Here is an 83,998-nt window from a genome sequence, read left to right on the forward strand (position 1 = left end):
CCGAACACAGAAGTTAAGCTTCTTAGCGCCGATTGTAGTGAGGGGTTGCCCCTTGTGAGAGTAGGACGCCGCCACGCTTTGTTATCTTTGGAGGTTTAGCTCAGCTGGGAGAGCATCTGCCTTACAAGCAGAGGGTCAGCGGTTCGATCCCGTTAACCTCCATATGAGCCGTTAGCTCAGTTGGTAGAGCATCTGACTTTTAATCAGAGGGTCACAGGTTCGAGCCCTGTACGGCTCATATTTTTGCGGGTGTGGCGGAATTGGCAGACGCACTAGATTTAGGATCTAGCGCCTTACGGCGTGGGGGTTCAAGTCCCTTCACCCGCATCATATGATTTATTCTATTTTTTTACGCCGGCTTAGCTCAGTTGGTAGAGCATCTGATTTGTAATCAGAGGGTCGAGGGTTCAAGTCCTTTAGCCGGCATCGTAAATACGCGGAAATAGCTCAGTGGTAGAGCACCACCTTGCCAAGGTGGGGGTCGCGGGTTCGAACCCCGTTTTCCGCTTTGCCAATGTACTACGCGCCGGGGTGGCGGAACTGGCAGACGCACAGGACTTAAAATCCTGCGGTGAGTGATCACCGTACCGGTTCGATTCCGGTCCTCGGCATTACAAATATGCGCCCATAGCTCAATTGGATAGAGTGTTTGACTACGGATCAAAAGGTTAGGGGTTCGACTCCTCTTGGGCGCGTAGTCTTTTTATTTTTTCGGGAAGTAGCTCAGCTTGGTAGAGCACTTGGTTTGGGACCAAGGGGTCGCAGGTTCGAATCCTGTCTTCCCGATTTTTTTATTTGTTGCAAAGTCATACGTTCTATTGTATGATTATTTTTAATTAATTGAATATGCGCCCATAGCTCAATTGGATAGAGTGTTTGACTACGGATCAAAAGGTTAGGGGTTCGACTCCTCTTGGGCGCGTAGTCTTTTTATTTTTTCGGGAAGTAGCTCAGCTTGGTAGAGCACTTGGTTTGGGACCAAGGGGTCGCAGGTTCGAATCCTGTCTTCCCGATTTTTTTATTTGTTGCAAAGTCATACGTTCTATTGTATGATTATTTTTAATTAATTGAATATGCGCCCATAGCTCAATTGGATAGAGTGTTTGACTACGGATCAAAAGGTTAGGGGTTCGACTCCTCTTGGGCGCGTTGGAAAAACTGGGACTTCATTGAATTCCTAGTTTTTTTTATTTACATAAATAAATGGTCTTTTATCGTTATTCTTCGAATCAAATATCTAACAAGCGTTCTCCTTTCATTCTACCTGTAAATTCGCTATAATTAAGGTCAATATTAGTCAAAGGAATGAGTGGGATGGCACAACAAAATACTTCGGATCTAATTGAATCATATATAAAAAAGATCCTGGAAAAAAACGAGATGATCGAGCTTCGAAGGATTGAATTGGCAGATCTATTTAACTGCGTTCCTTCACAAATCAATTATGTGATCAATACACGATTTACGATTCAACGCGGCTATCTGGTTGAGAGTAAACGTGGTGGTGGTGGGTATATCCGCATTGCAAAAGTGAGAATGTCGGATAAAAAACAAATGCTTGAACGAATCAACTTGCTATTTGGCGAAACGATTAATGAAAAAAATGCCTACGCCATTATTCAGAAACTATATGAAGACCAAATCATTACCAAAAAAGAAGGAAACTTGATGTTGAGTGCGATTGCTAAAAATACGTTGAACATCAATGAGACAGAAGATTATACACGTGCTCGAATTCTACGAGCCTTTTTAGAACGATTAAGCTATGAAGATGGGGAGTGAAATTTAAATGGCAGAAATATTTACAGAAAGAGCACAACGTGTGTTAGAAATTGCCCAAGAAGAAGCAAAACGCTACAAACATCAAGCGGTAAGTTCAGAACATATATTATTGGCTTTAGTGATCGAACCCAACGGGATTGCTGGGAAAGTATTACGAGATATGAAATTGAATGAAAAAGATATTTATGAAGAAATCGAGCATTTAGTCGGTTATGGTACAGTGAAAACTTATGCAAAAGGTGTATTTCTCCCTTATTCTCCTCGAATGAAACAAATTTTTGCTTTGGCAAATAGTGAAGTGAATAAAATGGGTACACAAAAGGTAGGAACTGAGCATATTTTACTTAGTCTATTAAAAGATGAGAGTATCATGGCTACTCGTATCATGATCAACTTGGGGATTAGTTTGAGCAAAGTTCGTCAGTCATTGAAGCGTACGATGGGTACGGAAAGTAGTACCGGTGGTATTCGCCGTCGCAATCCACAAGAAAAGCGAGCAATGACACAAGGTACTCCTACGTTAGATTCTTTAGCTAGAGACTTAACTAAGTTAGCAAAAGAAAACAGGTTAGATCCAGTCGTAGGTCGTTCAAGAGAAGTCAAACGGTTGATCCAGATACTTAGTCGCCGAACAAAAAACAATCCTGTTTTAGTTGGAGAACCCGGTGTCGGTAAAACTGCGATTGCAGAAGGATTGGCTCAAAAAATCATTTTAGGTGAAGTACCTGAAGAAATGAAAGCAAAACGTTTGATGATGTTAGACATGGGGGCGTTAGTCGCTGGGACGAAGTATCGGGGAGAATTTGAAGATCGAATGAAAAAAGTCATTGATGAAATTTATCATGACGGTCAAGTTATTCTCTTTATTGATGAATTACACACATTGATTGGTGCTGGTGGTGCAGAAGGTGCCATCGATGCATCGAATATTTTGAAACCAGCGTTAGCACGTGGAGAATTACAAACGATTGGCGCGACAACATTAGACGAATACCAAAAATACATTGAAAAAGACTCGGCATTGGAACGACGCTTTGCACGTATCCAAGTAGATGAGCCGACAGCAGATGAAGCGGAAGAAATCTTACGTGGTTTACGTTCACGCTATGAGGAACATCATCATGTGGAGATCACCGATGAAGCAGTACGAGCGGCAGTCAATCTTTCTGTTCGATATATCACTTCCAGACAGTTACCAGATAAAGCGATCGACTTGATTGATGAATCAGCAGCGAAAGTTCGATTGGAACAAGCGGACGATTTGTCAGAAACGACGATACTGAAACAAGAGATCGATCAAGTGAATAAAGAAAAAGAACAGGCGATTCAAAAACAAGATTTTGAAACAGCTGCGCATTTACGTAGACAAGAAAAAAGCTTAATGAAAAAACTAGAAAAACGTTTAGCGATTGAAGCAAAACATAAAAATGGCTTTGCGGATCGGGTGACTGAAGAAGATGTAGCTACTGTTGTTTCGGAGTGGACAGGTGTACCATTGCAACAGTTAGAAAAGAAAGAAAGTCAACGATTACTGGAACTAGAAGCACTACTTCACGAACGTGTTGTAGGACAAGATGAAGCGGTCAAAGCTGTTTCTCGTGCGATCAGACGGGCGCGTAGTGGCTTAAAAGATCCAAATCGCCCGATTGGTTCCTTCATGTTTTTAGGTCCAACAGGAGTCGGAAAAACAGAACTTGCGAAAGCATTGTCAGAAGTGATGTTTGGTGAAGAGGACGCATTGATTCGTGTCGACATGTCTGAATTCATGGAGAAGTATAGTACGAGTCGTTTGATCGGTTCGCCTCCAGGCTATGTGGGTTATGATGAAGGTGGACAATTGACAGAAAAAATTCGTCAAAAACCTTACTCAGTTATCTTGCTAGATGAAGTGGAAAAAGCTCATCCAGATGTCTTCAATTTATTATTACAAGTGTTAGATGATGGTCATTTAACAGATGCTAAAGGAAGAAAAGTAGACTTTAGAAATACGATCATGATCATGACTTCTAATATTGGCGCTACTCAAATCCGTGAGGAAAAAAATGTTGGATTCAACGTCCAAGATATTACTAAAGATCATCAAGCGATGCAAAAACGGATACTTGAAGAGCTGAAGAAAGCTTTCCGCCCTGAATTCTTGAACCGTATCGATGAGACAGTCGTTTTCCATTCATTAACAAAAGATGAAGTCCATGCGATTGTTCAAATCATGAGTCAATCGATCGTCAAACGATTGAAAGAACAAGATATCTTAGTGAAAATCACACCAGCAGCAGTTGATGTGATTGGAAAAGTCGGTTTTGATCCAGAGTATGGTGCACGGCCACTAAGAAGGGCATTACAAAAAGAAGTAGAAGATCGTTTGAGCGAAGCTTTGCTTGGAGGAGAAATCCATTTAGGCGATCAAATCACTGTTGGCGCTTCGAAGGGCAAAATCACAGTAAATGTGCGTGAACCTAAGAAAATAACTACTAAAGTATAATGACAGAGTGAGATTCCAACAGAAATAGCTAAGCCAGAAACCCAAAAATCATTTGATTTTTTGGGTTTTTTGTTTTCCTAAAGAGCTACTTCTAAATCAATAGGGACACATTGTATAAAACAGAAATTATTTTACAGTATCGTTACAATCAATAATAAATGTAAGAAGTATTGGAAAGTTTTCAGAGCTGTGCTACTATTATGGAGTTGTAGGAGGAGGAAATGATGATCGAAATCATAACTACTATAGAATCAATGAAACAAGCAGAAGAATTGCTTGAAGCAGGAGCGGATACCTTGTATTTTGGAGAAGAACGCTTCGGTCTACGCTTACCAGCTTCTTTTACAAGAGAAGAACAACGCGAATTAGTTGCGCTGGCACATCGGTATGGTAAAAAAGTAAATATAGCTGTCAATGGAATCATTCATCCTGAAAAAATGAAAAAAGTCCCAGAGTATCTGCTTTTTTTAAAAGAAATCAATGTGGACATGATCACAGTTGGTGATACTGGGATTATCTTTACCATGAGAAAAAATCCAGAGTTGAGTATCCCTTATGTTTTTGATGCAGAAACATTAGTGACGAGTGCACGTCAAATCAATTTTTGGGCAAAAAAAGGGGCGATTTCTGCTGTTTTAGCACGTGAAGTGCCATTTGATGAGATGAAAGAAATGGAAAATAAGTTACAGATTCCTGTGGAAACACTTGTGTATGGAGCTACATGCATCCATCAATCGAAACGTCCACTGTTACAGAATTACTATAACTACACGCAACAGGACGAAAAAAAAGATCGTGAAAGAGGACTCTTTCTCGCTGAACCTAAAAAAGAAGATACACATTATTCGATTTATGAAGATTCACATGGTACGCATATTTTTGCGAATAATGACATCAATTTAAGTAATGAACTCCCACAGCTTTATGCCCATCATTTCCGTACCTGGAAATTAGATGGCGTTTTTACGCCTGGTGAAGCATTTGTTGAGATCACTAAATTATTTGTTGAGGCAAAAAAAGCATTATTAGCAGACACATGGACAGAAACGTTAGCACAAGAAATGACGAATAAGATCAATGGATTACATCCAACGAATCGAGGACTTGATACAGGTTTCTTTTATATTGATCCTGAATCTATCAAGTAAGGAGTATGGTGAAATAAAATGACAACAAAAAGAAAATTAAAACGTCCGGAAGTTTTAGCACCAGCCGGCACGCTTGAAAAACTAAAAACAGCTATCCATTATGGCGCAGATGCTGTGTATATTGGTGGTAATGCTTATGGGTTACGTAGTCGCGCAGGAAACTTTACCTATGAAGAAATGGCAGAAGGCGTTGCATTCGCAAAAGAACATCAAGCGAAAGTGTATGTAGCAGCAAATATGGTCACACATGAAGGAAATGACGAAGGAGCCGGTGAATTTTTCCGTAACCTGCGCGATGTGGGGATTTCAGCAGTGATCGTCTCTGATCCAGCACTTATTGAGATCTGTGCGACCGAAGCCCCTGGCTTACCTATCCATCTATCAACTCAAGCTTCTGCTACCAACTATGAAACATTAGAATTTTGGAAAGAAGAAGGCTTGGAACGTGTAGTTTTAGCTCGGGAAGTTTCGATGGAAGAAGTCGCTGAGATCCGTCGACATACTGATGTAGAGATTGAAGCATTCATCCATGGAGCAATGTGTATCTCTTATTCAGGACGTTGTACGTTGTCGAATCATATGTCGATGCGGGATGCCAATCGTGGAGGCTGTTCACAATCTTGTCGTTGGAAATATGAATTGTATGATTTGCCATTTGGACAAGAGAGAAACTCTTTGACAGATGCTGGCGAGATCGAAGAAGAGTTTTCGATGAGTGCAGTAGATATGTCGATGATCGAACATATTCCTGACTTGATTGAAAATGGCGTAGATAGTTTTAAAATCGAAGGTCGAATGAAGTCGATCCATTATGTATCAACTGTCGCAAATGTCTATAAAGCAGCTGTAGATAGTTATATGGAAGATCCTGAAAACTATGTGTGCAAACAAGAATGGATCGATGAGTTATGGAAAGTGGCTCAACGAGAATTGGCAACAGGATTTTATTACGATACACCTAGCGAAAATGAACAATTATTTGGTGAACGTCGTAAGATCCCTGTATACAAATTTGTCGGAGAAGTTTTATCTTATGACGAGGAGACGAAACAAGCGACAATCCGTCAGAGAAACCTCTTTTCTGTAGGGGATGAAATCGAATTTTATGGGCCTGGATTTACTCACTTCAGTCAAATGGTTGAGATGATGCACAATGAAGAAGGAGAATCCATTGATCGCGCACCAAATCCTATGATGATTTTGACCATGCCAGTCGCACAACCAGTTAAACCTGGAGATATGATTAGAAAAAGAAAATAATTTTTTAAGCAATCAAGCGAAATGAGCATCTCGTCAACAGAATGACTAGAAACGTGCTACACTTATTTTTTGTAAGAGCTGATAAAAAGTTTATTGAAAAATAAGCGGTAGGATGTTACATCAGCTGCTAAAAGGAGGAACAAGATGAAAACATATGATTATATTGTCATTGGCGGAGGATCTGGAGGCATTGCTTCAGCGAATCGAGCTGGTATGCATGGAGCGAAAGTATTATTGATTGAAGGCAATGAACTAGGTGGAACGTGCGTCAATGTCGGATGTGTTCCAAAAAAAGTGATGTGGCAAGCAAGCACGATATTAGAAACAATCGAACGTGATGCTTCAAGCTATGGTATCCAAGCGGACGTTAAACATGTTGACTTTAAAGAACTAGTAGAGAAACGCGAGAAATACATTGATTTCCTTCATGGCGCTTATCAAAGAGGTTTAGATAGTAATAACGTTGAAGCAATCAAAGGCTATGCTCGCTTTGTAGATAGTCAAACCGTTGAAGTAAACGGTGAAAGCTATCAAGCAAATCATATTTTGATTGCTACCGGTGGCAAGCCAAGCAAGATGACGATTCCTGGCGGAGAATATGCCATTGATTCAAACGGATTTTTTGCATTGACAGAATTACCAAAATCGACGATCGTATTAGGTGCGGGTTATATTGCAGCTGAACTTTCAGGTGTGTTAAATGGCTTGGGAAGTGAAGTGATGTGGGCTTATCGTAAAGAACGTCCATTACGTACGTTTGATAAAATGTTATCTGATAACTTGATTGAGATGTATCAAGAAGCAGGAATTCACACTTATGCAAACTTTACGGCTCGTGAAATAACAAAGAACGGGGATGTCTACACCGTTACCTTTGAAAATGGGGAAACACTAATGGCAGAGTGTGTGTTATTTGCTGGCGGACGTGTACCGAATACAGATGCATTAGGAATCGAAAAAACGAACGTTGAATTAGATGAAAAAGGATTTATCAAAGTGGATAAATTCCAAAATACAACCGATTCACACATCTATGCCATTGGTGATGTAATTGGTAAAATCGACTTGACGCCAGTAGCGATTGCCGCAGGTCGTCGTTTGTCAGAAAGACTGTTCAATGGAAAAGAAAATTCGTATTTAGACTATGATTTAGTTCCAACAGTCGTCTTTACTCATCCACCGATTGCAACCATCGGCTTGACAGAAGAGCAAGCGTTGACGACATACGGTGAAGGACAATTGAAAGTCTATCGTTCACGATTCACGCCAATGTATTTTGCTTTAAACGATTATCGACAAAAATGTGAAATGAAATTGATCTGTGTGGGTGAAGAAGAAAAAATTGTTGGGCTGCATGCCATTGGTGTAGGTGTCGATGAAATGTTACAAGGTTTTGCAGTAGCGATCAAAATGGGGGCAACCAAAGCAGATTTTGACAATACAGTAGCTATCCATCCAACAGGCGCAGAAGAATTTGTTACAATGCGTTAAGTCGTTAGTATGTTGAGGAAATACTCATACAGAAAAAGCAGACGGAATATGCGTCTGCTTTTTCTGATTTATGCAGATAAACCTATGTATAAAGAACTGTTTCAATGTTATTCCAAAAAGAGGTTGTTGGTATTTTAGAAATTTTAATCGTTTTAGCTTTCGTTTTAGCTTGGTTCAGTTCGATGTCTGTTAAAACTAAATCATATTGATTGACTGTATCGTAGTTTACTTGAAAAATATTATCAGTATATGTATGGATACTATGAATCGCAGGAATTTTTTTGAATAACAGTTGCTTATACAGTGCAAGTGTCCTTTCTTCCTGATAAGAAACAATCAAAATAGACACCTTTTTCTTGTAAGGAAAAACGGCCGTCAGTAAAGAAGGTGACAATGAAATCAATTCTAATAGTAACTCTTCATAGAGTAATTGATTCCGTTTGATCATCATTAATCCAGCATGGTCAATAGCTTGATTGTATGCTTTTAGTATCTGGGGCGAATGTGTAAATAGGATTTCTGATAAAATCTGTAGATACGTTGTTTTAAAGAATTGTCGGTTTTTATTGTAATTGATCAACTCACTCAATTTCTGAATACCATCTTGATTCAAAGAGAAGTCTTGGGACAGTGAACGGTAAAAGTATTCCGAGAATTGTTGAATCCGTTGGTACTCTCCATGACTGCTGGGTGTTGACTGAATACAAGGGAAATAGATTTTTTTATCTAATAGATTTGATACGGTTGTGGTGGTGACATTAAAGCCGTATTCTTTTTCAATGATTGAGCAAAACACTGTATTATTTTTTATTATTTCAAAAAAAGAAGGATCATTGATTGGATTTCCTTTATTTTCTGAGATCAAATGGCCTTGTCCGATACGAATGATTGCTGTGTAAAGATAAAAACTATTTATAATAACTTTATATGTACTAATTGTTTGATGTGTTGCTTGCTTTTTATAGTAACGTTGTAACACATCGAATATGTGATAAAAATGGGGCAATTGCTGTGGCGTATATTGCTCACGAAACATACTACAGAAGAATTGCCTGATGTAACTTTCATCCCCAATGATTTTGAGTTTTGAGGAGATATGTATGGATAATGGCGCATTGATCTCGCTGAAATAAGTATTGATATTTGCAATGATCCGGCGAATACTTGTTTCACTTAAATATAGTTTATTTGCTAATTTAGATAACGTTGGCTCTACTTCAAAAATCATCTGTAGTATTTGTACATTCGTTGATTGATTGAGTATTTGTTTGATTAAATCTTCCAAATTGATCTCTGGTGGTAATAGTAAAGAAGCTACTTGATATTTATCGGTGCTGATACAAACTGGTGCATATGTATGGTTAAAAAACACAATATCGGTCAATAATGTTTTTTTTGTTACCCCAAGTTGTTCTGCTAAAGTCAAACAGTCAATGGCGGCCATACCTAAGAGTAAAGCTAGTTTGATCTGCCTTTCAGAAGTCTTTTCAAGCATATTTGTTCGTTTTATCATACTTTTCAGATCTCCTAAAAAATAGAAAATCTGTTTTTTCACATCCTTTATTCATATTATAAACATTATTTTATCATACTTTTCTAATTATTCGAGTTTTTCTTTTTATTCTAATCGGTGGTTATTTAAAAGTGAGATTGCCTTCATTATTTAATAAGTATTATTTTAAAAAAAACAGTATATGATAATCTAAATAACTAGAAGTAGTCAATTGACACACGCAAAAGTAAAATTTTCTGATACATGTTTTTTTATTTCTATGATTTAAATTTTTTTATCTAGCAAAAAAAAATTAAGAATAACATCTATCGATGGACTAAATGGTCTATTTCACTTACAAATCTTTAACTATAACATCCAAGCGATGTGATCATTGAACTTGTTTTTAATAAAACAGAAAAACTAATATTAAGAAATTATCGAAAAAGCTGTACGATACATTATAGGTTTTTTAAAAAGAAAGGAGCTTGTTGACTATGGGTGTACTTGAGAAACAATTAGAGAGACAAATTTCATTGCTTTATTTGCTAAATATTGAGTCATCGAATATTAGTAATCTGGCCAAAGAATTGAGTATTACAGATAAAACGATTGCGGCAGATATCGATAGTTTCAATACCACTTGTTTTCCTGCTCGTATTGAAACCAATCAATACAAAGAGGTATCGCTTTCGATACCGAAGAAATTGAATTTGGATGATATATTTGTCAGGATACTTAATAATTCAACAAATGTGAAAATTTTAAAGTACATATTCATTACAGAACCTTCTCTATCTGAGATTGCGACAAAATTATTTTTAAGTAAAACGAGTATTCGTAGAATTGTCGCGAAAATCAATACATATTTCTTGAAAGAAAAAATCAATGTCCAAATTAATTTAGAGAACAAATTAACGATTACTGGAAATGAAATTGAGATTCGACGTTTATTTGCTAGTATGTTCAAGGAAATTTATAAAGTAAAAGAATTTCCTTACTTCGATACGATTTATCAGATGCTCAGACGTTGTTTGAAGGCACAAAAAAGAATGGTTAGCACACCTAAAGTGATTTATTCGGTGTATTATATTTATTCATCAATTATTCGAATTGGCAATAAACATCTTATTCCCGAGAAAGAATTGATCGACAATGAGCAAATCGTAGGTACCATCTTGGAGATCATCCAAAGTGATACAGTCTTTTGTACGTTGATGAGTCAAAAATATAAATTCAATGTCACACAAAAAAATGTTTCCAATATTCTCACTTCCTATTTTGGTCTAATGTTTACAGAGGTCCAACATCGTGATCAGAGATTAGAGCAGAATATTGAAAAATTTCTTCAAAGCTTTTACAGTCTATTAGCGATTGACATGCCGATCAACACTACGGAAATCGAATATTTTTTTGATTTCATCAATTTTTATAAAGAATTAGCCATCTTCAAAGTAAGCTATGCAGATATATTTTATAAAAAAATGATGGAGAACAACCCTAAGATCTGGCAAGCCTATCAAAAATCTTTGCAAATTGCTCAATTAAATTTTGTCGAACAAAGCGAACTATTACATAAAGAACTATTACTCGAATTAATCATTTCTTCAAATGATTTGTTACGGATGATTGAACCAAAAATACAAGAGAAATCGATTTTATTATTAAGTTCTCAAGAAATTGGCTTATCTCTTTTATATAAAAATTTGATTTTACATAAGCATCCATTTTTAAAAAATATTGATATCTATGAGAAGGACGTTTTTTCTATCGATTATCAATTAATTAATCAATATGATTTGATCTTGACTGATCTATCCTTAAATTTTGATCGGATCACGTCCGAAATTTTGAAAATCTCTAAAGTTCCTACTTCTATTTTTTGGAATAATTTTGAGCAGTGTCTTTACTCTTCTTAATAAAAATCGTTATGTGGGACGTTTTTTTCATCTTTTTATCAATTTTGAAAAAATAGATAGTAGTGGCAGTCGAAACTCAGGTACGCTTAAAGCACCCACTAGTTAGTATTGGTTAGGATAGGTATATTATGGAGAAAGTGAGCTGGAAAGTTAGTTGAATAAGTTAGCGATTTTATTATTGTTTGGGGTATATAGTGCAGCATTCAAAGTGTTATCTTTAGTTTTTAAAGTACTTTGGTTAGTCACCAAAGTACTTGGTAATTTCATTGGAAAAATGATCAAAAAAGGCTGGGAAAAAAGGCACAAAAGAGAGCACTTGCACGTTCACATAAATTAGCTTCACAGCAAAGAGAAAACAATCTAGATCGTACGTCTGTTCATTCAAGCATGTCAAAAGATAGTCGATTGAACACGCGGGTGTCACAAGCACAAAAACAAACGAATCGTCTTGGTACCTATTCTGGTCAATCTCTAATGACAGGACATTCGAGATAATGTAAATCAAGATGAGAAGGGAGTGAGACAGATATGTCTATAGAAGATAAGCCTCTAGAAGATATGTCTACAGAAAGAAAGCTTAGAGAAGATAAGCTTAAAGAAAATAATCAAAGTAACATCAATGAATCATTTCTGTCTATATTTTCATATAACAACGAAGCGACTATCAAAAGGATCATTGGATCGCCAATTGATGAAAAAATAAGAAATGAAAGCAAAGAAATAAATTATGATACGACTTCTAAGGAATTGGTCAATGAGAAGAAAGAAAATATTGCCAAAGAGTTGAAAAATAATGATTTACAACAAGAAATTATTCGTCTGACACGGGACATAGCCACGATCAAGGGGATTGGAACTATCACTTCTTCTGACCAACAGAATATCGATGCTAAGTATATTGAAGATCAAGCGAAATTAAAAAAAGTGCAAGCAACTCTGGAAAGTCATCAAAAAGAATTAAATCAATATGGAGATGGTCAAAGTGTTTTAAAAGTGAATACAAAAGACCAACAAGTTGATGCAGCAATCTTTCTCGCATTAATCAAAAAAGATGAATTTAAAAAAGAATTGACCGTCCATAGAACAGGACTAATAGCAAAAGAAGACGAGGTCAATAAGTTAAGGGCTGAAATTGGTAAAATAAAGAGAAGTAAAAAGACAGTTCTTGAACAAAAGGTCCAATCAGCCGAGGATAAGGTTAAAAAAATTGAGATCGTCCAAAAAGAATTAAAGGATAAGTTAGAGAAGGTCGCGATCAACACAGATCAACTAGAACCTTTGCCTGAAAAACCACTGCGACGTTCCAATTCTTTTTCTGAATTTACGGCAAATAAAAATGATTCGGAACAAATGTTAGTATCAAAATTTCAAGCAATTAGTGCAATAAAAGAAGGATTTCAGAATGAAATTGCTGAAACAAAAGGGCTGATTGATTATACCGATAAGGTGGAAATAGAAGTTGTTCGTTCGGTAGAAGTAAAAGCGGAGCAAGCAAAGGAAGCAGTTGTCCTAAGTAAGGCTGATCGCGAAGCGACTGTTGTTACACCTACGATTGAACGCGAACCAACTCCAGTGATTGCGGAAGAACCAAAAAAAGATCAAGTCGATCGTGCTAGTGTTGAAAAAAACCCGCCTCCGATCGAGGTCAATGTGATCGTGAACGAGGCGCCAGAAAAAACGAAGCTACAGAAACCAATAGTGGAAGAACCTAAAAAAGAACCTGTTGTAAGCGAAAATCTGGAAAGTAAAAAAGCCGAGCTTATCAAAGCATATGTCGAAAATCTTCAAGCAAAAGTTGGCTTGATTGAAGCTAAAAACAAGAATACCGATGTTTTATTGAAGCGGATCAAGCAGAGCAATACGACCGAGGATGTGCAGTTTTTAAAGGAACTTAAAGCGGTTTTGGCTGATCCTGAAAAACTGCAAAAAATGACCAAAGATTTATCTGCTGAAAGTATCAAGCAGATGGATAAAGATATCAAAGGCTTACAAGAAGAAACTCGTGGAATAAAAGAACAAACGAAGAAGTTGAGTGAATTAGATCATTCAAAATTAAAACAATCATTTTTCAGAAATTCTCGAAAAATCCGTGCAGCTAGATGGTTGCTGAATCTATGGCCGATTGCCATGTTACCACTAGGTATGTCATGGGTAGGTTCCATATTACCGTCTACAGCTATGGCTGTTTTTGGGCAACAGTTTGTGAACGCTGCAGTTGGTTTTGTCGCTGCTAGTTTTTTTGGGTCAAAAGCAATTATTTATGCGAAGAAGAAAATCCCGCAAGCATTCAATAAGTTAGTACAGAAGTTCCCAAGAGTATTTGGTCCAATTGCTCGTGGATTGTCGAAAGTACGCGAAAAATTACCTTTTGGAAAACAAAAACAGCCAGCGGAACAAATGAAAGAAGCAACGCCGGTTAATGAAAAATTAGCAGAAGGAATAGCGAAATCTGAAGTAACAAAAGAAGGGTTAACTTCTAAGGATCTCAAAGGCAAAGACAAAGTTGTAGCGATGGAAGCACCAACCAAAGAAGGTGCAAACACAGCTGAAATAGAAGAAAAACAATCAAGAGCCAAACGTGCGTGGGAAACAGTCCGTCATGCGCCGAAGCGGATGTTTGATTATGTCATGAAGAATAAATTATCCTTGTTTATCATGTTGGCTGTGCCACTGGCTCTAGGGATAGGTGGAATGTTTGCCCTATCTGCGCTAGTGCCAATGCTTGCAACCTCTATGGCTGCCCCATTCTTGATGCAGTTAGGTGCCGTGGCTTTGATTGGTGTCAGTATTGGAATCGGTATCCAATTATTAGACAAATTTGTGTTCAAACGAATTGAAAGCCGTGTAGCCAAAAGAGAGGATTTGGCATTTGAAAAAAAAGTTAACGAAAAAATTCTAGAATGCCAAGAGCTAGGGAAGTGTCAATCGTTAGATTCAAAAGAATTTAGGGAGAAAGTATCTGTAATCGCAGGTCTTGATGAAAAAGCGAAAGCGCCTGAGCATGTTCAGTCCAATGAGCAACAAAAAATGACAGAAAGATCTGAACGAACCTCTGAGACGGCGAAAGAATCGAAAGTCATTGAGATGAAACCGAGAGATAGTACACAGTCTCAACCAAGCACCTCACAAACGAAAGTAGAACCAACACCATCGGGCTCGAAAGAACCAGTCGCATTGACAAACAGAGCAAATCCAGCGATCGAACGTCGCGCAAGTTTTTCCGGTACGAGTCCGGACATCGGGCGACAAGTAAGTTTTGAGTCATTAAGAAGAAACTCATTGCAATTATCAAATGAGCGAAATAACCGAGCACGTAGTCAGCAAGCACAGACACAAATTCAAAATAATAACAAGAAAGCTAAAACGACACAATTATAAAAAATAACTTTGACTGAAAGGAAATAAAAAAATTTGAAAAATTCCCGGCAGCTTATGGTAGTGCATGTGTTAGTAATTGGTATTCTGCTTTATGTGGGTAATCGTATTGGTTATTTATTTTTAGCAGAGAATACTGGGAATTTATCATTTGCAGATAATTTACTAACAGCATTCAACCGAACATTTGAAGAACTTTCTAGATTTGCCCCTCAATTTTCTTATGAACCGACGTCGTTAGGGATAGCAGCGGTTGCTGCTATCTCCTATGTACTTTTTGTCTTATATAAGACGTTTGATGAGAAGAATACACGCCCCAATGAAGAATATGGAAGTGCACGATGGGGAAAGTACAGCGACATCCGTGCATTTCTTGATAAGAAAAAAGACTTCAATATCTTGTTGACGAAGAGCGAAAGCTTATCATTATCAGGACGTATGAAGATTACACGAAACGATAATTTCAACCGAAATAAAAATGTCGTTGTGGTTGGAGGAGCCGGTAGTGGTAAGACACGATTTTATGTAAAACCTAACTTGATGCAAATGCATTCCTCCTATGTCGTCAGTGATTCTAAAGGCTTATTATTAGCCGAAACAGGCAAAATGTTTGAAGAAGCCGGTTATCAAATCAAGATTTTTGACTTGATCAACCGAAGAGACACGCATCAATACAACCCGTTTCAGTATATCCAAACAGAGGATGATATCTTAAAAATCGTGAACAATCTAATCAAAAATACGACTAACCCAGATAAAAAAGGTGGAGATGATTTTTGGGAAAAAGCTGAGACAGCCTTATTGATGGCCATTTTTAGCTATTTGATCCAAGAAGTAACTGCAGAAGATCGGACGTTAGGAAACGTAATTGAATTAGTCCGTTTAGCAGATATTGAAGAAGATGTGCCTGGCTATGTCAGCCCACTAGATATTTTATTCAATGAGTTAGAACAAAAAGATCCGACAAATTTTGCGGTATCACAGTACAAGATTTTTAAACTTTCTGGTGATAAAACGACGAAAAGTATCTTAGTCAGTCTAGGCGTGCGATTGTCACCATTTGATATTCCAAGTATCAAGGAACTTGTTTCACAAGATACACTTGAGCTAGATACAGTTGGTGATGTCAAAACGATCCTATATATCTTATTGCCTGATACAGATACCAGTTTCAACTTTTTAGCGAGTATGATGTATCAGCAATTGTTTGACATGTTAGTTTATAAAGCAGATAACGTGTATAAGGGAAGATTACCTTGTCATGTCCGTTGTATCTTGGATGAGTTTGCTAATATTGGACAAATTCCTGATTTTGAAAAAGTGATTTCGGTTATTCGAAGTCGTGAAATCTCTACGAATGTCATTTTACAAAATATTAGCCAGTTAAAAACCTTGTATAAAGATACATGGGAAACGATCATTGGGACCAGTGATGTCTTTTTATATTTAGGCGGAATGGAACAAAGTACGCACGAATATATCTCAAAATTGCTAGGGAAACAAACGATTGAACAAAGAAATACAAGTGTCACCAAAGGGAGCAATGGTTCCTTTAGTGAGAACTTCCAGAAGTTAGGAAGGAACTTGATGGACCCCGATGAAGTGGCAAGTCTCAAAGGACAGGAATGTATTTTAAAAATTCGCGGAGTCCATCCGTTTTTATCAAAGAAATATGATATTGTGAAACACAAAAACTATAAGAAGTTAGGCGATGTGACAGATTCCTATATGTATGAACGAAATCTATCTGCTTAGCTAGCTCGATCAATGAGTCACTCATAATAAATAGAAAGCACCTTCATTCGAATGTTAGACTGAGAATGTGGTGCTTTTTATTAGCTAAAAAGGATGGAGCACTGAAAAGAACAATAAAATTTGTCCATCTCATTCATCGTATGTTGAGGCAATATAGAAATAGCAGTAAGAATAATAACATGTAGGCGGTTTATTATCGAAGGTTAATTGTAAATGATAGTTCTGGTCCTAAAACAAAATTCATTTGCTAATAGGCGATTATCCAGTTTATCTACTAAAGGAACGGACCGTATTTATTCTAAAATTTCTAATGGAAGAAATAACTGATACATGGAAACAGAGAATTTCGCATATACTAAATTTAAGAAATAAAATAAAAAATTATTTTTACAAAAAAAGGAGATTAGCAAAATTATGAATGCACAATTATTAGAACAAGTATTTGGATTAGTTTCACAGTTTACATTAATTGGTGGTGGACTATGGTTGATTTGGGGAACAATTATCCTAGCTGGTGCGTTAAAAGATAAAAATGGCCCTCAATTACAACAAGGGATTTGGCAGATTGTTGGTGGTGGATTGATTCTAGTCGCTGCAGGTTGGTTTGCTACTTCATTCAACATTGGATCGTTTTTACCATAATCGTTAAGCAAAGGAAAGAGTAGGAGTATAGCATATGGAATCTGCAATTATGACTATCTTTGAGCAAATCATGACCTTTCTTAATGGGGACGATCTAAAAAATGTTTTAGGAATGGATTTACGAAGTTACATATATGATGCCTACAGTTTAGTGGAACGACTACAGCAACACGTAGTTGGGCCACTTGCTTTATCCATTCTAGCAATTTTTATTCTTTTAGAGTTTCAGAAAATCTCAACGAAAGTTGAAGGTGCAGGCGGAGCTCCCATGTTAGGATTTGAGATGATTATCAAAGCATTGATCAAATTTGTCATTTGTTACATAGTTATTTTAAGAATTCAAAATATTTTAGATGGTATGGTTATCATTGCCGGCAATTTAACCACTAGGATTTTAACAATTGGAAATGCTTCAGCTGTAAGAGATACAGCAGATGCAGTGAGACAAGCGGTCTCTCAATTAAGTTGGTGGTCACAATTAGTCGTATTACTCGTGATGTGTATCCTATTTTTAGCATCACTTGTTGTTCGTGTATTGGTCCAAGTCACCATTTATCTTCGCTTTTTGGAGATGTATATATTTTGTGCAATGGCGCCAATTCCGATGAGTGCCTTACCAAGCCAAGAGTTTTCAGTGATGAGCAAGGGTTTCTTCAAAAATTTCGCTGCACTCGGTCTACAGGGAACATTCATCGCGTTAGTATTGGTGATTTATCCGACGATCTTCCATCGTATCATGGAAGAAGTTGGTTCAGGAATTTTTGGGATTATTTTAGGTTTGACAGTTTACATGATTGCTTTATTGCTTTCTGTAAATAAAACTAAAGGATGGGCAAAAACATTGATGTCAGCATCGTAAGGAGGAACTATGGCAGTTGAGGTAAAGGTACCAAAGGATATTAAAGAATATAAAGAAAAGGTCATTGCAGGAATGAATTTAAAGCAGCTGCTTTGTTTAGCTATTGCAGCTGGAGTAAACGTCATGATTAGTTTGATTTTCATTGCCGGATTAAAGATTCCTATGGAAATCACAAGTTGGTTTATGATTCTTGCATCCATTCCAATCGTTTCATTTGGCTGGTTTAAGAGAAATGGCTTGACATTTGATATCTATCTTAAACAATTTTTCAAATACCACGTGGCACCAGGGACACGAAAAAAGAAGCCTAAGGAAGAAATAAATAAAGAAATCGAAGATGTAGGCGGGCAAGAAACATGATGAAGTTAAAAGCGCTCAAAGCGTTAAAACCAACTAAAAAACCAAAAGATGAGGAAAAAGAATTTATTAGTAAACCTAAATCAAAGAAGAAAGAGGATATTGATCCTTTTAGGGATACATTTAGGTTTGAAGAGATTTATGAAAGTGGTATTTGTAAAATCGATGAATTCACCTATTCATTGACGCTTGAATTACAAGATATCAATTATCAATTATCTTCTGACGATCATCAAATTGAAATTTTCTCTCAATACTGCGACTTTTTAAATTCATTGAGTAGTAAAACAAAATTACAACTAACTGTTTATAAAAAGAAACGACCGCTTGCTGATTTGCAATCGGTTCTTTATTACAAAGCAAAAAATGATTTCCTCGATTCATATCGTGAAGAAATGAATCAAGTCATTTCAAGGAAATTAGATGAAGAAAAAAATGGTTTCAAAAAAACGATCTTATTTACCTTTGTACAGAAGCATCCTACATTGGAGATTGCGCAAAAAGAATTAGATATGGTAGCAGATCGTTTTGAAATGTTTGCTAGTCGCTTAGGCAGTCAAGCAAAAAAGGTAGAAAAAATAAAATTATTACATATGATTTCCGAAATATTATTAACGAATGACAAGACGGTTAAAACAGAAGTCGATGAGGTACTACCTGAAGTCATGGAATTTAAAGAAAACAAAAACCACGTAAAAATTGATGATCACTATGCAAAAACATTATATTTACAAGAATTTCCTTCTGAATTATCAGATACTTTTCTTTTTGAAATGTTAGAAATTCCTCGTGAAATTGTTGTATCTTTACATATTGAACCAATGGATCAAGATGAAGCATTTGATTTAGTGAAGACGAAATTGGCTTTTATGGAACAACAAAAAGTGGATGAGCAGAAGAAGGCGTTACAAAGTGGGTATGACTTTGAGATGCTCTCTTATGAACTTTCTTACTCACTAACAGAAGCCAAAGGTCTGGTAGATGATCTGCAAAATAGGGGACAAAAATTATATGCGCTAACAGGATCTGTCTATTTCCATTCACCAACGAAAGAAAAGTTAGCTGAAGTCCATGATGAAATAAACTCAGTGTCTCGTCGCTTCGGTTTTAAACTCATTGAATTAGAGTTCATGCAAGAAAATGGCTTGAATGCGACATTACCGTTGGGAATCAATGCGATTCCATTAGATCGAACACTTTCAACAGCGAGTACCGCCATTTTTATCCCATTCACGATTTCGGATTTGATTCAAGAAAATGGGAAGTATTATGGTGTCAATGCGATTTCAAAAAATATCCTTTCACTCGATCGAAAATTATTAAAAGCACCGAATGGATTTGTTCTAGGAACACCTGGTTCTGGTAAAAGTTTCTCAGTCAAGCGTGAAATCGTCAATGTACTACTACGCGATGCAGATGATGAAGTTATCATTATTGACCCTGAGCGAGAATATTCTGTCATTGGTCAAAATTTCAACGGTGAGATCATCAAAATCTCTAGTGATTCACCGACAACGATCAATCCCATGGATATCAATGAGAACTATGGAGATGATACTGATCCAGTCGTGCTAAAATCCGAGTTTTTGATTTCGTTATTTGACCTGATCATCGGTGGCGCCTTGGGGCTAAGTTCGGCACAAAAAACATTGATTGACCGTGTGTGTCGTCGAACGTATGAAGTGTTGAATGATCGTACACCAACATTCATTGACTTTTATAATATCTTGAAAGAACAAGAAGAAGAAGAAGCCAAGCAATTAGTCATGGATCTAGAAATCTATATTGAAGGAAGTTTGTCGGTCTTTTCTGCAGAAACGAATGTCGACATTACCAAGCGTTTAGTGATCTATGATATCAAGGACCTAGGGAAACAATTGAAAACGATGGGGATGCTGATTGTATTAGACCAAGTATGGAATCGAATCACGACCAACCGTGAACGAGGTGTTCGCACGTGGTTATATATTGATGAGATGCAGCTTTTGTTTACGAATGAATATTCTGAGAATTACTTCTTTGAGCTATGGAGTCGTGCACGAAAATGGGGAGCGATCCCGACTGGCATTACCCAGAACGTCGAAACCTTACTATTGTCCGATTTAGCTCGACGGATGTTGTCAAATAGCGATTTTATCATGATGTTGAATCAAGCGAAATCAGACCGTACACAGCTAGTTAGACTGTTTGATATTTCAGAAGAACAAGAAAAATACGTAGTGAACTCTCCAGAAGGGTATGGTCTTATGGTGTTTGGGGATACAACGTTACCCTTTTATGATCATTTCCCTAAAGATACACAGCTCTATAAGATGATGTCAACGAAACCTGGAGAAACTTGATAGGCATACGGGAAAGGAAACAGGAAAGTGGCTGATTCAAAAATTTTAGACAAGAACAGGGCAGGTAAGAACGCTACAACTACTAGCAAAAATAACAAAAAAATGGTAGTGAAAGGTAGTAAACTATCTTTAAAAAAAGGTAATTCCATTAGTACTTCTCGAAGAAAAAAGCTGTTGAAGTTATTAAAGGGGAACAATCCTCATATCAAAAGAAAATCGCAACAAGCAATTTTTCAGAGAAAACAAAGTAAAAACGATAAAAATAATGTGAATAAGGAATCTTTCGATAGCATCGATAAAGGTAAAACGGTCAACACCCAGAGCATCAGTCGCCGACAAAGAATTCGAGAGAGTCGAAGAGATGAGCTAAAGCAACAGCAACATGACTTAATGATGCGCCCTAATAAAGTCGATACAACCATCGCTCCTGCTTCTGTTACTAATAACAACACAGAACAAAAAAAAGAAAAAGCGAATACTCAAGCAATTTTTAATAAAAAGAAGCGTCATCAAAAGATTCGTGACCGACAAAAGAAAAATGCTACCTATAAAGGATACATCAGTAAAGTAAAGCTAGAAAACCAAGCAGGTCAACAAGAAAAAATTAGCTCTACTACATCGAAGATACGTCATAAAAATCAAAAAAGAGCGTTACATCTGTCTAAAAATGAACAGCTTGAAAAAAAGAAAAGAAACAATAAGCGAAAAGAAGGAAAAAAGAATGTTGCAGCTAAAAGGAATATGCGGGCCAAATTAGATAATATGTTGAAAGATCAAATTTCGCCTAAAAATCCTTTTAAAAATAAAATCAAAGACTTGATTATTGATAAAGTTGGGCGAGATGAAGAGGGTAATTTAAATTTGGTTGGTATGCTTATCACCATACTTATTATTCTAAAGTTACCTATCTTATTGAAATTGATCGTAGTCATCTTGATTGTTGCAGTGGTTATTGCGATCATTTCGATCTTCGTTTCTTTTTGGACAACGATTTTAAGTTTATTTGTCGTAAAAACAGAGTCGATGATGATTACCGAAGCATACAACTATGTCACGTGGTTAGATACTTATAAAAACAAAGAGGTATATGATACGTACAATCGACTAGTTGATGACCCGGAGCATGATGAGGTTTATTTTGAAGTGAACGGGATAGAATCGGACCCAGAGCAATTTATGTATATATCCAACGGAGATAACTATATCTACTATTTGAATGCAAAATTTGAAGATTATGATATCGATAATATTGCCATTGCTACCTATCGAAAAAGAGTAGCAGAAAAAACAGGTGTCTGGATTCCGTGGTCATTAAGGGATAGCACATATGCCGTTTTTCATGAGGCACCACATCCATTATCACCTGAACCAATCAAAGTATTCACTGTAAAAGATGAAATCCACGCGTTACATGACATGGTCTACAACTACACGACCGTTATTGAAAAGGACAAAGAAGTTGAAACCGTTGTGATAACGGTCGATAAAGAAACAGGTGAAGAGCATACAGAAGTAAAACGTGAGAGAAAAGATGTTGCTACCGTCAAAATTAATGTACAAACGATTGGTGAAATGTTCGATTCGGATCCTGAAGTAGATATCTATGTGGATATACGTTATTCAGGTGAGGATGATTACTATGGACGAGTCATTGCTTTTGATGAAGATGAAGTAGATAAATATTACCCAATCATGGAGAAAGATCGCTTTGAAGATAAAATTTTCATGGCTAATCCATTTGGTAAGATGAGCTATGCAAATGTGGTGGATAATTTTGGCTATCGTGGACGTGATCCCAATACGCAACATTACCAAATCGCTTTGGAAGCAGAACCTGGAACCCCTGTTTATGCCACCACCTTCGAGACAGTGGAAAGTATCAACTATAGTTATCAGGCTGGTCATACAGATGGTTCAGCGCCTGTAACGACAGCGATAGAAACGGATACAGGTCTATATTATGCGTATTATGTCAATATTGATCCGGTAGTGAGGCCAGGAAGAACCTTAGAAGCAGGTGATTTGATTGGCTATACAAGAAATCAGTTTGATGGGAATTTATTAGTTGCAATGAAAGAATATCGCTTCTGGCATAAAGATCCTGATGTTTATCCAGCGATTTATATCAATAATTTAGTTTTTAGTACGGATACCAACTTAGCATATATGCGTAATGGTGGCGGGCTACGAGGGAATCTAATCAATCCCCCATTAGCCGTTACTAAATGGCAAAATAGAGTTGCGGAACAAACGAGTAAACATGGCATTGAAGCATATACGAATGCGATTTTATCCATGATATGGGTGGAATCTGGTGGAAATGAAGCCATTCAGCCAGATATCATGAATGCGCAACTGGCACTATCATCTCCAGAACGAATCACTACACCAGAGGAATCAATTGAAAAAGGCGTGGAATATTTTGCTTATCTGCTCAAAAAAGCACAAAGCAATAATCTCAATGGTCTGGCAGCGGTCCAAGCCTATAATTATGGCGAAGCGTATCTTGATGATCTGATCAATCGAAATGCACCGTATTCCTTTGAAGATGCGCGCTTGTATGCACAAATGAAAAGTAATAATCAGACCATTCCTTTCAACCATATCGTCGCACAAGGATTGGGCTATAACTGGCGCTACGTTTTTGGCAATATGTTCTATACCGCAATGGTTACAAGAAATATCATGGCAGATACAGGCAGATTAGCTGAGCTCGCTAGAAGAGAATTGGGAAATCCGAATGGTGAGAAGTATTGGCGATGGGCTGGATTCAACAATCGAATAGAGTGGTCAGCCGTATTCGTTTCTTGGATAGCGAATGAAGCGGGATACTTGGAACAAGGCCGAGTATTGAATACAGCAAATGTTCTTGATATGAAAGAATGGTTTGAAACGAATGATAAGTTCAAAACACATGATGAAAACTATGTTCCTCAATCTGGCGACCTTGTATTTTTTGACTGGTCTGGTGGAAGAACAGGAAAAGATCATGTAGGGATCGTTGAATATTCTGGCGGAAATATTATTCAGGTCATCGAAGGTAACTCTGACAATCTAGTAAGAAGAAGAACTTACGCTATTGGGAGTAATGTTATTTCAGGATATGGCCTGCCTTAAGAAGATAACACTGAAAATAATTGATAGATGGTTGAGAGGATATCTTGAAAGGAGGAAGTATGTTAAAAAATTTTTTAGAAACAGAGTCAGGTAAAAAAATAATTATCGGACTTGGATTATTTGTTGTTGTCGTTGCTGGGCTCGTGGGGTATTCATTAATGAATACTACACAAGCAAATACAGATCAATCAGCAGACTCAACGACAGAAGAACAAGCAACAACAGAGTCAAGAGATCGTTTTAACGCGACGATCTACAGTGGTACCTGGTATTCTAATCTACCAGATGATACAGAAATCGAATTAGCAACTGATGGAACATATAAAGTCTCCAGTGATTGGTTTGAATCAGGGATCTATTATTTAAATACAAGTGGACAGGTAGTTTTAGAAAACGATAATAAGCAAACCAAAGAATTTGCCCTACAAACCAAGATGGGCAACACGATCTTATATCGAGAAGAGGATGGGGAGGATTTGTATCTTTATCCTACAGAAGAAGTAAAAGCGCAGTTAGAAGCAGAAATTTCTGAACAGATTGAAGCCGCGCAACGAGCAGTTTCACAAATGTGGATGGATATCTTGATGCAAGGAACATGGGAAAATACGAACAACAATCGTTCCTTTACGTTAGTGTTTGGAGAAGACACATTTACTCAGAAAAAAATTGAAGAAGGGAGATCAGATGAAGAAGTAACGTTTGAGTATCGAATTGTTTCATTTGATACTGATCATGAGGGTGCCAACTTTATCGTCAATCGAACAGACAGTGGGAATCTACAAAAAACAATCACTTTTAGAATCACTGAAGAAGCGAATCAATACAGGTTACTCGGAAATGAAGGAAGCTTCCAATGGAACACTCTATTTGAAAAGCCCTATGAGTCTGTACAAATGACACAAGATGGGACGAGTCGTTCAGACACCTCAAGAACACAAGAAACCACAGATGAAGAGGGCAATACAGTCACTATAACAGAAAGAGATGTGACCTAAATGCATAATAACACAGATAAAGATCCAGAAATCGATAAGCTCGAGAATATTTTTAAAAGAATGTTTCAAAAAGGCCCAATTTGGCTCTATAGATTCGTAAAAAAAGTTTTACAATTAGGAATAAAAGTATATCGAAAAGTCCAAGTATTTCGAAAAAACCGTAAAGAAGCACGAGAAAATCCGAAAAATAAAGATCTAAAAGAAAAAGGTCAAAAAGAAAAAGGAATTTTAGCCAGAGCTTGGAATTTTTTAAGGCAAAAATTCAGAACATTTCAGCAAAATCGCGCAGATGGGCGAGAAAAATTAATAGACAAAGGTCCAAAAGAAAAAGGAAACTTATCCAAAGCCTGGAACTTTGTCAAACGTAAACTTGTCATTAGTAGAGACCACCTGACAAGGGAGCAAGGGACTGCCTCAATGTCCCATGGCCGAAATTCAGCTGAAAAGCCCTTACTGTCTAGAAGTAATTCAGCTGAAAAAGGAGGCACTCCAGATGGAAAGCCGAGACTTTCCGCAATGACGAGTAGAGCGAGTAGCCAAGCAAAACTACACAATGATTCATTAAGAAGTCATGGCTTGGCAAGAAACCCACTAGCAAAAGGGGCACCATTACCAACGAGATAGACCGTAGATCCATAGACCAAAAAACAGGTGGAGAATTTCCACCTGTTTTTTATGTCTACAGTTGATTGAGAAGAATCGTTGCGAATAAACCAAGTGCATAACTACTGTTGAACAAAATCATATTTTTGATCGAATAGCTAAAACTGATAGGCTGCGGTAGACTCTCTTTGAATAGTTGGAGATTAAGATGGATTTTTGGTAAAGTCAAGAAAGCCAGAAGAATCGGCCATTGAAATATACCACTGATCAGTCCTATTAAAAGAATCAGGTAGCACGCATACATCAAAAGTTGAAACAGCATGATCCCGATTGGACGACCAATGTAGAAAACTAACGTATACCGATGATTTTCAATATCTCGCTCCAAATCGCGTAAATTATTCGCTAACATAATATTTGCTATCGTAAAAACAAGTGGGAGTGCTGCAAGAAAGATGGCGGCTACTGCCCAGATATTGCCAGATAAATTGAAGGTGCCAGTTGTTAAAGATAGGGTTAAATCAAATAGATCGCTACGATGAGTGTTGATATAGATGACCATCGTAAATATCCCTAAACCCATGGTAAAACCGCTGAAAATCTCTCCTAATGGCATACGTGATAAAGGGATAGGACCAAAAGTATAAAAGATTCCGATAAAACAACAAATCATACCCATCAGCAACAATAACCAACCGGTCCTCAATGTCAGTAATATACCGATGACTAAGACAAAAGCAATCATGGCCAAAATCATGTTTCGTACGAGCTTTGGTGAAATACCAGTCCGTCCAATGACGTTCTCTTCATATTTATAAATTTCCGAATGTGCTTTTTCATAATCCATATAGTTATTGATTGCGGTAGTTGCTAAGTCAAAGACAAGCATACCAATAAAAAACAGTAAAGTGTTCAACCACTGTATTTCGTGAAAAAAAGCGATAGAGAATAAAACCCCTATCGCAAAAGGAAATACACTAGCGACTTTCGTACGTAGTTCAACTACTTCTAAAAAGATTTTTAGTGTCATATCAGTTACTCCTTAGTTTAATTCAGAACGATTGCCCATGGTATATTTTGAATCTTCAGCGAGTTTGAAAGAGTCTTTGATTGGGTCTGTCACATAGACCTTATCATCTTTTGTAACAAAAATCGCCTCTGTTCCGTCATTCAGTTTATCCTCGATGTAAGCCAATCCATCTTTTACACCCATGGCGAAGACGGCAGTAGATAGTCCGTCACCATCGATCGATTGGTCTGTGATGATCGTGACACCAGCAATGTCATTGTCAAATGGATAACCAGTTTTTGGATCAAACAAGTGATGATATTTCACGCCATCGACTTCTAAATAGCGCTCATAAATTCCAGATGTGACTAATGTTTTATTTCTTTCTTTGATCGAGCCGAGGATCGATCCACGGGCAAGATTCGGATCTTGGATACCGACTGTCCAATCTTGATCTTCTCCTCTAGGACTGTGTCCAAGAACATAGACATTCCCACCTAGATCGACGATCGCAGTCGTTACATCATTGTCTTTCAAGACTTTGACGACTTCATCGGTAATGAACCCTTTCGCAATTGCCCCTAGATCAAGGATCATGCCTTTTTCTTGCAAGTAAACAGTCTTTTCCTCATCATTGAATTGGACTTTATGGTAGTCGACTAACTTCAATGCTTCATCAATTTCTGCTTGTGATGGCTTACGGGCATCATCGAAACCGATACGCCAGAGTTGTGTGATTGGACCGATTGCCATATCAAAGCCTCCATGTGAGTCTTCGCTATACTCATATGCTCGTTTTAATAAACGGTACACATCATCGGACACTTTGACTGGTTGGATTCCTGCTTGTTGATTGATTTCATCAACTTCGGAGCCGCTTTGATTGATCGTGATTTTATCGCCCAACTCTTTGACACGGTCAAAAGCAGGTTTTAATACGTCTTCTTTCCCTTCATCGTAGATACGGATACGCACGTAAGTACCAAGTAAAAATTGTTCATCTGTGTAAGGGTCAGAAAGCAGTGAAGTGTTGTTCTCTTGTTTTCCTTCCGTTGTTTGATCTGTGCTACAGCCCGCAATAGTCAGTAGGCACAAGAGCAAGACGAAAGGGAGTAATCGTTTCTTCAACATCTATTCCTCATTTCTTTTTATCTATTGCTTATTTCACATAAAAGAACTCTCTTAGTGAAATCAAAAAGTAAGCTCATGCTTTGTATTCTAATATAATCTGGCAGGAATGAACATCTTTTTTTCGGGGGATGTACGTTTATATAGATAGAATAGAAAAAGAGATGTGACAGTTGCCACATCTCCAAAAGTATTATCGTAAAGGCAGATGAGCCTTTTGTAGGACAAAGTTTATTTTGTCACAATGTTGTCGACTTCAATTGTTTGTGTGTCACCTTTTTCAGCGGCATTCACTAATTGTTGTGCGTACATGATGAATGAATGTGCACTGTGTGTTGCACCAGTAATCACTTCAACATCTGCTGGAGAACCATCTTCTTCGCCCATTGCTGAAACAAGTTCATCGTTTAATTCTGGGATGTAAGTTTGAGGGTCAGTACCAGATTTTTCTTTCATCTTTTCATTGTACTCTGTATCATCTTGTTTTGATTTGCCATCTGCATCGATGTAATCAAAGTTTGATTCAGTAACTTTGCCATCTGCAACTGTCAATTCAAATTGTACACGGTAGCCATTTGAATAGTTTTTCTCTTCTAATTTGTATGTGCCGTCTTTAAGTTCAGCACCATTGTCGATTTCAATCGTTTCTGTGTTGCCTGCTTGAGCCGCTTGGATCAATTGTTGTGCATAGTTTTGGAAACTTTCTGATGAATGTGTCGCACCAGTAACAACTTCTACACCACTTGCGCTTTGTGCACTTAGCAATTGCTCATTTAATTCAGGAATGAACATTTCTGGATTTGTACCAGATTTCTCTTCCATTTTTTCGTTGTATTCTGTGTCATCTTGTTTTGATTTGCCATCTGCATCGATGTAATCAAAATTTGATTCAGTGATCTTGCCGTCTTTCACGACCATTTCAAAGACTGAACGGTAACCATTAGAGTAGTTTTTCTCTTCTAACTTATATGTACCGTCTTGTAATTCTCCACCAGCAACGATTTCCTTAGATGATTCTGTTGTACTAGTTTCTGTTGTAGAAGATTGTGCAGTAGAAGTAGAAGAAGATGTACTACTTGAACTATCATTGTTATCTGATCCACAAGCTCCTAGCAATAATGTTGAGAATGCTAATACCGCAAACCCCGTAACAAACCGATTTTTCTTCATTTTTTAACCCCGCCATTTCATTTTTTGTCCACAAATTCCTTGTGATTCATTATACATTCTAATGGATATCATCAATAAGTCAACCGTTTTACAAAAATAACGGAAGTGATTTAATTGAGCGTTTTCTTTCTGGAATTTTCGTGAAAAACAGGCGTTTTTATTGTAACAAAAAAAACATAAAAAGGTGTTAGACAAATATACAAAACATCTATATAATGTATAAAGATTGTGTAATCATTATCAAATTGAAAAAACGATCAACTATTAATAATTTATATAGATGAAAAATAAGGAGCGGATATTCAATGACAAAGCAAAATATTGTCGTTGTGGGTGCTGGTTATGCAGGTGTTTCAGCTACAAAACACTTAGCAAAGAAACTGAAAAAAGAAGACGTAACAATCACATTGATTGATCGTCATTCGTACCACACGATGATGACAGAACTTCACGAAGTTGCAGGCGGACGTGTGGAACCAGAGGCGATCCAGTACGATTTACAACGATTATTTGCAAGACAAAAAAATGTAGATCTAGTTACTGATACAGTAATCGGCATCGACAAAGAGAAAAAAATCGTCAAAACCAAATTAGGCGCTTATCCATTCGACCAATTGATTTTAGGTATGGGTGGTGAACCAAATGATTTTGGTACGCCAGGTGTGAAAGAAAACGGCTTTACTCTTTGGTCATTTGAAGATTCCGTTAAGATTCGTAAGCACATTGAGAAAACAGTCGAAAAAGCAGCATTAGAACCAGACGAAAAATTGCGTAAAGCAATGTTGACGTTTGTTGTGTGTGGTTCTGGGTTTACGGGAATCGAAATGATCGGTGAGCTAGTAGATTGGAAAGATCGTTTAGCCAAAGACTACAAACTAGATCCAAATGAGATTACACTAATGGTTGTTGAAGCAATGCCAACGATTTTGAATATGTTGGACCGTAACGATGCAGCCAAAGCAGAACGTTATTTAAATAAAAAGAATGTTGAGCTATTATTGAATGCGCCAATCGTTGAAGTCGCTCCTGACCATATCAAATTAAAAGACGGTCGTGAAGTGCCTACGCATACATTGATTTGGACAGCAGGTGTCAAAGGAACAACAGATGCGGCTGATTTCGGATTAGAGACTGCACGCGGTCAACGTTTAGTAGCAAACGAATATATGCAAGCAAAAGGCTATGAAGAACAAAATATCTATATCATTGGTGACTTAGTGTATTACGAAGAATTCCCTAATACACCAACACCACAGATCGTTCAAGCCGCAGAACAAACTGGTCATACAGCTGCAGCGAATATCGTGGCTTCGATCAAAGGTGGCGAGAAACATAAATTCAAAGGCAATTATCAAGGATTCATGGTTTCAGTTGGCGCAAAATGGGGTGTAGCGAACCTTTTTGACAAAATCCATTTAAGTGGCTTTTTAGCAATCATCATGAAGCATATCGTCAACTTGAAATATTTCTTTGATATCCGTTCAGGTTATTATATGTTCCAATATATGATGCACGAATTCTTCCATATCAAAGATGATCGCAATGTGACTCGTGGTCATTCTTCTCGTTACGGCAATGTTTTATGGAGCGTCCCATTACGAATCTTCTACGGTCTCGTTTGGTTAGTCGAAGCTTCTAAGAAAATGATCGGTAATGGTGAAGTATTAAAACCAAGCACTTGGTTTGGTGAAGGTTCATGGTTTACTGGTAACAGTGTGTTCCCTTGGACTTGGGAGTACAATGTAGCAGATGTAGCAAGTGGGGCTTCAGCAGCAGGTGATGCAACAACAGCTGCGAGTGGCGCAGGTGCGACAACTGGAGAAGCAGCAACGCAAGCGGCACATTTTGGGTTGAGCTATGCGTATGGTGAAGAACCAATGGCAGTGCTTGATAAATCACCAGACTGGTTCAATAGCATCATGCAAGTCATCATGCCAAATAACGATGTAGCGATGTTCTTCCAAAAATTCATGGTCTTCTTTGAAATCGCGTTAGCGTTAGCATTGATTGCCGGTTTATTCACTTGGTTATGTAGTGCAACAACGATTGTCTTAGTCATCACTTTCTGTATTTCTGGTATGTTCTATTGGGTAAACATCTGGTTCATCTTTGTGGCTTTTGCATTGATGAATGGTTCAGGTCGTGCGATCGGTTTGGATCGTTGGGTGATTCCTTGGTTACAAAAAACACTCGGTAATTGGTGGTACGGGAAACCAAAGGCACGTTACGGCGAATAGAGAAAGTTAACAATTCAAACAATCAAAATGATTTTAGCAACTAAAATCATGACATGAGAAGAAATAAGGAGGAGCTTGGGGTGTGCAAACATTCCAAGCTCGTCTTTTTCTTAAATAGGTTCGTATAGAAATGATGAATGGATCAAATCCTTCGATTAGCTGAGTTGTGCCTCTCATTCACAACCTTCGTTATTCATGGTAAAATTGGAGCAATCAAATGAGGAGAAAAAGGGAGTGAGTACTTGAAAGAATTTATTCAAAAAAGTTTATTAAAACCTTGGGATATCATCATTATTCTTTTGTTAGTCATGCTCTCATTCTTACCGGTTGTCATCTTTAGTTATCAACAAGTGGATGCAACACCAAATAAAGAAGCGGTGCTACGAGTCGATGGAACAGAAATCAAGACTTTTCCGTTGGTAACTGAAACCAAAGCTTATACCTATTTATACGAAGATGATCATGGTGATAAAAACGTGATTGAGATTGATGGGGAACGAATTCGGATCAAAGAAGCAGACTGCGACGACCAGATTTGCGTTCGCCGAGGCTGGGCAACGAATAATGGTGAAACAATCGTTTGTTTGCCTCACAAATTAGTGATCGAAGTGCGATCAACAGACGGGAGTGGGGAAGACAGTCTGATTTATTAGACGGTTCACGTCATGAGTAAATTACAAAAAATGATCTATATATCTTTATTAGTTGCCCAAGGTGTGATCATCGGTTTATTGGAAAATATGATTCCTTATCCTTTCGCTTTTGCGCCAGGTGCAAAACTAGGATTGGCTAATTTGATTACGATTGTGGCAATTTTTACAATGAAAAAACGAGATAGCTTCTTATTACTTTGGTTGCGTTTATTTTTAACCACGTTATTAGGCGGCACGATTTCGACGTTTCTTTACAGTATGAGTGGTGCGTTATTGAGTTATGTAGGTATGTTGATAGTCAAACAACTGGGTCCTAAAAGGGTTAGCATTATTGGGATCAGCGCAACAGGTGGATTTATGCATAATGTTGGTCAGTTATTGACCGCGTCGTTTATCGCTCAATCATGGACAGTCATGCTCTACTTACCGATTTTATCATTTCTAGGCATTCTATCAGGATTGGCTATAGGGATAGCTGCTAATTATCTGCTGAAACACGTGAGAACACTTCAGCGATTCCAAGCAGACTATGATCGGCAGACTAATAGTCAATGGCAATCGGTATTTCTGAAAAAATAAGCGTTATACAAGGAGTTTTTTTATGAAGTTACATCAAATGTGGGTGGACTATCCAACGATCCAAGTGGAATTGAACCAAACACTAAAAAAAATGGAAAGTGTTGTTCGGCTGAAAAACAAACCAGTAGAAGAAGCGATAAAAGAAACGATTCATGCAGGTGGAAAGTTACTGCGTCCGGCGTATCAATTATTATTTGCTCAATTTGGGCCGGAGCAAGATCGCGAAAAAGCTATTTCGTTGGCAGCATCTATTGAGATGCTACACATTGCTACGTTGATCCATGATGATATCGTTGATGAAGCTGACTTACGCAGAGGACAGCCCAACTTACGTAGCCGTTTTGGCAATAGTGTCGCTGTTTATGCCGGGGATTATTTATTTGTTTGTTGTTTCAAACTTTTATCCGAATATACCTCTTCCTTAAAGAGTATGCAATTAAATGCACGAAGTATGGAAAAAGTATTGAATGGCGAGCTTGGGCAAATGGATGATAGATACAATACCCAGTTGACGGTTGAGGAATACTTACAGAATATTTCTGGTAAAACCGCTGAACTGTTTCAATTGAGTTGTTTTGTAGGGGCATATGAAAGTGGGACAAGCGAGCGTTTTGCAAAAAAAGCCGGGGATATCGGTTTAGCGATCGGTATGGCTTTTCAAATCATTGATGACATTTTAGATTATACAAAACAGAGCGAAGATATCGGTAAGCCTGTACTTGAAGATATTCGTCAAGGGGTGTATTCACTCCCTTTGATCTATGCGTTACAAACAGACAAAAAAGCAGAATTACTTGAATATTTGTCCAAAGAAAAACAAATGACACAAGCAGAAGCTGAGAAGGTTCAACAACTAGTTGTTGAGGCACAAGGGGTCGAAAGCGCCCAGAAGTTGGCAGAATCCTATACGAAACAAGCACTAAAAGAAATAAAAAAATTACCAAATACTTCGGTACAAACAAAAGAAACATTAGAAACTTTGACGTCATTGATTCTAAGACGAGTAGACTAAGTTATATAAAATGAGGTTGTGACAGAAGTGTTCACCTCCGAGAAATATGCGTGAAACCCCGAAAATTGTTTTTCAAATTTTTTGGGGTTTCACGCTTATTTCTGAAGGAGTTACTTCTGGAACACCGTTTATTCGGTTCTAGGGGATGCAAGGTGACTAATGTCCCAAGCTCATTTTTTTCTTTGCACAGAAAAAGTGGTTTTGCACCCTCTGAAAGAAAGAGGTATGCTAAATAATAGGTATCGCATGGTTACTGATTTCCATTTAGTAGTTCCATACGTATCAGTAATTTGTTGCTCTTAAAAACATGAACCATTAATAGAATGGACATGGATCGTTTATCGAACAGGAGCTTACATCGTTTTATTTATGGACGTAAGTACATAAAATGACGGAGGAAGAATAAAGGAGGGAAATCAAAGCACATAAGAAATAATACATAATATTGAGTGAACCATGGACAAAACAAGTAGTTAAAACATTCATTTTTTTGTTTATTCTGACAATCAGTAGTGTTAACATTTTGGGGGAAATGTCGCTGAATGACAAGAATAAATGAGTCGATAAAAACCAGAGAAAGCCTTATGCAGTCTTGACTGATAAGGATTTCTCTGGTTTTTTATTTTTTATCTTCCAAGGCTCGGGCTAGTTTGTAGTCGATTGCTTAGTGTTTGGTTTAGACGATTGTTTTCCTTTTGGTGGTGTGCATGATTGATCCTATCTTTCAATGTAAGTTTCTGAGTCTCAGGTAAACTCTTTTTTTGTAATGATGTGGCCTGTAACTTATGACTAGACTTCCCAATTGCTTTATCTGTGTGGTCACGTTTTCTGGGAGGTTCAGTCCCTTTCGCATTACTTTTAGCATTTTCAGGAATCGTTTCGTAGATCGGTTCATCTCTCCTGTGAGAATTTTTATTGGAATCCACTTTTCTATCTATTCCATTTGCTAGTTTTTTTGTATCAAACATTACTTTTTGCTGTCGATTCGCATAAGGTTCTTTAGAAATACTTTTATGTATTTCATTGAACTTACGATTCGCTTCCACAACAGCATCAGGCACTTCTTTTTTTATGCGGTCACGTATTTCAGGGAGTGGCACATCTTTTTCCCTGCTTTTCGTATCATCAGACATCATTTTGTAGACCGGTTCAGCAGAGTCTGTATATCGTTCTACCAGTTTATCCACTTGTTTTGGTGACACCTTGTCGATTTTATCAAGTAAATCCTGCGCTCTTTGTTCATTATTTTTGATGCCAGTGGTTAGTTCTCTATATTTTTTTGAAGATGTGGAACGATCGGTAAGCTGTTCTCTTTCTCCCTTTAGCTCGTGAATCCGAGCTACTGTATTCATCAGGCTTTTTGTCAGTTGTTTGATTTCTGTACCTGGACTTTTTGGTAGGTGCTTACTTAATTCCCTTGAGCGCTGTCTCATCTTTTCTACTGACATATTGTTTTCTTTACGATTATCCATAATTAGTTCCTCATCTCTTGTCTTGGTTACATAAACAAAAATAGCATTTTAATCTTCTTGATTTATACCGATAATTTCTAAGTAAGGAAAATTAGTGTGACCATTTCTTGCTCTTGAAACATGAGCGAGAAAACAAACAAGGGAAAAGCTTGTTTGGTAGCATAAAAAAGGATATTGACCATTATTTTTTGGTCAATATCCTAGATTATTTAGTTTAAAGTTGTTTTACTTTGAAAGAGCAGGATTAGTTTTTGGTCGATTATTTAGTGTTGGATTTGCTTTTTCTTGGGCGTTAGCTTTGACCTTTTCCTGTGCGTTAGCTAACTTCTCAGTCAACGGCGGTTTCAGAATTCCTTTTACAGGTTCTCCTTTTAAAATTTTAATTTGATCAATCAATAATTTTTTTTGGTTCATTAATTCTTCTTTATTTTTCCCACCAAATAAATTCATGATTTTGCCAGTTAACGTCTTATTTCTTTTTTTGAAAGTAGCTAGGTTTTTTTCCGTTTGGTGTAACTTTTTGTTGGCTTTATCTAGCGTAAGTTTTTGACTCCTATCATCCTTAATAGGTTGTTTTTTGATTTCGATTGTTCTCTCTCTTTTATCATATGATTTTGAAGATATATCTTTATGGGCTTCATTGAATTTATCATTAGCAGATTTAACAGCCGACTGAATTTCTTCTTTTGATCGAGCCCTTTTTGATGTGATTGGGACATCGACCTCTTCCATCCTATTTTTCCTATCTCCAGGAATGGTTTCATAGATAGGTTCATTAACGATTTTCTCATTGCTCTTCGTGACGCTTTTGTCTTGGCTGAAATGGTTATCTATGTATTTCTCCAATCTGTCGGCATGTGGGGGTGAAATTTTTTCGATTTTTTCATACAAAACATGAACTCTTTTTCTATGGGTTCTGATAGCTTCTGTTAGTTCTTGATATTTTTCTGAAGATTTCGAAATGTCCCCAAGTGCCTCTCGTTTTCCTTTTAACTCTTCGATCTTATTTTCAGAGTTGATAATTTGATTCGACATTTGAGTGATTGCTGTTTTCTCCCCCTGTGTGATAGGTTGTTTATCTTGCTCATTCTTAGCCATATCTATCTCCTTTTCTTATTGGTTATATATAAACAAACATAACATTTTCTCATTGATATACAGTGCCGATAATTTCTATTAAGAAAAATTTTTGATATAAAACGTGTAATTGTAAAACGTTGTAAAATGAATGCTAAAACATGTATATTGATCGAATGATAGAACTTCCTCTTTGGGATTTCGTGTATCTTTTTGTAATGAAACAAAGTAAATAAAATAACTAACTATAAATATATGGATTACTTGAGCCACTTTAGCTAGAAAATCTTTATCTGTGTGGGCGATGATCATGATCTGCTAAAACCAGGGGATTGTGTTCGATCTCCACGCTGTTTTTGATTTTTCATTTGTTGTTCTTGTTTATTATGAGCGTCAGTTACTTGTTCTTTAAATGTTGGTTTTAGGATACCTTTTTGCGGTTTTTTTTGCGGTTGTTCGAGAGTGTTTATCAAATCAGTTTTCTTATCTTTTAAACTTTGGATTTTTTTTCTTTGAAAGGCATTCGCAATCAGACCGAAAATATTTTTTTTACGATTTTGGTACTTTTGTAATTTTTTCTCGATTTTCTGCAAATTATGTTTAGTTGCTTGCATCAACTTCTTCTTCTCAGCTATTTTTTCGCTTTCGGACAGGGTTTTTCCCGTGTCTATTCTTAGCTTTTTGTTCATTTTAGGTTCAGGAGATGAGTTGCGGTAAGATTGATTGAACTTTTCATTGGCCTTCGCTACTTTGATTGCAGAAATTTCTTTAGGTGTTAGTGGACAAGCGACTTTGCCATAAGGGGAATCAGCAAATTTTTTTTCTAACTTCGTTGCAATTTTTGAATCAATAGTCCCCAGTTGATGGTAAAGATTATCTGCTTGTTTTCGATGAAGTTGGATACCTTCAGTGTATATAGCGAATTCTTCTTTTACGTTAGGATTGCTAACGAGACCATCTCTTTCTTTTGCAAGCGCCTGTATTATTTTTTCTGTATTCATGATCTTTTCTGTCAGGCTGTCTATTTTTTCTGTTCGTTTTTCCTGTTGCTGTGCGAGTGATTGCCGGGGCGTAGAAAGCTTTTGTACAACGGACTGACGAGGTTCAGATTTTACTTGAGAAACGGATTGTCGTCTCGGCGACTGATCAACGGATTCTCGACGATTGCTTTTTGCTTGTTGGCGTTCTTGTTCTTTTAGGACAAGTTTCATTGCGCGATGACTGTAGATGTTATTTCGATTATTGTTTAGTTCTTTATTTACGTTATTGAGTTTTGTTGTTGCCTTGTTATATTGATCCGGATTGGCTGTTCTGCTCGAATATTTTTTTACTTCACTTTTAATTTCCTTGATTTGTTCATTCAACTCGCTGTCTTTTTCGTTTAAACGTTCAATTTTCTGGTCGATTTGTTTAGCAGACAACTGGATATTTTCAGCTGTGATCGATGTTGTCTGTTGTGAGAATCTTTTCACAACATCTAATTGTTTACTGATCCTATGAAAGGCGTTGTCAGAAAGATTCGGCGCTTTTAAATTTATAGTTAACGATTGCTCTTTTATCAATATGTGTAATCTCAAGCGAGATAAACTTTCTTGACCGATTGCTTGTGGGTTTAAAACACCATCTCTAATGGCTGTATTTAAAAATCTTGTCACCTCTATATTTTTTTTAAGTTTCTCCATTGTTTCTCCTCAGTTATCTTTATTAATATATAAAAAAAGTATCATTTTTCAACTGTTGGTATGTACCGATTATTTCTATAATATGTAAATTTTTAGTATTGATCTTTTGCTAAAAGATGTTATTTTGGATGGATTGCAGAGCAGAGGTGACTTTCGTTCATGTTATGGATTAAATTACTCAAATGGATCGATTCGTTTATTTAAAACAATCTTTTTTTGTTTTTGGAAAAAAATTGTCCCCAACAAGAAAAATTCCATGCTATATTCTGGATTAAAGAACGCTATGAATAAAGGAGAGCAGCTGTGAGAAAAGAATATACATCAGAATTAACGCAATTAACGGTGATTGAAATCGTAACAAAATTAAGTGAGAAGAAAAGAAATTTTTCATTTCGTGATATTGAAGAAGAGTATCAGCAACCTTTGTCTGCGGCAGATAAATTTTTGATCCGCTGTTTGATTGTAAAAAAATTCAACTTGAAGATCGAATATTTTTCTTCTTCTAAAGCAAATCAATTACAATTTTGCAAAATTTGAGAATAGTTAATTGAGGTTGGGATGAACCAGTAAGAGATCGTTGAATCTAATGTGGAAATAAAAAATGTTGTAATTCAATACAAAACAATTCATTCATTTTCTTGTGCGTTATGATACAAACAGAACGACAGAAAAACAAAAAAGGGGGCGTTAAATGGAAGAGGGTTCTGTATAGGAAGAAGCTGAGAAAGCGATCGTTGGTCTTCAATAGATACGCTTATGAATGAATTAGAAGTAGTAAATAGAGGAAACAACACACACATAGAACACCACTTGATTGCCGAAAACTATTTCGGGGAAAAATAGTTACTCGGTCTTAATTGCTTGACGACGTGCATCACAGATTGCGATAGAGCATCTAGATAAAAGCGTAGGCAAATGTTATCAGGTGTCCATTAGTATTGACAGGCAGTAGTTTGATTGTTCTACTGCTACTGACAATAGCACATAGTACTATCCTATTTAAAATAGGGAATCGAACATAGAACAAACATATAGAACTAAAACATAGAACTAAAACATAGAACTAAAACATAGAACTAAAACATAGAACTAAAACATAGAACAAACATATAGAACTAAAACATATAGTTAAAACATAGAACAAACATAGAAATTAGATGTAGACTCAGAAGTAAAATAAAACACATCATGTAGGACCTCAAACATAGAACCAAGCACATAGTAGAAAAAATATAGTACATCGTAAAGAAGCTTGCATGTTTTCTCGCGACATCAAGCTTATGAAAATAAAGCGAGCATGACAAATCCACCATTGATAAAAAAGAGGCTAGGAAACGAACTAGCCTCTTTTTGCTGATGGTAGCCCATCGATTTCTGTTAAGCTGACTTCACCAGAGAGTAGTTGGAAGCGCTGGTTTGGCGTATCTACGATCAGTTCTCCTTTTGGACCGATTGCTTGGGCAATTCCTTGATAAGATTTTCCTTGTCGGGTAAAGCTGACAGACTTACCTAGGACAAATGACCGTTCTGTGTAAAGATCAAAATAGGTGTGCGAAGGGTCGGCTAAATACCTAAAGAAATGTTTCCAAATCGCGCAGATCAATTGATTTCTAGTCATCGATGCTTCACCATCAGGAAACAAGGAGGTCGCTTTTTGCTGGATCTCATCAGGAAATTGCGTTTGAGGGATCGAAAAATTCAAGCCCACACCAATAATCACCGAACGAATTTCACCACTTTCCATATCGCTTACCGCTTCAGATAAAATTCCACAAACCTTTTTCCCTTCAAGGTAGATATCGTTGACCCATTTGATCATGGCATGTTTTCCTGTCGTTTCTTGAATCGCTTTGACACATGCACTGGCAGCAATCAACGTATATTGTGGCAATTCCTCAAAATGCTTTTGTGGATGCAATAATAGGCTCATGTAGACTCCTTGACCTGGTTGAGCGAAAAAGGAACGTCCAAAACGTCCATGGGCTTGTTCTTGTGTATCCGCGATAAATAAACTAGGTTTCGTAGTATCCATATTAGATGCCGATTTAGCATCTTTCATGGTGGATTCAGATTGGGATAACACCTTCACTTGAATATCAAAAGAGGATAATGCTTGGGAAATCTCTACAGGATCTAATACATCGGAGGGGAGATAACGATACCCTTTCGCTTGGTGGTCAAAGCGAAAACCTTCTTTTTCTAATTCTTTGATGGCTTTCCAAATACTCGTTCGGGAGACATTCAGTTGTTGGGCGATTTTTTCACCAGATAGAAATGTTGGAGTATTTTTTAAAAGGTGTAGTACCTTGGCTTTTGTCGTCATCGATCAAGCTCCTTTCTACTATTTATATATTAGCAGATTTACGATCGAATGAGGACAGCGCGTCATACTTTTTGTTTGAGTCGCTATAAAGACGGAAAGACTTTGTGAGGGAGAGTCACTCAATTAGGAATGGACAAAATTGGAACAAAAAAGAAAGATTAAGAAACAATTACGAAAATTTACAGGAAACGCCAGGAAGTGTTGACTTTTACGTTTAAACAGTGTATTATATGAAGTTGCAAAAACTATCTGATGAAGCGAAGGCAGAAACGAAATATTGTCCGTTTCGGCTTTAATATAAGGAAACAAAAGTAGAAGCTCACGTAGGCAAGTACTCAAGAGAACGTTCTATTTTTGGTTTTTTTTTGCCTAAAAGCCGCAAAAAATGTCTGTTGTTACCTAAATATAATATTTTTAATATTATTGTAACAATTGATCGGGTAGTCTTTTTGAATGACATTTTAGAGGGGTGAAGAGCTTGGCTGGACACGTAGTAAAATACGGAAAACATCGCGAACGTAGAAGTTTCGCACGAATCAGTGAAGTGTTGGAATTACCAAATTTGATCGAAATTCAAACAGACTCGTACCAATGGTTCTTGGATGAAGGACTAAGAGAAATGTTTGAAGATATTTTGCCAATCGATGACTTCAATGGCAATCTTTCTTTGGAATTTGTAGATTATGAATTGAAAGAACCAAAGTACACAGTAGCAGAAGCACGCGCACATGACGCAAATTACTCTGCACCATTACATGTGACTTTACGTTTAACAAACCGTGAGACAGGTGAAATCAAAGCGCAAGAAGTATTCTTCGGTGATTTCCCATTGATGACAGAGCAAGGTACATTCATCATCAACGGTGCGGAACGTGTTATCGTTTCCCAATTAGTCCGTTCACCAGGTGTTTACTTCCATGGGAAAGTAGACAAAAACGGTAAAGAAGGATTCGGTTCAACTGTGATCCCTAACCGTGGCGCATGGTTAGAAATGGAAACTGATGCAAAAGACATCTCTTATGTACGTATCGACCGCACACGTAAGATTCCATTGACTGTGTTAGTTCGTGCATTAGGTTTCGGTTCAGATGACACGATTTTTGAAATCTTTGGGGATAGTGAAACATTACGTAACACGATCGAAAAAGATTTACACAAAAATGCAAGTGATTCTAGAACAGAAGAAGGATTAAAAGATATCTACGAGCGTCTTCGCCCAGGCGAACCAAAAACAGCAGATAGTTCACGTAACTTGCTGAATGCCCGCTTCTTTGATCCAAAACGTTACGACTTAGCAAATGTTGGTCGTTACAAAGTAAACAAAAAACTAGACTTGAAAACACGTCTATTGAACTTAACGTTAGCTGAAACATTGGTTGATCCTGAAACAGGCGAGATCATTGTTGAAAAAGGAACAGCTTTGACCCATCAAGTGATGGAAACATTAGCACCGTTCATCGACAATGGTTTGAACTCTGTGACTTACTACCCAACAGAAGATGGCGTAGTCACTGATCCAATGACTGTCCAAGTGATCAAAGTCTTTTCACCAAAAGACCCAGAACGTGAAGTCAACGTGATCGGTAACGGCTATCCAGACACAACAGTGAAAACTGTTCGTCCAGCGGATATCGTTGCTTCAATGAGCTATTTCTTGAACTTGATGGAAGGCATCGGCAACGTGGACGATATCGACCACTTAGGAAATCGTCGTATCCGTTCTGTCGGAGAACTTTTACAAAATCAATTCCGTATCGGATTAGCACGTATGGAACGTGTCGTACGTGAAAGAATGTCGATCCAAGATACAGAAACATTGACACCACAACAATTGATCAATATCCGTCCAGTTGTTGCAAGTATCAAAGAATTCTTTGGTTCTTCACAATTGTCTCAGTTCATGGACCAAACCAATCCATTGGGCGAATTGACACACAAACGTCGTCTTTCTGCCTTAGGACCTGGTGGTTTGACTCGTGACCGTGCCGGCTATGAAGTACGTGACGTTCACTACTCCCACTATGGCCGTATGTGTCCGATCGAAACGCCTGAGGGACCAAATATCGGGTTGATCAATAGTTTATCTAGTTACGCGAAAGTAAACAAATTTGGTTTTATCGAAACGCCTTATCGTCGTGTTGATCGTGAAACAGGACGTGTGACAGAGCAAATCGATTATTTAACAGCTGACATCGAGGACCATTATATCGTTGCCCAAGCAAACAGTAAGTTGAATGATGACGGTACATTTGCTGAAGAAATCGTCATGGCTCGTGCCCAAAGTGAAAACTTAGAAGTATCGATCGATAAAGTCGATTATATGGACGTTTCACCGAAACAAGTAGTTGCGGTAGCGACAGCATGTATTCCTTTCTTGGAAAACGATGACTCCAACCGTGCCTTGATGGGTGCCAACATGCAGCGTCAAGCAGTGCCATTGATCAATCCACAAGCACCTTGGGTTGGTACTGGTATGGAATATAAATCAGCTCATGACTCAGGAGCTGCGTTACTATGTAAACACGATGGTGTAGTTGAATTTGTCGATGCTTCTGAGATCCGCGTACGTCGCGACAATGGCGCATTAGACAAATACTCAGTAACAAAATTCCGTCGTTCAAACTCTGGAACAAGTTACAACCAACGTCCAATCGTTCATTTAGGTGAGAAAGTCGAAAAAGGGGATACCTTGGCAGACGGCCCATCAATGGAACAAGGTGAAATGGCTCTAGGACAAAACGTCTTAGTCGGTTTCATGACTTGGGAAGGGTACAACTACGAAGATGCGATCATCATGAGTCGTCGTCTTGTCAAAGACGATGTGTACACATCGATCCATATTGAAGAATATGAATCAGAAGCTCGTGATACAAAATTAGGACCTGAAGAAATCACTCGCGAAATCCCGAACGTCGGTGAAGACGCATTGAAAGACTTAGACGAAATGGGGATCATTCGTATTGGGGCGGAAGTCCAAGACGGTGACTTATTAGTCGGTAAAGTAACACCAAAAGGGGTAACTGAACTTTCAGCAGAAGAACGCTTATTGCATGCGATCTTCGGTGAAAAAGCACGTGAAGTACGTGATACTTCTCTACGTGTACCGCATGGTGGAGGCGGGATCGTTCACGATGTGAAGATCTTTACTCGTGAAGCTGGCGATGAATTATCACCAGGTGTCAACATGTTAGTTCGTGTGTATATCGTTCAAAAACGTAAAATCCATGAAGGGGATAAAATGGCCGGACGTCACGGTAATAAAGGGGTTGTTTCCCGTATTATGCCGGAAGAAGATATGCCATTCTTACCTGATGGAACACCGATCGACATCATGTTGAACCCACTAGGGGTACCATCACGTATGAATATCGGACAAGTATTGGAATTGCATTTAGGGATGGCTGCCCGTCAATTAGGCATCCACGTTGCAACACCAGTATTTGATGGTGCAAGTGATGAAGACGTATGGGAAACAGTTCGTGAAGCTGGTATGGCTAGCGATGCGAAAACTGTTCTTTATGACGGACGTACAGGTGAACCATTTGACGGACGTGTGTCTGTCGGTGTGATGTACATGATCAAACTTGCTCACATGGTTGACGACAAGTTACATGCACGTTCAATTGGACCTTACTCACTAGTTACGCAACAACCATTAGGTGGTAAAGCGCAATTTGGTGGACAACGTTTTGGGGAAATGGAAGTTTGGGCACTGGAAGCATACGGTGCGGCTTATACCTTACAAGAAATCTTGACATACAAATCAGATGACGTAGTCGGACGTGTGAAAACATACGAAGCAATCGTCAAAGGTGAACCAATTCCAAAACCAGGTGTACCTGAATCCTTCCGCGTATTAGTCAAAGAATTACAATCACTAGGATTAGACATGCGTGTCCTAGACATCCAAGACAGCGAGATCGAACTTCGCGACATGGATGACGAAGACGATGATTTGATCACAGTGGATGCTTTGACAAAATTCGCTGAACAACAAACAGCAAAAGAACTAGAAAAACAAGCTGCTGAACAAGTCGAAGATGAAAGACAAGATATCATCCAAAACTTTGAAACCGCAGAAGATAATTTAGACTAATCCGGTCTGAGATACTGTGAGGCGGTCGAAGATCAGCCGCCTTACGGTTTTGCCATTAAACGAAATGGAGGGAACCCCTTTTGATCGATGTAAATAAATTCGAAAGTATGCAAATAGGTTTGGCTTCTCCCGAAAAAATCAGAAGCTGGTCTTACGGTGAAGTAAAAAAACCTGAGACGATTAACTATCGTACCTTAAAACCTGAGCGCGAAGGGTTGTTCTGTGAGCGGATTTTTGGTCCTACAAAAGACTGGGAATGTGCCTGCGGAAAATATAAACGTATCCGTTATAAAGGAATCGTTTGTGATCGCTGCGGTGTGGAAGTGACTCGTTCAAAAGTTCGTCGTGAACGTATGGGTCATATCGAATTAGCAGCACCTGTTTCACATATCTGGTATTTCAAAGGTATTCCTTCTCGTATGGGTCTTGTATTAGACATGAGCCCACGCGCATTAGAAGAAATCATTTACTTTGCCTCATATGTTGTCATTGAACCAGGAAACACAAGCTTAGAGAAAAAACAATTGTTGACTGAACGCGAATACCGCGAAAAACGTGAACAATATGGTCAAGAATTCCAAGCAGCAATGGGCGCGGAAGCAATCAAACAATTACTTGATAACGTTGATTTGGATGGCGAAGCGGCTGAATTGAAAGAAGAGTTGAAATCTGCACAAGGACAAAAACGTACACGCGCGATCCGTCGTTTGGACATTTTAGAAGCATTCCGTGCTTCTGGCAATGAACCAAGCTGGATGGTCATGGACGTTATCCCTGTCATCCCACCAGATCTACGACCAATGGTCCAATTAGAAGGTGGACGTTTTGCAACAAGTGACTTGAACGATCTATATCGTCGTGTGATCAACCGTAACAATCGTTTGAAACGTTTGTTAGACTTGAATGCACCAGGAATCATCGTTCAAAATGAAAAACGGATGTTACAAGAAGCGGTAGATGCGTTGATCGATAACGGTCGTCGTGGCCGTCCTGTTACAGGACCAGGTAACCGCCCATTGAAATCTCTTTCTCATATGTTGAAAGGGAAACAAGGTCGTTTCCGTCAAAACTTACTTGGTAAACGTGTCGACTACTCTGGTCGTTCAGTTATCGTCGTAGGTCCTTTCTTGAAAATGTACCAATGTGGATTACCAAAAGAAATGGCGATCGAATTGTTCAAACCATTCGTGATGCGCGAATTAGTTCAACGTGAACTTGCTTCAAACATCAAAAATGCGAAACGCAAAATCGAACGTCAAGAAGATGAAGTTTGGGATGTCTTAGAAGACGTCATCAAAGAACATCCAGTTCTATTGAACCGGGCACCTACGCTTCACAGATTAGGTATCCAAGCATTTGAACCAGTTCTTGTCCAAGGTCGTGCGATCCGTTTGCATCCATTGGTATGTGAAGCATACAATGCCGATTTCGATGGAGACCAAATGGCCGTTCACGTACCGTTGAACGAAGAAGCACAAGCAGAAGCACGTATGCTGATGTTAGCTGCTCAAAACATCTTGAATCCAAAAGATGGTAAACCAGTTGTTACACCTTCTCAGGATATGGTTTTAGGAAACTACTACCTAACAATGGAAGAAGAAGGTCGTGAAGGCGAAGGAATGGTCTTTAGAGACCAAAACGAAGCAGTCATCGCATGGCGTAATGGCTACGTTCATTTACATTCACGTATTGGTGTGAACCCAACGACATTAGGGGACAAACCATTTACAGAATGGCAGAAAGAACGCACGATGATCACGACTGTTGGTAAGATCATCTTCAATGAGATCATGCCACCAGAATTCCCTTACTTGAATGAACCAACTGACTTCAACTTGACTGTCCAAACACCGGACAAATACTTTGTTGAAGCTGGAACAGATATTCCTGCTCACATCAAAGAACAAGAACTAGTTTTACCATTCAAGAAGAAAAACTTAGGAAACATCATCGCCGAAGTCTTCAAACGTTTCAAAGTAACTGAAACATCTAAGATGCTTGACCGTATGAAAGACTTAGGATACAAACATTCAACACATGCAGGTATCACTGTAGGGATCGCCGACATCAGTGTCTTGAATGAAAAACAAGTGATCATTGATGAAGCACATAAACAGGTAGAGTCGATCACGAAGCAATTCCGTCGTGGATTGATCACTGACGACGAGCGTTATGAACGAGTAATCGCTGTTTGGAACTCTGCGAAAGACAGCATCCAACAAAAACTGATGGAAGGTTTGGAAGCGAAAAACCCAATCTTCATGATGTCAGATTCTGGTGCCCGTGGTAACATCTCCAACTTTACTCAGCTTGCTGGTATGCGTGGATTGATGGCCGCACCGAATGGACGTATCATGGAATTGCCGATCATTTCGAACTTCCGCGAAGGACTTTCTGTCTTGGAAATGTTTATCTCAACTCACGGGGCTCGTAAAGGAATGACCGATACAGCCTTGAAGACAGCCGATTCTGGTTACTTGACACGTCGTTTAGTTGACGTTGCCCAAGATGTCATCATTCGTGAAGAAGATTGTGGCACTGACCGCGGTCTTGAGATCCAAGCAATCCGTGAAGGAAATGAAATCATCGAATCTCTTGAAGATCGTTTGATTGGACGTTACACTCGTAAAGAAGTTCGTCATCCTGAAACCAACGAAATGATCATCGCCGGAAATCAATTGATCTCTGAAGATGTTGCAAAACAAATCGTTGATGCAGGTGTTGAAACTGTAACGATCCGTTCGGTCTTCACATGTAACACAAAACATGGTGTCTGCAAACATTGTTACGGACGTAACTTGGCAACTGGTTCTGACGTTGAAGTCGGAGAAGCAGTTGGTACGATCGCCGCTCAATCAATCGGTGAACCAGGTACTCAGTTAACAATGCGTACGTTCCATACGGGTGGGGTTGCCGGAGATGATATCACTCAAGGTCTTCCTCGTGTCCAAGAAATCTTTGAAGCACGTAATCCGAAAGGGCAAGCAGTGATCACTGAAGTAACAGGGGATGTCATCGATATCTCTGAAGATCCTGCTACACGTACCAAAGAAGTAACGATCAAAGGGAAAACAGATACACGTACGTATACAGTGCCTTACACTGCACGTATGAAAGTCGCTGAAGGCGATATGATCCATCGTGGTGCACCATTGACAGAAGGATCAATCGATCCAAAACAATTGTTGCAAGTACGTGACGTTCTATCTGTTGAAAACTATCTATTACGTGAAGTACAACGCGTTTACCGTATGCAAGGGGTAGAAATCGGCGACAAACATATCGAAGTAATGGTTCGCCAAATGCTTCGTAAAGTGCGCGTCATGGACCCAGGCGATACAGAAATCTTGCCAGGTACACTGTTAGATATTGCAGACTTCAAAGACCAAAACTACAATACGTTAGTTGCTGGTGGCGTTCCTGCGACATCTCGTCCAGTCTTGCTAGGTATCACAAAAGCATCATTAGAAACAAACAGCTTCTTATCAGCTGCATCCTTCCAAGAAACAACTCGTGTCTTGACTGATGCTGCGATCCGAGGCAAAAAAGATCCACTTCTTGGTTTGAAAGAAAATGTTATCATCGGTAAGATCATTCCAGCTGGTACTGGTATGCCACGTTACCGCAACATGGAACCAAAAGAAGTTGGCGTTGCAAGTGAAAACGTGTATAGCATTTCTGACATCGAAGCACAAATGGCTGCTGAAGATGCGATGAACGAGCAAACACGATAAACCATGAGTTCACATAAAGAAGGTCAAGTTCCTGTTTGAGGGACTTGACCTTTTTTTTGTGGATAAACTAGAATCAAGAAAGTAAAAGGGATCTGTGGATAAAAGAAATGGCAATAGATATCCACAGGGGATAATTATTATGTGTACCAAAATTTATCCACAAGTTTTCAAATAATAAAAGAAAAACAATAAAAATAGGCTAAAAATACCGGTAGGGGGTAAAACAAGCATATTACTATTTATTTCAATGAAAACGAGTATGATAAAACCAAAGGAGCTGATAAGAAATGGCAGTGAAAAAAGCTGTATTTGCAGGTGGCTGTTTTTGGTGTATGGTCAAACCGTTTGAAACACAACCAGGTATCCTCTCCGTTACTTCCGGTTATACTGGAGGACATGTACCAAATCCAACCTACGAACAAGTGACGACTGGAACAACAGGTCATACTGAAGCGGTAGAAATCGAATATGATCCTGAAATCATCACCTATGCACAATTGGTCGAGATTTATTGGCAACAGACCGATCCGACAGATGCTTTAGGGCAGTTTGCTGATCGTGGGGACTCTTATCGTCCGGTCATTTATTATAGTGATGAAGCAGAACGTGAAGCCGCAGAAAACTCAAAACAACAGTTACAAGCAAGTGGCCGTTTCGATCAACCGATCGTCACAAAGATCGAACCTCGTACGACCTTTTATCCCGCAGAGGAGTATCATCAAGATTACTACAAGAAAAACAAGATCCATTATCAGTTGTATCGTGAAGGCTCTGGTCGGGCGGGATTCCTTAGAAAAAACTGGAAAGACTAGCAGTATATGTTACTAGAAAATATGAATTTTAAGTAATAGGAAAAGAGGAAGGTCGGACATTTTGTTCTAGATGCTTCTTCTTTTTTGTGTACTAACGGAAATAGAGGACCAACCATAAGGCAATACTCAGAAAAGGAACAAAAGGGAGATGCTTTCTTTTCTTATGGAGTAAAGCAGTGACACAAAAATAACTTAAACCAAGACAACTGGCGATAAACATAAGCATGAGAAAATGTGTGGAGGCTAACCCACCACTCCAACTAAGTAAGAGTAACGTATCACCTGCCCCTAAATAAGCTTGCCCATAACGCAGCAAACCGTAACTGATCAAGCCGAACGCAAAGCTGGTTTCTAAGTGAAACTGCTCAGTCAGCACCCAGTAGGCCCATAAGAAAGTCCATGAGAAGTAAAGAATGCGAGTGTCGATCGCAAGGTAAAAAATATCCATCAACGAAAATAAAAAAGCAGTGAATAGCCAAATCAAATGAACTGTATCTGGCGAATAGCATCCTGCATACATAAATAGCGTACCGCTGATCAACTCGGCCAGTGGATACATGGGTGAAAGTTTGGTCTGACAAGAGCGGCAACGAAATCGTTGCATGAGGATCGAAAGTAATGGAATCAACTCATACCAACGCAATGTTTGGTGACAGTTGACACAATGTGAACGAGGGGAAATAATAGAAAGGTCTTGAGGAACGCGTTGTGCGACCAAGCACAAAAAAGAACCAAAGCAACAACCAATGATAAAATAAAGAAACATCAGACCAACCTCCTTTTGATTAAGATACGCAAAAAAGGAGAAGAGAGGTGGAAAAAATAATGATTGCAGTCGGGGTCGATATCGGTACTACGCAAACGAAAGCAGTTGCATTCAATGAACAAGCAGAAGAAGTAGCTACAGCCTACTTTCATTACCCGCTGATCCAAGAAATCCAAGGCATGGCTGAACAAGATCAGGAATTGATCGTCCATGCAGTGTATACGGTCATCAATGAAGTGATCCAACAATTGCCAGCACAGACAATCCAATTCATTTCATTTTCAACAGCCATGCACAGCTTGATTTTATTAGATAAAAATAAAAAACCTTTAACTCGTATGTTTACTTGGGCAGACACTCGTGCCGTCAATGAAGCAGAAAAATTAAAAGCAACTGAAAAAGGTCGAGTGATCTATGAACGGACGGGTACGCCGATCCATCCAATGACACCATTGATCAAAATCAATTGGTTGAAAAACGAGTTTCCTGATTTATTTGAGCAAGCGGTTTATTTTGTAGGGATCAAAGACTATCTTTTTTATGAGCTGTTTGCTGAATTAGTCAGTGATTATAGTACTGCTTCTGGCACAGGGTACTTCGATATCCACCGCTTCCAATGGTCAGAGCCTATTCTTGAAGAGTTAGGGATACAAGAAGAGCAATTACCGAGAGTAGCACCTGCGACTACCCAGTTTACGAAATTAACAGAACAGGCCCGTTCGAGGTTTCATTTTGATCAAGAAATCCCTTTTATTTTAGGTGGAGCCGATGGGCCATTATCTAATTTAGGCTTAGGTGCATTTGGTGAGACGACGGCAGCGCTGACTGTCGGTACCAGTGGCGCATTACGATTTATTTCGAATCGCCCAAAGCTCCATCCAACAATGGAAACCTTCTGTTATGTTTTGGATCAAACACACTGGGTCATCGGAGGAGCAAGCAGTAATGGCGCAGGGATCTTTGATTGGGCGGTCCATACATTGATGCAAGATGTCGTTCAACGAGCTAAGGAACAAGGAGAAGATCCGTATCAAGCAGTCCTTTCGGAAATCGCTTTTGTCCCGCCTGGAGCCAATGGGCTGATTTTTCAACCGTATTTATTGGGTGAACGAGCACCTTTGTGGGATGCGGAGGCATTTGGAAGTTTTATTGGTCTACAACGATGGCATACGGAAAAAGACATGATGCGAGCGGTCCTGGAAGGGGTTTGTTTTAATCTCAAACGAATTTTGCGAGGTATCTGTCCACCCGATCAAGTGATTGAGTTACGTGCAACTGGTGGCTTTGCTCAATCAGTGTTATTTCGGCAGATCATGGCAGATGTATTGGGACAACCCATCCGTTTTCCAAAAGTTAAAGAAGCCTCAGCGTTAGGGGCAGTCATATTAGGTTGGCAGAGCCAAGGAAGGATCGAAACATTAGGTGAAGCTTCCGCATATATTGAATTAGCACAACAAGTGGCTGTTCAGAAAAAAGCCAGCCGCATGTACAACAAAATATATCCTTTGTTTGTTTCGACACAACAAGAATTAAGCCGCTATTCTCAGTTATTTGCGGAACTACGAGAGGATCTATCAATAGAAATGATAGATGAAGAAGGCGAATCGTAAATGATGACATTAGTTATATTTTCTATTTAGTTGGCAGATTTTTTGCTATTTAAAAAAAGCATTACTCTGGAGATGAAAATCGTTCTCATCTAAAGGATTTTAGTGTACTTTTCCCTCAAAGTTTACTATGATTTTAATATAGGCAAATGCGAGGAGGCAGAATTACATGAAATTTCAACAAACAAAAGAAGTATTGAATCAATTAGTAGCAGATTTAAGCCAAATGTCGGTGATCGTCCACCAAACACATTGGTATATGAGAGGTCCTGGATTCTTGACATTGCATCCAATGATGGACAGCTTCATGGACGACTTGAATGAACAATTAGATGAAATCTCAGAACGTTTGATCACATTAGATGGTTCACCTTATTCAACGTTACGTGAATTTGCAGACAACACAAAAATCCCTGATGAAATTGGTCGTTGGGATCGCACGATGGAAGAACGTTTAGAAACATTAGTTGCAGGTTACCGCTATTTAGCAGATCTTTTCCAAAAAGGAATCGAAGCTGCTGGTGAAGAAGGCGACGATCCAACACAAGATATCTTCATTGATTTTAAAGCAGCAACAGAAAAACGTATCTGGATGATACAAGCACATCTAGGTAAAGCACCAGGAATTGACGCATAAACAAGCGAATCACAACTATAAGAGACACCCTGTTGACACACATCCTTTGAGACGTGTTTCGACAGGGTGTTATTTTTTCTATTAATTACAGCAGAAATTTATTTTCTGAGAATGGGAAAAAGACGTTCTTTAAAAATCAATACTTTTTATTAAGCGCTTACTTTTCTTGCGATATACTCACGATGTAAATAAAAAAGAAAAGGAGCAAAAACATGAAAGTGAAGAAGAAATGGTTCTCGTTGTTGATGGTTGTAATGTTGTTGTCGTCGGTTTTCCAACCGACACTCTTAGCCTTTGCGAGTGATCGATCCTTCAAAGAAGCAACCTCACGTCCGGCTGTTGAGATTGATTTAAGTGGCACATCGCCAGCAAAAGAGGAGAAATCGTGGAGCGAATGGGCAACACTCCGAGGCTTCACCGACACCCTGACTGCCGAACATAACGTGCTTGATAATTTAGTCTTAGCGGACTATTTGGATCTGATGGAAGGACCAAGTACGTTACCCCTCAGTACTCGGTTTTCTCGTTCAAAAATTGCACCGATCATCCAAGCCGTCGCTTTTGCGGAATTTACTCGACCTTACTTAAAAGAATCTAGCCAAGAAACAGCAGTCAGCCAATTGTACCGTTTGACTTCGACAAGTATCCTAAGGCAGTCGATGAGCTTACTCGATGATGCGATTGATTCCCCAGAAAACCCGATTGACATTTACCCGACAACAAAAATCGAGCTGGCTAGTTGGATTACAGTCCAAAATCAGTTTCTTGAATACATACAAACAACACCAGACTTGACCGGTTACGAGATGCGAACTGGCACAGACGGTGTGAGCGGATTGTTCGTTCCTAAAGAAACGAACAATCAAAGTCTATTAGTTTATCCAGATACTTCACTGAATGAATACTTACCGGGCAATGAAAAATTACCTCCGCGGATCGGTGCACTCAAACAAATCAATTTTACCCCATATAAAGGTCCAGGAGCATCGTATGTCAATGTGACCATGAGCTATACCGCCTATGATCATCGCCAAGAACTATACACACAATATGATATTCGGGGCATCACGATTCCTTTAGAAACGGATTTCGACACATTTTTAGCAGAAATTTCCACACCTGAAAAAGCTCTGGAAGTGGTCAAAGAATACTCGTCCGTCCAATTTGGGGCAGTAGCACCAACAGATGTTGACTCCGTCAATGAAACCGGAAAAGAAATCACGCGTCAGATGATCGATGAACGGAATGCGCTGATTGATCAATTACCTGATACGTTTCAGACCAATCTATTCAGAATCGTAGCGAAGGCCAACGAGAAAGAAGTCGTCATCGATCGAGAAGGAGAGTTTGTGTATCGGGGAACACAAGAAGTCGTTCCCTTAGATCAAATCGACATCGGGTTCAATCAAGAAGTCATCTATACGATACGCAAAGTGCAAAGCTTTTTCGGTGTCTATTGCAACTACTATGCGTTAGCCGATGGCTTGTTTGATGAAGAACGCACGAATTCTTTGCCAAAGAGTTTAGATGACACCACTATTGCAGCGATTTCTGAAGTCGGTGGTAGTGTATTGAAGCACTTACCAAATTACGAAAATACCGACTGGGTCATCAAGCAGTCCCAATTGAAGCTCGAACCAGTGGATATCTTGCTCATCGCCATGTGCTTACCATGGTCTGAAATGATTTCTGTCTTACAAGCAGTTGAATCCGAAGAAGTTATCCTAGCAGCAATTGAAGTCGAAGAAGCCGAAGCCGCTCGCGTATTGGAAGCGGAAAAGGCTCTGATTACCAAGGGCTGTCCAAATGAAGCCTTGGTGGAAAAATTACCAACTACTGAATTTTATAACCGCAAGTCGTTGCGACATGTAGCAGGAGAGGTGAGACCGGGGAAAGATGGAAAATTGACTATATCAGGTGCTCATTCGCGACATCCTGATTTTTATAATCCGGAAAGTGGGGTAGTTTATAAACCGACAGGAACGGTGGTGGAAGGAAAACCTTTTAAATCCGATGTGAGTTATGGGAAAGATTTCAAGAGAGCAGGATCTACCGTTTTTCCAGATAACTGGGATGCAGAAAAATTACTAGTGAGGTTGAAAGGATTGTAGAGAAAAATGTCACAAATGTTCCAGGTCCACAAGATTATATTGAAAAGGAAAGCAGTGGTAATTTTGAAATAAAAATACATGTGAATGTAAAAGCAAATGGAAAGGTAAACGTTGTGACAGCGTATCCAATTATAAATTAGAGTTAAGAGATTAGAAAATATTTATAATTTACAACAAAATAATAAAGACTAATAACTCTAAAAAAATTGAGTTATTAGTCTTTTTCAGATAATTTAGAACTGTTCACACTTAAATAATTTTTTTGTGTATTTATGGTACCTACTATATAAAATATTAAGGCTATTATAGAAAGCTTAATCTAGAGGGTTTTTAGCAAATTTTTAAACGAAAATAAAAAAATATTTTGTGAAATAATTAAATTAAGTCTATAGATAAAGTATTATTTTTTTACAAGAGTCTTTCTGTCATTTTTTTGTAATTGACTGAGCATTAAGTACACCCTTTTGAATATTCAGGAGTGGATTTGTCGTAGTCCGCGTTCTTTGGAATCAAGGGCTTCAGATTGGAATTTTTCAGTGGAATAATGATCACGCCAGTAATATAGATTATCTAACTGATATTGATGAATAATAGCTAAAATAGGGTTATTCAATCGCTCTCTTAAATCAAGATAATCAATATTCAACATCCATTTACTGTAAAAATCTCCATGTATACCAAAGCTTATGTTATAGGGAGAACAACCAAATAGAGGAATATCTTCATAGCAAATCTCATATTCTTCCTCCGATAGACCACGTCTATCGTCGTCTAGGTCGTCTTCCTCTGGATCATAAGGACACTCAGCAAGAAAATATCCATCACTTGGACCAAAATCAATAAATGAATCATCATGGGTCACAGTTAGTCGAGAATCTAATTGATTTAACTGAGTTTCTAGAAATTCCGTATTCTTTTCTACAGCGGCCAAAGGTCGATGCTTAGGGTCAGTGAAGGTGATTAGTCGACTACTTTTTCTACCTTCACCGATCATCTGTGAAGTTCTTTGATAATGAGATGCGATTGTTTGTTGGAATTGTTCTTCTGGAAATAAATCCTTCCAGTAAGATAAGTTTTTTGCTTGATAAGTGTGAATAACAGTTAATATCAAATCGTCAATTGCTTGTAGCGTTTTTCGATCCGAATGATTTACTTTTCCGTAATGTTCATCAATTTGTTCGCCATAAGGTGTAAAACAATAGAGCGTATAAAATTGATATTTCAATCGATACTCCGAATACACAAAATGTTCCATCGGATGATTTGGCACACGAGGATCCCAGTAAATCGACGAAAGTTGTGGAAAGACCTCTGGACCATAATCAATAAAGTTATCATTATGTATCAAAGTCAAATCTGGATCGATTGCATGAAATTTTTGTGTAAGTTCTTCTGTCATTTTTTTGATCTCTGCTTGTGGTCGACGGTTGGGATCGACAAAGGGGAAGAAATGCATAATAGTTTTTCCTTTCTGTATGAAAAAGTTTTTTAAACTAAAGTATGACATGTTTATTCTTGAAAGACTGAACTTTTTTTACATATTTTTGAAAAATGTAAACTAAAAAAGAACATCTTGAGACAACGTGTGGAAACATTGTCTCAAGATGTTCTTTTAGTTCTTGTCTATTTTCAACTGATGTAGTGCTTGTTCAATTTGTCTTTCTACTTGGTCAAAACCTGTACCACCTAATGAATTGCGACGTTTTACGGCAGTTTCCGGAAGTAAGGTGTCGTAAATATCGGCTTTGATCAGCGGGCTGATTGCTTGGAATTCTGTTAGTGGGATGTCTTGTAATGAACAACCTTGTTGTGTACATTGTAAGACGAGTTTGCCGACAATTTCATGTGCCTGACGGAAAGGTAAACCTTTTGCTGCTAAATAATCAGCTAATTCAGTCGCATTAGAGAAGTCTTTTTGTGTGGCCGCATACATTCGGGCTTTGTTCACTTCCATGGTTTTGACCATGCCTTCCATGATCGAGAGACTAGCTAAAATCGTTTCGCTCGTATCGAACATGCCTTCTTTATCCTCTTGGAAATCTTTGTTATAGGCTAAGGGCAAGCCCTTCATCAACGTGAGTAAACCAAATAAATTGCCATACACACGACCTGTTTTTCCACGAATCAATTCTGCCATATCTGGGTTTTTCTTTTGGGGCATGATCGAACTGCCTGTTGAAAAAGTATCTGAAAGTTCAACATATTGACATTCATAACTACACCAAAAAATGATTTCTTCGCAAAAACGAGACAAGTGCATCATCAATAATGAAGCATTACTTAAAAACTCTAGAATAAAATCACGATCACTGACGGCATCAAGACTGTTTGCATAGACAGCAGAAAAGCCTAATTCAGACGCGGTGAATGAACGATCGATAGGGAATGTCGTACCTGCTAATGCCGCACTGCCTAATGGGGAAATATCGATTCGTTTCAGGCTTTCTGTGAAGCGTTCATGGTCACGAGTAAACATCTGATAGTACGCTAAGAGATGATGGCCAAAGGAAATCGGTTGGGCGTGTTGCAGATGAGTATATCCTGGCATGATCGTAGCCGTATGCTCCGCTGCTTTTTCCACGAACGTTTGGCGCAACGAATGAAGTTTGTCGATCAGTTCAAGTACCGTTTCTTTTAGATACAAGTGCATGTCTGTTGCGACTTGGTCATTACGGCTACGAGCAGTATGTAGTTTCCCGGCAACAGGTCCGATTTCCTCATGCAGGCATTTTTCAATATTCAAGTGGATGTCTTCATTTTCCACCGAAAAATGCAAAGTGCCATTCGTTAAGCGTGTTTGCAGTTTTTCCAAACCAGTGATGATCTGTTGCGCTTCTTCCTCGGACAAAATCCCAGTATGGACCAACATTTTCACATGGGCGAGACTACCTAAAATATCTTGTTCAGCTAATTTTTGATCAAAGGAGATCGAGGCGCCGAATGCATCGATCCATTGTTCACTTTTTCCTTGAAACCGTCCACCCCAAAGTTTATCCATGTGATTCCTCCTATGTTTTGAATGAAAGAAAAGAAGGTAAAAGGTCCTGTTTGAGTTCGCACCCAGCTTTTACCTTACTTTTCTTTTGATTGCTTTACTCGCTACTCTGATCCTACGGCTGTTTGTTGCTTCGTTTGAACTTCCGCATAGACTTTCGATGGCAGACCCCAAAGCTTGATAAAACCGACAGCAGCTTGTTGATCGAAGGTATCCGCTGAAGTATACGTTGCTAGTTCTTCGTTATATAGACTATTGGCTGATTTACGTCCTTCAACGATGACGTTTCCTTTGAATAGTTTGACACGGACAGTACCATTGACCGCAGTCTGTGTTGCTTTCAAGAAAGAAATCAACGCATCGGTCAATGGATTGAACCAGAGACCATCATAAATCATTTGGCTCAACTGTTGCTCGATCATTGGTTTGAAATGTGCTAATTCACGAACGAAGGTCAAATCTTCCAGTTCTTTATGTGCTTGCATCAAAGTGATCGCTCCAGGGCATTCATACACTTCCCGCGATTTGATCCCTACCAGACGATTCTCCACATGATCGATCCGTCCGATCCCATGCTTGCCGGCTAATTGATTCAAAGACAAGATCAATTCAGACAAAGGTAAACTTTCTTGATTCAAAGCAACTGGTACGCCTTGTTCAAAAGTGAGTTCAATAATATCCGGCTGATCTGGTGTATACTCCAAGGCTGTCGTAATATCATAAGCACCTGCTGGCGGAGTTGCCCAAGGGTCCTCTAACACACCACACTCACAAGCACGTCCCCACAAGTTTTGGTCGATAGAATATGGATTCTCCAAATCTGCTGGGATCGGCACATCATTTTCTTTCGCATAGGCGATTTCTTCTTCTCGAGACCATTGCCATTGACGAACCGGTGCAATGATTTTCATTTCAGGTGCCAAGGCATTGATTGCTACTTCAAAACGAACTTGGTCATTGCCTTTTCCTGTACAGCCATGAGCAATCGTCGTTGCACCAGTTTTTCGAGCTAATTCCACTAATTTTTTTGCGATCAAGGGGCGAGAAAGCGCAGAAACCAGTGGGTAAGACTGCTCGTAAAACGTATGACCTTGTAGCGCGATCAATGCAAATTCTTGAGCAAATTCCTCTTTGGCATCGATGGCATAAGACGCAATTGCGCCAACTTGAAGTGCTTTTTCTTTAATAAAAGCTGTATCTTTGCCTTCACCGATATCTAGGCAACAAGCAATCACCTCATAATCTTTTGCCAACCATTTGATTGCAACAGAGGTATCTAATCCACCTGAGTAAGCCAATATAATTTTTTCTTTCATAAAATCGCCCCTTTATTTTTAAGTGTTTTCAAAATAGATGTTTCAAATGATAACACCATAAAAATAAAAAAGCAATCAATAAATTAAATAAATATACATAAATAAAGATAAAATAAAAATAATATTCAATAAATATAGAAATAAACAGTTTTTTATACAAACGGGTATATCTTTTTAAAAGACATCAAACCAGTGAGGAATCTAAAATGAAAGGAAAATTAAATTTTTCAGAAGCACAGAAAAACGTTGACATTATCGGTATTTGCAGGTAATATGTTAAATGGTATTGTTTGCCCCACAAAGAGCCCCGGAAACTCGAAGTGTATGTCAAACATCAGAACTTAAATTGGAGGAAAATAACGTGCGTACAACATATATGGCCAAACCAGGCGAAGTAGAACGTAAATGGTATGTAGTAGACGCAACTGATGTTCCATTGGGACGTCTTTCAACAGTTGTTGCATCTGTACTACGTGGAAAAAATAAACCAACTTTCACCCCTCATTTGGATACTGGCGATTTCGTCATTGTTATCAATGCAGATAAAGTGAAATTAACAGGTAAAAAAGCGACTGATAAAATTTATTACCGTCACAGCAACTACCCAGGAGGATTGAAATCAATCTCAGCTGGTGAATTGCGTGCTAAAAATTCTCGTCGTTTGATCGAAACTTCTGTAAAAGGCATGCTACCTAAAAATACTTTAGGCCGCAAACAATTTACAAAATTGAATGTATACGGTGGAGCAGAACATCCACATGCAGCACAACAACCAGAAGTTTTAGACATCACAAACTTAATCTAATAGGAGGGAATTTCATTGGCACAAGTTCAATATATCGGCACAGGCCGTCGTAAAAATGCAGTTGCTCGCGTACGCTTAGTACCAGGAACTGGTAAAATTACTATCAACAAAAAAGATGTTGAAGAATATATTCCACATGCTGACTTGCGTGAAGTTATCAATCAACCTTTCGGCGTTACTGAAACAAAAGGCGCATATGACGTATTTGTTAACGTAAACGGTGGAGGATACGCTGGACAATCAGGAGCTATCCGTCACGGAATCGCTCGTGCATTGCTAGAAGTTGATCCTGACTTCCGTTTAGCTCTTAAACGCGCTGGGTTACTTACACGTGACGCACGTATGGTTGAACGTAAAAAACCAGGTCTTAAGAAAGCTCGTAAAGCTTCACAGTTCTCAAAACGTTAATATTGCTGGAGTCGTTGCGAATATATTCGCTTACGAATACAGTATGGGACGGAGATTTCGCAGGAAATCGAGTACCGATCAATTGTATCGTTTCAAGACACTTTCCAAATTTGGGGAGTGTCTTTTTTTTGGCTCTTCGACAAGTAGTGTTGGTGAGTTCAAATTGAAGTGATTTTATCGAGAATCAATCGAAACAGAAAGAAGCGACTGCAAAAAAGATCTAGTCAATTTAAAGAAACTAAGATATATTTAGCCGATTACTCCGCCATTAGTTGTTTTTATCCGCCAAATGATATAAAATGGCGGAGAAAAGAGGTGGATGGCGGTGAAAGAATTTGATTATCGTGAGTTGCATAAGCTTACTCTCAGTCATGACTTGTTGAATATGCTGACCAAGATTCATGAATATAAAGGAAAACAAGAACTCTATATTGCAACAAAACCAGAGATTTTAAGTAAGCTGACGGACTTAGCATTGATTCAAAGTACAGAGGCTTCCAATAGAATTGAAGGGATCGCGACAACTGACGGTCGCTTAAAGCAAATTGTGGCGGAAAAAATTAAGCCTCGTAATCGAGATGAAGAAGAAATTGCCGGTTATCGAGATGTTTTGAAACTAATTCATGATAGTTATGAGCATATCCGAGTAGTGCCGAATGATATTTTGACGTTACACAAGAATCTTTATAATTACTCAGCTAAAAGTTATAAAGGAAAGTTCAAAAGTGGCGATAATGTTATTACGGAAAAAGATCAGGATGGTAACGAACGTGTTCGATTCGTACCGGCACCAGCTTATCTGACACCAGATTTAATTGAAGAGCTATGTTACCAATACAATCAAGCTATTCAGAAGGCTGAGATAGACCCGTTACTATTGATCCCTTGCTTTGTTTTAGACTTTCTCTCGATTCATCCATTTAGTGATGGAAATGGGCGGATGTCGCGCTTATTGACATTGTTGTTGCTGTATAAGTCAGGGTATTTAGTTGGCAAGTACATCAGTATTGAGATGCTGATTGAGGAATCAAAACAAACTTACTATGAATCGTTACAGGCAAGTTCTGTTGGTTGGTTGGAAAATGAACAAGATTATACGCCGTTTGTTCGCTATCTTGTTGGCATCATTTTGCGAGCATATGAAAATTTCTCGGAACGCTTTGAGATCATTATCAATCGTGAGCTAACACCAGTAGAGCGGGTAATAGAAGAACTGGAAAAGTCTTTTGAACCTTTGAGAAGAACTGACCTAGAGAACTTATTGCCGGATATTAGCCAGCGGACGATTGAACGGGCTCTAGCTGAGCTACAAACAGAGAATAAGATTCAAAAAATCGGAAGAGGTCGTTCGACTAAGTATCAACTATCAAATGATGTTAAATAGTAAAATATGAATTACTACCTATTACTGGAAGAAGAACAAAAATCCACCGTACTTCTTCCACCACTCCCCAGAGCATACTCAGCTTGCTAGGTATGCTCTGGTTTTTTATTCTTTAAATCATTCAAAAAGAGAGCGATTCTCAAAGTTTGAAACATAGTCTAAAAAATAAATATCTCTATTATCTAAGTGCTCTTGTTCGATTCCTTGGCGTATTCTAAAGTCGATAGCTAATAAATTGCAATTTGTTTCCATAATCCCGAGTGACTCTTCGAAGATAATATAAATTGTTTCTTTCTTTAATCCAGGGAGTGTGATTGGATTTTTTGCATATGACTGATAATAGATGTTGTTTTTTGAATTGTCTGCTACATAAAATAGGCGAAATTCGATCTTTTTTTCTTTTCGAGCATAGATCGAGTGAAGAACATTGATTTTTAACATTTCAAGATGTTCTTTATAAATAATGGAAATAGGGGTCTCTTTTACATCAACTAGTTCTTTCAATGTAGCTAAAGGTTCATTTCTCGTTTTCACACAATGTATTTTTTCTTTATATTTTTCAAAAAGAAAATCCGAATCTAGCAATATTCTGTTCCTCCTGAAATGTCATCAATTTATTACTACAGTACCGTTATTTATCAATGCGGATCTCCAGCCAAAAGAAAGATAATAAGCTTGTAATGTCGAAGCATAAACATTTGCACGGGACTCGCTTGTAGGAATACTCATCGTACTAACATAACAGGTTCCAGTAGCTGCAGCAGTTGTTCCTTGATAAAAATTATTTACATTTAAGTAAGTATATAGATTTAGCAAGCTCAAATTCGTTACTCTAATATTGCTGGCACGCCATATATTAATTGGGTCTGTACCGACCAAGCAATGTATAATTGACAGGTGGTTCCGCTCATTCTAATTATATATCCTGAAACAACGGTGATGCCTTTAGATAAGCTATTGTTATCCAGTTTAGCATTTTTTTCTTTATTTAAGTTTATTGTAGCCTGTTCTAAAGTATATTTGAAGGTAAATCTCTTCTATTTATTATTGTTGTATCAATATTTATTTCATTAGCAGGAGCCATTTGATCACTATAGACAATACTCTGAGTAACCATAATAATAGATAACACACTGAAAAGAAAAATAGAAATTTAAAAAAACTTTTTTGGTTAAAAACTTTTTTCATTAATTCACTAACTTATCCTCACTTTTTTAGCAAGCGCTTGCAATTGCAGTTTATGGAAAACGAATTAGATTATAATGTAACAACAATATATTTATTGTTGATATAACAAACAATATCTTTAATAAATTTAATTAAGTGAAAAATTATAGTAAAAACAAAGGTTCAAGACTATTGAAATTGGAGATCTTCCACCTAAAATAAAGGGATAATTTATTTTTTTTGTCATTGAGCAGTATTTATCTGAATATCTATTGAAGTGGTGGATTACAAGTATAGAGAAAATAATGGGATCATAAAAAAATAGTGTTAGAGCGATTACTTCAGCACATAAAGAGACTGGGACAATCGTCCTTTCGCACCTCCTGAAACCAAAAAAACGGTGGGAACAGAAGTAGCCTCTTTTTTTATATCTATTTATTAGGATACATAAGACGTGAGTGGATGATCGAATGTAAGCATCTACATTCTATGATCAAAGAATGAAATTTTTCAGATAGTTATCTTCATAGTTATCAAAATTTAATTATTTTGTTCTTTTTTTTTATACTATTTATTATTTATTTTAATTAATTACAAGTTTTATTTTAATAAATATGAAATGGACAATACCAATTATTCTATTAATAAAAGGATTTGTAAATTATTTAATACATAAGAAATAAATATTAGACAACTTGTTTATACAAATTTAATAGTTATTTTATATTTTTTTTAAAATTTTTTATAAGAGTGACTCGATAAAATAGTGTATATTTTTCCAAGGCTTTTACAGAGGTGACTTTTTGTTTAATTTTTTTTCAGGAACTAACAGAAAATTAAGATGATGAAGAAACCGCAGAAAGGTATGATGAACCAGTACTAAGGAGGAGGAAGCAGGGAAAGATGTTTAAGTCAAAGCAAAAATGGATGACTTGTTTGGTTTTGCTTTTGCTGTTATTAAGCAGTAATGCAACTGTCGGTAGGGCAGATACTCAATCTTATGGAAGTTATGGAGAGACCGGATTTTATGGTAAATATGAATATATGACTCCCCCTAGCTCCGGACATTTAACAGAGGATGAGAAAAATGTTCTTTTGATAGCTCCAGACGAACAAATGAAAATACCAGCTGCCGGTGATAGCTCCAATGTTCTAATGTACGTTCTAACTGTTATTACTATGTTGGCTAGCTTGATTTTATACCGAAAATTGAGCCTAAATAAAAAAATCGCCTAAGCGAAAAAAGGAAGGAACAAATAAAAAATGAAAAAAATACAAAAATATTCTTTAGTAATGCTTGCCGGTGTTGGAATGATCTCTACATACGGAGCAACACTTGTCAATGCAGCAGCTGTTGGGCAGTACGATTCAAAGTCTTCGGTTGAATTTAAACAAGGGACAACTGTTACACCCCCAGTCGATCCAGAAGACCCAGATCCAAGTATTCCGGTCGTACCGATTGATCCAACTGATCCAACAAATCCTCCAGGACCTGGCACGGGTGGGCCACTAGCGATTGACTTTGCTTCCTCGTTAGCGTTTGGTGAACAATCGATTACTTCTAAAGATGAAACTTACTATGCGCATCCTCAAGCATTTGACAATGGAAATACGACTGAAAACTATGTACAGGTAACGGATACCCGTGGGAATTTCGCTGGTTGGACATTATCAGTAGCGACAGATGCACAATTCCATTTAGACACAGTGGACCCAAGTGTGACAGATGAAAGCAGTGCTGAAGTAGGTGACTATTTAACAGGAGCACAATTATCTTTCAGTGGTGGTCATGTGAATACAGAAAAAGGCATAGATGCGTCTATCTATCCTAAAGAAGTAAAAACAGGTTCGTACGCAGTTTCTACCGCAGAAACAGTAATCGTTGCAGCAGCTAAAAACCAAGGGATGGGTACATGGACTTACGGATTGGGTACACCAACAGATTATGATACAACCGCAACAAGTGCAGATGCTATAGCAACAAAATCACCAATCACACTATCTGTACCAGGTGCCACAGTAAAAAAAGCGGGAACTTACACAACGAACCTTAATTGGACACTATCCGATACACCAGCAAACTAATGACATTTAGATATTTTCCAAGGAAGGAGGACTATATGAAGAAGTTTTTATTGGCAAGCGTACTTTCTATGCTACTTAGTGTTACTGCCACTCAAATGGTTGATGCAGAACATCATGAAGATTTAGGAGAGTATGATGCGGTAAGATTTCAATCATCGAAAAAACCAACACTTCCTGTAGATCCCACCAACCCGGAAATTCCAGTTGATCCCATGAATCCTGACGGTTCTAAGCCTAATCCTGGAACAGGAGGGGCGTTGTCAATTGATTTTGCCAGTAGTTTAGATTTTGGGATGAATCAAATATCCAATAAAGATGAGTATTATGAAGCCCAGGCACAAAAGTATTTTAATGATCCGAGTTTAATCACCCCGAACTTTGTTCAAGTCACAGATAATCGCGGAACATTGACTGGATGGACGCTGAAAGTAAAAGAAACTCAACAGTTTCACACTGAAGAAGATGTCCAATACAAAGAATTAACTGGTGCAACGTTGTTCTTTCTAAAACCAGAACTGGTAAGTAACAGTAACTCTCCAAACCCAACTGCCTATGAAGTATTAGGAATGGTTCCCAATCAAGAAAGTGTAATAACCAGGGCAGAGTTCAATCAAGGAGCTGGGACATGGATCACTCGATGGGGAGATTTAACAGATTTATCCGAAAAAAAAGAAATAATTGAAGGAAAAGAGAAAACGACTACATTCACTTCCGCGATTCAATTGTTTGTTCCTGGATCAACCCCTAAAGATCCAGTGAGCTATAAAACGAATTTGGTCTGGATTCTTTCGGATCTACCAACAAACAAATAAAAAATGAGTCATCAAAAAGGAGAAATTCACATGAAAAAAGTAACATTGTATACAACAGCCGTATTAGCGTCATTGATCGTAACAGGTATAGCAACAACTGCATCAGCCGACGAAGTAGCAACTTACGATGCCTATGGAGCAATCAAATATACACCATCTACTAACGTAACTGACCCTATTGATCCATTGAACCCAACACAGCCAGTGACACCAGAAAATCCTGATCCAACTATCCCGGTTGTTCCTGGAACGCCTGGACCATTATCTATCGACTTTGCTTCATCATTTGATTTTGGAACACAAGAAATCACATCAGAAGATATGGTTTATAGTGCAGCAGCACAAAAGTACAAAGATGCTACAGGTAATGCAACTACTGGTCCAAACTATGTCCAAGTGACAGATAATCGTGGGACACTAGCTGGTTGGTCTTTAACTGTTAAAATGGGTGATTTTGCTTCGACAGATTCAGCTTCTGCTGGTAAACCTGGAGCAACTTTAGATGGTGCTAAAGTGTACTTGACTAATGCAACTATTGCTTCAGCATCTAAAACACCTGCGGATAAAGTAAAAACAATCACTACACTAGATCCAAATGTTCAATCAGACATCGTCATGGGTGCGACAGATGGAAATGGTGCTGGTACAAACTTGGTAGACTTTGGTAACGATGCAACAAAAGATTCTTCTGTAAAATTGGAAATTCCAGGTGCTTCAACAAAATTAGCAAGCAGCTACAAAGCAACAATGACTTGGTCATTAAGTGATACACCAGCAAACTAAAAATAGTAGAAAACAAATGAAACCAGATATGTCCGAATTCGGGAAGTAAAAGGAAGAACCCGGAAATACCCCCCTATTTTCGTCATTCTCCAGTATTTTTTGAATACAACATATTTGAAAAAAATAAATCTTTAAAAGAAGAGAGTGTGTCGAAAGTTTATCCGAAAAGTTCGGAAGCTTTTGGCACAACTTTTCTACATATAGAAACGAAGGAGAGCGCAACAGAAATGAAAAGGGCAAAATTTTATTTAACGATGTTCGTAATGGTGATGGTAATGATGATAACTAATCAAGTTGTCAAAGCCAACGAGTTTCAATTTTCAATGACACCAGTCTTACCAGAAAACCAAGCAGAAGATGTTTCTTATTTTGATTTATTGATGACGCCAGGGCAAAAACAAACAATCCAAGTCTTGTTAGATAATTCAACAGATAAAGTAGTTACTGTCGAAGCAAGTGTAGCAAGTGCTACCACCAACATCAATGGGGTGGTCGAATACAGTCCGACTGAAAACAAAAAAGATAAAACATTGAAGTATGATTTGGCAGAGTATGTGAAGATGCCTGATGAAATTGCTTTACAACCGCAGTCACAAACGAGTATTGCAATCGAGGTAACTATGCCTTCTGAAAAATTTGATGGTGTAATTGCGGGCGGTTTGACGTTCAAACAAAAGTCCTCCGAAACAGATACCTCGTCAACAGATAAAAAAGGTGTTTCATTGAAAAATGAATACAGTTATGTCGAAGCGCTTGTGTTGCAACAAACAAACACGAAAGTTGCGCCATCTTTAACGTTAAATGATGTTGCTCCTTCTCAAGTTAATGCTCGTAACGTGATCAATGCCAATCTTCAAAATTCAAAAATGGGCTATTTAAACCAAATGAAAGTGGATGCAACAGTCACCAATGTTGACGATCCAAACATGACGTTCACTTCAGTCAAAGAAATGATGCAAATGGCACCAAATACAAATTTTGATTATCCTATTGCAATCAGTAATCAAGGGATGTTGGATAGTGGTAATCCATCCAAACCGATGAAGGCGGGAACGTACCATTTAGCCATGGATGTGTATGGGCAAAAAGATCCTAGTGGAGAGTATGTCCAAACAGAAAAAGATCAAGAAGGCAAGGAAACGGATATTCATTATGTCTACAAATGGCATTTTGAAAAAGACTTTACTATCACTGCTGAAAAAGCAAAAGAATTAAATGCAAAAGATGTGACGGTCGAAAAGGATAATACTTGGATTTACTTCTTGATTGGTGGCATCCTTCTGGCATTACTTGCGTTTCTTTTGTTCTTTATTCTTTGGAAACGTCGCAAAAAGGACGAAGAAGATGAAGAAGATAAAATTTCCTTGCCGTAAGTTGATTCTGTCAGTTAGAAAAGGTGACACAAAATGATGTTGGAATTTCTAGATAAAAAATCCATAGGCAGACTTAGACTCCTCTTCTATCTGGATGCTCATGCTTCAGTTCCTCTGTTACAAGCCAATGTAATGGAGGAGTTGAAGATGAATAGATACGAGTTAGAAAGTTGCATAAAAGATGTTCAAGCAGATGTGAAAGAATTTGATTTAGCCGATCAGTTCGTGATCGAAACTGGGGTAAAGCCCAAGACTGTAAAATATACACGAAAGACATTTGCGAACATCTCTTGTTTGATTAGCTGTTATGCGAGCCAAAGTAAGTTGACGCCGTTAATCAAGGCAGTACTTATGGAACAAGTGGAAAATACGTTTGATCTAGAAGACGTACTGTATGCTTCGCGGGCAACTGTTTATAAGATTATGGCTAAAGCAAATGAATTATTGGAAATTTTTGAGATAGAAATTTCTAGCAGTTGTCAATTCGTGGGAAAAGAAAGAGATATCCAATCGTTTTTGTATGGCTATTACTACACGCTTTATGGAGTAAATGCGTATCCTTTTACAGATAGTATGAAAGATGAATTGGTCGAAATCATTCATCAACTTTCTTTAATCACTCACTTTCTTGACGATGATCTTTCAAATTCTCAGCAGGTTAAGTTGCTGTATCGTTTGTTTGTTTTAAAGGTCAGAAATCATTTTGGTCATCATGGGGAAAAAATCGTATCAACCTGTCAAAAAAAAGAATTAGTACAAAATATCACAGAAGTATTGAATCCATATTTCCAAAACTTACAAGAATCAGAAGTTTACGAATTATTATACTTCATTAGTAGTGAAAATTTGTCTCCTTATTGTCAACTGGTGCAAACAGAAACAATAGAGATCTTGAACCAGAAAGTTATTCATAGCGTCTTAACTGAATTTCAAGCAATTACCTCTTGGGGTGTCACGCATGAGGTGACTAAGGAACTTTCATTGATTCATAATAAACTGTTGTTTCAGAAGCGGACAAATTTTGAAAATTCAACGATTCAACAATTTTCATTTATCAAAGAAAACTATCAATTAGCAGAAACACTTGCTTACCGAATCGTGCAAGAATTATTAGAATTTGAATGGTGTACGGATACTGTTAAGGCAAATTATGATGAATTAGCAAAAGAATATATATTTCTTTTTTTATCTAGTTTACCTATCGAACTACTTTCGCCTAAAGTAAAAATCGTGATCGATTTTTCCTTTGGTCAAAGTTACAGCCGCTACATTCAAGAACAAGTGGATGCTTTCGGTAAGTTGAATATCGAATCGTATATTGGAGCGACAGAAGAAGAAGCGGATATTTATATTTCAGATATGTTAAAGCTTCATAGTCATCGTCATCAGGTGATTTGGTTATCACCTCCTACATCTTCTGATTGGGAAAAATTGGGCGATTTGATTGTACATGTCAAAATAAAGAAGAGTGGGAAGAATGATGAAAAACAAACCGAAATTATCAATGAATAAAATTAGTAAAGGTTATCTTTATGCGGGTATCTTTTTGGTTCTTTTTCTTCAGACGAATTACACGGTAGCTCTAGCAGAGGAAGAAATACTTAATCCAGTCAATCCTTCCGAATCGGTTACACCAAAAAATCCAGAACATATTCAACTTCCAGAGGAAGCAACAGTAACTTCACCTGAGAAAAAACAAATAGAAAAAAATGAGGAAACAAAACAAGTCCCACAACCTCATGTGAACCAGCAAAAACAATTGAAAGAATCAAAAGCAGTAGTGAAGAAAGATGATTTTTTTCGTCCAGTAGAGCGTGTGGTACTAAATAAAAAAACGCACTCTACTGCTGGATCGAATGAAGATGCAAGAGTGGGAAAAACGAATACGGGGATGATGCTAGCAGCATTGTCCGGAAAAATGCTCTTTGGTATTGACGGATAGTGGGGAAAGATGACGTGACCAAAATGGCCAGTTGCTGCTAGTACAAAAATGTAGATAAAGTTGGGATGATGTTTGATAGTTACCATTTATTTAAAGATAAGTCAGCCAGTTCAGCACTGGTTTATCCAACATTGTTGAGATACTTGATTCTTGTGGGTGTAAGACAAGTTTAGATGATATTGAAAATACTAATTTAAACATACGAAGGTAAGTACGGAGATGAAAATGAAGATAGGGAAAAAAAGAGTAAGACAAAATCGAAATCGACTAACTGGTTTAGTGTTAAGTACGGTTGTATTTATTTCTGCACCATTGATCTCAATGCAAGTCAATGCACAGACGAAGGAAGTAGTGAATCAGGATATTAGTACAATCACACAAACTGATGATTATGGGGAAATTACAGGAGATGGTTCTCTGGCTGCGAGAGATTGGATGTCCTATTCTTCCAGAAAGAAATTTGGATCTGGAAACTATGAATATGAGGCAGGGAATATGCCAGATATTAATGGGACGTCCGTTGGGCTAAAAGCAGTCGATCCAGTATTTGATTCAACTGGAAAAGCCGTATTGACAAGTACGGATAATCCACCAGGAATGACCGTCAATTCGGAGATCAACACCAAACAAAAAAAAGGACCTTACGGGCAAGCAGCCATTTTTTTAGATGCGATGATTGATTGGACATCTGATTTTACAATGACCTATGGGATTGATGGAAGTACGGGTTATGGTAACAAAGGAACAGGGTTATACTTTGCTCCTTTACGAGCAGAAGATTGGTTAAATTATGAGAATGGTGGGACTGTGCCATTTCCGATGGGCGGCACGGTCTTGCCAACACTTACCCTAACAGGCCCTACATTAGGATATCTAATATCAGAAATCCCAAATGCATTTGGATTGAATGCCTCAGGAGATCAATTGAGCTCCATGAGAATGGCTTATGTAAATGTCGATCGATTGGGAGTGACTTATTATGAAGGCGGCGCTACTATGTTCGATCCAAAGAATCCAGGAAAGACATTTATTTGGAAAAAAGGAGGAAGTTCAACCACCTTAGCTAGTGGTTATAGCCAGACTATTGCAGAAAATGGTGTAGAAATTGCTACTCCTTCAGAAGATTTTACAAGTGCTACCTATAGTGTCAAATATACTGCAAGCTCCGGTTTACTCACGATTACTTCTAGTGCGAAACTTCCCAAAGGTTTTACTGGAATAGGGAATCTAGCATCTGCGGCAGTCGGATCGACGCCTGTTTTTCAAACAACCATACCTTCTCAGTTAAAAGGTCAGATATATTCATTGGGTATTGGCAGAAATACTTATTGGACGCTAGGAATTGGACATGGAAAAGCGGTCTCTTCTGCCGGTCAGTCATTTCCAGATTATCCTTCTCAACCGCTAACGACTTCGGTTAAGGTTGGTGATTACTCATTTGGGGTGGCGACTTCATCTGTTGAAGTCCACTATGTCGATGAAAGTGGGAAAAGCATTGCCACTAATACGACGATCAAAGCAAATGTTGACACAATGATCGGAGTAAACGGCTTGTCACCGGATGCGGCCAATGCGCGCTGGTCGTATGATGCGAAGCCAATCAGCGGCTATAGCCCAATTCGTGCAGAAGATGTATTGGTAAGTAAAACGGATAAGAACGTGCTGACCATTACGTATGAACAAAAGTCATCACCTGCAACAACCACTTTTGATTTTGCTTATGATCCGACAGCGCAACATACACCAAGTATTCCAAAAAGTATTCTTGAAAATGGGTATGTCGGCGATAAGATTTCGACGACAGAAGCACAAATTATGACTAATGTACCTCTTGGGTATCAAGTGGCAAAGGTAACATGTCCAGACGGCAGTGAGAAACAGACAATTGCTGAAGCATTGAAGAGCTATCCGTCGATGACACAAGAGAAAAATACGTTTACTGTCCAGTTAGCTCCACGTACAGATAGTATGGTACAAATTATTTTTGCGAAAATAGATCCGTCGCAAAATTTTGCGTTGCCTGAAACTATATCGTACAAAGGAACTACCGGGGAAAACCTACCAGACATTGTTAAAGATGTGAATGATCAAGTGGAAGACCACCTAATAATCAAGACTGTAACTGGTCCTAATGGCAAGACCTACGATAATATAACTGATGCACAAATGGAAAATCCGTATTTTGTCGATCAAGGCGAATTTATTGTCCATTTGCTTGATCGCGGGGAGATTAACTTGACTGTGCCACATACGATTGACTTTGGTCTTAATGAAGTAACGAGCCAAACACAGCGACTCGTAGGAAAGCTAGACGATAAGATTGCGGTAAATGACAGTCGAGATTCAAGTTATCAATCGAATTGGTCTGTGGCAGTGGCTCAAAGGGAAGCAATTCATGAAGTAGATGCAACTGGCCAAACTGTTTTGAATGGGATCTCTTTTGATGGTAGGCTAGGATTTTATGATGGAACAAGCAATCAATTTTTAAGTAGTAGTCCATTGATCATTTTTAATCAAAATGCACCATCTACTGGTCTTACAGATATATCAGATAGTTGGGTCAATCAAAGATTTTTCTTAGAAGCTCCTGTAATTAATCAAAAAACGAATACTCGTTTTACTGGAACTCTCAGCTGGTCCTTGATTTTAGCGCCTTAAAAAATCTTTCGAAATCACTCTGCTGAAATCACATGTAAAAAATGACAATAAACTGCAGTTAGCTTATTTTTGAACGAATGGAGGTAGAAACAATGAGTAGCAAGTATAGACCAACGGGATATGTAAAGAGCAATGTTACTTTAAAACTTGTGATCAGTTTTCTGTTGATGCTCTCACTCATACTTTTTGCTATTCCATTTTCAAAATATTTTATGATTTCGACACATGCACAATTGACACAGACGGCGTTTCGAACAAATTTACCAAAAATAATTGACGTACCAGAGAAGATCGAGCGCTTGAATGTTAAAGATATCTTTACGCATACAACAGAAAAAAATACCTCAGCAATTGGTCAGATAGTGATTCCAAATGTAAAGATCATACAACCGATTTTTGTTGGACTAACGACAAAAAATATGATCAATGGTGTTGTCGACTTGTTTCCTGAACGTGAACCTGAAAGAGGGACATTGACACTTATTGGACACCATGTAGGTGAGTATAATCTTTTGTTTGCTCGAATCGATGAGCTAAAAAAGGGAGATGTGATCTATGTTCAATATTTTGATCACTATTACCAATACTTGGTAGAAGAAAATACGGTGATTGATGAAAAAGACATTGATCAACTTGCGAATAAGGGAGCAGATTACCTTTTCTTAGTAACATGTGATCAAGTGCAGCAAACCTCAAGACGCGTGTTTATTCAAGCGCGAAAGGTCAAAGGGAAATCACCGAATGCTAGCCAGTTCAGCCAAACGGCTGCAACAATAAAAAACGTAGAAGGTCAGCAATATATCACTACGTTTCTGCTACCATTCATTAGTTTGATTCTTATAGCTACTTTCTTCTTGATTTTCGTTTGGCGTACGTGACTGAAGACACTCCAAAAAAGTTTATCAGCGTTATTGCCCTTTCGTTTGATAAGGTTTCAGTTGTACAGGATGGTGGATAATCGAGATTTTAGATAGATTAGGCTGCCAAACTTAGGTTTTGGCAGCTTATTTTTTATTTTATAACAAATAACCAAATTGTTTTTTTGTTCGAACTGCATCAATGAAATTCACTATTTCAAGCCATTGAGACGGTGTCGGTTTCACACTTATAAAAAAGATTTCTGCCTGTGGATTGAGTATTCGTCCCTCTTTTAGTGGAAAGTCACAAAAAATAATATCAGGAGATTGATCATACGCAACTATTTCAATCGGTCGAGGATTGAGTTTTATCAAGTAGCTACTTAGCTCTGTCTTATGGATTTTTCCGAATTTAGATAGTATTGCTACTTTTACCGGTTCATGGTGTATTTCAAGAACACACGACAATAGTTGGAAAAGCGACGAACGAAAAGACTGACTAGTAATGATCCGTTGCCATTTTTCTTCCTTCAATGGCATTTGTGCGATGATCTCATCTATGATTTTATGGTAATGGTTTCTAGTCGGATCATTAAAATCAAAGTACTCTAAGTCGGAATAAGGAGGCACAAACTCGTCACTGCCATAACTGAGAAAATAAGTCGTTCGATAGATTATATTGACGGAAAGAAAATCTTCTTCTTGTGTCGTTAATTTTCGTTTCATATGTTGAGATAACTGGTGGAAAATCGTTTGTTCAATTTTGTTGTATTCTTTGTTATAAAAGTCACGAAAAGGTGGTAATTTTTCTTCAAAACAAGTATAAGTTGGTACGACGGTAAACACATAGTACAGATAATTGATCTCAACTTCATTCAGATTTTTTTTGAAAAAAAGATTAGTTATTTCTTTTCCTTGTATTTGTTGTTTAAAAACCTCATAAGAAATTAAAGGATTTCTTACTTTAGCAATCACTTCTGGCAATTCAGTGATCATATAGCCATTTTTCAATCGATGTTGCGTGATTTTCATAAATAGATAAAGTTTACGTATGTCTTCATGAGAATGCATGGGGAGACATTCATGAATCATAGTTGCTAGAGCCTGAAAACTTTCAGGATATTCAGGGATAATTGGATCTTCTTCGTCATGTAAATGCCAGAACAGCGTAAAGAAAAAATGACGAGTACGATATTCATCGCCACTGATTTTCTTCTTAAACAATAAATATTCAAGTGAGTATTCTTTTAATAACATACGAATGGGTTTAAGTTTAGGTAGAACGCTTTGTTGATGCAGGTGGACGGATTCAGCAAAACGATCCAAATTCTGAAAATTTTCATTATAAATAGAGAGGAGAAATTTAAATCCTACGGTTTCTTTAAACAGTAGAATATAAACTTTGAGCAATAAAAATTCTTTTGAAAAATGAATAGACAATCCATGTTTGTCATATTGAAATTGAAAAGTAGGGTATTTTAATTTGATTTCTTCCACACTATTACCAATCGCTTTATAGCGATATTCTGAAATATTGAGTGCCTCTTGGATACTTTTTTTAGGATAGTATTCTTTTTTGTTTATGTAACAATATTGGAAGAATTGTATGATTTCCTTTTCTTTATAGTTGAAAAAATACTCTCTCATGCTCTCACCCCCATTGAGTTTATATCTAATTGAAAATAAGTTTTCTTTTACTCATATTATATAGATATATGAAGGGAAATCCTAATGTAATCTACACTTAATAAAAAAATTCTCATAAGGGAATATGTGTGCTACTACCAACTTCAAAAAAATGGTATTTCTTTTCTGGAATGTTTATATTATATCGTTTGTTCGAATGTTTTTTGTAGGAAGGATTTGAATCTTTTTAAAATGAATATCTGTGTGATATTTTCCTTTTTTTTTCAAAAAAAATATAATAATGACCGAGTCTTTTCTGCTACTATAAATCAAGATGAGTTTTAAATATGGTAAGTATTAGGGAACATAAGAAATATTCATGCGAGACATCATTTCTTTACATGAACATCTAAAAATGAAGATGAAAAAGTAGATGACAGGTAACGTTATATAGTGATTAATCAAGTGATTTATTAGATATTTTTTTGTTGTTGAATACATACCATAGTCTAAGTGAATTATGAAGTGGGTTAACTATCCCAAAGAAAGAAGAGAACATTTATGTACAAAAAGAAAAAAATACTGGCTCGAGTGATTGTTGGAATGTCAATTTTTTTCCTACCAACCCTTACTCTTTTGAGCCATAGAATTGAGCTGAAGGTCGAAGCTGCTGTAATTACTTCGGGAGCATTAGAACCTGGGGGAAATTCCGATACAGGCAACCATGAATTGGATAGCGGATTCCAACAGAATGCTAATAACTGGAATATCTTAGCTGGTGACAGCAAATGGTGGAAATGGGATCCTTCGGGAAATAATTATTTATGGTTAGCGAACTCAGTTAAAAATTCATGGGTGTATCAATCAATCAGAGCAACACTTGATTTTTCTAAACCATTAACAATCAAAACGCCCTATTGGTATGATAAAGCAGATGTCTGGAAAATGGGGGATGCATCGGGATTCTTTTTGACTCCGGCAAATAATGACATGATCAAACAAAATGCACCCAATGCAACAGGACAGCAGCTAGGAATTGCAGGCTTGAAAGATAGTTTCTTTATAGGACGTGATATTTGGTATAACGGAACATTTGATGGACCAAGTGGCACCAATAAAGGACAAGATAAAATTGAAATTCGTAAAACAGATGCTAATGGCGCAATCGAACAATCAAGTTCTACCACTGTGCCGTGGGTACAAATATCGGCACCGTTACAATTTCAAGGTTCAGGAAGTACTAGATGGAGTTCTGAAACGCAAACAATGACATGGTCAAATATTGTGGATAATAAAAATGGTACTTATACGGGTACACTGAGTCTTACTGCAGCACCAGATAGTGGGTATAACAACAATGGCGCATACAAACCACAAACAATTTCAAGAACAATCACCCTAAAAAAGAACATGTCATTTGGGAGTTTAGCCATTACCGGAAATAACACAGGAGTCATTCAAGGAGCGAATGCTTCTAAGAATGCATCGTTCTCTGCAACACGCGGAACAGTTACTTTCCCGGTGAATTTTATTGATAAAACGACGAATCAGCCAATCAAAGGTGTAACTGCTGCGAAAATCACTGCGAATACTGGGGATACGATTGGTGTAACAAATAGTCTCGCAAATGCATCAGATAATTACACATTTGTTGTGCCTAGAATCAATGGCTATAATTTTTCTTCTTCTACTTCAATCAAAGTCGCAAACTATGATGAATATAATGAAGCAAACCCTAATGCAATCAATGTGTACTATTCACCGATAGCCGAAACGGCGGATTTTAAGACATACTACACTGAAAAAACACCAGGAACGGGTATTGTCACAGATGCTATCACTGGGTTAACTGGAGGCGATCCGTCTTCAACTATGATAGTAACAGAAGGAGTAGCGGCAACTTTACCGGTCCCAAATCCAGCATTGGTTACCGGTGATTTTGGTCATTCAATTACGAATATTCCTTCGTTGACTGTACCAGCTGGCTATAAAGTGGATCATATCGTGGGGCCAGATGGAAAGAATGGGCAGACATATCCAGATCTAGCTTCTGCGATTGTAGCTAATCCTACATTTGATGACCTATCGAATAACAAGTGGGCAAACCATTTTAGTATTTATCTGACAGCTGAACGTGCCTCTGCGAGCTTTTCCTACAATTATGTCGATAGTACGCGAGCTGTAGCACCAAGTTTACCAGACATTCCTTCTGAGGTAGGTGTAACTGGTGGGGTCATCAAAGATCCTAGCGAGCAGTTACCTGAACTTCCTGCTGGTGTCACAATCAAAGATGTGACAGCACCTGATGGAAACACGTATGGAAGTCTGAGTGAGGCTTTAGCCGCTGGGGCGAATAAGTACTACCAAGCAGGCACTGTAGCTTTTACTCTAAATGTCACAGCGCCGCCAGCTATGCCAACACTTGATGAAGTACCAACTGTTGAGTTTGGCACACAGACATTGAAATCGGGAACTCACTCATACGGCAGTGAGACACAGACGGGTTTAAAAGTCACCGATGAATCCTATACAAACAAAGGTTGGCACGTTACAGCATCAATGTCACAACAATTTACGAGTGATACAATGGCTGATTTGGAGACTGCACCGTTCGGTACATTCTTAAAAGGTGCAAGTATCAGTTTTCATGCAGGCACTTTAAACACAACGACAGAGAATACTGCAAAAGCACCTCAAGCGCTTGACTTTACATTACAAGAAGATGGTGCTGCGGTTTCTGTCATGGATGCCGCCGCTGGAACTGGTCAAGGTGCTTGGGAGTTAAGTTATGAAGATGTCCAGTTGCAGGTCGATGGCGATAAAATAGCGGTAGGAAAACCTTACCAAGCGACCATCAATTGGTCATTAAGTGATGTACCAGCAAATTGATGAGAAATACCGTTTTTCATTGCTGTTAAAAGCGGTAATCCTCAAAAAATCAATATTTAACAATCAAAAAATTGAGGTGGGACGGTAGTTGTTAATCTCAATAAATAAGGTGATATCCATAAAAATCATTGGAATTTTTATGGATATCGCCTTATTTGCATGGAAGCTATCTCTGTGACAGATTGTGTATCCGATAGTAAAGACATTACGTGATTTGTGAGTCCACTTGTTTAACTTATTTGTAAATCATGAGTTTGGTAAGAAAGTTATCTTATTTAATAGTGATAGTTATTTTAAAGCTGTGAGGTTGTTCAAGTGATTTAAGTTGGAATTACGATTAAATCAAGCCAAATGAGGGAAATAAAATCTCTTATCAAAAATATTTCAAAAGGATATTTATGATGTTCGCTTTAAAATTGATGAGCAAAATGTTATGTTTTCATATAGTTATCTTTAGTTTCAAAAAATATAACTATTTGGTTGTTAAAATAGCTGACCTTCAAGAGTAAGCTGAAAAATAAAAAATATGAAAAGTTATTTTCTGATTTTCCATCTTACTGCTCAGGTCAAAACGCTTTTCTCACAACCTATGATAAACGGTGTTCAAGAAGCAACACTTCAATAATAAGCCAAAAAAATCAAAAATGAAAAAGCCATTTTCGATTTTTCTGTCTTATTACTCAGTGCTGAACGCTTCTTTCACAACCTAGATAAACGGTGTTCGAAAGCCAGCTCCTTCAATAGTAAGTCGAAACGTGAAAAAATATGGAAAGCTATTTTCCCACGTTCCGCCTTACTATTCGGAGCTGACCGGCTTTCTCACAACCTGATAAACGGTGTTCGAAAAGCTGACCTTCAACATTAAGCTGAAAAATCAAAAAATATGAAAAGTTATTTTCTGATTTTCCATCTTACTGCTCAGGTCAAAACGCTTTTCTCACAACCTATGATAAACGGTGTTCAAGAAGCAACACTTCAATAATAAGCCAAAAAAATCAAAAATGAAAAAGCCATTTTCGATTTTTCTGTCTTATTACTCAGTGCTGACCACTTCTTTCATAACCTTGTGTAACCGAATACATTTTGTCCGCTGCAAGGGACATTATGTAGTGAAGCAGAATAAAAAAAATCGCTTATGATAAAGATACGGGGGGGGATAGAGCTATGACTAGTCAAATGGATCGAGGGAATAAATTAACGCTTCTTTTATCAAAGCAAAGAGATTATATTACTGCTGAAGTGTTGGCAGAGTTAATGAGTACCTCTACCAAGACGGTCTACCGCTTGGTTAAAAAAATAAATGACGAGTTTCCGAATGGGCCACTGATTTTGTCTGAAAAGGGTCGGGGGTACAAACTGGATTATGAAAAATATATTGCACAGACGAACCAAACAATTGTGTCTTCTGTGGAAGTGCTACCGTCAGAACGGCAAAATAATGTGATGGAAGAATTATTATTATCCTCGCCGAAAGCCCTTAAAGTCATTGATTTGTATCAAACCTATTATGTTGGTGATTCAGCGATCGCGAATGATGAAAAAATCATTGCGGAACGGATTTCAGCGTATGATCTGCAATTGATCCGCAAAAATCGGACATTAGCCATCGAAGGAAAGGAAGAGAATATCCGTCGAGCGATCACTGAGTTGATTCAACGATTGAATATTTTCGATATTGATGAAATCGCTTTATCGGATGAATTCGACTTCAATCGGTATGATGCGAATTTTGTCATCGAACAGATCAAGCTGATTGAAAAGAAATTAAATGGCACGATTCCTTACCCATATAATATCAATATTTTCTCCCATCTATACATTGCGGTACGCCGCGCAAGAAAAACGAATTATCAAGCCACTGGAGAAAAATTAACGATGGAACAATTACAAGTTTTAGATAATGAATCTTTGATTCGCGATATTGCCATCGAAGTGATCCGCCAAGTGGAAGTGTATTTGAAAACGAAATTACCAGTAAGTGAGATCTACTATCTCTATCAATATTTACTTTCTTCCAGAACGGATAATAACCAAGCTAAAACGCAAACGTTTACAGAAGAAGTGTTGGAGATTACTTCTTATTATTTGTACCAAGTAGGTGAGAAGCTGAATCTCAATGTAGCGAATGAGATGATTTTTACAGATCTTGCTAATCATATCAAACCTTTGGTCAATCGATTGCGTCATCAAATCAGAGTGAAAAATAGTTTGTTGGATCAAATCCAATTAACGTATGAAACGATTTTTAATACTGTCGCTGAAGTGTCGGAACAGGTGAGTCAAACGTTTCAGTTACCAACGATCACACCTGATGAGATCGGGTTTATCACCTTGTATTTTGCACGAATGATCGAGACGCACCAATTTCCGATCCAAACACTGATCATGTGTACAACAGGCGTAGGGACTTCTGAATTATTGAAGGTGAAGTTAGCCAAAAAATTTCCTGAACTAGAGATCGTGGATGTGATCAGCACTAAAAATTATCAATCGGTGTTAGAAAAGACGCCAGGAATCGAGTTGATTTTAACGACAGTTGGGTTGAAAGAAGCGTTTCCTGTTCAATCTTTGATCGTTAGTGCGATGTTGACCGCTGATGATCAGTCAAGAATCCAAAAGAAAATCGAGGATATTTATCATGATAGATAATTTCGTAGAAACATTCGATCAGATTGCATTAACGTCAAAGGCAGAAACCTATGAATGGGTCAGTCAACATGTCTTTCCTGCTTCAAAAGAAGAGGCACAAGCGATCCAACAGGCATTGTTTCAACGAGAAGCGGTAGGAGATATCCAAATTGAGGAAGGCGTGATTTTACCTCATCTTGAACATCCAGCGTTAGCCAAAACACAGGTCTGGGTGATTCGTCCCCAACAGCCAATTACTGAATGGTCGGAACGAATCTTACAAGTGGAATTGATCATCGTTGTCTTACTAGCAGAAAACGAAACACTGGCAGTCAAACGACAGCTTGCTGATTTTATGCGACAACTGGCTGATCCTGACTATCTAGATGAATTGAAAGCAGGTAATTTCACAGAACGATAAACATACTATCAAAAATTGGAGGAACCAATAATGAAAATCGTTGGAGTAGCAGCATGTACAGTGGGTATTGCCCATACGTATATTGCACAAGAAAAATTAGAGAATGCAGCGAAAAAAGCGGGTCATGAGATCCATGTCGAAACCCAAGGAACGATCGGCATTGAAAATGAATTGCCACAAGAAGCCATCGATCAAGCCGATATCGTGATTCTAGCAGTGGATGTCAAGATCAGTGGACGGGAACGTTTCGAAGGAAAGAAAATCATCCAAGTACCAACAGAGATCGCGGTAAAATCACCAAACAAATTAATCGAAAAAGCAATGGAAGTTGTCAGTAACTAATGAGGAGTGAGGAAAATGGAGATCAAAGAAATCATTGATCCAACAATCATCAAAACGAACTTAAACGGAAAAACGAAAGATGAGGTCTTGTATGAATTAGCCAATCGTTTATATGAACAAGAATACATTACGGATGTCGAAGCATTTGTGAAAGATATTTATTTGCGAGAAGCGCAAGGTCAAACAGGGATCGGTAATTATATCGCTATTCCACATGGAAAAAGTGCGTATGTGAAGAAGGTCGGTGTGGCGATCGGGGTGACCGAAAATGAAATCCCTTGGGAAACATTAGATGGTAAGGGCGTGAAAGGGATCATCTTGTTTGCAGTCGGAGACGATACGGAGGGCGCGCAAAAACATTTAAAATTGTTGTCCTTATTTGCCCGTAAGTTAGGAAATGATGAAGTGGTGGAACGTTTGATTGCTGCAAGAGAAATCGATGAAGTAGTTGCTGCATTTGGCTAGAGAGTGAGGAGGAAGAAAAAAATGAAAATCGTTGGAGTAGCAGCATGTACGGTGGGTATCGCTCATACGTACATTGCGCAAGAAAAGTTGGAGAATGCCGCAAAAAAGGCAGGCCATGAGATCCATGTAGAAACACAAGGAACGATCGGGATCGAAAATGAATTGACGGCAGAGCAAATCAGTCAAGCAGATGTCGTGATTTTAGCTGTAGATGTCAAAATCAGTGGTCGTGAACGTTTTGAAGGAAAACGAATCGTACAAGTACCGACAGAAGTTGCTGTAAAATCACCGAGTAAGTTGATTGAAAAAGTAGAAGAAGTAGTCGTACAACAATAATTACCAGAATGGGGGAGACAAAAAAATGGAGGCAATTAAAAAGTTAAATTTAAAAGGACATTTATTGACAGCGATTTCATATTTGATTCCAATCGTATGCGGTGCCGGATTCTTAATTGCAATCGGCATGGCATTTGGCGGAACAAGTCAAGGAACACTTGTACAAGGAGAGTTTTCGATTTGGGATGCATTAGCAACGATGGGTGGTGCTGGTTTAGGATTATTACCAGTTGTGATCGCTACTGGGATTTCTTATTCTATTGCAGCTAAACCAGGGATCGCACCAGGTTTCATTATTGGTTTAACAGCAAATGCAATTGGTGCTGGTTTTATCGGTGGGATTTTAGGTGGTTACTTAGCAGGGTATCTGGTTTTAGGTATTTTAAAACATGTCAAAGTACCAAAATGGGCAAAAGGATTGATGCCAACATTGATTATTCCATTTATTGCTTCAATTGTTGGTGGCTTGGTCATGGTGTATATCATTGGCGCGCCAATCGCAGCATTAACGCTATTATTAACGAATTTCTTAGATGGATTAGGCAATTCTTCCTTATTGATTTTTGGTGGTGTGATCGGCTTATTAAGTGGGATCGACTACGGTGGTCCAATCAACAAAACCGTATTTGCCTTTGTTTTGACGATGCAAGCGGAAGGGTTGAATGGCCCAATCACCGCATTGCAATTGGTGAATACAGCCACACCGATCGGTTTCGGGTTAGCTTATTTTATCGCCAAAATGTTCCGCAAGAATATCTATACAAAAGTGGAAGTAGAAACATTGAAATCAGCCGTACCAATGGGTGTCATCAATATCGTTGAAGGTGTGATTCCTTTAGTTATGAACGATATCGTACGTGGCGTAGTCGCAACAGCTATCGGTGGATTTGCTGGTGGTGCAACAACGATGATCTTAGGTGCGGATGCAACGGTTCCTTTCGGTGGTGTCTTGATGATCCCAACGATGTCTCGACCATGGGCAGGTGTGATCGCGATCTTAGTGAACGTCTTAGTTACAGCCGTCGTTTTAGCTGTGATCAAAAAGAACGTGCCGGAAGAAGAAATGGATTTAGTAGTAGAGAAAGAGGAAGAAGATATCAGTTTAGATGATATTCAGATTTTTTAAAATAAGTGCGTAAAAAAGAGGGGCAAAATCGATGAAATTTTTTCTAGATACAGCAGATGTAACAGCAATCAAAAAAATCAATGCGCTAGGTTTAGTCGATGGGGTGACAACTAATCCGACGATCATTGCCAAAGAAGGACGCGTGTTTGAAGAAGTCATCAAAGAAATCTGTTCGATCGTTGACGGACCTGTCTCAGCAGAAGTGACTAGTTTGGAAGCAGACGGTATGGTCGCAGAAGCGAAAGAAATCGTCCAATGGGCGGAAAACATTGTGATCAAGATCCCTATGACAGAAGAAGGATTGAAAGCGACGAACGAATTATCTAAATTGGGGATCAAGACCAATGTCACATTGATTTTCTCTGTGGCACAAGGGTTGCTAGCAGCAAAAGCAGGTGCGACATTTATTTCACCATTTTTAGGACGATTAGATGATACCGGAACGAGCGGGATCGAGCTTGTCGCAAAACTACGTGAAGTACTTGATACTTACGGGTTTTCTACAGAAATTATTGCAGCAAGTGTTCGCAATTCGGAACATGTGGAAAAAGCAAGTTTAGTTGGTGCACATATTGCTACTGTACCGCCATCATTGTACCAGACGTTGTGGAGCCATCCGTTGACAGATAAAGGGATTGCTCAATTCATGGCGGACTGGGAAAGCTTTCAAGGAGGGAACAAATAAATGGGAAAAGTGGAATTTTCACCTTCATTGATGACGATGGACTTAGATAAGTTCAAAGAACAAATCGAATTTTTAAATGATCATGTCGATTCTTACCATATCGATATCATGGATGGTCATTATGTACCAAATATCACGTTATCTCCATGGTTCATTGACGAGGTACGTAAAATCAGTAATCTACCAATGTCTGTGCACTTAATGGTTAAGGATCAAAGTTTTTGGGTGAATCAATTAATCGAGCAAAAGTGTGAATGGATCTGTATGCACGCCGAACTATTAGATGGTTTAGCCTTTCGTTTGATCGATCAAATCCATGATGCAGGGTTAAAAGCTGGCGTCGTTTTGAACCCAGAAACACCGATCGAAGCCATCTTCCCATACATCGAATTGGTCGATAAAATCACGATCATGACGATCGATCCAGGATTTGCTGGACAACGGTTTATTGAAAGTACACTGGATAAGATCGTTGCTTTACGCGAACTACGCGAAGAAAAAGAGTATAACTATGTGATTGAAATGGACGGCTCTTCTAACCGTAAATCCTTCAAACGAATCGATGCAGCAGGGCCAGATATTTATATCGTCGGTCGCAGTGGCTTGTTTGGTTTAGATGAAAAAATCGAAAAGTCATGGGAAATCATGAAAACCGATTATGAAGAAATGACTGGGAAAACGATCGGGTAAAAAGAGGTTGTGAAAGGAGCGTTCAGCACTAAGGCATAAGTCAGGAACATCGAAAATGGCTTTTTCATTTTTGATGTTCCTGACTTATGACCGAGGTGTTGCTCCTTGAACACCGTTTATCAGAGGTCGTGAGAAAGTCGGTCAGCTCCGAATAGTAAGGCGGAACGTGGGAAAATAGCTTCACATATTTTTTCACGTTTCGACTTACTATTGAAGGAGTTGGCTTTTTGAACACCATTTATCTAGGTCGTGAGAAAGTCGGTCACCATCGAGTAATAAGACAGGAAAATCGAGAATGCCTCATTCATTTTTGATTCTTCTGTCTTATTTTCAAAGTGAAATTTAAGGAATGGACATTATTTTATAGAAATGAACAAGGAGGAATTATATTGTTTGATAAAGTAGATCAGCTTGGTGTGAATACGATCCGTACATTGAGTGTTGATGCAGTACAAAAAGCAAATTCAGGACATCCGGGGTT

Annotated in this window: 62 protein-coding genes and 11 tRNA genes; 59 read left to right on the forward strand and 14 right to left on the reverse strand. The window is 38.1% G+C overall.

What is annotated here, in order from left to right; translation table 11 throughout:
* The first annotated feature begins 89 nt into the window (after window positions 1-89).
* The 16 genes from I2F89_RS12055 to gor all read left to right on the forward strand — a co-directional run bounded on the left by I2F89_RS12055 (window position 90) and on the right by gor (window position 8,163).
* Window positions 90-162, forward strand: a tRNA-Val gene (locus tag I2F89_RS12055).
* 3 nt (window positions 163-165) lie between these two features.
* Window positions 166-238: transfer RNA gene (locus tag I2F89_RS12060), tRNA-Lys, on the forward strand.
* Window positions 239-245: 7 nt separating this feature from the next.
* Window positions 246-327: transfer RNA gene (locus I2F89_RS12065), tRNA-Leu, on the forward strand.
* A 26-nt stretch (window positions 328-353) separates the two neighbouring features.
* Window positions 354-426, forward strand: a tRNA-Thr gene (locus I2F89_RS12070).
* 10 nt (window positions 427-436) lie between these two features.
* Window positions 437-508 (forward strand) — tRNA-Gly (locus tag I2F89_RS12075).
* 17 nt (window positions 509-525) lie between these two features.
* Window positions 526-611: transfer RNA gene (locus I2F89_RS12080), tRNA-Leu, on the forward strand.
* Window positions 612-621: 10 nt separating this feature from the next.
* Window positions 622-695 (forward strand) — tRNA-Arg (locus tag I2F89_RS12085).
* 17 nt (window positions 696-712) lie between these two features.
* Window positions 713-786: transfer RNA gene (locus I2F89_RS12090), tRNA-Pro, on the forward strand.
* Window positions 787-848: 62 nt separating this feature from the next.
* Window positions 849-922: transfer RNA gene (locus I2F89_RS12095), tRNA-Arg, on the forward strand.
* A 17-nt stretch (window positions 923-939) separates the two neighbouring features.
* Window positions 940-1,013: transfer RNA gene (locus I2F89_RS12100), tRNA-Pro, on the forward strand.
* A gap of 62 nt (window positions 1,014-1,075) precedes the next feature.
* Window positions 1,076-1,149, forward strand: a tRNA-Arg gene (locus tag I2F89_RS12105).
* Window positions 1,150-1,314: 165 nt separating this feature from the next.
* On the forward strand, window positions 1,315-1,782 hold the full coding sequence (locus I2F89_RS12110; RefSeq protein WP_010733901.1) for a CtsR family transcriptional regulator: 468 nt from the start codon (window positions 1,315-1,317) through the stop codon (window positions 1,780-1,782).
* A 7-nt stretch (window positions 1,783-1,789) separates the two neighbouring features.
* The gene (locus I2F89_RS12115) at window positions 1,790-4,264 is read left to right on the forward strand and encodes an ATP-dependent Clp protease ATP-binding subunit (RefSeq protein ID WP_195514407.1); all 2,475 of its coding nucleotides are present in this window, start codon (window positions 1,790-1,792) and stop codon (window positions 4,262-4,264) included.
* A 224-nt stretch (window positions 4,265-4,488) separates the two neighbouring features.
* A complete protein-coding gene (locus tag I2F89_RS12120; protein WP_195514408.1) occupies window positions 4,489-5,412 on the forward strand; it encodes a peptidase U32 family protein in 924 nt (307 codons plus the stop codon).
* 18 nt (window positions 5,413-5,430) lie between these two features.
* Window positions 5,431-6,672 (forward strand): peptidase U32 family protein, encoded by a 1,242-nt coding sequence (locus I2F89_RS12125; RefSeq protein ID WP_071867593.1) that lies wholly within the window; start codon window positions 5,431-5,433, stop codon window positions 6,670-6,672.
* A 144-nt stretch (window positions 6,673-6,816) separates the two neighbouring features.
* Complete coding sequence (gor, locus tag I2F89_RS12130; RefSeq protein WP_086335444.1) at window positions 6,817-8,163, forward strand: glutathione-disulfide reductase; 1,347 nt, start codon at window positions 6,817-6,819, stop codon at window positions 8,161-8,163.
* 82 nt (window positions 8,164-8,245) lie between these two features.
* Here the strand turns inward: gor and I2F89_RS12135 are convergent, their stop codons facing one another.
* Window positions 8,246-9,676 carry a helix-turn-helix domain-containing protein gene (locus tag I2F89_RS12135; RefSeq protein ID WP_195514409.1) on the reverse strand — a complete coding sequence of 477 codons (1,431 nt, stop codon included), beginning with the start codon at window positions 9,674-9,676 and terminating at the stop codon, window positions 8,246-8,248.
* Between the two features lie 476 nt (window positions 9,677-10,152).
* On the opposite strand from I2F89_RS12135, the gene I2F89_RS12140 reads away from it, so the two are divergent.
* The 10 genes from I2F89_RS12140 to I2F89_RS12185 all read left to right on the forward strand — a co-directional run bounded on the left by I2F89_RS12140 (window position 10,153) and on the right by I2F89_RS12185 (window position 25,640).
* Window positions 10,153-11,574, forward strand: a complete 1,422-nt coding sequence (locus tag I2F89_RS12140; protein ID WP_071867590.1) for a helix-turn-helix domain-containing protein — start codon at window positions 10,153-10,155, stop codon at window positions 11,572-11,574.
* 528 nt (window positions 11,575-12,102) lie between these two features.
* A complete protein-coding gene (locus tag I2F89_RS12145; protein WP_195514410.1) occupies window positions 12,103-14,952 on the forward strand; it encodes a hypothetical protein in 2,850 nt (949 codons plus the stop codon).
* A gap of 54 nt (window positions 14,953-15,006) precedes the next feature.
* Window positions 15,007-16,704 carry a VirD4-like conjugal transfer protein, CD1115 family gene (locus I2F89_RS12150; protein WP_071867587.1) on the forward strand — a complete coding sequence of 566 codons (1,698 nt, stop codon included), beginning with the start codon at window positions 15,007-15,009 and terminating at the stop codon, window positions 16,702-16,704.
* Between the two features lie 414 nt (window positions 16,705-17,118).
* Window positions 17,119-17,346, forward strand: coding sequence for a hypothetical protein (locus tag I2F89_RS12155; protein WP_019722809.1), 228 nt, complete (start codon window positions 17,119-17,121; stop codon window positions 17,344-17,346).
* 34 nt (window positions 17,347-17,380) lie between these two features.
* The gene (locus tag I2F89_RS12160) at window positions 17,381-18,205 is read left to right on the forward strand and encodes a hypothetical protein (protein WP_071867586.1); all 825 of its coding nucleotides are present in this window, start codon (window positions 17,381-17,383) and stop codon (window positions 18,203-18,205) included.
* A 9-nt stretch (window positions 18,206-18,214) separates the two neighbouring features.
* Window positions 18,215-18,565 (forward strand): PrgI family protein, encoded by a 351-nt coding sequence (locus I2F89_RS12165; RefSeq protein WP_071867585.1) that lies wholly within the window; start codon window positions 18,215-18,217, stop codon window positions 18,563-18,565.
* Window positions 18,562-20,904 (forward strand): VirB4-like conjugal transfer ATPase, CD1110 family, encoded by a 2,343-nt coding sequence (locus I2F89_RS12170; RefSeq protein WP_195514411.1) that lies wholly within the window; start codon window positions 18,562-18,564, stop codon window positions 20,902-20,904. The genes I2F89_RS12165 and I2F89_RS12170 overlap by 4 nt, the downstream gene beginning before the upstream one ends.
* Before the next feature lie 27 nt (window positions 20,905-20,931).
* The gene (locus I2F89_RS15715) at window positions 20,932-24,021 is read left to right on the forward strand and encodes a lysozyme family protein (protein ID WP_185953850.1); all 3,090 of its coding nucleotides are present in this window, start codon (window positions 20,932-20,934) and stop codon (window positions 24,019-24,021) included.
* Between the two features lie 59 nt (window positions 24,022-24,080).
* Window positions 24,081-25,016, forward strand: coding sequence for a hypothetical protein (locus I2F89_RS12180; protein WP_071867583.1), 936 nt, complete (start codon window positions 24,081-24,083; stop codon window positions 25,014-25,016).
* Window positions 25,017-25,640, forward strand: coding sequence for a hypothetical protein (locus I2F89_RS12185; protein WP_074801002.1), 624 nt, complete (start codon window positions 25,017-25,019; stop codon window positions 25,638-25,640). It begins immediately after the preceding gene.
* A gap of 55 nt (window positions 25,641-25,695) precedes the next feature.
* Here the strand turns inward: I2F89_RS12185 and menA are convergent, their stop codons facing one another.
* The 3 genes from menA to pplA form a co-directional block, all read right to left on the reverse strand.
* Window positions 25,696-26,649 carry a 1,4-dihydroxy-2-naphthoate polyprenyltransferase gene (menA, locus tag I2F89_RS12190; protein WP_071867581.1) on the reverse strand — a complete coding sequence of 318 codons (954 nt, stop codon included), beginning with the start codon at window positions 26,647-26,649 and terminating at the stop codon, window positions 25,696-25,698.
* 12 nt (window positions 26,650-26,661) lie between these two features.
* Window positions 26,662-27,759, reverse strand: coding sequence for an FAD:protein FMN transferase (locus I2F89_RS12195; protein WP_195514412.1), 1,098 nt, complete (start codon window positions 27,757-27,759; stop codon window positions 26,662-26,664).
* 228 nt (window positions 27,760-27,987) lie between these two features.
* On the reverse strand, window positions 27,988-28,926 hold the full coding sequence (pplA, locus tag I2F89_RS12200; protein ID WP_086335447.1) for an extracellular electron transfer flavoprotein PplA: 939 nt from the start codon (window positions 28,924-28,926) through the stop codon (window positions 27,988-27,990).
* A gap of 305 nt (window positions 28,927-29,231) precedes the next feature.
* On the opposite strand from pplA, the gene I2F89_RS12205 reads away from it, so the two are divergent.
* From I2F89_RS12205 to I2F89_RS12220, 4 genes are all read left to right on the forward strand, one after another.
* Window positions 29,232-31,163 carry an NAD(P)/FAD-dependent oxidoreductase gene (locus I2F89_RS12205; RefSeq protein WP_071867578.1) on the forward strand — a complete coding sequence of 644 codons (1,932 nt, stop codon included), beginning with the start codon at window positions 29,232-29,234 and terminating at the stop codon, window positions 31,161-31,163.
* 242 nt (window positions 31,164-31,405) lie between these two features.
* A complete protein-coding gene (locus I2F89_RS12210) occupies window positions 31,406-31,816 on the forward strand; it encodes a NusG domain II-containing protein (protein ID WP_010733917.1) in 411 nt (136 codons plus the stop codon).
* A 12-nt stretch (window positions 31,817-31,828) separates the two neighbouring features.
* Window positions 31,829-32,395 carry a Gx transporter family protein gene (locus I2F89_RS12215; protein WP_010733918.1) on the forward strand — a complete coding sequence of 189 codons (567 nt, stop codon included), beginning with the start codon at window positions 31,829-31,831 and terminating at the stop codon, window positions 32,393-32,395.
* 22 nt (window positions 32,396-32,417) lie between these two features.
* Window positions 32,418-33,407 carry a polyprenyl synthetase family protein gene (locus I2F89_RS12220; protein ID WP_074800996.1) on the forward strand — a complete coding sequence of 330 codons (990 nt, stop codon included), beginning with the start codon at window positions 32,418-32,420 and terminating at the stop codon, window positions 33,405-33,407.
* Between the two features lie 626 nt (window positions 33,408-34,033).
* Here the strand turns inward: I2F89_RS12220 and I2F89_RS12225 are convergent.
* From I2F89_RS12225 to I2F89_RS12235, 3 genes are all read right to left on the reverse strand, one after another.
* Window positions 34,034-34,879: a hypothetical protein gene (locus tag I2F89_RS12225; RefSeq protein ID WP_195514413.1), complete on the reverse strand. Its 846-nt coding sequence runs from the start codon at window positions 34,877-34,879 to the stop codon at window positions 34,034-34,036.
* A gap of 225 nt (window positions 34,880-35,104) precedes the next feature.
* Window positions 35,105-35,977 (reverse strand): hypothetical protein, encoded by an 873-nt coding sequence (locus I2F89_RS12230; RefSeq protein ID WP_195514414.1) that lies wholly within the window; start codon window positions 35,975-35,977, stop codon window positions 35,105-35,107.
* 287 nt (window positions 35,978-36,264) lie between these two features.
* Entirely contained in the window at window positions 36,265-37,638 is a 1,374-nt protein-coding gene (locus tag I2F89_RS12235) for a hypothetical protein (RefSeq protein WP_086335452.1), read from the reverse strand.
* Between the two features lie 303 nt (window positions 37,639-37,941).
* Between I2F89_RS12235 and I2F89_RS12240 the strand changes: the two genes are divergently transcribed.
* Window positions 37,942-38,175 (forward strand): hypothetical protein, encoded by a 234-nt coding sequence (locus I2F89_RS12240; protein ID WP_071867572.1) that lies wholly within the window; start codon window positions 37,942-37,944, stop codon window positions 38,173-38,175.
* An 802-nt stretch (window positions 38,176-38,977) separates the two neighbouring features.
* On the opposite strand, the gene I2F89_RS12245 is transcribed toward I2F89_RS12240, so the two are convergent.
* Complete coding sequence (locus tag I2F89_RS12245; protein WP_086335453.1) at window positions 38,978-39,961, reverse strand: biotin--[acetyl-CoA-carboxylase] ligase; 984 nt, start codon at window positions 39,959-39,961, stop codon at window positions 38,978-38,980.
* A 478-nt stretch (window positions 39,962-40,439) separates the two neighbouring features.
* On the opposite strand from I2F89_RS12245, the gene rpoB reads away from it, so the two are divergent.
* The 3 genes from rpoB to msrA all read left to right on the forward strand — a co-directional run bounded on the left by rpoB (window position 40,440) and on the right by msrA (window position 48,603).
* On the forward strand, window positions 40,440-44,057 hold the full coding sequence (rpoB, locus tag I2F89_RS12250; protein WP_010733925.1) for a DNA-directed RNA polymerase subunit beta: 3,618 nt from the start codon (window positions 40,440-40,442) through the stop codon (window positions 44,055-44,057).
* Window positions 44,058-44,137: 80 nt separating this feature from the next.
* On the forward strand, window positions 44,138-47,791 hold the full coding sequence (gene rpoC, locus I2F89_RS12255; protein WP_019722521.1) for a DNA-directed RNA polymerase subunit beta': 3,654 nt from the start codon (window positions 44,138-44,140) through the stop codon (window positions 47,789-47,791).
* Window positions 47,792-48,078: 287 nt separating this feature from the next.
* Window positions 48,079-48,603, forward strand: coding sequence for a peptide-methionine (S)-S-oxide reductase MsrA (msrA, locus tag I2F89_RS12260; protein ID WP_010733927.1), 525 nt, complete (start codon window positions 48,079-48,081; stop codon window positions 48,601-48,603).
* A 91-nt stretch (window positions 48,604-48,694) separates the two neighbouring features.
* Here the strand turns inward: msrA and I2F89_RS12265 are convergent, their stop codons facing one another.
* On the reverse strand, window positions 48,695-49,369 hold the full coding sequence (locus I2F89_RS12265) for a prepilin peptidase (protein ID WP_071867570.1): 675 nt from the start codon (window positions 49,367-49,369) through the stop codon (window positions 48,695-48,697).
* A 56-nt stretch (window positions 49,370-49,425) separates the two neighbouring features.
* Here I2F89_RS12265 and I2F89_RS12270 point away from each other — a divergent pair, with 56 nt between their 5' ends.
* From I2F89_RS12270 to I2F89_RS12280, 3 genes are all read left to right on the forward strand, one after another.
* On the forward strand, window positions 49,426-50,979 hold the full coding sequence (locus I2F89_RS12270; protein WP_195514419.1) for a gluconokinase: 1,554 nt from the start codon (window positions 49,426-49,428) through the stop codon (window positions 50,977-50,979).
* A gap of 166 nt (window positions 50,980-51,145) precedes the next feature.
* Window positions 51,146-51,613: a Dps family protein gene (locus tag I2F89_RS12275; RefSeq protein ID WP_019722518.1), complete on the forward strand. Its 468-nt coding sequence runs from the start codon at window positions 51,146-51,148 to the stop codon at window positions 51,611-51,613.
* Between the two features lie 212 nt (window positions 51,614-51,825).
* Entirely contained in the window at window positions 51,826-53,724 is a 1,899-nt protein-coding gene (locus I2F89_RS12280) for an EndoU domain-containing protein (RefSeq protein ID WP_229078126.1), read from the forward strand.
* Between the two features lie 472 nt (window positions 53,725-54,196).
* Here I2F89_RS12280 and I2F89_RS12285 read toward each other — a convergent pair whose 3' ends face one another.
* The 3 genes from I2F89_RS12285 to I2F89_RS12295 all read right to left on the reverse strand — a co-directional run bounded on the left by I2F89_RS12285 (window position 54,197) and on the right by I2F89_RS12295 (window position 58,035).
* A complete protein-coding gene (locus I2F89_RS12285) occupies window positions 54,197-55,180 on the reverse strand; it encodes a hypothetical protein (protein ID WP_195514415.1) in 984 nt (327 codons plus the stop codon).
* 156 nt (window positions 55,181-55,336) lie between these two features.
* The gene (gene argH, locus I2F89_RS12290; RefSeq protein WP_074800982.1) at window positions 55,337-56,722 is read right to left on the reverse strand and encodes an argininosuccinate lyase; all 1,386 of its coding nucleotides are present in this window, start codon (window positions 56,720-56,722) and stop codon (window positions 55,337-55,339) included.
* Between the two features lie 101 nt (window positions 56,723-56,823).
* The gene (locus I2F89_RS12295; protein ID WP_071867567.1) at window positions 56,824-58,035 is read right to left on the reverse strand and encodes an argininosuccinate synthase; all 1,212 of its coding nucleotides are present in this window, start codon (window positions 58,033-58,035) and stop codon (window positions 56,824-56,826) included.
* A 376-nt stretch (window positions 58,036-58,411) separates the two neighbouring features.
* Here I2F89_RS12295 and rplM point away from each other — a divergent pair, with 376 nt between their 5' ends.
* The 3 genes from rplM (at window position 58,412) to I2F89_RS12310 (ending at window position 60,632) form a co-directional block, all read left to right on the forward strand.
* Complete coding sequence (gene rplM / locus I2F89_RS12300) at window positions 58,412-58,840, forward strand: 50S ribosomal protein L13 (protein WP_153830627.1); 429 nt, start codon at window positions 58,412-58,414, stop codon at window positions 58,838-58,840.
* 15 nt (window positions 58,841-58,855) lie between these two features.
* On the forward strand, window positions 58,856-59,248 hold the full coding sequence (gene rpsI / locus I2F89_RS12305; protein WP_010733940.1) for a 30S ribosomal protein S9: 393 nt from the start codon (window positions 58,856-58,858) through the stop codon (window positions 59,246-59,248).
* Window positions 59,249-59,567: 319 nt separating this feature from the next.
* Window positions 59,568-60,632, forward strand: coding sequence for a Fic family protein (locus I2F89_RS12310; RefSeq protein ID WP_181880078.1), 1,065 nt, complete (start codon window positions 59,568-59,570; stop codon window positions 60,630-60,632).
* A 117-nt stretch (window positions 60,633-60,749) separates the two neighbouring features.
* Here the strand turns inward: I2F89_RS12310 and I2F89_RS12315 are convergent, their stop codons facing one another.
* Window positions 60,750-61,217, reverse strand: coding sequence for a hypothetical protein (locus I2F89_RS12315; RefSeq protein WP_115358404.1), 468 nt, complete (start codon window positions 61,215-61,217; stop codon window positions 60,750-60,752).
* A 1,485-nt stretch (window positions 61,218-62,702) separates the two neighbouring features.
* On the opposite strand from I2F89_RS12315, the gene I2F89_RS12320 reads away from it, so the two are divergent.
* From I2F89_RS12320 to I2F89_RS12360, 9 genes are all read left to right on the forward strand, one after another.
* Window positions 62,703-63,035, forward strand: coding sequence for a hypothetical protein (locus I2F89_RS12320; RefSeq protein ID WP_071867939.1), 333 nt, complete (start codon window positions 62,703-62,705; stop codon window positions 63,033-63,035).
* Window positions 63,036-63,062: 27 nt separating this feature from the next.
* A complete protein-coding gene (locus tag I2F89_RS12325) occupies window positions 63,063-63,884 on the forward strand; it encodes a WxL domain-containing protein (RefSeq protein ID WP_065095622.1) in 822 nt (273 codons plus the stop codon).
* Window positions 63,885-63,919: 35 nt separating this feature from the next.
* Complete coding sequence (locus I2F89_RS12330) at window positions 63,920-64,696, forward strand: WxL domain-containing protein (protein ID WP_071867937.1); 777 nt, start codon at window positions 63,920-63,922, stop codon at window positions 64,694-64,696.
* A 30-nt stretch (window positions 64,697-64,726) separates the two neighbouring features.
* Window positions 64,727-65,479: a WxL domain-containing protein gene (locus I2F89_RS12335; RefSeq protein ID WP_115358402.1), complete on the forward strand. Its 753-nt coding sequence runs from the start codon at window positions 64,727-64,729 to the stop codon at window positions 65,477-65,479.
* A gap of 227 nt (window positions 65,480-65,706) precedes the next feature.
* Window positions 65,707-66,852, forward strand: a complete 1,146-nt coding sequence (locus tag I2F89_RS12340) for a DUF916 and DUF3324 domain-containing protein (protein WP_071867941.1) — start codon at window positions 65,707-65,709, stop codon at window positions 66,850-66,852.
* Window positions 66,853-66,999: 147 nt separating this feature from the next.
* The gene (locus tag I2F89_RS12345) at window positions 67,000-68,364 is read left to right on the forward strand and encodes a helix-turn-helix domain-containing protein (RefSeq protein WP_071867935.1); all 1,365 of its coding nucleotides are present in this window, start codon (window positions 67,000-67,002) and stop codon (window positions 68,362-68,364) included.
* Window positions 68,330-68,794 (forward strand): hypothetical protein, encoded by a 465-nt coding sequence (locus I2F89_RS12350; protein WP_071867934.1) that lies wholly within the window; start codon window positions 68,330-68,332, stop codon window positions 68,792-68,794. The genes I2F89_RS12345 and I2F89_RS12350 overlap by 35 nt, the downstream gene beginning before the upstream one ends.
* Before the next feature lie 225 nt (window positions 68,795-69,019).
* A complete protein-coding gene (locus I2F89_RS12355) occupies window positions 69,020-71,452 on the forward strand; it encodes a hypothetical protein (RefSeq protein ID WP_071867933.1) in 2,433 nt (810 codons plus the stop codon).
* Window positions 71,453-71,544: 92 nt separating this feature from the next.
* The gene (locus I2F89_RS12360) at window positions 71,545-72,330 is read left to right on the forward strand and encodes a class A sortase (RefSeq protein ID WP_071867932.1); all 786 of its coding nucleotides are present in this window, start codon (window positions 71,545-71,547) and stop codon (window positions 72,328-72,330) included.
* 138 nt (window positions 72,331-72,468) lie between these two features.
* On the opposite strand, the gene I2F89_RS12365 is transcribed toward I2F89_RS12360, so the two are convergent.
* Entirely contained in the window at window positions 72,469-73,956 is a 1,488-nt protein-coding gene (locus I2F89_RS12365; protein WP_071867931.1) for a helix-turn-helix domain-containing protein, read from the reverse strand.
* A 540-nt stretch (window positions 73,957-74,496) separates the two neighbouring features.
* Here I2F89_RS12365 and I2F89_RS12370 point away from each other — a divergent pair.
* The 10 genes from I2F89_RS12370 to I2F89_RS15795 all read left to right on the forward strand — a co-directional run.
* Window positions 74,497-76,824, forward strand: coding sequence for a WxL domain-containing protein (locus I2F89_RS12370; protein ID WP_071867930.1), 2,328 nt, complete (start codon window positions 74,497-74,499; stop codon window positions 76,822-76,824).
* Between the two features lie 1,164 nt (window positions 76,825-77,988).
* A complete protein-coding gene (locus I2F89_RS12375) occupies window positions 77,989-79,473 on the forward strand; it encodes a BglG family transcription antiterminator (RefSeq protein ID WP_195514416.1) in 1,485 nt (494 codons plus the stop codon).
* Window positions 79,463-79,873, forward strand: coding sequence for a PTS sugar transporter subunit IIA (locus I2F89_RS12380; RefSeq protein WP_071867928.1), 411 nt, complete (start codon window positions 79,463-79,465; stop codon window positions 79,871-79,873). Before I2F89_RS12375 ends, I2F89_RS12380 begins: the two co-directional genes overlap by 11 nt.
* A gap of 30 nt (window positions 79,874-79,903) precedes the next feature.
* Window positions 79,904-80,215: a PTS fructose transporter subunit IIB gene (locus tag I2F89_RS12385; protein ID WP_019722933.1), complete on the forward strand. Its 312-nt coding sequence runs from the start codon at window positions 79,904-79,906 to the stop codon at window positions 80,213-80,215.
* 15 nt (window positions 80,216-80,230) lie between these two features.
* Window positions 80,231-80,680, forward strand: coding sequence for a fructose PTS transporter subunit IIA (locus I2F89_RS12390; RefSeq protein WP_071867927.1), 450 nt, complete (start codon window positions 80,231-80,233; stop codon window positions 80,678-80,680).
* Window positions 80,681-80,701: 21 nt separating this feature from the next.
* Complete coding sequence (locus I2F89_RS12395; protein ID WP_010734014.1) at window positions 80,702-81,016, forward strand: PTS fructose transporter subunit IIB; 315 nt, start codon at window positions 80,702-80,704, stop codon at window positions 81,014-81,016.
* Between the two features lie 25 nt (window positions 81,017-81,041).
* Complete coding sequence (locus I2F89_RS12400; RefSeq protein WP_010734015.1) at window positions 81,042-82,142, forward strand: PTS fructose transporter subunit IIC; 1,101 nt, start codon at window positions 81,042-81,044, stop codon at window positions 82,140-82,142.
* A 31-nt stretch (window positions 82,143-82,173) separates the two neighbouring features.
* Window positions 82,174-82,827, forward strand: coding sequence for a fructose-6-phosphate aldolase (gene fsa, locus I2F89_RS12405; RefSeq protein ID WP_074800904.1), 654 nt, complete (start codon window positions 82,174-82,176; stop codon window positions 82,825-82,827).
* Window positions 82,828-83,517, forward strand: a complete 690-nt coding sequence (gene alsE, locus I2F89_RS12410) for a D-allulose 6-phosphate 3-epimerase (protein ID WP_195514417.1) — start codon at window positions 82,828-82,830, stop codon at window positions 83,515-83,517. It begins immediately after the preceding gene.
* A 389-nt stretch (window positions 83,518-83,906) separates the two neighbouring features.
* Window positions 83,907-83,998, forward strand: a 92-nt coding sequence (locus tag I2F89_RS15795) for a hypothetical protein (protein WP_195514418.1), incomplete at its 3' end; no start/stop codon positions are given.

It is taken from the genome of Enterococcus sp. 1001283B150225_161107_E12 (genome assembly GCF_015556925.1).
GTDB lineage: Bacteria > Bacillota > Bacilli > Lactobacillales > Enterococcaceae > Enterococcus_B > Enterococcus_B mundtii.

Bases quoted from the DNA above. Each gene is read 5' to 3' on its own strand.
- I2F89_RS12385 (WP_019722933.1), top strand. From the start codon at position 79,904: ATGAAAATCGTTGGAGTAGCAGCATGTACAGTGGGTATTGCCCATACG.
- I2F89_RS12285 (WP_195514415.1), bottom strand. From the start codon at position 55,180: ATGCATTTCTTCCCCTTTGTCGATCCCAACCGTCGACCACAAGCAGAG.
- I2F89_RS12170 (WP_195514411.1), top strand. From the start codon at position 18,562: ATGATGAAGTTAAAAGCGCTCAAAGCGTTAAAACCAACTAAAAAACCA.
- I2F89_RS12265 (WP_071867570.1), bottom strand. From the start codon at position 49,369: ATGTTTCTTTATTTTATCATTGGTTGTTGCTTTGGTTCTTTTTTGTGC.
- I2F89_RS12225 (WP_195514413.1), bottom strand. From the start codon at position 34,879: ATGGATAATCGTAAAGAAAACAATATGTCAGTAGAAAAGATGAGACAG.
- I2F89_RS12335 (WP_115358402.1), top strand. From the start codon at position 64,727: ATGAAAAAAGTAACATTGTATACAACAGCCGTATTAGCGTCATTGATC.
- I2F89_RS12325 (WP_065095622.1), top strand. From the start codon at position 63,063: ATGAAAAAAATACAAAAATATTCTTTAGTAATGCTTGCCGGTGTTGGA.
- I2F89_RS12320 (WP_071867939.1), top strand. From the start codon at position 62,703: ATGTTTAAGTCAAAGCAAAAATGGATGACTTGTTTGGTTTTGCTTTTG.
- I2F89_RS12295 (WP_071867567.1), bottom strand. From the start codon at position 58,035: ATGAAAGAAAAAATTATATTGGCTTACTCAGGTGGATTAGATACCTCT.
- I2F89_RS12245 (WP_086335453.1), bottom strand. From the start codon at position 39,961: ATGACGACAAAAGCCAAGGTACTACACCTTTTAAAAAATACTCCAACA.
- I2F89_RS12230 (WP_195514414.1), bottom strand. From the start codon at position 35,977: ATGGCTAAGAATGAGCAAGATAAACAACCTATCACACAGGGGGAGAAA.
- I2F89_RS12340 (WP_071867941.1), top strand. From the start codon at position 65,707: ATGAAAAGGGCAAAATTTTATTTAACGATGTTCGTAATGGTGATGGTA.
- I2F89_RS12165 (WP_071867585.1), top strand. From the start codon at position 18,215: ATGGCAGTTGAGGTAAAGGTACCAAAGGATATTAAAGAATATAAAGAA.
- pplA (WP_086335447.1), bottom strand. From the start codon at position 28,926: ATGAAGAAAAATCGGTTTGTTACGGGGTTTGCGGTATTAGCATTCTCA.
- I2F89_RS12360 (WP_071867932.1), top strand. From the start codon at position 71,545: ATGAGTAGCAAGTATAGACCAACGGGATATGTAAAGAGCAATGTTACT.
- I2F89_RS12195 (WP_195514412.1), bottom strand. From the start codon at position 27,759: ATGTTGAAGAAACGATTACTCCCTTTCGTCTTGCTCTTGTGCCTACTG.
- menA (WP_071867581.1), bottom strand. From the start codon at position 26,649: ATGACACTAAAAATCTTTTTAGAAGTAGTTGAACTACGTACGAAAGTC.
- rplM (WP_153830627.1), top strand. From the start codon at position 58,412: ATGGCCAAACCAGGCGAAGTAGAACGTAAATGGTATGTAGTAGACGCA.
- I2F89_RS12115 (WP_195514407.1), top strand. From the start codon at position 1,790: ATGGCAGAAATATTTACAGAAAGAGCACAACGTGTGTTAGAAATTGCC.
- I2F89_RS12205 (WP_071867578.1), top strand. From the start codon at position 29,232: ATGACAAAGCAAAATATTGTCGTTGTGGGTGCTGGTTATGCAGGTGTT.
- I2F89_RS12120 (WP_195514408.1), top strand. From the start codon at position 4,489: ATGATCGAAATCATAACTACTATAGAATCAATGAAACAAGCAGAAGAA.
- I2F89_RS12160 (WP_071867586.1), top strand. From the start codon at position 17,381: ATGGAATCTGCAATTATGACTATCTTTGAGCAAATCATGACCTTTCTT.
- I2F89_RS12280 (WP_229078126.1), top strand. From the start codon at position 51,826: ATGAAAGTGAAGAAGAAATGGTTCTCGTTGTTGATGGTTGTAATGTTG.
- I2F89_RS12125 (WP_071867593.1), top strand. From the start codon at position 5,431: ATGACAACAAAAAGAAAATTAAAACGTCCGGAAGTTTTAGCACCAGCC.
- I2F89_RS12180 (WP_071867583.1), top strand. From the start codon at position 24,081: ATGTTAAAAAATTTTTTAGAAACAGAGTCAGGTAAAAAAATAATTATC.
- I2F89_RS12345 (WP_071867935.1), top strand. From the start codon at position 67,000: ATGAATAGATACGAGTTAGAAAGTTGCATAAAAGATGTTCAAGCAGAT.
- gor (WP_086335444.1), top strand. From the start codon at position 6,817: ATGAAAACATATGATTATATTGTCATTGGCGGAGGATCTGGAGGCATT.
- I2F89_RS12400 (WP_010734015.1), top strand. From the start codon at position 81,042: ATGGAGGCAATTAAAAAGTTAAATTTAAAAGGACATTTATTGACAGCG.
- I2F89_RS12185 (WP_074801002.1), top strand. From the start codon at position 25,017: ATGCATAATAACACAGATAAAGATCCAGAAATCGATAAGCTCGAGAAT.
- I2F89_RS12150 (WP_071867587.1), top strand. From the start codon at position 15,007: ATGGTAGTGCATGTGTTAGTAATTGGTATTCTGCTTTATGTGGGTAAT.
- msrA (WP_010733927.1), top strand. From the start codon at position 48,079: ATGGCAGTGAAAAAAGCTGTATTTGCAGGTGGCTGTTTTTGGTGTATG.
- I2F89_RS12215 (WP_010733918.1), top strand. From the start codon at position 31,829: ATGAGTAAATTACAAAAAATGATCTATATATCTTTATTAGTTGCCCAA.
- I2F89_RS12380 (WP_071867928.1), top strand. From the start codon at position 79,463: ATGATAGATAATTTCGTAGAAACATTCGATCAGATTGCATTAACGTCA.
- I2F89_RS12375 (WP_195514416.1), top strand. From the start codon at position 77,989: ATGACTAGTCAAATGGATCGAGGGAATAAATTAACGCTTCTTTTATCA.
- argH (WP_074800982.1), bottom strand. From the start codon at position 56,722: ATGGATAAACTTTGGGGTGGACGGTTTCAAGGAAAAAGTGAACAATGG.
- I2F89_RS12330 (WP_071867937.1), top strand. From the start codon at position 63,920: ATGAAGAAGTTTTTATTGGCAAGCGTACTTTCTATGCTACTTAGTGTT.
- fsa (WP_074800904.1), top strand. From the start codon at position 82,174: ATGAAATTTTTTCTAGATACAGCAGATGTAACAGCAATCAAAAAAATC.
- I2F89_RS12395 (WP_010734014.1), top strand. From the start codon at position 80,702: ATGAAAATCGTTGGAGTAGCAGCATGTACGGTGGGTATCGCTCATACG.
- I2F89_RS12350 (WP_071867934.1), top strand. From the start codon at position 68,330: ATGATGAAAAACAAACCGAAATTATCAATGAATAAAATTAGTAAAGGT.
- I2F89_RS12365 (WP_071867931.1), bottom strand. From the start codon at position 73,956: ATGAGAGAGTATTTTTTCAACTATAAAGAAAAGGAAATCATACAATTC.
- I2F89_RS12155 (WP_019722809.1), top strand. From the start codon at position 17,119: ATGAATGCACAATTATTAGAACAAGTATTTGGATTAGTTTCACAGTTT.
- I2F89_RS12275 (WP_019722518.1), top strand. From the start codon at position 51,146: ATGAAATTTCAACAAACAAAAGAAGTATTGAATCAATTAGTAGCAGAT.
- I2F89_RS12145 (WP_195514410.1), top strand. From the start codon at position 12,103: ATGTCTATAGAAGATAAGCCTCTAGAAGATATGTCTACAGAAAGAAAG.
- I2F89_RS12370 (WP_071867930.1), top strand. From the start codon at position 74,497: ATGTACAAAAAGAAAAAAATACTGGCTCGAGTGATTGTTGGAATGTCA.
- I2F89_RS12140 (WP_071867590.1), top strand. From the start codon at position 10,153: ATGGGTGTACTTGAGAAACAATTAGAGAGACAAATTTCATTGCTTTAT.
- I2F89_RS12355 (WP_071867933.1), top strand. From the start codon at position 69,020: ATGAAGATAGGGAAAAAAAGAGTAAGACAAAATCGAAATCGACTAACT.
- I2F89_RS12110 (WP_010733901.1), top strand. From the start codon at position 1,315: ATGGCACAACAAAATACTTCGGATCTAATTGAATCATATATAAAAAAG.
- I2F89_RS12220 (WP_074800996.1), top strand. From the start codon at position 32,418: ATGAAGTTACATCAAATGTGGGTGGACTATCCAACGATCCAAGTGGAA.
- alsE (WP_195514417.1), top strand. From the start codon at position 82,828: ATGGGAAAAGTGGAATTTTCACCTTCATTGATGACGATGGACTTAGAT.
- I2F89_RS12235 (WP_086335452.1), bottom strand. From the start codon at position 37,638: ATGGAGAAACTTAAAAAAAATATAGAGGTGACAAGATTTTTAAATACA.
- I2F89_RS12310 (WP_181880078.1), top strand. From the start codon at position 59,568: ATGGCGGTGAAAGAATTTGATTATCGTGAGTTGCATAAGCTTACTCTC.
- I2F89_RS12390 (WP_071867927.1), top strand. From the start codon at position 80,231: ATGGAGATCAAAGAAATCATTGATCCAACAATCATCAAAACGAACTTA.
- I2F89_RS12135 (WP_195514409.1), bottom strand. From the start codon at position 9,676: ATGATAAAACGAACAAATATGCTTGAAAAGACTTCTGAAAGGCAGATC.